Genomic DNA, 115343 nt, shown 5'->3' on the forward strand with positions numbered 1-115343 from the left:
CGAACCACCCGTACACCTCGGTGCTGCGCTGGGCGACGCCGGATTTGGGCATGGACATGTCGGTGACGGGCGACTTCCCGATGCGGAAAATCGACATTCCGGACCCGGTGAACCCGCCGAGCGGGTGCCGGTTCCACACGCGGTGCCCGGAAGCGCGTGAGGTGTGCACGCGTGAGACGCCAGAACCGATGGACGTCGGCGACGCGTCGGTCTGCGCCTGCTTCCGCGTCGAGGAGAACCACGAGTACTGGAACAGTCCACCAATCGAAGACCCCCAGGAGGGCGATATCGACGTGGATGGAAGTCAAGGGACGTCCAACGCCGATTGAGTTCGTGGATTCGAATCGACGGAGTTGATTTTTGGAAAGTTGGAACGACTACACGAGCGATGATCGGGTGGCGATCAATATAGCGACATAGAATTTATCAGTGCCGGATCGGACGGAGAGTTTCGGCGAATCGCGAGGAGGCACGTTATTCGGGCTGGGCTTCGGAACGGGCACGGTCGAAGATCGCCTGTCGAATCCACATTCGCTTGTCCCGTTCGGATGGGAACGTCAGGTCCATATCGTCGAGTGCGTCCTGGATGTGGAGATAGAACTCCATCGAGTCCTTGATCGACTCGGAACGGGAGTACGTGGGTTCTTTCGTTCCCAACTCTTCGTCGAAGCGCTCGATGAGGTCGTCGTCTTCTCCGATCCAGATTCCGACGGTATTTCCGGGCATACTGACAGCGACAGACCGGGCAGGAATAAACCTTACAGGTCGGAACGGTGATCACGGTCGTTGCTGCGCTGTCGAGGGGACGGTCAGTAGTGATGACCACGATGCGCCTCGTAGACCGCCCAATAGAGCCGTTCGATGGGGCGGTTGCAGGTCTCCATCGACCGAAGGACTGGGTGCTAACGACCGGCAAGCCGAACAGTGCTGGCTAGGATGATAGCTACTCGGTGACTGGCGACGAATCGATGACCTCGCTCGTCTGCCAGTGTAGCCAAACGCCCTGCAGAACGATCCTAAAAAGAAATATGAATGAGACATATGTCCGAAGGTTTCGAGGAAAATGACAAACGATCCATCTACAAAACATTTATAAATAGTGTCCCCGTTGGACGACCGAACCAACACGAACGACTGCCCCGAAAAAACCCGAAACGGACTGCAAGGCTGCAAGGGAATTCTGCAAGGTCGGTGCATATTGGCCTGCAAGGACGCGCGAAAATCGCAACACGTCGTCGGGGTGGTTGTTGTCCCACAGAGGGAGATTAGTTCGCTTATCACAGAATGTGGGACAGCTTGATATGCCCTGCGTGAGATGAGAAATCATGGTCGAAGAGGGAACCGAACGGACCGTCGTCAAGACACATATTCCAAAATATCAGAAAGAACAGTGGCGATCCGACGCCGACGAACTCGACATGAGCCAGAGCGAATTCGTCAAGGCGATGGTTCAAGCCGGTCGGCGGGGGTTCGAACTCGATCCCGTGGAAGGTACTTCTAGCGACTCAACCCCTAGGGGTGATGACCTCGAAGAGAGGGTGCTCGAAACCCTCGCAGAGGAGGGAAACCTGTCGGGGGGCGAACTAATCGAACAGCTCATGGGGGACTTCGAGGAGCGACTCGACGAAGTGCTCAGCGAACTCCAATCTCGGAACCGTGTTCAGTACAGCGTGCGGCACGGAGGGTACGTGCTAGTCGAGGGAACGGATGGCGGCGAGTAACCCCCCCGATCCGAATCCCGACGACCCGGTTGGGTACTTCCTCCAGGACCTCCTCTACCACGGTAAGAGCGAGCGAACGCGAGACGCCTACGAACGCGTTTTACGACGGTTCGAGGCGTTCATCACCGACCCCGACCGAAACCCGTCGGGTCGGTCGGTCGCCCCAGGGGAGGCGACACAACGTGACTGCATAGCGTGGATTCACACCCTGCGGGGGAAGAACGCGGAGAGCACGATTGCAACCTACGCGGCCTATCTCCACCGGTTTTACGCCTACATGACGCAGGTCGGCGCGTTCGAATCGAATCCGATGGCGCTCGTGGTCGAGGAGATGAACGAGTCCATCGACAAGGACCCGACTCGGCGTGAGATTTCGGTCGTACAAATGCGGGAGTTCGTGGACGGAATCTCCCACCCGTTGGAGCGGGCGGTCGTCTGCACGCTGTTGAAGACGGGAATGCGCGTCGGCGAGGTGAGCAACCTCGACGTGCGGGACGTGAATCTCACCGACGAAGTCGTCCGGTCGGCGTACGACCTCGGGAGACGGCCGCAGCTCAGTGGCCGTCCCGACTCGATCTTTATCGGAGCGGACGCGGTTCGTGGGAACGTCGTGAATGGGGAGGAACGAACCGCTTCGAACAAGCGAAAGCGGGAGACAATCGTCCCCGTGGACGACGAACTCCGAGAGGTGCTCCTTCGGTGGTTGGCGATCCGGCCGGATTCACAGTCACCCGCGGAACCGCTGTTCGTCAGTACGAGTGGCAATTGGGGCGAGCGGCTCACGCCGAAGATGATCCGCAACATCGTGGAACGACACGCCCGCGAAGCCGGATGGTATCGAACCGGCGGCGGTGCGGAAGAGAACGTCACCCCCCACTACTTCCGGCACTTTTTCACCACACACCTCCGCGACCGAACCGGCGACCGCGGTATCGTGAAATACCTCCGCGGCGACGTGGCGAGCGACATCATCGACACCTACACGCACAACTGGGGCGACAGGGTCCGGGAAGTGTACGAGGAGAACATCTACTCGCTACTGTAACCGTCCCCGCTGCCCGATCGAGGTATTTCCGTTCTGCAAACCGCTACTCGACAGTCGATTCGTAGCGATAGAACCCCTTTTACATGATAACACCCCACATGATTTTTCGCAGAGCGGGAGTCTCCTCGGACACATAAATTGTATTTCGCTATATCAAGCGGTCGGGGAGGGGTTTAGGAAAATGGTATCTGTCTATAATTTCTGACGGGCGGAAACAGTGGAACCGATGACGGGAGACGGCGAATGGCGAAAGACGTCTCGAACGCTGCAGCAGGAGTGGTATGAGAAAATATTTGGCAGAAATGATCTGTACTAACCGGTATGGGTAGCGTCATGTTCAAGTCGGCACTGCTGGGGGCCGTTATCGGATTTTGCTGCGGTTTGGTTTTGTTCGGAGTGCTCGGAGCGGGTGTCGGTTTCCTGTTCGGTGGCGTCATCGGCGTTCTGTTCGGGTCGTTACTGCTGAAGCCGATAGAGGATGTGAATCGCAAAATCGTGGAGTTAGAACGACGGGTCGAACGGTTAGAGGGCGAATAGGAGTGGAATCGACGGAGAATCGATGGGGGGTCTTATTCACGCCGGATTTCGGCGCGTTGTCCCTTCTCTATCGGCGCACCGACCGTGTTCCCCCACTCCACCCACGACCCGTAGTAGTTACGGACGGTCTCGTAGCCGAGCAGTTCGTGCAGCACGAACCACGTCAGCGCGGAGCGTTCGCCGATCCGACAGTACGTGATGATCTCGTCCATGCTCTCGATACCCGCGTCATCGTAGATTTCGCGGAGTTCGTCCGCCGATCTGAATCGCCCCTCGCCATCGACGACTTGGCTCCACGGGACGTTGACCGCCCCGGGAATGTGGCCGCCGCGCTGGACGCCCTCGTTCCAACCGGGCGGCGCGAGGATTTCGCCGCGGTATTCCTCCGGCGTTCGAACGTCGACGAGCGACGCTTCGCGTTCGATCGCGTCCATAACGTCGGGTTGGTCGGCGCGAATGGATCGGTTCGGCGCGGTTACGTGATACGACCGTTCCGGGAACTGGGGTATCTCGTCGGTGAGGGGTGCATCCTGGTCCACCCACCGGTCACGTCCACCGTTCAGCAACCGCACGTCCTCGTGCCCGTAGTAAGTGAGAAGCCAGTAGGCGTGGGCGGCGAACCAGTTCATCATGTCCCCGTACAGGACGACGGTCGATTCCTCGGAGATACCGAGACTCCCGAGTAGTTCCTCAAAGGCCGCTTTTGTCGGCACGTCGAACCTGGTCGAGTCCTGGAGTTGGGTTTTCCAATCGATCTTCAGCGCCCCTGGGATATGCCCCTCGTCGTAGTTGTTCGGGTCGATATCGACTTCCACCAACCGAAAGGAGGGATCGTCGCGCTGGAAGTCGTCGAGTCGGTCGACCACCCACCCGACGGAGACCAGCGCGTTGGTGGCATCGTTTGTCATTGTGGAACGTTACACCGGGAGCCGCATTAATCCCATGTTGCCGATAGATGAGGATTCATTCGAGCCACCTGTCGGCTTCGTCGCCACCGGCGTAGCGACGAACGAGTTGGGCTTCGGCCTGTCGAAGGCGATAGGAGAGCGTCGAGCGGGGGATTTCGAGGTCATCGGCGATTTCGTCGAGCGTCGCCGCGCGCGGTCGCTCGTAGTAGCCCGCTTCGAGCGAGGCGCGGAGTGCGACTTCCTGTTCCTCGGGGAGCGAGACGGTGAACGAATCCTGTCGCCAGCCACTCGCATCGCGGAGGTGTCCCATTCGAAACGAGAGACCGGGACCGAGTCGCGCCCCGAGGTCGTCGTAGAAGACGCCGATGTTCCGGTCCGAGCGCATCAAAATCCGCCACCAGTGGGTCGATTCGCGGCGGCGGGTCTCGAATATCAACCCCGCCGGGAGGTGTTTCCCCGCGAGGGTGTGAACGGACTCACAGCCCCGAATGTCCGTCAGATACGTGTAGAGGACGAGTTCGTTCGAGGAGCGTTCGAGCACGTCGTGATAGCGCGTCGCGTCACACCGTTGTGCGGTTATCGACTCGCCACAACACGCGTCGTCGAATCGAACCGCTTCGATCCGGTCGAGCGCGGACTGTGGCCCGGAAATGCGTTCGATTCGCCAGAACCGGTCTTCGGTCACGAATCCATCGAGCGAGTGTGCAACGACGGTCGGATGGTCGATGAAGACATCCATGATCGGGTCCGCACCCGGTTCGTATTCGATGGCAAACGTGAACTCCCGCATCTACGTCGAGGCAACTCCCGCGCGAGCAAAAAGACTGCCGTTGGCGATTTCAGAACAGCACCTGTACGACGAACAACATAGCCGTGGCGACGACGAGCAGGGCGAAGAAAACGACGAGTATCGGTTTGTACCCCGTCGAGCGGAGTTCGTCGAGCCGCGTTTCAAGCCCGAGACCGGCGAACGCGAGCAGGAACGCCCAATCGGACGCGTTCGAAAGCGACGTGATCTGCTGGCCGGAGAGGAATCCGAGATTCGCGACGAGGAGGACGGCCAGAAATCCGAAGACGAATTTCGGGAACGTTTGCCAGAGGAACCGCCAGCCTCCGGGGACGTCGCCGTCGTTCGAGTCCGAAGCGTCGCCCGTCCGGCGAGCGTAGTACACCGCGTACGCGATGGCGGCGAGTCCGATCATCGAGTTGCGAGTGAGTTTCACCAGCAGTGCCCACTGGCCCGCGGTCTGCGAGAACGAGAACCCGGCGGCGGTTACCGGTCCCGTGCTGAACATGGTCAGCCCCGCCCAGATGCCGAAGACGGTACTCGAAAGGCCGAGTGCGTGACCGACGGCCGGATAGACGAAGAGCGTCGTCGAATCGAACAGCAGGACCGTCGCGGCCGCGTAGGCGATGTGGTTCTCATCGACGCGGATGCTCTCCGCGATGGCGACGACGGCTGACACCCCGCAGATACCGGAGCCAGCGGCCAGCAACGATCCGGTCTCCTCGTGAATCGAGAAGACGAGGCGTGCGAGCAGTTCGACGAGGAGAACCGTCGTCGTGACGGTGGCGACGACGAGCAGGAGGATGGTGGGTCCGGCGGCGACGACGCGGTCGAGCGCGACGCTCGCACCCATGACGACGATACCCGCTTCGAGCCAAACCTTGTGCGTCTCGACGCCGGGACGCGCCCAGTCCGGAACGCCGTACGTGTTACCGACGAGGAGACCGATGAGAATCGTGACGATGAGATAGTTGACGCCGGGAACGACGGACGTGAAAGCCCGGGCGAGGAGTCCGATGGTGAGGAGGGCGATGATTCCGGGAACGACAGTTCGTTTCATGGGTTACCACGGAATGGTGATGCCGAACGAGACGATGACGACGACTGAAAGACCGACACAAACCGCCTGCCAGTCGTTTTCGAGTTCGGTCCACCAGCGCCGGGCGCGTTCGGAGATACTATCGCTCACTGTGGAAGATAGTCGGCACGGAATCCAGATACGAATTTGGTTGGCGCACGCCAAGGTTGGCACACGCCAACTGTCGAATCACCCTCTAAGTGATTCGACGGGGGGGTCGTTCGCCGCTTTCCACGCGGGGTATAGACCACTCAGAACGCTCGCTACGACCGCGAATCCGAAGCCGTAAACGAGGTACTGGGAACTCTCCCACCCGAACACCTGAACCGGATCACCGGCGAGTAGTTGGAACAGCAACAGTCCAACGGCGAGAGAGACACCGGCACCGACGACTCCGCCGATACCGCCGAGGAACGCCGCTTCAGCGAGGATCATTCGAAGCACTTCCCCGCGGCGAATACCGACGGCTCGAAGCACCCCGATCTCCCCTCGACGTTCGATGATGCTCATGAGCATGACGTTCAGTATCGAGATGCTTGCGACGATCAGCGAGATGGAACCGACCCCGAGCAGTGCAAGGCTCAGCGTATCCAGAAACGAACTGATTCCGTCCTGAACGTCCATGGAGGAGCTGACCCGCAACACCTGCTCGTCTTCGGTATTGAACTGTGAGTCCAGCGCGTTCGCTATTTCGGTGGACTCATCGCCGTTCTCGGCGACGATAGTGACCGAGTCGTAGTTTCGTTGATCAGAAAGGGCCGAAATCGGCAACACGAGTTCACCCTGTCCGCCGAAGAACCCCTGCTGGTCGGACGCGATGAATCCTCGGATTCGATACTGTCGCCCATCGTACTCGACGGGATCGCCGATTTCGAGACCGAGTTGGGTGGCCGTGGTCTCGCTCAGCAACGCCCCCGATCGGAGGCGCTCCGGCGACTCCCCCTCGGAGACGTTGTACAGAACGCTCGCCTGTGTCACGCCGGTCACGCTGACACGGGCCCCCTGACCGCTCCGGGAAGTGAGTCGCGTCTGGTTGGATTTCTGGGGAACCACGTCGACATCGGCGGCGATTCCCTGAATCCGGGAGAGTTGATCGTCCGTTATCCCATCGGTGGTGATATCCTGTCCAGGCGAAACCGTAACCTCGTTCGCCAAACTACCCAAATCCGACTGTGCTTGCTGTTGGAGTGCCACGCTCGCCATCCCGAGCGACGCGATCGCGACCACGCCGATTATAATGCCGAGGGCAGCTAACCCAGTTCTGACCCGATTGCGGCCGAGGCTGCGCCACGCCATCTGCATGCTGGGAACTCGCCACAGGACGTCGGCGAGGGACATCATTGAATCTCCCCGTCGACGAGACGCACCACGCGATCGGAATACTCGACCAATTGCTCGTCGTGCGTCACGGACACGATCGCGATGTTTTCGTCCTCCTTGAGGCGGGTCAGTTCGTCGAGTATCGTCCGTCCCGTGTCCTGATCCAGATTGCCGGTCGGTTCGTCCGCGAGGACGATCTCAGGTTCGTTGATGAGCGCGCGAGCGATGGCGACACGTTGGCGCTGTCCACCGGATAGCTGGTCGGGCGTGTGTTTGAGTCGCTCTTCGAGGCCCACGCGTTGGAGGAGATCGACGGCGCGGTCCCGCCGGTCGATCGACGTGTCCCACATCGAGGGGAGTTCGACGTTTTCGACCGCGGTGAGCATCGGCAGGAGATGGAAGTCCTGAAACACGAATCCGATACCCGACCTTCGTTCCTCCGTGAGTTCGTCCTCGGAGAAGTCGGTCACGTCCCGACCGTCGAGCGTAATCGTCCCCTCCGTCGCTGTGTCGAGCAACCCAATCATGTTTAGCATCGTGCTCTTTCCGGATCCGGAGGGTCCGATCACGGTGACCATCTCTCCTCGGTCAGCGTGGAAATCGACCCCTTTCAGCGCTTCGACGAACTCCTCACCGTTCCGATACCGTTTCACCACATCGAGAAGTTCGATGACACTCATGGATTTCGCCATCGGTACGTCGCATATCCGATCGCACCGATGATCGCCAGCAGGAGGACGATCCCGATTTCCGTCAACGGGAGTCCACTGAGCAGGCCCGTCGGTAGTATTCCACCGGAGTTACCCGGTCCCTCGAATCCGCCTCGTCCACCGGGTCCGCTGGCGGATGCCTGTCCGTTGCCGTCGGCGCCCGCCTGGGCGACCCCACCCGGTGCAGTCGAGTTGGTCGATTCGAGTGCAACGCGTTGCGTTTTCGTCACTCGTTTCCCGTTGACGATGTACGTGATGTCGATCGGAATCGACGACGCCTCCTGTTGGGTCCGTGCGGTGAGTTCGAACGTCGCGAATTCGCTCCCCTCGATGGCACCGACGAAGTACTCGCCGGACGAGGCGGTGGAACTCACGCCGCCCGTGGTGTTCACGCTCAGCAACACCGACTTCGTGTCCGTGCTGCCGATGTTCGCGGCGTCCCCTTGCAGCGTTACCGTCGTTCCGGTTTGCGTGATATCGACGCCGGTAAGATAGATCTCACCGGGGACTTCCGACCGGTCGTTTATCGTCGTCGAATGGTCGGAACCTGCCGCGGTGTACGTCGCCGTGTACGTGATCGTCCCGGCGACCGAGTCCGTGTCGTCGAACGTCGCCGAACTACTCGCGTCCGGTTCGACGTCGGCTACTTTCTTGCGAGCGATCACCTCACCGTCCGCGGTCGCCGTTATTTGGACGTCGGAGAGGAGTGTGTTTCCGAAGTTCGTCAGTTCTACCGTGGTGACGCTCGATCCGTCGCTCGAAGAGCTACTGGCGGCGAGATCCGCTTTGACGACCGGTTCTTCGACGTTCACATCGATCGATTTCGTGACCGTTCGCGTCATCCCCTCGTCGTTCGTGTACGTCACTTCGGCGGTGAGCGTTCGTGTCCCCACCTCGTCAAACGTGACGTCGTACTGGAACGTGTGTTCGGAGCCTGACGCGATGGAGCCCTTGATCCGCTCGGGGGATTCGACGGTTCCGCTCCCGGTGAGATTTAGCTGAACGCCGGATATCTTCCCGGTATAACCGTTTGCTACCGTGACGTTAACCGGGGTTTGGCTATCGGCCGCAGCCGTGGTCGTCGAAAGGGAGAGTAGTGCCTCGTTTGGCTTCTCGACAGTAACGGACACCGGATATTCGTACGTCTGATACTCACCGTCCTCGTCCTGAACGACGACGTAAACGGTCAGCTTCTTGTTCCCGGTGTCCGAGAAGGTGATGGACATCGGAACGGTCAGGGAGTTTCCGGGAGATATCGTGCCGACGTTCTCTACCCGCTCTTGCTCTTTCGCCGTTTCGGAGGTGCGTACGTAGATGTCCGTGATATCGATTGCCCCGTTGCTTCCTTCCAGATTCGAAATCGTAGTTTCGACGGTGACGCTTTCACCGGGCGCCGGGTCGCTCGGTGTCACGGTGACCGACGAGATCTGTACCGAGGGTTGAGCCGCACCGGCCGTCGTGACGGCCACACCGGAACAGGAGAGTAGCACGACTACCGTGACGAGTAGCGTGGGTACGCGAGAACGGGTCACGCACGAACACATCCGGTACGGTCGGTAACGTCGTTCGTCGCTCGATTCGGCTCCCAACGAATTCGATCGTGAAACGTCCGTTGTGCGGTGTCGGTCGTTTGAAATCGGTTTCTCACATCGGATCGGTGGCAATCGAGTGTTAAATCAAATTTCCGAGATTAAACAGCCATTCCGCATAAGAAAGGCACAAATTCATTCCAATTTTGGTAGTACCAATCATCATATACTTGTCTCGAATGGGTCGTCTATTGACCCGAAATTCCACTCGACAAACCGCGATTCCGAGAACGAAAATTACTGCTATCTCTTCTACATGATATTTAATGTCGGCAGTTCGAAATCGCGCCTCAGATCCGTCTTGCAACCGTTATAAAAATAACCAGACATTATCGGGCCGGTGATCCGTCGATTCTGTAGTACCACGGTCGGAAGGACGCGGTGAGTCGATGGAAAAAGGACGACGAGCGCGGTGGTCTATCGCTGGTCACTCCGGATCCCGTTCGATGTACCACGTCGTCCCGCCGCTGTATCCCCATTTGGTGATGGAAAAGTCGGACCCCGTCTCTCGGAATTGGCGAAGCATCGCGCCGATCTCCTTCGCGGACAGATCGATGTCAACCGCGATCTTCCTGCTCTTGAAATAGTGGCCGCCGTCCGCGACCTCTCGCCGAAGATATGATTCTAGCATATCGCGCTTCGCGCTGGCACCTTGTTGGGTGTCGGATCGTGCTCCCATGGAAGGGGAAAATACGCGAGCGGTCATCAGGGATTTCCGAGATTCCGTACTAGTTCTCCGGAAATCAGGCACAAATTCGCCCAAATTTATGCGCCCGCCGTTCTCGCACCGATGAGTGCTGAGTGGACCGACGATCCCATGTGGGATTATTGATCAATCTCCGTATTAAATACAACCATCGCGACGATAGCCCGGTGACGTCCCGTGGCCGACGAAACCGATTATGGGCGCTCGGCCCGCCGGAAACCATCGACCGGTTCGAGTTCCGTCCGCTTGCGTCCCGTTCGAAACCGCTCCGTGTGGAGGATATCGATTCCCTTCTCCGCACCCTCCGGGAACGGCCACCGCTGACTGGCGTTTCCGATTCCGTCGTACGACATTCCGCCGTAGAGCGGGTTGAGGCGCGTGAGTTCGTCGAACACCGCTTCCGGGGAGTCGTATTCGAATCGGACGTCGGTCAGTCGGTTTCCGATTTCGGCGATGATGTCGCGGTCGCGCCGCACGCCGTCGGGCGGCGTCCGCAGCGGATGCCGTCGTTGCACCTGACGGTCGAGATTGGTGACGGTTCCTCCTTTCTCGGCCCAGAGGGTCGCCGGAAGCACGACGTCGGCATGTTCCACCGTCTCGGTCGGGAAGACTTCCTGCACGAGCAGGAAGTCGAGCGAGGCGAGCGACCGAGCGACGGCCTGCGTGTCCCGCTTCTCGACGGCGGGATTTTCGCCGATGACGTACGCGCCGCGAATCGATTCGCCGAAGGCACGAACCGCGTCGAGTTCCGAGATTCCGGGCGTGGTCGGGAGTTCGGTCCCCCAAACCGCCTCGACGTTCGCTCGTGCATCGTCGTCGGAAATCGGTCGAAAACCGGGGAGCGTCCACGGGCGACAACCGACGTCGTTCGCACCCTGTTCGTTGGTCAGTCCCCTGAGAAGGTTCATTCCGGTTCCCGGTTTCCCGAGGTTGCCCGTCACGAGGAGCAGATCGATGAGCGCGTCCGGTATCGCGGTTCCTCGATGGTCGTCCGCCTCGGCACCAGTCCCGCGACGATGACGGCCGCGCGGTCGGCACCGGCGAACTCGTGCGCGACGCGGCGGACCGTTTCAGCCTCGACGCCGGTTCGTTCGACGGCGGCGGCGAGGTCCAACCGTTCCATCGACCGAGCGAAGGCGTCGAAGTCAGTCGTCCGCTCGGCGATGAACTCCCCGTCCTCCAATCCCATTTCGAGCACCTGGGCGACCACTGCGTTCACGAACACGGCGTCGGTTCCGAGGTCCGGAGCGACGTGAACGTCCGCGATTCGCGTGGTTTCGTTGGCCTGCGGATCGACGTGCATCAGCAGTGCGCCGTCGTTGACCGTCGGCCGAATGTAGGAATTGAAGGCGATGGGCTGTTGTGCGGCCGGGTTCGCGCCGACGACGAGGAACACGTCGGTCTCGGTCAGGTCGTTCAGCGTGTTCGTCATCCCGGGCGAACCGAGTCGCTCGACCATCGCCCTGACCACCGACCCGTGACAGATTCGAGCGCGGTTATCGACGTTGTTGGTCCCGAGGACGCGCGCGAGTTTCTGAAACAGATAGTTCTCCTCGTTCGTGCATCGAGGCGCGCCGAAGAAGGCGAGCGAATTCGGTCCGTGGCGGTCGAGGAGCGTTTCGAACCCGCCCTCGATTCGGGCGAACGCCTCGTCCCACGTCGCGGAGACCAAGTCTCCGTCCTTCCGAATCAGCGGCGTCGTGAGCCTGTTCTCTGCGTCCAACACGTCGAACGCGTGGATGCCGTTCGCACAGAGCCGTCCCTGCGAGTTGACCGGGGCACCCTCACGGCCGACCGCACCGCCGCGTCGCTCGCTGTATCTGACACGGCAACCGACCGAACAGCGCGGACAGACGCTTTCGGCGCCGGGGTGGCCGTCGACTTCCTCGCCCATGCTATCCTTTCGGGACATCTCCCGTAATGACGTTGTAAGCGGCACCCAATCCCGCCAGCGTCACGATGACGAGCAGGGTGAAGAGCGCGTTTGGAACCACCGTTTTCGTCCGAAAGAGGTGGCTCCCGCACGCCGGGCAGGTGAGTCCCGTCGTCTCGAACTGCTCGCCGCAGACGGTGCACTCGTGGACGTCGTGCTGGCGGTCGCTCTCGACGCCGACGACGCCGTTGTCGATACCGAGCGCTCGTTTGATGAGGTAGCTTCGGTTCATACGCTCCCCTTGTGTTCCTCCGAGATGTGGTCGCGGAGTTCGTCCTCGCTGTCGAACGTCTCGTGACAGAACTGACATTCGTGATCGGTCGCGGTTGGGTTGTCTGGCATATTCGTATGGAGGTGATGTGAAACGCCGTCCGGCGTCGGTTATCAGTCGGTTCTACCGCCGTCAGTGGCCGCCCGTTCGGACACGTCGACGTCCGGTTTCGTCTCGGCTGGGGTTATCCGTACGTCCGTGACTTTGAACTCGGGCACGTGAGCCTGGTCGTCGAGGTGCTCTTCGTCGGTGAGTTCGTTCGCGGCACCGCCCTGTCCGAAGTAGTGCATCGGGACGAACACGACGCCTTCGCCGGGTCGCTCGGTGACCTGGGCGAGCGCCGTGATCGATCCCTTCCGGGAGGTCACATCGACGTACTGCGCGTCGGAAACCCCGAGTTCTTCCGCGGTGGCGGGGTTGATTTCCACGAACAGTTCGTCGGTGTACGAGCGGATACCGGCATCCCGGTTCGTCATCGTCCCGGTGTGGTACTGATAGAGGACGCGACCAGTCGTCATCGCCAACGGGAAATCCTCGTCGTCCATGTCGGCTTCGACCGGCCCGGAGACGTGAGTCGGGATCATGTGGGCCTTCCCGTCGGCGGTGTTGAACTCCTCGTCGTAGAGGTAGGGCGTTCCGGGGTGGTCCTCGTCCCAACACGGCCACGGGATGCTCCCCTCCGTTTCGAGGCGTTCGTGCGTGATGCCGCCGTAAATCGGCGTCAGGTCGTTGACCTCGTCCATTATCTCGCTCGGGTTGCGGAATCCCCAATCGTAGCCGAACCGCTCGGCGAGTTCCTGGGTGATGACCCAGTCGGGTTTCGCGTTTCCGGGCGGGTCGATGGCCCGCTTGACGAGTTGGACGTGACGCGTCGAACTCGTGTACGTCCCGTTGGTCTCAAACGGCGAGTTCGCGGGGAGGACGACGTCCGCGTACTTCGCCGTGTCGGTGAGGAAGATGTCTTGAACGGCGAGGAACTCCAGGTTCTCCACGATCTCCTCGGCGTGTGCGACGTTCGGTTCGGAGTACACGACGTTCTCGCCCTCGATGAACATCCCCCGAATCTCGCCGCGGTCGGCGGCGAGGAACTGCTCGGTGATGGTGTAGCCTTCCTCGTCCGGAAGTTCCACGCCGTACGCGTCCTCGAACTTCTCGCGTGCGTCGTCGGTCGTCACCTTCTGATAGCCGGGGAAGTTACCCGGAAGCGGTCCCATGTCGCCACCGCCACCCTGGACGTTGTTCTGTCCGCGGAAGGGAGCGAGTCCGGAGTGTTCGGTGCCGACGTGCCCGGTGACGAGTGCCAGGTTCGCCATCGAGATGACGTTCTCCGTACCGTGACTGTGTTCGGTCAGCCCGAGCGTCCAGCAGAACACACACGAATCCGCGTTCGCCACCGTTTCCGCGGCGCGCTCAAGTTCCTCCGGTGGAACGCCCGTCTTCTCCTCGACGAACTCGGGTGTGAACTTCTCCAGCCCTTCCTTCAGTTCGTCGAAGCCGACGGTTCGCTCCTCGATGAACTCCTCGTCGTGGAGGTCGTTTTCGATGATGTGACGGGTCAATCCGTTGATCCAGACGGTGTCGTAGCCCGGTTGGACGCGCGAGTACTGCGTGGCGAACTGGGCGATTTGGACCTTTCGCGGGTCGAAGACGAACATGTCCGCGCCGTCCTTGACGTTCTGCTTGATTCTCGTGGCGATGACGGGGTGGGCTTCCGTCGTGTTCGACCCCGTGATGAGATAGCAGTCGGCGTTTTCGAGCGCCTCGACGCCGACCGACCCGGCACCGAAACCGACCGTCTGGGACAGTCCGGCGACGGTCGGCGAGTGACAGAGCCGGTTGCAGTTGTCGATGTTGTTCGTGCCGAACACCTGTCGAGCGAGCTTCTGCATCAGGTAGTTCGCCTCGTTCGAGGTCTTGGACGACGAGACGAAGCTCACGCCGTTTCGCCCGTACTCGTCCTGAATCTCGGAGAGTCCCTCGGCGACGCGGTCGAGCGCTTCGTCCCACGACGCCTCGCGGAACTCGCCGTCCTCCTTGATGAGTGGCTCGGTAAGCCTGTCGTCGCTGTTCGCGTACTTGTATCCAAACTTCCCCTTGACGCAGGTCGAAATCCCGTTGATCGGCGCTTTCTCCGGGTTCGGACGGATGCCGAGCACTTCGTCGTCCTTTGAGTAAACGTCGAAGCGACAGCCGACTGCACAGTAGCCACACGTCGTGTCCGTGACGTCGACGTCGCTGAGACGGTATACGCTCAGCGCGTCGGCCATGTCGAACAGTCGCCCTTCGGACATCGTGTTCGCCGCGAAACTCTCGGCGACGTGCTCGACGGGTTGGAACGCCTCGCTCCCGTCGAGTTTTCTACTCGCGGTTTGTGCCTGTTCCTTCGCCCGGGCCATGAACCCCGCAACGCCTTTCTTTTCGGTGTCGTCGTCAGTCATCGTCGGATTGCGCACCTCCCTTACGTCCCTTTCGCTCCTCTTTCATCGGCGTCATCTGCCGAGGCTGATGCTCGTAGTCCTCACCGATGGCTTTGCCGATGCTATTGTGCTGGTTGAAACCGGGTGCTGGAATCGTGGCGATGTCGGCCATGTCCTGTTCGACCAGCGACCCAGTCGGACAGACGGTGGCACAGTGGCCACACGAAACGCACGTCGATTCCATCATCGTCTCCGCGCCGTTCTGGAAACCGATCCGCGTGTCATCCCCGTGGCCTTCCATTCGCAGGACGCCCTCGACCTGCACGTCGTTGCAGGCTTCCACGCAACGATTACAGAGGATACACTTGTTGCGGTCGATCTGGATGAACGGCGAGGATTCGTCTATCGGTTCGTACTCGTCGCGGTCGTCGAAAACACCGTATCGAGGTTCCACGACGTCGTTCTCGATGGAGACGTCTTGGAGTTCACAACGGCCGTTTTTCCCGCAGGTCGTACACCGCAGGTTGTGATTCGAGAGCAGAAGGTCCAGATTCACGTCGCGGGCGTTCGCCGCTTCCTCGGCGTCCGTCCGGACGACCATGCCGTTCTCCGCCGGGAAACTACACGACGGGACGATGCCGTGTTCCTCAGTTTCGACCATACAGGTCCGACACTCGCTTCGCGGGCCGATCCGGTCGTCCTCGTCGTACGAACAGAGTGCCGGAACGTAGCCGTCGGTATCGATCTGCTCGACCGCGTCGAGCAGCGTGTCTCCTTCCTCGACCGTGATCGACTCACCGTCCACGGTAACGGTGGCACGGTCGACTCCGCCGACATCGGGATCGTTCGCCGTTCCGGTTTCGATGTAGTCGTTCAGCGGAATATCGGGACCCTCGGTATCGCGCGAATTCTCCCAGATGGGATCGGTACTCATACGCACCCCTCACTGCCCGCATTTCCGGGTCTATTATGATGAATCGTGCGACCGCGCATTGAATAACACACCGCATACGAGTATCACGAGATTTTACTTAGTACTGCTGGCTAAGCGAACACGCGATGAAAAACGGAGTGGACAACAGCCCGGATCACTCGTCCGCGGACGACGTTCACGGACGTCCCACGCCTCCACGTTCAGGCCGTACGAAACGCCGCGTAATCTACAATATCACGTCGATAACGTAGAATATTCCCGTTCGGTGGCAGGTAGGATATACTTGGAAAACTGAAAGGTCTGTGCCCTTTATCAGCGAGTCCGGCATAGACCGGAGGCGAGGTAGAGATGACCGAAAGTGAAACTAAAGAACACGTCGAATCGGAAGACCGACGCTCGTTCATGAAGAAAGGCGCGCTCGCGACAGGTGCGCTCGCATTGGGATTGGGGAGTGCAGGAAGTGCTTCGGCACAGGGCCGAAACGTGTTGGTGTACACCTACGACTACCACCCGAACGTCGAGTTCCGCGTGGTAAACTCGTTGGAGAAGTCCACGACGGTTCGGTTGCTCGAAAAACCCGGCGGCGGCAACGTCTCCGAGATCAGCCAGCCGGACAACTACAACGGCTACATCATCCGCTACCTGCTCGGTGGTGGCGGCGGTGGCCAAGGGCAGATCACCACGTTCATGTTCGCAGAAGGTGTCTCGCTGAGCCAAGGCGACACCCGTCGGTTCAGCGGCAGCGCGTCGGTGTTCAGCAGCACGCTCAACCTGCTCAGCACGAACCTCGAAGGCAGCGGTGGTGGCGGGATGACGACGACCAGCAGCGGTAATTCGTCGTCGTCGTAATCCCCCATCCCATACGTTCGCCTTTTTTGACGAGCGTTTCGGGAATCGACTTCTGACCACACACCTTTTGATAAAAATCGGCGACGCGAATCAGTCGTCGGCAGTGACTGGCTGACCGTGTTCGATATCGGTTCCGAGCACGTCGAGGAACTGTGAAATCCACTCGACGTGATCACCCCAGTCACGACCGGAAACGAGGTTTCCGTCCGTCGTCACACCGTCGTAGTACTCGCCGCCCGCTCCTTCCACGTCCGCTTCCAGCGCGGAGTACGCCGAACACGTCCGACCCTCGATGACGTCCGCCGCCGCGAGAATCTGGGCCGCGTGACAGATGGCGGCGATGGGTTTGTCCTCGTCGTCGAAGTGCTGAACCGCCTCGATGACTTCGTCGTGCGTTCGGAGGTACTCCGGTGCTCGCCCGCCCGGCAGGACGAGACCGTCGTACTCCGTCACGTCGATGTCGTCGAACGACGCGTTGAGCGTGAAATTGTGCCCACGGTTCTCCATGTACGTCTGGTCGCCGCGAAAGTCGTGAACCGCGGTTTTCACCGTCTCGCCCGCGTCCTTTTCGGGGCACACCGCATCGACCTGGTGGCCGACGGCCTGGAGCGCCTGAAACGGTACCATTATCTCGTAATCCTCGCCGAAATCGCCGACGATCATCAGCAGTTTTTTGCCGTCCATTTCGCAGGGAGGTACGGTTGCAGAAGGCATAATCGTGCGGGTACCCCGTTAGGACTCGCGGATCATGTACGCCGTCTCCAACGGATAGCGTTCGTGGCGGTAGAGCGCGTAGTGGACCGCGAGTGCAACCCCCAGCAGACCGAAGTTCCAGATGGGCGAGTCGTAGTAGATGACGTCGACGATGATCGGTTTGGCGTACACCGGCCAGAGCGGTGTCAGCGGCGGAGCGATGTCGGGGGCCGAGAGGAGATCGGCGAACAGGTGGCTCATCCCGCCGGTCAGAAAGCCGACGGTGGCGAAGGTGAACACCGCCTTCTCACCGATGTCGTCGCTTCGAACCCATCGACTGGCTTCGAAACGGGACGTGAGCAGGGACGCGGAGAGCGCACCGGCGACGACGCTGAAGACAGTAACGAACAGAATCGTGTGCGTCACGCCGTGGTGGTGGACGCCCGGAATGACGTGCCGTAACAGCAGGTCGGAATCGGGAAGCATCGCGGTCACGAGCGTGAACCCCGCGAACGCGAGGCTTGCGCGTCGGCCCCAGAGAAACCACGCCGGAGCAGCAAACAACAATGCCATCGCGAAGTGACCACTGACATCGACCATACGGACGAAACCGGTTGTCAGCCGTATATACGTTTTCGCCGATACGAAACGCGCTCCACTCTCGGGTGGGGCGAAAATACAAACTCCATCGTGAACCGTGTCTCGATGAGCGGATCAACCGCGTCGCTTCAACCGTTGGCTGACGAACAGCGGAAGAAAAAAGCCGATGACGAGGAGGACGAGCGCCGTCAGTTCCATGCTGTGGGAAAATTCGTCCGTGATGATGGCGACGACGACTGCGAGAATAACGGCGAGAACGGTGATCTTCGTTGGGATGGCCATCAGTAGCGGTTCCTACACAGTTCTACAATATATAAATTTTCAGAGAGAGGAGAGAACGGAGTGATTCTCGTTCGAAACCGGTACCCGACCGACCACGATCTGAGCGGGGTATATAAAATTAAGTACACGTTACGGGATCCTCGTAATCCTATTCGCCGTGTGATACCAGACGACAAAACCAAATAATCGACCATCCCATTTCGAAGGGAATGCAAATCGACTACGAGCGCGAACTTTCGGAGTTCGAGTGGGAAATTCCGGAGGGGTACAACCTTCCGGCGGTCATCGAGTCACACGCAACGGAATTCGGCGAGCGGCGAGCGGTGAAGTTCCGCGACGACGAGGGGAACGAGGAGGAGCGAACCTACGCCGACATCAGGGACGACATGAATCGGTTCGCCAACGCGCTCGAATCGCTGGGCGTGGGCGAGGGCGACCGGGTGATCCACCTGCTGCCGCGCCATCCCGACGTGTTCGCGATTCAGCTCGGTGCGCTGAAGCGGGGAGCGATTCTGGTACCGTGTTCGGCCATGCTGAAGCCCAAGGACATCGGATTCCGGGCCGATGACTGCGAAGCGACGGCGGCCGTCTGTCACGACGAGTTGACCGACATGGTCGAACCTGTGATGGACGAGACGCCGCTGGAGACGTTGGTCGTCCTCGACGGCGAAGGGTCGGAAGAGTGGGAGTCCTTTTCGGCGCTCATCGACGGCGAATCGACCGAGCACGACGGGCCGGATATCGGGGCGGACTCGCCGATGTCGATCAACTACACGAGCGGGACGACGGGACAGCCGAAACCCGTCCTTCACCGCCATCGTTGGATGCACTGCTTCGAGCGCGTCAACGGACGCTACTGGTGGGGCGTCGAGCAGGACATGGACTTCTCGGACGAACTGCTCTGGGCGACGACCGGGACCGGGTGGGCCAAGTGGTTCTGGAGTCCGCTCGGCGCGGCGCTGACGACCGGGGCACCGCAGTTCATCTACCGGGGGGACTTCGACCCCGCGACGTTCCTCTCGCTGCTGGAGGAGGAAGGCGTCACGCGACTTTGTGCGGTACCGACCCAGTACCGGATGTTCACGCAGGAAGAGGACATGGCCGACTACGACCTCTCGCTGAAGGAGACGCTGTCGGCGGGCGAACCGCTGAACCGCGAACCGATTCAGGCGTTCGAGGAGGCGTTCGGCGTGACGCCGCGCGACGGCTACGGTCAGACGGAAACCGTCGCGCTGGTGACGAACTACCCCGGAATCGACGTGAAACCGGGAAGCATGGGCAAACCGACGCCCGGCCTCGGGACGACGATCATCGACACGGTGGACGAGGAGGAAGTCGAACGGGGCGAAATCGGCGAGGTCGCGGTGCCCGTCGATAGCCCGGCCATCTTCGACGGTTACTTCGAGAAACCGGAACTGGACGAGAAAACCTTCGCCGGGGAGTACTACCGAACCGGCGACTTGGCGAGCGAGGACGAGGACGGCTACTTCTTCTTCGAGGGGCGCGCCGACGACATCATCATCTCCTCGGGTTACCGTATCGGCCCGTTCGAGGTGGAGGACGCGCTGGTCGGCCACCCCGCAGTCGCGGAGGCCGCCGCCGTCGGCAGCCCGCACGACGAGCGCGGGAACGTCGTCAAGGCCTACGTCATCCTCGCGGAAGGCCACGAGGGAAGCGACGAGCTCGTGGAGGAGTTACAGACGTACATGAAGGAGGAGACCGCACCGTACAAGTACCCGCGACGAATCGAGTTCGTGGACGAACTGCCGAAAACGTCGAGCGGGAAGATCCGCCGCATCGAACTCCGACAGCAGGAAGTCTCGAAGTTCGGCAACTGACCGTATCGTCTATTTTTGTTTTTCTATCGACCGCGTCTCCCGTCTCTATTGGATCGTATATCCCTTGTCCTGTAGTACGTCGATGACCGCTCGCGGTGGTCCCCCTGTAGTTCGATTGCCCCCTCGTGCACCGTCCCTCCGGTCGCCATCTTGCGTTTGAGTTCGGACGCGAGTTCCTTCACGTCCACTTCGCTCGGGTCGAACCCCTCTACGACGGTGACCGGCTTGTCGTAGCGCCGTTTCTCGGTTCGGATGACGAGGCGTTGCTCCGTTCGCCCTAAGTCTTCGTCGATGCCGAGTTCTTCCGGGAGTCCTGTTATGGAACTCAGGTCGTCTTTGTCGTTTGCCACGGCAGAAAGAAGTAGGCTATCCAGTACCTTGGCTCTGTCTCAGGTCAGTTCGTGGACAGCAGCGCACCGATTCGTGATGGTTGGCTTTTCTTCCCTGAATCTCAAACTTCTAAACCCGTCCCCTCTTCATGGCAGGTATGGATAGAGTCGCAGTCATCGGCGCGTCGATGACCCAGTTCGGGAAACGTGACGCGTGGATACGCGAACTACTGGCGGAGGCCGGGCAGGCCTGCCTCGACGACGCGGACGTTTCGCCGCTGGACCTGGAACACCTGTACGTCTCGAACATGGCGAGCGGCGAGTTCGAGGGACAGACCGGCGTGCCGAACGCACTGGCACACGACCTCGGCGCGCTCCCGGCGTACACGCAACGAATCGACCAGACGAGTTCCAGCGGGGGGGCCGGAATCTACGCCGCGTGGCAGTCGGTCGCCTCGGGCGCGAGCGACCTGACGCTGCTCGTCGGTGGCGAGAAGATGACCCACAAGACGACCGCGGAATCGACGGACGTCATCGCCTCGCTGACCCACCCGGTCGAGTACAAACACGGCCTCACGCTCCCGAGTTTCGCGGGGTTGACCGCCCGGCGCTACCTCCACGAGTACGACGCGCCGCGCGAGAGTCTGGCGAAGGTCGCAGTGAAAAACCACAAGAACGGCGTGGACAACCCGCACGCGCAGTTCCGCAAGGAAGTCGATCTGGAGACGGTAATGGAGTCGCCCATCGTGGCCGACCCGCTCCGCTTGTATGACTTCTGTCCCATCACGGACGGGAGCGCGGCGCTGTTGTTCTGTCCCGAATCGAAGGCCAAAGAGTACACCGACGAGTACACCGTCATCTCGGGAATCGGCGGCGCAACGGACACGCACGTCGTCCACGAGCGCGACGACCCGACGGTGATGGGCGCGGCCGTCGAGAGCAGCGAACTCGCTTACAACATGGCCGAGCGAGGACCCGAGGACGTAGACGTGGCCGAACTCCACGACATGTTCACCATCCTCGAATTCCTCCAGAGCGAGGCGGTCGGCTTCTTCGAACAGGGAGAGGGCTGGAAGGCAGTCGAAGAAGGCGTCACGGACCGCGACGGGGAACTCCCCATCAACACGTCCGGCGGCCTGAAGTCGAAGGGCCACCCACTCGGCGCGAGCGGGGTCGCACAGGCCTATGAACTCCACCAACAGTTGCTCGGCAACGCCGGGGAACGGCAGGTCGATGCCGAGGTCGGCCTCGCGTGTAACGTCGGCGGGTTCGGTAATTGTGTCATCACCACCATCATGGAGCAAGCATGAGCGGGAATTCCAGATTCGAAGCACACCGCTGTCCCAACGGCCATCTCTCGTACCCCGGTCACCCGCGCTGCCCGGAGTGCGCCGAACCGCAGGAGGAGACGGTCGATCTGAGCGATCTAACGGCAACCGTCATCACGTGGACGACCAGCACCGCGACCCCACCCGGCGTCCGCCAACCCAACCACATCGCCATCGTGGAGTTCGACGTGGACGGCGAGTCGGTGCGCGCTATCGGACAACTGACGAGTGACGGTGTCGAAATCGGCGACGAGGTGCGACCGGTGTACGCCGAGGAACTGCGCGACCCCGACGCCGGGATTCGGGAAAAGGAAAGTCAGGAGTGGGACGGCTATCGATTCGAACCGGTCGAGTGAACGCGCGAGTGGTGTGGTTTCGTTTTCTCGTGGTCGGAAATACGGGATTTTGGGTACATCTTCCTCGCTCGCTCCTGATGAGAGAATTCAGATTTTAGCGAGAGAACACGACCGCCCCGCATCAAGTATCGAAGAGAGATACAAAAATCGATTATGCCGCAGAATCGCCGCTTTCGTCGGCATCATCGCTATCGTCGGATTCGTCACCCGACGCATCGTCGTCTCCCATTTCTCCATCCCCGTTCTCGGGGACACCCAACTCGCTGCGAATCGATTTGAGTTCGGCGTCCACGTCTACTTGCGGTTTATCCTCCTCGTCCTCTTCCATCTCCTCCTCCGCGGCGTTCGCGATTTCGCGGCCTTCGTCGGCCTGCTCGGAGCCAACGGTAACCTCTTCGCGGATGTCGTCGCTGAGTCGGCGGGCGTCTTCGAGGATTCTACGCGCGCGCGGTTCCTCCGGGAGGCCGCCTTCCGTAAGAGCACCCTCCACGTCGTCCAGGGTATCTTGGAGGCGGTCGAGGGTGGCCCGGCTAGCGCGTCCGGCGCGGGCGCTAAGGTCGGAGCGGGCCTTCTCGGTCGGGTCGTACTCGGGATCGACGAGGCGGATGATCTGCTGGAGGGCTTTGAGGGCGCGGACGTTGGCCTCCAGCATGGTGATGAGCGTCGGGATGGCGTACTCGCCGGTAAAGGAGAGCACTTCCCGCGGCGTTGGCGGGCGCGGGAGTCCGAGCGGGCCACGCGGCGGTCGGCCGAGTTCGGTCTGGAGGCCGCGAAGCGTGGTTTCCAACTCCTCGATGCGGTTTTCGAGGTCCTCCCTGTCCTCCCGGTCGTCGTCGCTCCGTTTTTCGGAGTCGTCCCGGTCGTTCGACATGGGTGGTCCTACACACCGCAGAACAAAAGTATTGGTCGGTCGGAATATCCGTCAGAACCCTTCCCGAAGGAACACGTCCTGACGAGGGAACAGAGCGGAGAGGTCGGCACGGGCGTCGTCTTCGTGAGCGTCCAACTCCCCGAATCGCTCGGCGTCCTCGACCGAGTGATAGCCCGCGACCAACTGCGAGAGGGTGTTCACGTCGGTCGTCACGTCGGGGTCGGCGTCGGTGCGGTCACAGCGAACGACGCCGGTCGTGTCGAGTTCGAACGTCCCGTCGTTCCAGTCGGCCAGCGGGTCGGAAACCCGGAGGACGACGCTCGTTTCGGCGTCGTACGAGATGGTTTCGAGGGCGCGCGGAACGTCCACGAGGCGGAACATCGGTCCGGCGCGGATTTCGCAGTCCACGTCGCGCGGGTCGGCGACGATGTCGAGCAAGTCGGTGGTTTCCGGCGTGTAGTACAACTCCACGGTCTCGATCTGTGAGTCGTGGTACTGCACGAATCGGAGCAGGTGACGGTGAGCCTCGTGGTCCACGGACGCCATCTCCCACACTTTGAGTCGCTTGCCGTCGTCGTCCTCGTTGATGGTGTACACGAGATAACCACGTGCCTCGCCGTCCTGCATCCACGCGTACACGTACGGGTCCTTTTTCCACCCCTTGAACACCCGTTCGCGCCACCAGTCTTCGGTTCGGTCGATGCTGAGGGCGTACTCCTCGCTGTGGGCGTCGAACACCGGGACGAGCAGTTCCCACTCGTCGGCGTCGAGGTGACGGAACTCACCGGCCGGTTCGATGTTCAAATCGAGCGCCTCCGGCGTGGTCTCGTAGTGTGCACACTTGTTCACCGTCGCCCAGCCGTATTTTCGATAGAATTCGTACGAGAAGGGCCAGAGAGCGGAAAAGTACGCTTCGTTTTCCCGGTACTCGGCGAGCGATTCGACAAGCATCTTCCGGACCAACCCACCGTGGCGGCTTTCGGGTGGCGACGCGACGGCCGAGAGGCCAGCCATTTCGTGCCAGTCGCCACGGATGTTCGTCGTGAACCAGTAATGTTTGCAGACACAGAGCAAATCGTCACCGTCGAACATTCCACGTCGGTTGCCGAGTTCCGGGCTGTCGTCGTCATCGTCGGACGGAGGGCCATCCTCGGGTCGAAAGGCGTAGCGGAGGAACTGATCGTATTCATCCTCGTATTTGGCCGGCAGCGGCCGATAATCGGGCATGATTGGCGATTGTGAGGAAACGAGAAATAGATTCGTATTGAACAAATAAATCGCATATTGATATATAAAATACAGGGAGATGTTTTCTGATTAGTGGTCGATTTCTGCAGGTGGATTTGGCGAGTGATCTATGTGCCACGTCATTCCAAACTGTTGAGAAAGAGACAGGGATAATCCCGCTAGTTTCTATCCAAATAAATCTAATTCCCTTAATAGACGGACGACACGACGTGAACGGATTGATTGTCCTGAATATTCACACCAATCATCTTGATTGTGGAGAGGTCTCGGAAGGTCTGAGAGTCCTTCGCACCCGATGCTAGCTGCGTGGATACTGTGTAAGTTCCATTTGCCTTATCGGAAGTCGGGAAGAAATCGTCGAAGTCCGTCTCTTTTGACCCCTTTAGATCGAACGATTTATTTTCGATAATCGTACCATTATGTTGAATTGTAATCGTACCGCTCACCGAGTTATTTCCTTTATTTTTGACGGTGAAATTTATTTGGTGAGGTCCAGGAGTATTAATCGTAGACGTAGCACCTTGATTCGTTTGAGAGTTGGTTGTCGAAGGCCGGGAGCTGCTCGAAGTAGCGGTATTATCGGGCGATTGGGTTGTCACTCCCTTTGAACCGCCACTATTTGACTGGTTTCCCGTTCCTATGCAACCCGCAGTTAATAGTAACATGACAACACCGATTGTAGCAAGTCGTTTCATATCTACAAAAGAGGATTACGACGGAATCATTATATGCTTTCTGTGGGGTAAAATGGTGATTTGAGATTACACAAGATATTTAATAATAATCTTGAAAACCCGTTCTCAACTCCCAGTACGAATCGGCGGTATCGGACAGAAACACCCGTAGTAAGACTCGAGACGGAGGGGTTCGAGAATTCAATGACCATGGGGTTTCATATCAAATTCTCGATCAAAACAAACTGTAGGGGTCGAATCGGTTCATGCTTGCGTCGTCGTTTTGGTTCTATCTTTTCAAATTCCCAATATTTAATGGCAGATAATATATACTGAATTGCTACGAATCTCTGTCATTGGGATTTAAAAAAACGGAGCTATTAAAACTATATATCAGTCTTAAAATTATTAAGTCTTTGAAGACATAAGATATATGATGGTAGTTAAGTTTATTATCTTCGATATATATTATATACTTGCATGATAGATAAAAATCCAAAAGAACTTCCATCGCGTAGAAGTGTACTCAAACTAATTGGAGCCGCAGGAATCGCACCAGCAGTTGGTGCTGTTTCTGTATCAGCTAATTCTGGTAGCTCGGTAGCCTACAGTGACCTATCACCCACCGAAAAGAAGGCATTCAAGAAGTCGGTGGATGAGGGAACATATCAATTCGAAAGAGGAGAATTACCGTCTGTGTTCAAATCGAACGATTCGGTTACCTTCCAAGGAAAGTCCTATTCCCTTAATCTCATGTATTTGAGAGATGAGACACCTTCCAAAATAGTGCCACGTCCTGTGAGTAAGGATGTGCCTTCGGAACAGGTGACTCACCTCTCGGAACTGTCATCAAAGTCGCGCGAGGCATTTGCCGACGCCCTTGCGGGCAAGGGATCCGAAGTTCCAGCCGATTTCGTTCGTGACTCGAAAAAATACATCTCGTATTCTGGAACAACCTTCGAAAAAGGTCTGATCTACACGGACACTGGAATGAAACCAACAATCGTCCCGGAAGTCAACGGAGGTAGCAACTAATGCCAGAAACAGACCAAGTAATCGGCCCGGATATTGAGGTGTCCGTATTCCTCACTACTGAAGCAAAAGATTACCTGGGCACTCATCCCCAGGCGGTGGCAGCGGCATACCTCCGCCAAGCCCTGGATTACACCTCGTATGACTACGCGGTTTATGAACCTAGTAATACCTATACCGTTCCGAGTTCTGATTCACAGGACAGTATTGACCTAGGGGACTTCGCCAGTTGGTGTAGCAACCAGACCTATGGTGTGAAGGACAGCAACCTATTGGTCACATACAGCAGTTCTCACTCGGGTGCTGCATCCGACTCTTACAGCTATGAAGTTGCTTATGATGCCAGCGGAATCGATCTCAACAAGACGGATACCTCTACGGAATTAACGCTCCAAAATACGGTCGATGGTTCCGGAGCAATCTCCGGTTGTCTTCACGAAGTTGGGCACAACCTGATAGACAATAGTCTAACAGGTACTGAATCACACAAAACTGGGTCAAACAACATCAACAGTAGTGGTGAGTATCACGTGACCCCAATGCTGAGTGGTTACGACCGACAGTTCTACGGGTCGTATAATTACTGTGGAACAGATTATATCGAGAACCCAGCAAACAACACCAGTGGGATTTATTACGACTTCACGTGGGCGGAATGCATGAAGAACAATATCGTTCCAAAATAACAGTCAATTGTCGGATAGGATTCCGAATTGGTGTACGCCGTATAAATCAACCATTCTATTTTTACTACGCAGGTAATTTCCGATGTACAGGTGCGATTTCTCAGGACTTGCTGCCCCATCCGAACGAGAGCCATCCGCCGTCGGGATGGAGAATCTCGCCGGTCATGAAGTGTTCACCCTCCGCGAGGAACGCCGCGCAGTTGGCGACTTCCTCGGGCGTTCCGAACCGGCCGACGGGCGTGCGGTCGATGACGTCGTCCTCGTCGAATCCGATCTGGTCCTGGGCGTCGCCCACCATTTCGGTCCGGATGTAGCCGGGCGAGATGGCGTTGACGAGAATGTCGTGTTCGGCCCACTCGACGGCCAGACAACGGGTAAGGTTGTTCACGCCACCCTTGGACGTGTTGTACGGTGTGCGACCAGTCTGTCCCTGCTCGCCCATCATGCTGGAGATGTTGATGATGGCCCCGCCCGTTCCCTGTTCGATCATCTGCCGACCGGCCAACTGTGCCCCGCGGAACGGGGCGGTGAGGTTCACGTCGATGACCTTCTGCCAGTCCTCCATCGCCATCTCCTCGGCCGGGCCACGGATGTTGATACCGGCGTTGTTCACCCACACGTCCAGCGAACCGAACTCCTCGACGGTTTGCTCGACGAGGGATTCGAGCGAATCGCCGTCCGTCACGTCGGCTTCGAGCGCGAGGATGGATCCGGCCTCCGCATCGGTTTCGTCGGCGATTTCCTCGGCGGCCTCCGCCGCCCGCTCCTCTGAACGGGAGTTGACGACGACGTTCGCGCCGCGGGACGCGAACTCCCGTGCGATAGCGTTCCCGATACCACTACTCGAACCAGTCACGACGGCAGTCTTGCCGTCGAGTGTGTTCACCATGGTTGGGTGCTCGCCCCCCTCGCTTTTTATTTTTCCGGAAATCGCATTGCTATTTCCACGTTTGCCGTATAAAATGGGTGAAAAATTGTGAAGATTCCCGAAGGAGCGGAGAAAATCTCAACCCGTGAGAACGGTAACCGGCCCCTCGAAGTCGAGGATGACTCCCTGTGTCGCGTCGCCGAAGAGGGCTTTGCCGGTCGGTGACCGCTGGCGGCCCGTCAGGAAGACGTGGTCACAGTCGTATTCGTCGGCCGCATCGAGTATCTTTTCGGCTTTATTGCCGAGGAAACCCTCCACCTCGTACTCGACGTCGAGGTCCGAAAGTACCTCGTCACCGATGTCGCTGGCAAACTGTGTCGCTCCCTCTTCGGCCTCACCGACGGTATAACTCGCCGAACTACTCATCAGTGATTCCATGGCGCCACGGCGAGCGCTGTACTCCTGTTCGGTCGTGATATGCGTCAGAACCAAATCGGCCCCCACTCCTTCAGCGATGGTTCCCGCTTCGTACGCGAGTTCTTTTGCCGTGTCCGTCGGTTCGACGACCACGAGTGCACGTTCCATATCGGATACGAATAAACGGCAAACAATAAAACCAGCGTTCATTTACATAGTAAAAGAATGGTACAAATGAAATCAAACACTTTCATCTTTTGTTAACGATGTTTATTAAAGTGGCACATTTAAAGGAAAATGTTTTCAATGAACATCAATGACATGGAGTCGCAATCTATGGCAATTGAATTGGCACAGAGTCCGCTGCTCACGTTCGCAGTCGGGCTTATTTTGGTCGTCCTCTTACTCGTCGTCTGGGACCTCCCGGCGTTCGTCGGATTGGCGATCTCCGCGTTCGGTGTTGGACTCCTCAACGCAGTGTTCGTCGCCGACTTCACGTTCGCCGATGCGGCGTCGAAGACGGCGACCGAGTTCGGGAACGGAATGGCAGGAATCGGGATCCCGATTCTGATGGCATCGGTCATCGGGAAGTCGATGCTCGAAAGCGGTTCCGCCCAACGCATCGTCCGGGGATTCCAGGCAGCCGTCGGAGAAGAAAATTCGGACATCGCGCTTTGGGGTAGCAGTACCGTACTCGCCATCCCGGTGTTCTTCGACAGCGTGTTTTACCTGCTGGCACCACTCGCGCGTTCGATGCGTGCGCGAGTGGGGGATAATTACGCGCTGTACCTCATCGTCGTCGGTGCCGGTGCATCCGTAGCCCACGTGTTCGTTCCGCCGACACCGGGCCCGCTGGCCGTCTCCGACCAGCTCGGCATTCAAAATCTCGGACTAACCATCCTGATCGGCCTTATGGTAGCCATCCCATCGGCAATCATAGCCGGTCTGGTGTACGGCCGCTGGCTTAACAAGCGAATCGACATCCCCCTTCGGGACGCGATGGGAACGACGACGGAGGAACTCCAGGAGCGTGCGAATCGAAGCTCGGAAACGCTTCCGAACTTCCTCGAATCGGCGCTCCCCATCATCCTCGCCATCGGACTCGTCGCTTCGTACACCATCGTGGATACGTTCAAGAAGCCCTATCCGATTCTCGAACCGCTCCAACCAGTCGTCGCGTTCGTCGGTGACAAGAACGTCGCGCTGACCATCGCCGCTATTGCTGCGGCGTACACCTACCTCCGCTGGTCCGACCTCTCGCGCTCGCTCTGGGAGGAAGAACTCACGGACGCACTGAAAAGCGGCGGAAACATCGCCGCCATCACCGCGATGGGTGGCGCGTTCGGTGCGCTCCTGGCCGCGTCCGGAATCGGCCCGTACATCGCGGACCACCTGCAGGGACTCGGCATCGGCCTGTTGGTGACCGCATGGCTCGTGGCAGCTATCGTTCGCATCGCACAGGGTTCGGCGACCGCCGCGATGCTCACCGCCGCGGGAATCATGGCTCCACTGACCGGACAGCTTTCGGTTAGCCCGGTGTACATGGTAATGGCCATCGGCGCTGGCGGAAACATCTGTTCGTGGTACAACGACTCGGGATTCTGGCTCGTCAAAGAGATCGGCGGCCTCACGCAGCGTGAAACCCTACAGACGTGGACGATGGTGACGACCATCATCTCCATCACCGGTCTCGTAACGGTGCTCGTGCTCTCGACGATCATCCCGCTGACGTAAGCAGCGGTTTCGAACATCCTCACGCGTTTTTTCCGAGGGTAAGCGTAGCGAGACAGCTCTGAGGTCGAATCAGAAAGTGCGGGCGGTAGACATATCGTGTCGAGCGGTCGAGCGTAAACATGGTCGAACGACGGACTCGCGCCCTGTTCGAGTTCGGTATCGCCGCGCTCGGGGTGTTCATCCAGATACGCCTCTGGAAAGCAGTGTTGAACGAGAACGAACCGGGCGAGCACCCCGATGGAGCACACGTTTCTCCGCGAGGACTCGCGTTCGGTGCTCTGTATCGAATTTTCTCCCTCTGGTTGTACGACCGAGACGTCGGCGAGATACGAACGAACCGCCGTCGAGGTGTGCTGTTCAGTATGTGTACACTGGTGATTCGTCGACGATTGCTCCCGCAGACGGAGGCATTCAAGAGTAACTTCGGCGTCGGCGGAACTGGCGGAATGGTCGTCTATCGCCTCTGGTACGGCGTACTTCACCCGCTACCCGGTGAAGACGACTAAAAAATAGCGGCGACTGCAGCACTATCGAGACCTACAGCACCATCGAGAGGAACTGTCGCGCGCGGTCGGTGCGCGGGTTTTCGAAGAACTCCTCCGGCGGTGCGGTCTCGATGACGCGCCCGTCGGCCATGAGGACGATTCGGTCGCCCACCTCGCGGGCGAAGCCCATCTCGTGGGTGACGACCATCATCGTCATGCCCTCGTGGGCGAGTTCGCGCATGACGCCGAGCACCTCGCCGACGAGTTCGGGGTCGAGCGCGCTCGTCACCTCGTCGAACAGCATGACGTGCGGGTCCATCGCCAGCGCGCGGGCGATGGCCACGCGCTGTTGTTGCCCGCCCGAAAGCTGGTTCGGGTAGGAGTCCGCCTGGTCGGCGAGGCCGACGTCGGCGAGGAGTTGTTGACTCCGCTCTTCGGCGTCCATCTGGGACAGTCCCTTCACGTCCATCGGCGCGAGGGAGACGTTCTCCAGCGCTGTCTTGTGCGGGAAGAGGTTGAAGCTCTGGAACACCATGCCGATGCGCTGGCGCAGGAAGTTGATATCGACATTCGGGTCGTTGATGGACTCGCCCTCGATGCGGATGTCGCCGCCCTGAATCTCTTCCAGGCGATTCGTGCAGCGGAGCAACGTCGATTTCCCGCTTCCGCTCGGCCCGACGACGACGACCACTTCGCCGTCGTCGATATCGAGGTCCACGTCCTTCAGGACGTGCGCCTCGCCGAAATATTTGTCAACGCCGTCAAACTCGATCTTCGGGGTTCTCATTGTTCCTCACCCCATGCGGCGCGGCTTTCGAGCATGCGAACGAGTTTCCCCAGCGGAAGCGTGACGGCGAGGTACGCGACTGCAACGAGAACGATGGGCGTCCACGCGTCGAACTGGTTGCTGTTGACGTTCCGAAACACGCTGATGAGTTCGGGGATGGCAAGAACGGTCAACAATGACGTGTCCTTGACGAGGATGATCTGGTCGTTACCCACCGCGGCGAGTGCGTTACGAAGCGCCTGCGGGAGGACGACTTTCCGCATCGAGCTAATATACGACATCCCGAGTGACCGTGCTGCCTCCATCTGTCCGTCCGGAATGGCGGTGATACCGCCTTTGATGGCCTCGCCGGAGTACGCTGCGTGGTTCAACGTGAGTCCGATGACTGCAGCGTACCATCGCCATTCTGAGAACCGGCCGATACCGAACGCCGGTAGCCCGGTGAAGATAACGAGTAACTGGAAGAGGAGCGGTGTTCCTCGGAAGAACTCAACGTAGCCCGTCGCAACGGCGTGGGTGAATTTTGTTTTCGATACGCGCCCCAATCCGACAAACAACCCGCCGATGAGCGAGAGGACGCTCGAAATGATGACGATTTCGAGGACGAGGATGTACGCATCGACGAACCGGGGGAAAACAGCCACCAACAGGTCGTAATCGACGAACTCCGTCAGGATTCGGAAGAGGAAGTACGCGACGAGAAGCGTAAACCCACCTGCGAAGACGATTCCAAACCATTTGAGCCGAGTATCCGTCAACAAACCGTCACCGGAGCGGTCTTCGGCGGCCGCGTCTTCGTGATATGTCTCTGCCATGATATCTAATCTTTTAAATTTTGACGATCCGAGGATCAGCCCTCGAAGTACTGGCCGTATATGTCGTCGTACGTGCCGTCGTCCTTGATAGTCTTGATAGCATTGTTCACCTTCTTCCGCAGTTCGTCGTCATCCTTGCGGAAGGCTATCCCGTATTCCTCGACAGTGAGAGTGAGATAGTCGGGTGCCTTCTTGCCCTGTTTTGCGGCCTCCCCTTTCCCTTTGAGGAAGACGATGCCATCCATCTCGTTCACAAACTGTGCGTTGACAGTGTTGTCGTTGATGACGGCGGCCGCTTGCTGGTTCCGCAACGCGTTGAACGCACCTGTAATCTGGTCGTAGCTACTGATGGTGAGGTCGCCGCCGAGGTCCTTCTTGAGGTCCTCTGCCGCACTTTCACCCGTGGTTCCTTTCTGAACGCCGACCGTCTTACCTTTCAGGTCGTCCAGTTTCTTGATATTACCATCCTTTCGGACCGCGACCGTCTGATAGGCCGTGAAGTAGGGGTCGGAGAAATCGACCTTCTCGGCGCGTTCGTCCGTGATGGTCATCGCGCTCATGATGACGCGGAAGCTCTTGTTTTTCAGGCTCTGAATGATGGTGTCGAAACTGGTCTTCTGGAACTCATACTTCCGGTTGAGTTGCCCCTTGAAGATCGACTCGGCAATCGCCGGGTCGAACCCCTCGAGCGACCCATCCTGTTTGCGATATTCGAACGGCTTGTACGGGATGTCGGAACCGATAATGATTTTACCGTTATCGGCACCGCCGTTCCCGTCCGAACTGGTTTTTCCGCCATTGTTGTCGCCGCTGCCACCGTTGTCAGAGTCGCCGAGACAGCCAGCCAGTGCCAACGCGGAGAACGCGCCACCACTCGCTTTGAGGTAGGTCCGTCTATCCATGCTATGAAAACATATAGCATAATTATATTAGCTTTGCGTCTCAGTTCCGCTCGAATCTTTGAATTAGAAAAACAATCCCGGCATCTCCTGAGAATTGTGGTGGTGGACGAGTTTATTACCAAATTTTGCCACAAAATGAAACGCTCGTGGTAATTATTCCGTCCTGCCGAGTTGCCACCACAGCCTGAGAACGCGATAGCCCATGAAACCCCCGTCACGGAGAACATCGACCGTCGTGTCTCGGCCGGGGTTCCAGACGACGGGAAACTCGTGAATCCGGTAGCCCATCCGCTGGGCGCGTATCAGGAGTTCGGTGTCCCAGAACCAATGGCGGTCCTCGACGGTCGGGAGGAGGTCGTCGAGCGCCGTTCGGTCGAACGCCTTGAACCCGCACTGGTGGTCGTGTACCGACGAGGAGAGACACGTCCTGACGAGGCCGTTGTACACGCGACTGGCGGTGCCGCGTTTCAGCGAGCGGTTCGCTTGGCTGTCCGGAAGGAGGCGCGACCCTGTCGCAACGTCGTACGGTCCGACGCGGACGCTCTCGACCAGTTCTTCGAGGTGTTTCATGTCCGTGGCGAGGTCGGTGTCGATGTACCCGACGACGTCGCTTTCGACCGACTCGAACACGCGCGAGAGCGCCGCACCGCGCCCGGCGCGGTTCTCGCCGTGGAAGTGCCGGATTCGGTCGTGGTCGCGCGCGAGCAGCGCGGCTATCTCGGGAGTCTCGTCGGTACAACCGTCCTCAGCGATCACCACTTCGAACGAATCGGAGGGGAGGAACCCCGCCAGCGTCTTGATCGTCATCTCGGTCGCACTGGCGATGGTCGATGCCTCGTTGTAGGCGGGCAGGACGATGCTCACTTCGGGAACGTCACCGGTCATCTCGCTCATCTCACTGGTTCCACTCGTCCCGTCCGTCTCATTGGTCCCATTCGACCCGCTCATCGTACTGGTCTCACTGGTCTCACTGGTCTCAATCGACTCACTCATGTTCGCGATTCACCCCCGAAGGTCCGAGCACCGCTCGTCGCGGGTGTCGTCGTCAGTTCGATGGGAACGCGGAGTCCGACGAGCGAGAGCAGGACCCCGACGCCGACGACGCTCCAGTAGCTGATCAGGCGGTTGAGGATGGTGACCGCCGCGACGGCCGTCGAATCCACGCCGACCCAGCCGAGGACGAACGCGATACCGACTTCCGTGACGCCAAGTCCGCCGGGCGTCACCGGAACGGTCGAAAGCAGGACGGCGACGAGCGCGGTGACGAACGCGCCTGCGATGGGAAGCGACACGCCGATGGCGACCGCGACGAGGTACATGGTTACCCCCTCGATGATCCACCCGACGGCGGTGTAGCCGACGAGGGTCGGAATCCGGTCGAGTGACTCGACAGTTCCCCGTCGGAGATGGACGTAGTAGCGCCGAAATCGGGTCGGAATCAGCCGTTCGACAGTCCTGTTGGAGTGGCGCAACGCCAACACGCCTGCGAGTCCGAGTCCCGAGAGAGCCGCGCCGACGAGGAGTGCGTTCACGACGAACGTCGGGAAATCTCCCCAGAAGGCGAACAGGGTCGAGATTCCCAGAACGACGACCAGAACGGAGAAGTCGACGACTCGCTCGGTCAGCACCGTCCCGGCCGTGACGCCGAATTCGACGTCCGCCGAACGTCGGAGCAGCGAGCAGCGATACACGTCGCCGAGTCTCGCCACCGTGATGCAGTTGACGAACCATCCGAGGTAGATGATACGCGTCAGTTCGGCGACGGTCCCGAGCGCTCCGGTCGCGGTCAGTTCGTACCCTGCGTTCCGCAACAACGTCCGCCATCGAAGCGAACGGACGAGTGACAGCACGTGAAACACCGCCAGTGCGAGTAGAAACCAGAGCAGGTCGGTCTCGCCGAGGTAGCCGACGACCGAATTCCAGTCGATATCGGCCATACTCCACGCGGTGAGCGCCAGCAGTACGCCCGCGAAGAGGATAGACAGCAGGTTCTTCGGGGTCCCGAACCGGCGCACGATGGATAGCCGTTCGCCCATCAGTTGTTCACCGCACTGGTGCAGTTGTAGAGGGTGCCCGCGGACCCCGACTGGTTGCCGTCGGACGACTGGTACTCGTCGCTGGAAACGACGGTACAGCTGTTTTCGACCCACTGGGACACCCCGTTTTGCTGGCTATCGCCGAAGTTCATCGCTCCGGAGCTCGCGTTCCCGCCGTTCGGACCGTTCGACGAATACTGGCCGTTGGCTGCGGATTGGGACCCGTACGAGCCGTTCGTTTCCGATGGAGCGTTATCACCTGCACCGCCGCCCATTCGACCGCCGACGAGGACGTATTTGAGTTCGCCGCTCCGAACGAGCGAGGCGAGTTCGCTCTTGGTCATGACGGGGTCGCTCCCGCCGAACCCGCCGAGCGAGATGATGGGTTCGTCGCTGTTCAGCATCAAGGGGGCGATGCTGTTCGCTCCCGAATCCGCGGCCACCAGATACGTTGCGTTACCCTGGTGAGCTTCCAAATACGACAGTAACGCGGTGTTCGCCTCGCTGTTTACACCGCCGAATCCCGAACCGGATGCACCGCCCCCACCGGGGAATCCGGAGGCGTTCGACGGTCCCCCGAACTGACTGCCGTTTCCGGCTGTACCGTTGTCGAACGAGGCGTTCCCGCCGAATCCGGACGGGGGAGAACCGTTGCCCGTTCCACTCGGCCCGCCGCCGCCGAACGCACTGGACGACGGACCCGCCGAGGGGATAGAGACGTTCGTCCCCGACGCGATGGACATGGACCCCCAAACCGTCGGCGCGACGAGAAGGACGACGAGACCGAGTGCCGTCGCGGTTCCCATCGCTGACCGCCAACGACGGTCGGTTCGTCGGCGAACCCGTCCGACCACGAGCGCCGCCGCGACGATGACGACACCACCCACGATGACGGGGGTGAGCGTTTGGCTGTAGGAGGGGTACCGCGACAGAATGTACGCCTGAACGGCCGCGGTCCCGAGCAGCGTCGCTGGCAGTAGCCATCCGAGGAGGGTGCTCGAATCGGTGTTCCAGTACTCGTCCCATAACTCGACCAGCCCGATGCCGACCAACGCGGCGACGGGCGGGGCCAACATGACGAGGTAGTAGAGGTGGAAGAACCCGGCGACGCTGAAGAACGTCGCGGCCGTGAGGAACCACATCCCCCACAGAACGACCGACCGACTCCGACCGTCGAACGGCCACTGACCGCGCTGTCGGTAGACGAGCAGTACCAGCGCGACGACTGCCACCGGCAGCAACCAGCCGATTTGCCCGGCGAGTTCCCCGTTGAACAGCCGAAGCGGGCCGATGGCACCGTGACTGAAACCGCCGCCACCGCCGCCGAATCCACCACTGCTACTGCTGCCACCGATGCCGCCGCCACCCATTCCGGTGAGGCGTTCGATACCGTTGTAGCCGAAAATCAGGCTGAAGATGGAGTTGTTGTCGGTCGATCCGATATAGGGACGCTGACTGGCCGGGGTCAGCGCAACGACGGTGGCCCACGCGAACGAGACGACGAACAGGACGCCCGTCGAGAGCACGAGGTCGGTGATGCGTCGCCGTATGGACACCTCCGCGCCGAGCAGGTAGACGAGGTAGAACGCCGGGAGCACGAGGTAGGCCTCCATCATCTTGATGTTGAAGCCGAGACCGACCGCGGCCGCGGAGGCGAAGAGCCACCGTCGGCGACCGGTTTCGGCCGCGCGGAGCACGAAGTACGCCCCGCCGAGTACGGCGAGGACGACGAGCATGTCGGCGGTGTTGTTTCGACTCGTCGGGATGACGACGGCCGTCAGCGCCATCGTCAGCGCGGCGGCCAGTCCCGCACGTGAGCCGAACGTCCGGCCGACGATTCGATACAGCAGTGCGATCGACAGCACGCACGCGATCGCTTGCGGAAGTATCAGACTCCAGCCGTGGAACCCGAACAGCCACGCGCTTGCCGTCTGAATCCACAGGCCGAGCGGGGGTTTATCGACGGTGACGAACCCGGCATCGAACGAGACGAAGAAGAAATTGTGCCAACTCGTGAGCATGTTTTTCACGGCTGCCGCGTAGTAGAGGTTGGCGTATCCCTCGTCCGAAACGCGATACAGGTTCAAAAACGCCGACAGACAGAGGATGCCGAGCAGCGCGACTTTCTCCATCGGCGTCTCGTCGGCGAACGACGAGAGCCGGTCGGAGAGCGAGGTGTCCGTCGTTTCGCTACTCATCGATACCTCCCACGTCGGCGGATGAGCGGGCGTCGCGGTGGAAGCCCCAACCATGGTTCACTGGTCGTTCTCGAACGGATAGTCGAATCATCGTTTTCGGGAAGGCCTGCTCCCCGATGGATTATATTCGATTGCCGAAGTTGCGGATGGATTCGTCGGAAAAGAGGCACAAATTCGGCACAGATACCTCAATTATTCAGTTCGATTTAGTTCGAGAACAACCGGCGATGGCGCGCGCGCAGAGAAACAATTCGTGTGAATTTGGGCCTGAATTTCCCCTCATCAGTGACCGATCCGTCCATCAGTTCGGTGAACGTTTATGGGTGATCTACACGGTAGCCACGAACGGATGAAGCATTATACGGGGGTTCGTGAGCGGTGGAGAGTGGAAAACTGTGGCCGACACCACTTGCGACGGCGGTCGGTGCGGCGGATTTTCGGGCAACACCTCGTCGAGTAGAAAGATGGAAGTGAACGAGAGCGCGAATAGATACACGATTCCGGAACCCGCTACCGATGCAACGCACGAGTACCACAGGGGTCGACAGGCAAGCGAATCGATGAGACAGCTACTGTGGTGGCTCATCGGCGGGACGCAGGGCGGTAAAAACCGATTGCGTATCGTCCGGTCGCTGAACCGACGCCCGATGAACACGAACCAACTCTCCAACGAACTGGACCTGAACTACAAAACCGTCCAACACCACCTCGAAATGCTCGAAGAAAACGACGTGCTCACCACGACGGGTGACGAGTACGGGAAGATGTACTTCCTGACCGACCGGATGGAATCGAACCTCGACCTGCTCGATGAAATCGCCGAACAAGCATCCCTCGACGATGACTGAAGACCGCGCGCTCGTTCGGACGCTCGTCTACGTCGTCGGTTCGCTCGTAGCCGCGGCGCTCATTTCGTTCCTGCTGCCGCAGTATATCTTCCGGCATCCCGGGCCGCCACAAGGCGGGATGGAGCCGTTGGCCGAGATCATTCAGGTGAAAACGTTCTTCTCCACGTTCACGAGCGTCCTGCTGCTCGTCCTCCTCACGACCTACGCTCGGATTTACCGTAACCTACCGAACCGGTTCACGATGAGCCTGCTGTTGTTTACCATCTCACTGACGCTGTACGCCCTCACCGCGAACCCGTTGGTCACCACCCTGTTCGGCTTCAGACCGCCCGGCGGGCTCGGACCGTTCACGTTCCTGCCGGACATGTTCGCCAGCGTCTCGGTCATCATCCTGCTCTATCAGAGCTACAAGTGACGGTAACGAGGGACTGATGAATACAGTGGCGGGAAAACGGGAACAGGAAAACTGAGACGGGAAAACTGAGAGTGTCGGATTGGGAGTTTCGGGCATTGGGAACGAGAGAAGTTTCGAGTATTGAGACGGGGATATTGCGAGTATTAGGGGCGGTATTTCTCCGAAAAATCGATTCGAGAGGTGTTCGCAACCACGCCGTCGTCAGTGTCGGAGCTCATCCGAACGACGCATCGGCGAACCGAATGGAGGCTGATGACGGTTCGCCGTCCAGCGTCAGACAGTGATAACGCGTGGGTTGTGATGAACGGGTTCGACGGTGCGCGGACGGAACCATGAAGGTGAGTGATGCGTTCTGTCAGGGGTGACAGGGGTGACATCCGTCGCACGCGTCGAGGTGATTCGATACTGCTGTGTTCTACTGTGGATTCCGCCCGAAACGACGCTCATCGCGTGGGTAGCGTGTGGGCCACGTCGGCGCACGTTTTCGACCATCGTTTCGGGTGTGCCTCCGATTTCATCGATGGCCGGGTACCCTAAAGCGATTGTCCGAGATCGCACACGACTGTGCGGAAAATCGGGCATAAATGGGTACGGATCGGACCCAAATTCGGTTTCAGGTCGAATACTGCGTCATTTTGGACCGGTAGCCGGAAACGATTACGGCGGAGCGGGGGACCCGTATCCCGCTCCAGAAATCGCGGGCGAATATTCGAAGGATGACTGTTCGATGGGGGAGGTGCCGGTGACGGCCGAGTGCGGGGTGGACCGACAAAATTGTTTGTTGGTATCCTAATACACAGTATCAATGACTGATACCCCTTCGTTTCTCGACGAGGTGGACGGTACGCGGGAGGAGATCATGAGAGCGACCTTCCACGCGCTCTGTGAATACGGGTACAAGGATCTCACGATTCAACACATCACCGACGAGTTCGGAAAATCGAAATCGCTTCTCTACTACCACTACGACGGCAAAGACGACCTGCTGTTGGATTTCCTCGATTTCATGCTGGAACGGTTCGAGGACCAGATACCGTACCCCGAAGGAGGGAGCGCCGCGGACCATCTCGACGAACTCCTCGATCAGGTGCTCTTCGACCCCCGTTCGAGCGACTTCCACGGGTTCGCCCAGGCGATGGTCGAACTCCGCGCACAAGGGACACACGACGCCGAGTTCCGCAAGCACTTCACGCGCAGCGACGAGTTCATTCGGAAGCAGATCGCACGAATCATCCGCAAGGGTATCGATGAGGGCGTTTTTCGGGACGTGGACTCTCAACGGACGGCGACGATACTGCAGACGATCATCGTCGGCACGATGACCGAACAGATGACGACCGACGACGACCGCTTCGAAGCGATACGGGCCGAGACTGACCGCTATCTTCAACGATGCGTTCTGGCGGACGAATAAGCGATGTCAACTAGTTTTTCTGCGGTCCGTCGGTTGCCGAGCCATCGCCGTCGAGCCGCGTCGTACACCAGTGGCAGAAGTCGAGGTCGGCGTCGAGGGCGCGGCCACAACTCGGGCAACGAACGGTTTCCGCGTCGCTCTCGGTCGGTTGACTGATCTCTGTCGTCACGAGTCGCTCGAACGTGTTCTGGACGTGTGCGAGGAGGTAAGCATCGAGGACGCAAAGGCCGCTGACCAGGAGAACGGGTGCGGCGGCGAGGAGGTCGACCGGCCCTCCTGTGAAGAGGGCGTCGAGCACGCTGGAGGGGACAAACAGCACAGCAACGGCGTAGAGCGTTGCAAGCCATCCGAGCGCACGCTTCCAACGGCGGAGATAGAGATGTCCGAGGCCAGTTGCGAGGACGGACAACACCGCCGCGAGCCACGGTCGTTTCCGTGTCGTCATTCGCTCCATATACTGAATGAACGTTCAGTACAACATAAGCCTTTCTCAGGGGGAGGACCCGTACCACGGACGTTCACCACCAACAGCTATCGATCCACGGCAGCAACAGAGCGACATATAAACGGATATAACCGCTGTAATAGCGAGATCATTCCAGTTTCAAATCATAAAGGAGATACTTAATTACTCTTCTTCAAATCCGAAAGATATACAACGAATTGACTGAATGTTCAGTACATGGGGTCCTCCAATCGAGGTACGGCCTTCCGTACGCCACCCGAAGCATTGTCCGACGAACAAGCCCGACTGGAACCGTTCGACTGGTACGCAGAAATGCGCAGCACCCAGCCAGTGCGGTACGACGAGCAACGACGAAGATGGGACGTGTTCGGTTACGACGACGTTAGCGAAGTTCTCGGCGATCACGAGCGATTCACCGCGGATATCGCCAGTGCGGACATTCGGTTCACGGATGGAAGTCCGCTCGGCACGACGGCCGAGACACCGTCGATGATCCGGACCGATCCGCCGGAACACGAACGCCTCCGTAATTTCTCCAACCACCGATTTCTCCCCGGGACGTTGGCGGAGAGTCGGGAACGCTTCGAGCGAATCGCCGACGATATTCTGGACACCGTCGAAACCGGGACGACGGTCGACATCATCGAGGAATTTTCCCATCCGTTCCCGGTGACCGTCATCGCCGATCTACTCGGCCTTCCGGCCGTGGACCGCGAACAGTTCCGCGAATGGTCGATAGCGACAACCGAACTGGCGATGACGGACGAGGAGGAAGCGAAGAAGGCCCAACGCGAGATGAGCGACTATTTCTCGGAACTCATCCCGGACCGCATCGACGGTGACGGAGACGATCTGATTACCCTCGCCGCGTCGAACGACGAGTTGAATCACGAGGAGGTCGTCAGGTTTTGCATAACCATCCTCGTCGCCGGTAACGTCACGACGGTCAACCTCATCACGAGCACGCTCTGGTGTCTCGAAGAACACGACCTGTTCGACGCGGTCCGGGCGGGCAAAATCGACCGCTCGAAGCTGATCGAGGAAGTTCTCCGCTACCGTTCACCGGCCCAAGCAGTCCGACGCGTGACGACGGAACCGGTCGAAATCGGCGGACGCCAAATCGACGAAAACGAGTTGGTCGTCGCACGGATCGGGTCGGCAAACCGTGACCCATCCAAGTTCGACGCGCCGAACGAGTTCCGACCCGAGCGGAACCCCAACCCACATCTGACGTTCGGCGGGGGGATTCACTTCTGTCTGGGGGCGCAGTTGGCCCGATTGGAAGCGGACATCGCTTTGGAACGACTCCTGGACCGGTTCGGAGTGATCGAACCGGACCTCTCTGACCTCTCCCCGCAGTCGCTCGTTTACGGCGTCGATTCGCTCCCCTGTTACGTCAGCGAATAGCGAACCGTATCCGTATCGGGGCGAGCGTCCCATAGCTCTCGTCGTTCGGCCCGTTGAGGATGCGAGTAATGGGGCCTCCAAGTGAGCAGCCAAATTCATGTCCGATAGGGGGACAGTTTGGAAAAAGCTGATACGGATACGTACATCAATTACTAGGGATGAGTTCCTCCAACCCGCAGGGTTTGCAGGCGTTCCCCGACGAACTATCCGAGCGGAAAGCGTGGCTCGAACCGTTCGACTGGTATCGGGAGATGCGCGACCAGGCACCGGTTCGGTACGACCCGGTTCGACACGTGTGGGACGTGTTCCGGTACGACGACGTGAAGACCATACTCGCCGACGACGAGCGCTTTTCCGTGAGTCCGCGGAACGCGGACGGCTTTCAGGAACCGGAGGGCGAAGAGGCGGGCGTCATGCTCGACACGATGCTCCTGCAGGACCCGCCGCGACACGACGAACTCCGCGGCGTCGTGGACGACGAGTTCAGCCCTCGTTCGATTCGGGAGCTAGAACCGCGCATCCGCGAATTGACCACTGAACTGTTGGACGAAATCCTCGACAACGGAGACGAAATCGACCTCGTGGAGGAGTTCGCCTACCCGCTTCCGGTCATCGTCATCGCCGAACTGCTCGGCGTTCCGGCCGAGGACCGCGACCAGTTCAAAACGTGGTCCGACGCCATCGTCTCCGCCGCGAGCGAGGACGAGAACACGGAGGAGTTCTACGAACGCCAAGGCGAGATGCGCCAAGAGATGGCGTTCTACTTCGTCCAACTCATGGAGGACCGACGGGAGAACCCACAGGACGACCTCATTTCGACGCTCGTCAACGCCGAAATCGACGGCGATCCGCTCTCGCACCGCGAAATCCTCGGAACGTGTATCCTGTTGCTCGTCGCCGGGAACATCACGACGACGAACCTCATCACGAACGCGATGCGGTGTTTCGACGAGGACGACACGTTCGACGAGTTAGCAGGTGACGACAAGGCGCTCACCACCGCAATCGAGGAGGTGCTTCGCTACCGGTCGCCCGTGCAGGCCATGACCCGCGTGGCGATGGAGGACGTGACGATAGGGGGCGAAACCATCGAGGAAGGCGACCGAATCTCCGTCTGGATGGGTTCCGCCAACCGCGACGAACGGAAGTTCGACGACGCCGACGAGTTCCGCGCCGACCGCGTTCCGAACCAGCACCTCGGCTTCGGCTACAGCACCCACTACTGCCTCGGCGCGCCGCTCGCCCGACTCGAAGCCAAAGTCGCCCTCTCGGAACTGTTCTCGCGCGTGTCGAACATCACGATTCCCGAAACGACGCTCGAACCGACGCGGAGTTCGTTCATCTACGGCGTCGATTCGCTCCCGATTCGATTCGAGCGGGAGTGAGTCAGGGAGTAGATCTACACGACGCTTCTTTCCGGTTTTGCTTTCGGAGTATTGGTTGTCCAGCGCGCGTCAAGGATTACTGAGAAGTCGATACGAAGTTGCTTGATGATGGAAAAAGGGGATGTCTCCCCAAATGACTCCACCAAGTCCAGTTAACCGTTCATCGTCAATCTACGAAAATGTACCCCACACATTCCCGATACGTATGATAGTTGAATAAATGAACAACTATTCAACCATCGTCTGACTTCTACGAAGGTCCGTTTGTAACGCAGAAGGATCGGTGGGTCGAGTGAGAGTTTATCCTCGTGGGAAGCCTCTCTACTATCATGAGCCTCGATGTAGCGACGCCCACCGCACCGACCATCTACCGCGAGACGCGGGACGAACAGTATGAGTCCGACGTGGACAAGCGCGCGGACTTGCAGTCGTATCTGGACGACGAGGAGAACGCGTGGGAGGAGGGGTTCAGCGACTGGGCGGACGAGACCGCGCTTTCGGTGGACGATTATCAAATCGCGCTCGACCTCGGATACATCGAGGAGTTCGATTTCTACTGGAATCCGGAAGGGGAGGAAGTCGAGTACGAGACGCCCGAAATCCCGGACGACTGGGAAGAGAAGGAGCAATACGCCGAGGTGGATTCGTGGTCGACCGTCTCGGCCATCAACGAGGAACTGGACGAACTCGGGGAGACGGTCGCGGGACTTCTCACCGACTACTACGTCGAATGGGGGAGCGAACGCGACATCGTGGAGACGTTCGGCGACCAGTACAACGGTCGGGACGACGCGATGCCGGAGAACATCCGCGAGGACAGTCGCTACGAGGAGGATTAAGACGGAGAGTCGATTCCGAAGCGTGACGAGGACTCCTCTTCTCGGATGTGAAGCGTCGTGCGGACGGGCGGATAGTCGTCGAGCGAGAAGCGGACGACGACGAGGTCGTCCGCGACCGTTTCGAGGTCGTCGACGGTCGGCGTCTCGTCGCCCGTGATTTTCAATCCGAGCCACTTCGCTCGCTCGATACCGTAGCGGACGAGGGCGCTCCGGACGAATTCGGCGATATCGCGCGCGTCGGTGATGGCGAGTCCGGTCGCCTTTCGGCGATACCCCCGAAGCCAGATGGTCGCGGGGTGTTCCTCGCGAAAGTTCTTCCACCAGTTGCTCTGCTGACGAAGCGTGGTCGCGATGAGGGTGTCACCGCGACGGTCGTAAGCGACGGGGGTGGTGTAGCGGGACCCCGAATATCGTCCGACGTAGGAGAGGAGCATGAGCCGGTCGCTCACCAGCCAGTGAAGCTTCGAACGGAGCAACCGTCGCAGGATTGGGTTGGCGACGTACTTTTCGGCGAGAAAAAACGGGGTTGGCGGGTTCCGAAGTTCGACCGACGGCTCCGACTCGTCCGGACCAGTCGTGTCGTCAGTCGGCATGAACGTACCTCCGTCCCCGCGGGACGTAATTCCTGCGACTGAATGCCATACGAATCGATGGACGAGTGGCGGCTTAAATCGTCCGTCGGACGAACGACGTGGTTCCGGAATTCACACAGCGCGGCGATACTGTCGGGGCCATTCGACGCGGTCTTCAGCGTCGAGTTCCGTCGCGGCATGGAGCGTGAAGTACGGGTCGCGGAGGTGTTCGCGGCCGATGATCGCGAGGTCGCCCCGACCGTTTCGGATGAGCGCGTCGGCCTGTGCGGGTTCGGTGATGCCGCCGACGGCGCGACGGGGACGTCGGTCTCCTCGCGGATTCGCTCGGCGAACGGGACCTGATAGTTCGGGCCGGGGTTCGGTATCTGCTGGTCGGGGTGCAGTCCACCGGCACTCACGTCGATGAGGTCGGCACCCAGGCCGTGGAGTTCCTCGGAGAGGTGAACCGAGTCCTCGATGGTCCACGATTCCCGATCCGACAGCCAGTCGGTCGCGGAGATGCGAACGAAGACGGGTTTGTCGTCGGGCCACACCTCGCGGACCGCTTCCGTGACTTCCCGAACGATTCGGGTTCGGTTCTCCAGACTGCCGCCGTATTCGTCCTCGCGGCGGTTCGTGACGGGCGAGAGGAACTCGTGGAGGAGGTAGCCGTGCGCGGCGTGAACTTCCGCGATCTCGAATCCAGCGTCGAGCGCGCGCTCGGCCGCCGACGCGAACGAATCGACGACGGTTGCGATGTCGTCGGTCGTCATCTCGCGCAGTTCCGGCGGCGTGTCGTCGTACGGCCACGGTTCGGCACTCGGCGCGATGGTTTCCCACCCATCGTCGTCGGGTTGGAGGGGTTGGTTGCCGCCCCACGGACTGGTCTTGCTCGCCTTACGGCCCGCGTGAGCGAGTTGAATCGCCGGAAGCGCACCACGGTCGCGAATGAATTCGGCGGTCGGAGCGAGCGCGTCGGCGTGCTCGTCGCTCCAGATGCCGAGGTCGTCCGGCGAGATTCGACCGCGGGGTTCGACGGCGGTCGCTTCGGTCATCACGATGCCAGCACCGCCCGTAGCGCGGCTTCCGAGGTGCACGTGATGCCAGTCGGTAGCCAGCCCGTCACCGTCACAGGAGTACTGACACATCGGCGACACCATCACACGGTTTCGCGCCGTCGATTCTCGAAACGTGACGCTACTGAACAGGTCGTCGGTCATCGGTTTTCGATAGGGATTGGATGCTTTAAACAGCTACAAACGCCGCCGGATTTGCCGACTCTTCCTCCCGCTGCAATCCGAATACTTATCGTACTTTAGGTATTGTGTCCGGAACAATGGACGAGCGTGGCGAAAACAGTGCCGAGACAGGGGAAACTACTGTAACCTTTACTCGGGAGCTGGCGCGACTCAAGCGCAGGGGGTGCGGTCTCTTGCTCGTTGGTCCGGAACCCGCCATGCACCGGGCGTGCGACCGTCTTCTCGGAGATGCCACTGCCGAGCCACGGCGACGGGTGTTCGTTCGAACGGCCGGGAAAGCCCCCCAGACACACATGCCGAGCGACGACGCCTCGACGCCGAAGGTAGACACCAACGCGAACGCGAACGCCGCCGACGTGAAGATCATCGAACAACCGACCGCCGTTCGAAGCACCTCGACGACATCGAGCACGGGGAACCATTCCGACAGAACCGTGCTCGAAACCGACGGCCTCGCCGAACTCGGCATCGAAATTTCGAACGCGATAGACGAGTTCGAACGCGAGAGCGGGGCACTCTCGTCGGGGGAACTCCGCGTCTGTCTCGACTCGCTCACGCCGCTGGTCGAGACGCACGACCACGAGTCCCTCTTTCGGTTTCTCCACGTGTTGACCGGCCGCATCAAAACCGTCGACGGAATGGGGCACTTCCACCTCCCGGTGGAGATGGATTCGAGGGTCGTCCGCACCCTGCTTCCCGTTTTCGACGCCGCCATCGAACTTCGAATGATCGGCAGCGACGTGGAACAACGATGGCATTTGGTCCAACAGAACGTGACGACCGAGTGGCTATCGCTCTGAGGCGGCCGTTTCTCGTTCGGTTTTGATTCGGTTTTGGTTCGGTTTTGATTCAGTTTTGGTTCGGTTTTGATTCGGGTGACGAATCAACAATCGAACACCGGAATCATCGTGTAGATAACAACGGAATTATCATGTTGAACCGTGGGTTGGGTATCGATTTTGACACGCGACCGAGGTTGACAGCTGTTCAGTTTTCGCCACTATCGAGATGAATCCTATTTCGGACGCATACATCGCCCACTCGATTCGAGAGCGGGTTTCGAACGGGAAGATGGTGTTCTAAAACTAGCTCCGATTCGGCCTAAAACGAGTCGTTTGTCGTATTTCTGGGGTAGCGTTCCGTTGTCGAATCGATAAAAGCAAACTTCCGGTGTTAATCCGGTTGTGAGTAAATAATTTACCTACTGAGTCCCAAGGTGTAACCATGTCACAGAAACCGATTCATCGACGGGAGCAACTCTACATCGATGGTGAGTGGCTAGACGCCGACGGCACCCTCGACGTTACCGACCTCGCGGACGGTGGCGTCTTCGCGGAAGTCGCCGCAGCGGACGCCGAACAGGCCGACAAAGCGCTCGCCGCCACGGAACGGGCAGAGGCCGAAATGCGCGAAACGACCATTCCACAGCGCGCCGAGTGGATGGAGGAGATCGCGGACGGCCTCCTCGAACGAAAGGAGGAACTGGCCGAAGTGATCGTGCGCGAAGCCGGAAAGCCGATTTCGAGCGCTCGCGGCGAAGTCGAGAGCGCGGCAGAGCGCTTCCGCCGTGCGGCGGAAGAGGCCCACGACCTGCAGGGTGAGTTCCGCAAAGGGACGACCGGCGGCCACGAAGGCTGGGAAGCGATCCTCAAGCCGGAGCCGGTCGGAACGATTCTGGCGATTACGCCGTACAACTACCCCCTCGCAACGACCGCGCTGGAAGTCGCACCGGCGCTCGCGGCGGGTAACTGCGTCATCCTCAAACCGGCCAGCAAGACGCCGGTCAGTGCGGCGATTCTGGCGACGTGATCTCCGACCTCGACCTTCCCAAGGGCGCGTTCAACTTCACCCCCGGACGCGGGAGCGAAATCGGCGACCTGCTCGTCGGCGACAACCGTATCAACATGATCACGATGACCGGCAGCAGCGCGGCCGGAAAGCACGTCGCGCGCAAGAGCGGGATGGTCAACCTACACATGGAACTCGGCGGCAACGCACCTGCGGTCATCTTCCCGGACGCGGACCTCTCGGAAGTCGCCGATGCCTGTGCGAAAGGGTCGCTGAAGTACGCCGGACAGCGCTGTTCGGCCGTCAGCCGAGTGCTCGCGCACGAGAGCATCCACGACGACGTCGTCGACCGAATCGACGCCGCGATGGACGAGTGGACCGTCGGCGACCTCTTCGACGAGGACACCCAGATGGGACCGCTCATCAGCGAGGACCAGGCTGAATGGGTCGAGGAACTCGTCGAGGATGCGCTCGACAAGGGAGCAGACCTCGTTCGCGGTGGCGACCGAGACGGGCAGTTCTTCGAACCGACGCTGCTGGCGAACGTCCCGCACGACGCCCGAATCATCCACGAGGAACAGTTCGGTCCCGTCGCTGCGGTCACGACGTTCGAGACCGAGGAGGACGCCATCGACATCTCGAACGGCGGTGACCTCGCGCTGGACGCGGCCGTGTTCACGGACGACTACGACCGTGCGCGCCGGATGGCCGACAAACTCGACGCCGGAGCGGTCCGGATCAACGGTGCGCCCAGCCACGGACTCGGAGACATCCCGTTCGGCGGGAACAAGGGTTCGGGAATCGGTCGGCAAGGGCTCAACCTGACGATAAAGGAGATGGTCCGGCACAAGAGCATCATACTGTAAGCGGTACGAGAGCATCATCCTCTAAATTCGACGGAAGCGAATCTACCGCGAAATCTGACCTCGTTGATTTTCCAACGGTCGTCTTCCGGACGGTAGTACCGTCTCTCCGTGGCGTAGTTGTGGCTCTTTTGACACAGGAACGCCGTCGAAGAACCCCGTCGTTCCGCTGTGTCTGACGGACACGAAAATCGGGATAGTCCCTCCGTTCCGCGGAACGGGACGAAGTTCGAAACTGGTTTTTTACGCGTCGTTCCGCTATTTTCTGTGATTATAGGGGCAACGCCGCTTCGAATCGAAGAGACGGGCAACCCCGTCGTTCCGCTGTCTTTTGGTGAGCCAATTCGGTGTTTTGACCCCCACCGCCGTTCCGCTGTTTGTTCCCGTGTTCCAGAAATAAGCCATATTAGTAAAACAATGTAAAAGGAGAATTTAGTCGAGTTCGGTACCGAAGAGTCCGGTGCTAAAACTGATCGGTTCGGAACATCTGTTGGCGGAAATGTGGTACTATCGCTGGCGGAAATGTGGTACTATCGCTGGCGGAAATGTGGTACTATCGCTGGCGGAAATGTGGTATTGTCGTTGGCGACGGGTGTAGATTCGTCGCTGGATGGAACGTCTATTTGGGCGTGACCAATGGGTTTCCCGTCTCACCGAACCCCATCGTTCCGCTGTTCATTCGGCACCGATGCTCCGGTTGACCGTTTCGTCGTGGTCGATTCTCCACCAAACGGGTTCCGTATAGCTACCCGTCGTTCCATCGTCTTTTGTCACCCTCGGTTCCGAAATGACGGTTTAGAGGGTCTCGTGTCGGGATTTTGTTCCCCCACCCCGTCGTTCCGCTGTTTTTTGATACCGAATTACAGGAAATAGTTCGGATTCGTCGTCCCTATCCGTTCGGTTGGACCCCACCGTTCCGCTGTTCATCATGCGACGAGCACGGAGGGATACCGATCCGCTAGCCGTTGAAAAGTGATAATTGTGGAAAGGTGAACATGCAGTTGAAAGGGACGCTCCAATACCGGTGGAAGAAGAATGATTTCAGCATCTGTTGGAAAGTTCCAGCGTCAGTGGGAAACGGTTCCAACGTCAGTAGAAAACGATTGCAGCGTCGGTGCAGGACACCGACTCGGTGGCGACTGGATCAAGTCTGTCTTCGAGGAGGGCGGTTGCGCTCCGCGGGAAGTGGTTGCGCTCCGCGGGAAGTGGTTGCGCTCCGCGGAATCTGCCATAGCCGGGACATTGAGTGGCATGGAACATACACCGTCGTTCCGCTGTCTTTCGCAAGGGGTTACTCGCTCGTCCCGGGTGTTGCCGACTCGAACGGTGGTTCTCCCCCACCCCACCGTTCCGTTGTTCTTCATAGTCATGGGGAGCGACGAAGGAAAGGTCCACTTCCGGAGTTTCCTCTGTCTGTGGGCATTTATAAACACCCCCACCCCTCGATTCCGCTGAATCCCACGCCGAAGGTGGGCCGACGAAAATACGACTCCGACGAACGACGGGGAACCGAATATCATTCATCGACTATGTCCGGTGAAATAGTCGATTTAGTCTAGTTTACGGATATTGTTGTGATGATACCGTCTTGAATCTTCCCATACTAGAAGCCCCTTCTTCCCCCCACCCCACCGTTCGTTCCCCACTCAGCGGAATCGAGGGGTGGGGGTGGTATTTAAGCAAACGGAACAGAAGAAACACCGGAATCAGAGGAACGGATGGTTCTCCGTGTCTTTCCCTCGATTCCGTTCCCGACGTATCACACGAGAACGGGTGGTCTGGGTAGGCTATGTCCGTTTTTCCCTATTCAGACGAAACATCGGAATCAGAGGAACGGGTGGTTCGGAAGGGTTATACCACTCCTCCGATTGCGATGGAATAATGGGTTCATTCGAGTTCGTTCGCGAACATTCTCCGTACAAAAATCGTGAAGCACTGTTGGACGATTACACGCCCGACACGCTGGTGGGACGGGATTCCGAGTTGGAGGAATATCACGGTGCGCTCCAACCCGCGATTTACGGCGAGCAACCGGACAACATCTTCCTTTACGGGAAAGCCGGTGTGGGGAAAACCGCCGCGACGCGATTCTTGCTGGACAAACTGGAGAACAACGCCGACGACTACGACGACCTCGACATCTTCACCGAACTGGTCAACTGCGACGGTCTCAACTCCAGTTATCGCGTGGCGAGTCACCTCGTGAACACCCTTCGAGACCCCGCGAACCGAATCAGCGAGACCGGCTATTCGCGCTCGCAAGTGTACGAACTCATGTGGGACGAACTCGACAGCCACGGCGGAATCATCCTCCTCGTGCTGGACGAAATCGACCACCTGAAGGACGACAGCATCCTCTATCAACTCTCCCGTGCACGCGAAAACGGCAACCTCACCGAAGCCCGAATCGGCCTCATCGGTATCAGCAACGACCTCACGTTCCGCGACGGACTCTCGCCGAAAGTCCGTTCCTCGCTCTGTGAGCGGTCCATCTCTTTTTCGACCTACGACGCGAACGAACTCCGCGCCGTCCTCGACCAGCGTCGGGAAGTCGCGTTCAAGGACGACGTGCTGACCGATGACGTGATTCCACTCTGTGCGGCGTTCGGCGCACAGGAATCCGGCGACGCGCGAAAGGCACTCGACTTGCTCTTGAAGGCGGGCGACCTCGCTCGCGAGGAAAACGCCGCTCGCGTGTCGGAAGAACACGTCCGACGCGGTCGCGACCTGCTCGAACGCGAGCAGGTCCGCTCGTGGTATCGCCGATTTGAACGACCACGAGCGACTGGTCGTCTACGCGCTCGCGACGCTCGAAGCGGAGGGCGAGACGCCCGCTCGTTCCCGCGAAATTTACTCCCGATACAAGGCGCTCTCGGTGACCGCCCAGCGCGAGGCCCTGACCGCTCGCTGGCTACGCGAGCACCTGGACGACCTCGCGATGCTCGGAATCCTCTCCGTGTCGGAGATCAACGAAGGGTCCGCGGGCGGAAAGTATCGCGAATACGCGCTTCAGCAGGACCTCGCGGTCGTGCTGGATGCGCTGGAAGAAACCCTCGAAGCGATGGGGGTTCACACGAGCGTCAAGGGCTACGTATAGCGACGATACCCGAGTCTTCAAACGTACTCCTCGACCTCGGCCTCTATCGACGCTGCTTTGTCTTCTATCGATTTCCGCTCGAAATACGCCACCTCGACGACGACGACGACGATCGTAATGATGGCGACCGTCCAGAACACCGAGTTCTCCGCCGTGTAGAGGTGCCAGACCAGCGCCACGATGGTCGCCATCGCGCCGACGGTGCCGATGGCGGGAACGATTGCCGTTTTCAGGTCGCCGCTGCTCCGATTTTTCAGCGCCAGATAGCTCGCGGCGCCGAAGATGGTGATGAATGCGAGGGATGCGAACGACGAGATCCCGTTGAGACTCCCGACGACGGTGAACGCCGCCGTCAGCGTCCCGAGGATGATCAGCGCTCGAACCGGTTCGCCGCCGCCGTTGCCACCGATCTGTGCGGGGAGATAGTCCTCCGACACCATCTTGCTGAGGAGTCGCGAGGAACTGAACAGCGTCGCGTTGATGGCGCTCCCGGTCGAGAACAGCGCGGCGATGGAGATGAGAACGAATCCGGTCTGCCCGAGAAACGGCCTCGCGGCGACCGCCAGCGCCGTTTCCGCGTTCGCCTTGATGACGTGTGGGGGCACGAGGTTCGTCGTGACGACGGCGACGATGATGTAAATCGCCGTTACGCCGACGATGGAGATGTAGATCGCCTTTCGTATCGTCTCGGCCGGATTTTTGATGCTGTCACGGTCGAACAACAGCAGTTCCCAACCTTCGAACGCGACGAACGAGAGCGCCGCCGCGATAATCGGACCGACGCCGAGTTTCGCGAACCCGGTGTGGAGCTTTCCGTTTTTGTATCCGTAGTAGAGACCACCGAAGCCGAACACCAGCAGTATGAGCACTTTCAAGCCGACGAGAACGTCTTCCGTCCGGCCGGACGCGTGTGCGCCGAGCACGTTCAGACCGACGAACAGGACGATGACGAGTCCGGAGACGAACGGCCGTGCCGGAATTCCCGCGATCCTCGTGAGGCCGACGAGTTCGGTGAAGTAGCCGCCGAACGCGTAGGAGTACATCGCCATCGTGCCGATGTAGCCGACGATAAAGGTCCATCCCGTCATCCCCGCCAGTTTCGTACTTCCGGTGAACCGCTCGATGTAGGTGAGCGGCCCACCGCCGTCGTTCGAGAGTTTGCCCAAACGAACGAACGAGTAGCCCGCGGCCATCGCGATGATCCCCGCGACGATGAACGCGAGCCACGCCAGCGTGTCCGCAGCGGCCGCTACGACGCCGAGAACGGCGAAAATACCGCCACCAACCATCCCACCCACCGCCATCGAAATCGACTCGGTCAACCCGATCTTTTCGGACGCCATATATCACCACCGGCGTTCCAGCATATCAATAGTACCGAAAAACTGTCGATTAAATCACCAGAAAGTGCGGACAAATCGTCGATAACTCCCGGTCGTCCGAACTGGACGACTATTCATTTCGATCGGGTTTCGGTGGCCGTGAACCGTGGGGTAATCGCACCCTTATCCGGTCGATATTCGGTTGTCGTGATTACCGTCACGAAACGATGGCTCGCCGTTCGCGTGCCGCGGTTTCACGATACGAACGATAATCGTCGTTTATTGGCTCTCGCCAATCGTTTGTGGGCATGGCTCGCGACAGATCGATCAGCCAGACACGACGACGGTTCTTGACGATGACAGGCGGTACGCTCGTCGGTATGACGGCCGTCGGGGCCGCTCAGCAGAACGAACATCGAATGGACGAATCGTTCCAACTGGGTGGGCGCGTTCAAGGGTGGCAGGGGAGAGCCCCGAACTCCATCAAGGGACAGAAGAACCCGACGCTGAAGCTTCAGACCGGTCAGGTGTATCAGGTGACGTGGACGAACATGGACGGTCAACCGCACGATTTCGCCCTTCAGGATTCCAACGGGAACAACCTCAAAGTCATCTATCCGAACGTACGGACGAACGAGAACGGCGGTGGGGGCGACCACATGGGGAACGGCGGCGGAAACATGGGTGGCGGCAGCACGAAACCGCCGAAGAACGCCATCAGCAAGACGAAAACCGTCCAGAAGAAAGGCGCGACACAGACCCTCCAGTTCGTCGCCACGAGCGAGATCAAGAAGTACTACTGCACCGTCCACCCGACGACGATGGTCGGGAAGGTACAAACGAGCGGCAAGGGTGGTTCGGGTGGAAGCGGCGACCATAGCGGTCACAACGGGGATCACAGCGGTGGGAGCGGTCACAACGGGGACCACATGGGTGGAAGCGGTGATCACGGCGGACACGATGGCGGAAACGGCGACCACATGGGCGGAAGCAACACCGACCACGACGGCAACGGAAACTAACGACATTTCTCGATTTTTCGACCCATTGTACTGTCGACCAGAACTATCGGCCTCGAACGACGTGCATGAACGAGAAGACCGGGTACGTTACTCAAACCGGCATGGAGTACGAGGAGGCGTTCGACGTCGCAAGTGACCTCGATTTCGACTACGTGGAGTCGATGATGGACGGCACGCTCTCGCTCGAAGTGTTCACTCTCGACGACGGCTACATGGGGACGAGCAAGACGTATCTGGACGGACTGCTGTAAACTGCTCGCCGGAAACGGCTCTCGGGAATGTCGGAATATCATACTTTCTTCTAAAATATCCGATTCCTGCTAGCGGCGGAAGTAAATCCTTTCCTACTAGCCCGCCCACGAAAAACCATGTCGAACTCATCGACGCCACGGATTCTCGTTTCCGGCGAGACGCTTATCGATTTCCTCCCCGAACGATCCGGCCCGCTCTCGGAGGTACCGACGTTCGAGCGCCGTCCGGGTGGTGCGCCCGCGAACGTCGCGGTGGCGCTCTCCCGACTGAACGAGACGCCCTGGTTCTGGACGCGAATCGCCCGCGATCCGTTCGGCGACTACCTCTCGAAGGTGCTCGATGCGGACCTCCCGGACCGGTTCGTGGAGCGCGACGCGGACGCGAAGACGACGCTGGCGTTCGTTACTCACGACGAGACGAACGACCGGGCGTTCACCTTCTACCGCGATGGAACCGCAGACACGCGACTGCAACCCGGTGGGGTGTCGGACGAGGCGCTCGCCGAGGTCGATTGGGTGTACGTCGGCGGCGTGATGCTGGCGAGCGATCCGGCGCGAACCGCGACGTTCGACCTCGCCGAGCGCGCCAACGAGGCGGACTGTTCGGTGATATTCGACCGAACGCGCGTCCGGAACTCTGGTCCGAGGGCGGCGGCGCGGACGGAGCGGTCGAATTCGCGGAGGCGGTGGACGAAATGCTGTCCCTCGTGGACGTCGTGAAGGCGACGCCCGAGGACCTCGAAATGGCTGGATTCGACGGCGAGGATGCGGCCTCGCTCGCGGCGAACGTCTGCGAGGCGGGACCGCACACGTGCCTCCTCACGCTCGGCGGGGACGGTGCCCACGCGCACGCGAGCGACGATGCCGACAGGCGGGGTCCGCGACTCACGGGGGCTACGACGTGTCGGTCGTCGACACGACCGGCGCTGGGGACGCCTTTACCGCCGGGGCGCTCGCGGCGCTGGCCGACGACGAATCGGGCGGTTCGCTCGACGCGGTCCTCGAATTCGCCAACGCCGTGGCCGCCATGACGACCACCGAACCCGGCGCGATGACGGCGCTCCCTGATCGCGCCGCCGTCGCGGAATTACGAGAATCGTAATCAAAACGGCGAGATTCGTAACGTCACTTTTAAGCATCCTTCGGAAAATCGGAGAGTAGAGTACGTTCAACGAGCTATGAGTGACAGCACAGGCGAGACGACCGGGGATTCGGCGCTCGAAGAGGCGTCGTTCGTGGAGTATGGTATCGAAGAGAAACCGCCGCTGGGGGAATCGGTCCTGCTGGGATTCCAGCACTATCTGACGATGATCGGGGCGAACATCGCGGTGCCGCTGGCGCTGGCTGGCGCGATGAAGATGCCGCCAGCACAGACGGCCCAGTTCATCGGGACGTTCTTCGTCGTCTCCGGGATCGCGACGTTGGCCCAGACGACGTTCGGCAATCGCTACCCCATCGTGCAGGGAGCGACGTTCTCGATGCTCGCACCCGCGCTCGCCATCATCGGCGTCATCGGCGCGGGGTGGCGCGTAACCCTGCTCGAATTGCAGGGCGCAGTCATCGCGGCCAGTGCGGTCGAGGTGTTGGTCGGCTATCTCGGGTTGATGGGTCGACTGAAAAAGCACCTCTCGCCGGTCGTCATCGCGCCGACCATCGCGCTCATCGGTCTGTCGCTGTTCAGCGTTCCACAGATCACCGCTTCCAACCAGAACTGGCTGCTCGTCGGTCTCACGCTCGGTCTCATCGTCCTCTTCTCGCAGTATCTCGACAACCATCGCGCGTTCCGCCTGTTTCCCGTCCTCCTCGGCGTCATCACGGCGTGGGCAATCGCGTTCATGCTCTCCTACACGGGCGTCTACACGCCGTCGAATCCGGGCTACGTGGACTACATGAGCGTCGTCCACGCCAACCTCTTCCAGCCCGTTATGCCCCTCCAGTGGGGGATGCCGCGCTTCACGCTCCCGTACATCGTCGGGATGTTCGCGGGCGTCGTCGCCTCCATGATCGAGAGCTTCGGCGACTATCACGCCGTGGCCCGCCTGTCGGGCGTCGGCGCGCCGAGCAAGAAGCGCATCGACCACGGTATCGGCATGGAGGGTCTCGCCAGCGTCTTCGCCGGACTCATGGGTACCGGCAACGGTTCGACCTCCTACTCCGAGAACATCGGCGCGATCGGTCTGACCGGCGTCGCCTCGCGCTACGTCGTCCAGATCGGTGCCGTCGTCATGCTCGTCGTCGGCTTCGTCGGCTACTTCGGCCAACTCGTGGCGACGATTCCGAGCCCCATCGTCGGCGGCCTGTTCATCGCCATGTTCGGCCAGATTTCAGCCGTCGGGCTCTCGAACCTGAAGTACGTCGATCTCGATTCCTCGCGTAACCTCTTCATCGTCGGTCTCGCCACGTTCTCAGGGCTCGCCATCCCGGCGTACATCGGGAACATCGACGCCGCGGCATTCCAGCAGGGAATGCAGGGCGTGTCAGTGCTCGGCCCCGCTCTCGGGACCGACATCGTCTCGAACACGCTGTACGTCGTCCTCGGAACGGGGATGGCCGTCGGCGGTCTCGTCGCGTTCGTGCTCGACAACACGGTCGAGGGAACCCGCGAGGAACGCGGCCTCGAAGCGTGGGAGTCCATCACTGAGGACGAGGGCGACTTCAAGAGCGCGTTGGAGCGGTTCGAGTCGAAATCCGGTTCCGACTCGACGCGGGCCGACTGAACCGTCGAATCGACACGCTCGACGCGACCGATTGAACGACGGAAACGATCGATCCGGCCCACAACCTTTTATTCTGACGAATCGTGAGTAGGGGTAGCACCCATCACGGGTGAAACCCATGACGACGAACGAATCGGAGTCCACGACGGAATCGTCCCTACGCGAATCGTCCACCGCAGAATCAACCCCGAAGTCGGAAGTCGAAACGCTCCGTGAAGAACTCGAAGCGACGAAGGACCGCCTGCGTATCGTCGAACAGAACGTCAAGTGGATGGCTCAACACCAAGCCGTCGAAACCGGAAAGAGCGTCTGTCCGTCCTGTAATTCGAACGGCTCGCTGCGAGTCGAACGAACCGCGACAGGCAAGAAAACGGTCTCGTGTCGCAACTGCGGTGATCGGCTCATCTGACGACGATACGGCGCGTCCGCGGTCCGTCGCAGTCCACGAAGAGGATGGACTGCCACGTCCCGAGCAGCAACTCGCCGTCTTCGACGGGAACGGTGACGTGTTCTCCGAGCAACATCGAGCGGAGATGGGCGTCGGCGTTCCCGTCCAACTGGTCGTGGCTGTAGTCGTCACCCCGAGGGACGAGGCGTGACAAGAGGGTTTTGAAGTCAGAGCGGAGTCGGCGCTCGTCTTCGTTGACGACCACGCCAGCGGTCGTGTGCGGGACGAAGACGGTACACGTCGTTTCGGCGTTCTCGGCGTGTTCGGCCACTCGATCCGTGATGTCGACGATGTCCACGTGCTTCGACGTGGTAACCTCGAATTCCATGGCTCGGTTTCGACGTTCGATCATAAAACGCTTCGCTGAACGACGGTAAAAAAGATGGAGCGGTGCGGCCGTCGAACGGGCGCTTCGAACGCTGTCGGTGTGTTCACTGATCACAAACAAAACATATCTTGATCGAAAGGTACTTTGGCTGGTTTGTTATTCGTGGCAATATATGTTAGATGATGTGTCTAGAAGAAAATATATTCGTCTCGCGGGGGGTTCCCTTCCCGCAATCAGCGGTCTCGCTGGTTGTCTCGGTGGGGAACTGAACCAGCAACCGATCCGCGTCGGTGCACTCCTCCCGCTTTCGGCCTCGGGCGCTCTCGGTACGGTGGCGAAACACCACCGTCGCGCCATCGAGGCGGCGGTCGCGGATATCAACGATGCTGGCGGCCCGCTCGACCGGAAACTCGATCTCACGGTCGGTGACAGCGAACTCGACCAGTCGGCCGCAAAGACGGCGTTCGACTCGTTCGTGGACGACGACGTCGTCGGATTCGTCGGCCCCGTCACCACGGATATCTCGATGTCCCTCGCCGACGACCTCGCCCGGGAGCGGGTCATCGCCATCAGTCCGTCGAGCACGTATCCGGACCTCGCATCTGCGGCCGTACGGGACGGGACGAAGTACTTCGCTCGGACCGCCGCCAACGACGTTCAACAGGCGCGTGTGATGGCGAAGATACTCGACGACGACCGCTACGTGGCCGCCGACACCGTCGCCATCGCGCACGCCGACAACGATTTCGGGAAAGGGCTTGCGACGGCCATCGACGAGCGAATCTCCGGCGAGACGGTCGCGATCGTTCCGTTCACGCCCGGAACGGACGACTACTTGAAACAGGTCGAGACGGTCGTCCAGTCCGAGGCCGACGCCGTCGCGTTCGTCAGCGAACCCGGTAATACGGCGATGCTCGAACAGCTAATCAGCTATCCGTATTACGGCGAGTCCGTCCTCAGCGAGGGACTCATCCCGGAGAACGTTCCGCTGTACATGAACGGCATGTACAGCGCGTCGGTCGCAACCGAGCGGACGTCGAGTTCCATCGAACTGTCACAGAAACTCGACGACATCACGCCGCTCGCACCCTACACGCAACACGCCTACGACGCCGCGTTCCTTCTCGGCCTCGCGATAGAACAAGCGGGAGAGGCGGATGCGACCGCCATCAGCGACTCCCTTCCTTCCGTTTCCGGCGGAGTCGGGCAGACCGTCACCGTCGGCGAGTTCGAGCGGGCGAAGACGCTCGTCTCCGCGGATCGAACGGTGAACTATCGTGGCGCATCGGGACCGGTCGATCTGAACGACGACCTCGAACCGCTGGACTCGTACGTGATCGAACGCGTGACCGACTTCGAACTCGATGAACTGGAACTGCTCCGTGCGTGGGTTTTCGAGGAGGAGTCGACGGAATGACCGACTCCAACCCCTCGCGCCGAAAACGGGTTTCGACGCGCCTACGACGGGTCGTGCCGTTCAGAATCCGTCGAAGCTACGCGGCGCGGTTCGGTGCGGTGTTGTTCGCCATCCTCGTCCTCATCGCCGCCAGCGGGGCCTACATCCACTTCGATACGAAAGACCTCGTGGCGGGCCAAACGGACAAGGAGATACGAAACGCCGCGAAAATCGAAGCCGACTCGCTCGACGCGTGGGTTTCGAAGAAACGCTCGACCGACCGTTTCCTCGCCTCGGTGATCGGCAAGGAGACGTCGAACACCGACCGGCAGACGTTCATCGAAAAGCAACTGGTGGACATGCCGTCCGATGTCCGAGCGATCCATTACTTCGACCGGAACGGCACCGTACTGGCGAGCACCGACGAGCAGTTGATCGGGACGCGAGTCGGCGTCTCGGACGCGGCGTGGGCGAACCAGTCGCTCATGTTTCCGACGCGGGACACGGTCCGCATCACGTCGCCGTACGAGGCGAACGGCGAACCGGTGACCTCGTTCGTGACACCGACCACGGATTCGTCCCGTCTGGTTATCCTCACGGTGTCCCTGTCGGAACGCTCTCACCTTCTCTCGTCGCCCACGACGACCGGTGACGTGACCATCGTCAACGGGCAGGGGACGGTCCTCCTCGACAACCGAAACGTCGGGCTGATGAACTCGTCCCCGGGCGTGTTCGATTCGGCCATCGAGAACGGGTTGGCCGGTCACAGCGACATTCAACACGTGTCCACCAACGGCTCGTCGTCGGTGATGGCCTACACGCCGGTTATCGGCACGGATTGGGTGTTGCTGTATCACGTTCCCAAGAGGACCGCGTTCGCACTCCAGACCCACGTCACGAAGAATATCGGGATTCTGGTGTTGATGGCGATTCTCTCGCTGTTGGCGGTCGGTCTCACCATCGGCCGCGGAACGGCGAAATCACTCGAATCCGTCTCCGAAACGGCCGACCGCATCGCGGCGGGCGAACTCGACGCCGACCCGCCAGAGACGAACCGGGAGGACGAGATGGGGCAGTTGTACGGATCGTTCGAGTCGATGCACGACTACCTGAACACGGTCGCGGATCAAGCCGACGCGCTCGCACGACAGGAGTTCGACGCGCCGGTGTTGGACGAATCGGTTCCCGGCGCGTTCGGCGAGACGCTCGAACGGATGCGCGACGACCTGCGGGTGATGGTTACCGACCTCGAACGCTCCCGCGCCGAAGCGGAGGAGGCGAAAGCGGACGCCGAGGCGGCCCAAGCGGATGCCGAAAAAGCGCAGACCGAGGCGGAAGCCGCGCAGGCTGATGCGGAACGGCTCAACGCGGCGCTCGACCGGAAAGCCACCGAGTTCAGCGACGTGATGGAAGCGGCCGCCGACGGCGACCTCACTCGGCGAATGTCGACCGAGAGTCCCACCCAGTCGATGACCGACATCGCGGAGGGATTCAACGAGATGATCGACGAACTCGAAGGGACGATTCGCAGCGTCAACGAGTTCGCCGAGGACGTCGCGGCCGCGAGTCAGGAGGTGACCGCGAGCACCAACGAAATCGAACGGGCGAGCGAGCAGGTGACGGAATCGACGCAGATGATGTCGGACGGCGCAGTCGAGCAGTCCGACCGCCTCGAACGGACGTCCGGGGAGATGGCGGAACTGTCGGCGACAATCGAGGAGGTCGCCGCGTCCGCCGAACAGGTGGCACAGTCGGCCCGGCGGACCGAGGCGCTCGGCCAGGACGGTCGCGAGGCGGCATCCGACGCCATCGACAAGATGTCCGTTATCGAATCCGGAACGGACGAAGTGGTCGATGGGATGGAGGAACTGGCGGTCGAAATCGACCGCATCGGCGACATCGTGGACCTCATCCGTTCCATCGCCGACCAGACGAACATGCTCGCGCTGAACGCCAACATCGAAGCGGCGAACGCCGACGGCGATACGGAAGGGTTCGAAGTCGTCGCAAACGAGGTCAAGGAGTTGGCGAACGAGACGAAGGAGGCGGTGGGTGACATCGAACGGCGTATCAACACGGTGAGCGAGCGGGCGAACGTGACCGTCGAAAACGTGCAGGAAACCCGTGAGGCGGTAGTTGACGGGTCCGACACCGTTCACGAGGCACAGGAGTCGTTGCAGTCCATCGTCTCCAAGGTGGAGGAGACGACCGGCGGCATCGCCGAGATAAACCACGTCACGGACGAGCAGGCGACGACGACGGAGGAAGTCGTCGCCGCCGTGGACGACGTGACGCGGATCAGCGACGAGACGGCCGCCGAAGCCGAGGACGTGGCGGCCGCCGCCGAGGAACAAACCGCCTCCGTCAGCGAAGTGGCGAGGAGCGCCGAGGCGCTCGCCGAACAGGCCGAAGCGCTCGCCGCGACGGTCGATGACTTCACCGTGAGTTACGGCGGCGACTCGACGAACTGAGAACGTTTCCGCCACCATCACCGATTTATCCCGTCGAAAAGACCTACCGCGCATGCATCAGCGAGCGAAGGAGTTCGAAACGCGCGCCGAGGAACGCTACGGGTTCGACGTGGACGTCCACGAGTTTCCCGAAGGGACGAAAACAGCGGAGGACGCCGCCGACGCAATCGGTTGTGACGTCGCACAGATCGCCAGCAGCCTCGTCTTTCGTGCCGATGGTGATCTCGTCATCGCCGTGACCAGCGGTGCGAACCGCGTGAGCGAGGAGAAGTTGGCCGCGTTGCTCGACGTCCCCGCGTCGGCGGTCGGGATGGCCGACGCCGACGCGATACGGGAGGCGGTTGGCTGGTCCATCGGCGGCGTTCCGCCGTTCTGCCACGACGCCGACGCCCCCGTCTATCTGGACGAGACCCTGACCGACTTCGAAACCGTTTGGGCCGCCGCAGGGACGCCGAAAGCCGTCTTTCCGATCACGCCGGAGGAACTGAAAACGTATGCCGAGGCGACGGTCGCCGACGTGAGCGAGTAGCGTCGGGCGAAAGTACAAATTCCCTTGAACTCTTACTTTCTGCCATGACACTTCTCGAAACGGTGGTGGTGTTGGTCGTGGATGTCACCCTCGGGGTTTGGCTCGGGGGGACGGTCTTCTTCTCGTTCATCGGCGCGCCGACGACGTTCGACGTGCTCGGCGACGGTGCCGAAGACGTCGTTACCACCCTGTTTTCGAGATACCAAACCTTCGGTACGATACTCGGTTTTACCGCCATCAACCTAGTCGTATTCGCACAGAGCGAGGCGATGCTCGATTCGACGTCCTCGTTGTTTATCTCCCCCCTCTTGCTCGTGGCGCTGTTCGTGACCATCTACGCACAGATAGTCCTCGTTCCGAAGATGAGACGCGCCGACGACGGATTTTTCCACTACCACCGGCGGTCGATTTTCCTGAACAGTGTGAGTATGCTCTCGCTCGTTGGCGGACTCGTCTGCTCGCACTTTTGATCGACTCGGACGAAATCGCCGGTACTCACTCAGCCTCCAAAGCTAAGGGCGTTCCCGGTGAATTCGTTCGAGAATCATGACGGACAAACTCGACGTTCGCGCGTTCGCGGTCGGTGGCGGGGTGATGTGGTCACTGTACGTGATGCTGGACGCGTGGATAGCACGGTTCGGGTGGGGCGACGAAACGGTCGAGACGCTCTCATCGCTGTACATCGGTTATCGACCGACGTTCCTCGGGGGACTCGTCGGCGCAGCGTGGGGGTTCATGGACGGCGCGCTCGCGGGAGCCATCGTCGCGACGGTGTACAACGCCCTCGCCCGCGAAGAAGAACCTTGATTGAGTAGTCGTCCCAACCCTCGGCTATGAGCCTTCTCGGAACCGGACTCCTCGTCGTCGCGGACGCGGCGCTGGGGATTTGGCTCGGGAGCATCGTCTTTTTCTCGTTCATCGGTGCGCCGACGACATTCGACGTGCTCGACGACGACGCCGGGCAGGTCGTCAACGCCATCTTCCCGAAATACTACGCCTTCGGGCTTGGACTGGGGTTCGTCGCGTTCGGCGCGGCCGTCATCGGGAACGCGACGGGCGCGTTCGACGGTCTCGTCGCCGCCGCGCTCGCCATCGTCGGCGTCGTTCTGAACGGCTACGCCCGCTGGGTGCTCATCCCGAAAATGGAGGCGGCGGGCGACGACGCCTTCGCACAGTACCACAAGCAATCCATCGTCCTGAACGGCGTCACGATGCTCGCCGTGGCGGGCGGCATCGTCGCAATCGTGGCCGCGACGGTCTGACCCCGGTACGATGAAAGGAACCTACACGCTGTTGGTCGAACTCAAGGACGCAACGAAAATCGAATTCGGCGCGAAAGGCACACGGAAACTCGATTCGGGATGGTACGCCTACACGGGAAGCGCCTTCGGACAGGGTGGCTTCTCGCGTATCGCTCGTCACGGGCGGGTAGCGTCGGGCGAAAACGACGCTCGCCATTGGCACATCGATTATTTGCTCGGGCACGATGGGTCGGCATTGGTGGATGACGTTCGGACAGAGGGCGAGGACGTGGAGTGTGCAGTTGCGAGGGAATTAGGTGAGGAGGTCGAACTAGTTTCGGGAATCGGAGCTTCGGATTGTGACTGTGATACGCATCTTCATTTTTCACCCGATAGGGAGCGGTTTGAAACCGTGATTCGGCGAGCGCACGAGTGATGCGAGACTGGATCTGGGAAACCGCCACAGGTTACGGTGCAGTATCCATGTGGATCGGTAGTTGCAGTCTCCGAGAAGCAAAATTTCCTTCGTAGCACACGACCGACCGCTTTCAAACCCTTCCCATTCGTTCTTTCTCACTTCGCCGTAAGGGACACTAGTTTTAATCTCGCTCTCAACGAACCGTCAGGACGATGGGTGACACCGTACTCACAGACCTTTTCGCGCCGTCTCGTGTCGCCGTCGTGGGAGCCACCGAGAGCGAGGGCTCCATCGGTCGCGCAATCGTGACCAACCTCCGCGACGAGTTCGACGGCGAGACGGTGCCCGTGAATCCGAACTACGATTCGGTGTTCGGACTGGACTGCTACCCGGACCTCGCGTCCGCGCCGGACATCGACCTCGCGGTCGTGGTCGTCCCGCCGCACGTCGCGGTGGACGTGGTTCGCGGGGCGGGCGAAGCCGGTATCAAAAACGTCGTGGTCATCACCGCCGGGTTCGGCGAGACCGGGAGCGAGGGAGCGTCGCGGGAGCGCGAGTTACAGGAGATAGCGGACGAATACGACCTGAACCTCGTCGGCCCGAACAGCCTCGGAGTGATGAGCACGCCGGTCGGCATGAACGCGACGTTCGGGCCGGAAAACGCGCTCCCGGGGTCGATGTCCTTCATGAGCCAGTCGGGGGCGTTCATCACGGCCGTCCTCGACTGGGCCAACGACGAGGGACTCGGGTTCAAGGACGTGGTGTCGCTCGGCAACAAGGCCGTGCTGAGCGAGACGGACTTCATCCGCGCGTGGGGCGAGGACCCTGAAACGGACGTGATACTGGGTTACCTCGAAGGCGTCGAGGACGGTGGGGCGTTCATCGAAACGGCCCGCGAGGTCACCCAAACCACGCCGATTGTAATGGTTAAATCCGGGCGCACCGACGCCGGGGCGCAGGCCGTCTCCTCGCACACCGGAACGCTGGCCGGGAGCGACCGGGCGTACGAGGCCGGACTCGAACAGGCGGGCGTCCTGCGGGTCGATTCGGTCCAAGGGCTGTTCGACTTCTCCCAGATTCTGGCGGGCCAGCCCCTGCCCGAACGGGATGACGTGGCGATCATCACGAACGCGGGCGGACCGGGGGTGATGACCACCGACGCGGTGGGGGATTCGACCCTCTCGCTGGCGTCGTTCACGGACGAAACACTGGATGCGCTCGCCGAGGCGTTACCCGAGGAGGCGAACATCTACAACCCGATCGACGCCATCGGTGACGCCGGTCTCGACCGCTTCCGCGAGGCCATCGACATCGCGCTCGGCGACGAGAACGTCGGGACTGCGGTCGTGCTCGCCGCGCCGACGGCCGTCATCGACTACGGCGAACTCGCCGAGGTCACCGTCGAACTGCAGGAGAAACACGGCAAGCCGGTCGCTGCGGCGCTGATGGGCGGCGAACGGACGGAAGCCGCGGCGGACGTCCTCCACGAGGGCGGGATTCCGAACTACTTCGACCCGGCCCGCGCGGTTCGGAGTCTGGACGCGCTCACCACGTACCGCGACATCAGCGAGCGCGAGTACGAGGCACCGACGACCTTCGACGTGGATCGGGAACGCGCCGAGGAGATTCTCCTGCGGGCGAAGGAACGCGGCGATAATCGCCTCGGCGTGGAGGCGATGGACCTCCTCGATGCGTACGGCATCCCGACCCCCGAAAGCGCCATCGCGGATTCGCCGGAGGACGCGATGACGGCCGCGAGGGAGATAGAGGGGGACGTCGTGATGAAGATAGTCAGTCCCGACATCCTGCACAAATCCGACATCGGCGGGGTGAAAGTCGGCGTCGCGGACGACGAGGTGGAGGACGCCTACGAGGACCTCGTGACGCGGGCCAGAAACTACCAACCCGACGCGACGATTTTGGGCGTGCAGGTGCAGGCGATGGTGGACCTCGATTCGGGGACCGAAACCATCATCGGGATGAACCGCGACCCGCAGTTCGGTCCGTTGTTGCTGTTCGGACTGGGCGGCATCTTCGTGGAGATTATCGAGGACACCACCTTCCGCGTCGCGCCGATCAGCGAGCGCGAGGCGAGCGAGATGGTGAACGACATCGAGGCCGCACCGTTGCTGCGCGGTGCGCGGGGACGCGAACCGGCCGACATCGACGCCGTCGTCGAGTGCGTGCAACGGCTCTCGCAACTCGTCACCGACTTCCCCGCGATTCTGGAACTGGACGTGAATCCACTCGTCGCCACCCCGGACGGCGCACGAGCGATCGACATTCGACTGACCGTGGATACGGACGAACTATGAACACGATACTCGTCACCGCAACCGAAGAAAGTACAGGCAAGACCGCCGTCGCCCTCGCGCTGGCACGACTCGCACAGGAGCGTGGGCTGTCGGTGGGCTACATGAAACCGAAGGGGACCCGCCTCCAGAGCAACGTCGGCAAGACGCTGGACGAGGACCCGATGCTGGCCCGCGAACTCCTCGGCCTCGACGCCGAGGTACACGAGATGGAACCCGTCGTCTACTCGCCGACGTTCATCGAGGGAGCGATTCGCGGCCGCGAATCGCCGGACGAACTCCGCGAGGAGATTCGAACGAACTTCGACTCGATAGCCGAGGGCCACGACGTGATGATCGTCGAAGGCGGCGGCGACCTCACGACCGGTGGCATCGTCGGTCTCACCGATCCGGAAATCGCGGAACTGCTCGACGCGGAGGTACTGCTCCTTTCGGGCTACGAGACACCGGCCGACGTGGACGAGTTGCTCGCCGCCGTGGACGACATCGGCGACCGACTCGCGGGTGTGCTGTTCAACGCGGTGTCGAATACGAACTTCGACCCGCTCGATACGGACGTCGTCCCGTTCCTCGAAGGGAGGGGGATTCCGGTGCTCGGCGTCGTCCCGCGCCAGCAGGACCTCGCCGGAATCACGGTCGGCGACCTCGCCGAGGAACTCAACGCCGAGGTGCTCACGCGGGCGGACACCGACGAGTTCGTCGAACGCTTCCTCGTCGGCGCGATGAGCGGCGACAAGGCGCTTCGTTATCTCCGCCGGACGCGGGACGCCGCCCTCGTGACGGGCGGCGACCGTCCGGACTTGCAGACCGTCGCGCTCGAAGCGCCCGGCGTGAAGTGTCTCATCCTGACGGGTGGATTCCGTCCGCCGGGTGCCGTCATCGGAAAGGCGGAGGAGAAGGGCGTCCCGATCATGCTCGTACAGGCCGACACGCTGACGACCATCGACCGCGCCGAGGACGTGATTCGAAGCGGACGCACTCGAAACGAGGAGACGGTCGAGCGGATGGGCGAACTGCTCCACGACCACGCCGACGTGGGCGCGCTCCTCGACGGTAAAGGGAGTGACGAGGAGTAAATGGGATGTCCGACGCCGACGCCGAAGAGCCAGACGATTCCACCACGACCGAGGAAACGAGCGTCGTGGTCGTCGGTGCCGGACCGGGCGGATGTGTGTTGAGCTATCTGCTCGCCAGAAGCGGCGTCGAGGTGGTTCTGCTGGAGCGCCACGCGGACCTCGACCGCGAGTTTCGGGGATATCTCTTCCAACCGCTCACGGTGAAGTTGTTCGCGGAGATGGGCGTGTTGGACGACGTGCTGGCGCTCGACCACGACGAGGTGCAACGGCCGGAGATAACCGTCTTCGAGCGGTCATACGAGTTCGTGGACCTCTCGCGTCTGCCGAAGCCGTACGACTACGGCCTGCTGATGGAGCAACCGGCGTTGCTTCGCCTGCTCATCGACCGGGCCGACGAGTTCGAGAACTTCGAATTTCGCCACTCGACCGGCGTCACCGACCTCGTTCGTGAGGGCGGGCAGGTAGTCGGCGTGACGGCGACCGACCGCGAGCACGACGAAGACCTGGAATTCAGAAGCCGACTCGTCGTCGGCGCGGACGGTCGGTTCTCGACGGTTCGGAAGGCGGCGGGACTCGACCCCGGCCTGTTCGACTCGAATATCGAGTTACTGTGGTTCAAGCTTCCGGCGGAGGCCGTGGACACCGCCGCACAGGGGAGAATCGACCGAAACGGGATTCTGCTCTACTTCGGACTGGGGTCCGAGAACGCACAGGCCGGGTGGTTCATCGAGAAGGGGACGTACCCGAACATCAGAAAGCGGGGCATCGATGCCTTTCGGCGAAAGATCGCGACGGTGGACCCGACCATCGCCCGATATTTGGAGAGCTTCGACCAATGCTCGCTCCTGCACATCGAACCCGGCCTCACCGAGAGATGGGTCGATGACGGTCTCCTCCTGCTCGGCGACGCGGCGCACGTCGCGTCGCCGGTCGGCGGACAGGGGAACGGACTCGCGATTCAGGACGCCGCCGTGGCTCATTCGACGCTCGTCCACGCGCTCGAAGCGGACGACTCGCCGATACCGGCCGAGCGACTCCGTCGGTTCGAGTCGATTCGACGGCCCGCGATAGAGGAGGTGCTCTCCCTCCAACGACGCGGCGAGCGGGCCATCTCGTGGTACGTCCGGCACGCCGATTCCGTTCCGCCGTGGCTGGAAAAACCGTTCGCGCGGGTGGCGTTTGCGGTCGCACCGCAAACGCCGCTCGTCCGGAAAGCGTGGAAGACGTTCGCGCTCGGCCCGAAACCCGTCTCCGTCGATACGACGCTGTTCCGGTCGTAGGCGGGAGCACGGACGCCGGATTCTCTCCGGAGTCTCGTCTTCAAAACACATCCGTTAAATCACGTTATTCGAGAGAATTTTATATTTCCTCAACGAGTAAATTTATTGTTTTACGACTGATGTTGCTACGTACTCCGTGTGTCATGATTTCCCATGACAATCACGGTGAAGGCATCAATGAGTGAGAAAATCGAGGAACGACGGGCGGAACAGACATCGAAGATAGGCGCGTCACGGCGTGAGTTTCTGCAGGCGACCGGAGTCGCGACGTTCGCCGCTGCGACGGCGGCGAACGGCGCAATCGGGATCGCGGCGGCGGATTCGTCGCTTGGTCCGGAGACGGCATCCGGCCCCGGACGAGTCGGAAATTTGGCCGATTACATCGCGGACCCCGGGTTGTTCGAACAGGGGACCGAACCGACACACGCCACCGCGGCGGTGCCGTTCGGGTCGGTCCGTGCAGCGATGGACGCCGACGAACCGTTCACGAAACTCGAAGAGCGGTTCGCCGAATCCGAGTACGTCGAACTACTGGACGGAAAGTGGGATTTCAGGTTTTACACGCATCCGGCGAGTAGGCCGGAGAGCTACGACGGCGTGACGGACTGGGAGAAAGTCGACGTACCTGGTTGCTGGCAGACGCAGGGGTACGACCAACTCATCTACCTGAACAACTCCATCACGTGGGAGGGCTACGACCCCGCACTCGACGGCAACCTCGATCCGCGATACGACATCGAGATTCCCGATACCAACCCGACCGGAACGTATCGACGGTCGGTTTCCGTGCCGTCGAACTGGGATGGCCGCGAGGTGTTCCTGCACTTCGCGGCGGTGAAACAGGCCTACTTCGTCTGGGTGGACGACCAGTACGTCGGTTTCCATGAAGGGTCGATGACGCCGGGCGAGTTCGACATCACCGAACACGTTTCGGCGGGAAGCGACCACACCGTGACCGTCCAAGCCTACCGGTTCTCGGACGGCGAGGCGATGGAGACCAACGACATGTTCCGGTTCTCCGGCATCCATCGGAGCGTCTACCTCTTCGCCACCCCGAAAGTGCACGTCCGGGACTTCTACGTCCGCTCCGGACTCGACGACGAGTACGAGGACGGACACCTCCGAATCGACGCCGAGATTGCGAACTACGACGAGGACCCGGCGGGACGATACGCCGTCAGGGCGCACCTCTTCGACCCCGACGGGCGGCGTGTCAAATCGCTTTGGGACGGCGTTCGCGTCGATTCGGACGGCGGGACGGTAACGCTCGAAACGGACGTCGGAAAACCCGAACAGTGGTCGGCCGAACACCCGAATCTCTACACGGTCGGGCTCGAACTCGTTCGCCACGGTCGGACGACCGAGGCGATGACCGACAAGATCGGATTCAGAACGTACGAAACCACGCGCGGAAAGTCCGGCGCGCAGGTGCTCGTCAACGGTAGGCCGGTCAACATTCGAGGTGTCAACCGGCCCGAGGGCGACCCGAAAACCGGACGTGCGGTGCGACTGGAGACGCTGAAGACAGACCTGACGTTGATGAAACGGAACAACATCGACGCCATCAGGAATTCCCACTACCCGAACGACCCGACGTTCTACCGACTCGCCGACGAGTACGGTATCTACGTCGCCGACGAGGTGGACGTCGAAACGCACTGGTGGCAGGGCTTGGCGGCGAACACCGAGGCCTACCACGACGCGATGGTCGAGCGCTTCCGACGGATGGTGCTCCGGGACCGCAACCACGCGTCTATCTTCGCGTGGTCCACCGGAAACGAGGCCGGAACGGGGAACGAACACCTCAACATGGCCGCGCTCGCCATGGATTCCAAGGAGTACCTCCCCGAGGACACCAGCGACGTCGCTGGCGTCAGCGCGTCGAATCCTACGACGGCCCGGTGTACGGACTCGCGCCCGACCGTCTCATGTACCACCAACCGAACGGCGGCGGGTGGAACGTCGAGTACAGCGACATGCTCGGGCCGCGCTACCCGGACGTGGATAGCCTGCTCTCCGTCGCGGACGGCACCAGCATCGGCGACGGCAAACGTCCCGTCGTGATGGGCGAGTACAACCACGCGATGGGCAACAGTTTGGGCCTCGTCCACGCGATGTGGTCCGAACACATCCAACCGCCGGTCAGAACGGCCAGCGACGAAACCGGCAACGACAACGACGGCGTGCTGGTCGGCACGCCCACGATAGGAATCGGGGAGGACGGCGGCGCGATTACGTTGGACGACGACGACACCATCGAAGTCGAAGCGTCCCCGTCGCTCGACTTCGAGGACGGATTCACGCTCGCGCTGACACTGAGCGGGGTCGATTCCCGAACCGAACGGACGCTCGTCTCGAAGGACGACGAGTACGCGCTCGCCCTCGACCGCGGGCGGAAACTCACCTTCAGCGTTCACGGCGGCGGGCGGGACTCCGTCACTGCCCGCCTTCCACGGGACGCGAGCGATGGCTGGCACACCCTCGTCGCAACCGGTGACTCCGACGAGTTGGCCCTCTACCTCGACGGCGAGCGCTTGGCAACCACCGACCACGACGGCGGGCGACTGCCGGGAGGCGACGGGGCGCTCGTCATCGGAAACGGAAGCGACGGAAACCACCACGGTGGCCACCATCACCGTAGAGGCGGGCACCATCACGATGGCCGTCATCACCACGGCGGACACCATCGCGGCGGCCATGACGAATGGGGTCGTGACCACGACGACCACAGCCACGGCGGGAACTACGGTCATGGCCATAGTCACGGCCATGGTCACGACCACGACCACGGTCACGGCGGAACGATAACGCTCGATTCGGTTCGCGTCTTCGACCGTCCGCTGTCGGCCGACGAGGTATCGGGCGACACCGCGGACCCCGTTCTGGGATACACGTTCGCCGCACTGCTCAGGGACGAGAGCCTCCAAGGCGGGTTCGTCTGGGCGTGGGAGGATCAAGCCGTCACGCGCACGAAGACGGTCGACGGCGAGGAGGTCGAATACACGTTCTACGACGACAACCCGTTCTGTCTCGACGGCCTCGTCTGGGCCGACCGGAGCGTCCAACCCGACGTGCCGCAGTTGAAACACAGCCACCAACCCGTCAAAGTCGCGCCGACCGCCGAACTGACCGACGGGGAGGTGTACATCACCAACCACTTCGCGTTCACCGACATGCGCGCGATGCGCGGGAAGTGGCAACTCGTGGAGGACGACAGGGTTCTCGATTCGGGCCGTCTGGACCTCGATTTGGACCCCGGCGAAACCCGACGGGTTCGAATCCCGTTCGAGGAACCGCACCATCTCGATGCTGGCGCGGCGTACCGACTCAACGTCTCGTTCTCGCTCCGCGAACCGACCGCCTACGCCGACGCGGGCCACGACGTGGCCCGCGACCAACTCGAAATCCCGTTCGACGTTCCGGACACGCCGACGGTCGCCGAGGGCGACCTTCCGGCGCTCGACGTCTCGACGGCGGACGATGCCGTTACCGTCTCCGGCGACGGGTTCGAGTACACGCTGGACACGGACGCCGGAACGTTCTCGGCGATGAACTACGGCGGGACGGACGTCGTGGACCGCGGCCCGCAGTTCAACGCGTGGCGCGCCCCGATCATGAACGAGGTGCAGGGCTGGGGAAGCGAGCAGGCGTCGAGCTGGTACGCGGCGGGATTGGATCATCTCACGCAGCTCGTGGACGACGTGTCCGTCGAGCGGGTTTCCGATCCACACGTCCGAATCGATGTGGACGGCTTCGTCCAAGGCGCGCCGCCGACGACGGTCCGGAAGACGCCCGATGCGAGCGCGACCGGAAGCGACGGCACGCTCGTGGGCGACCCGGAAATCGTCTCCGGGAGGAACGGGTCGGCGGTGCAACTCGACGGCGACGACTACGTCGATGCTGGTTCACCCGAGGCGCTGAACTTCACGAGTCCGGGCTTCACCGTCAGCATCACGTTCGACGGAGTCGAGACCGGTGGTGACCACCCGCTCGTCGCCAAGGGTGACCACCAGTACGCGCTCAAGGTGAACGACGACCGGTTCTCGTTTTTCATCTACGACGAGACGTGGGTCGCCGTCAACGACACGATTCCGAGCGACCTGAGCGACGGTTGGCACACGCTCACCGGGGTTTGCGATACGGACGAACTCCGTCTGTATCTCGACGGCGAACTCTTCGCCTCCCGAACGCACGATGCCTCGTCGGTCAACGGAACCGACGAACCGCTCCAGGTTGCACACAACTCGGAGCACGGCGAGCGCGCCACGGCCACGACGGTCGATTCTGTGCGGGTGTACGACCGCGCGCTGTCGGCCGACGAGGTCGCGTCACAACCCGACTCGGCGTCGGACGACGCTGTACTGTGGTACGGCTTCGACGAGTTCTACGACTCCCAGTCCAGCCCCCGGGGTCACGGGTTCGAGACGACCTACAGCTACCACGTGTTCGGAAGCGGCGACGTGGTGATGGACGTTGCCGCCGCGCCGAACGACCAACTGAAAGCGACCGTCACGGACTACCTGCCGAAGATGGGTGTCCAACTACAAATGCCGACGTCGCTCGACACGTTCGAGTGGTACGGCCGCGGTCCCGTCGAGACGTATCCCGACCGCCGCTGGGGTGCCGACATCGGGCGGTACTCCGGGACGATCGAGGAGCAGTACGTCCCGTACGTCCCGCCGACGGACAACGGGAACAAGGCCGAAACGCGCTGGGCCGCGCTCGCGAACGACGACGGCGCGGGCCTGCTCGGCGTCGCAACCGACGGATCGATGAACGTGAGCACGAACCGGTTCTCGAACCTGGCCGAAGCGGGCCACCAGTACGAACTCGAAGAAGCCGACAGCGTGGCGTTCAATCTGGACGACGCGATGACGGGCGTCGGCGGGACGCCCGTCGAACCGTACGACGAGTATCAGGTTCGGGCGACATCGACGCAGTTCAGCGTCCTGTTGCGGCCGTTCACCGCCGACGACGGCGACCTGATGACGCTCGCGAACCGCTCGTTGCCGGTCGACGAGTGAGACTCCCGCGACTGAAGCGGAAAACGAGTCGTTTCGGACGATAATCACGGGTTGCAGACGGTAATCGGCGGTTGCGGAGGACGATTGCCGGTTGCGGACGATGACCGACGGTCGTGCTGGTGACTGCCAGCGCGGCCGCTCGTCGTCGTGGTTTCGGTCGATGAAAATCGAGAATTGCCGTTTCGGCTTTCGTCGTTCGTTGCGTCGGTCCGCGTGTTTTCGCGACTTCAGTCCGCGTGTTGTGGGGTAGAATATCCGGCGTGCGTTTCTGGCTCGGAATCGGAGAGCGGATTCGGCGACCGAAGGAACGCGATGAGACTCCACATGATTCCCGTGAGAAGCGACCCGCCAGCGGAGAGTTGCATACCGAGTGTGAGAAACGCGGTCCCGTAGATGATGCCGATAATGGCCGATGGAAGGGACGTTCCGAGCGGTACGTTCGCCATGGAATCGCGGAGGGTCGGCACGAGGACGAGAAGCGAAAAGACGCTCCCGCACAGGAAAACGATGTCTTGCCACATTATCGTTCGACCTCCTCTGTGCTCGTTTTGTTGCTCGTTTCGTTCATCAACGCACCGTAGCGGACTGACGTTGATAAGGTTTACTCATTAGCGAGTAAATATTTCGACAGAGTTTACCACGGTAAAGCGTCTCTTAGAATCGTGTTGTCGAGGACCACGTCTTAACTTCACAGACATCGCGCGTTGCGCTTCGAAAAAATCTACTCCTCCGGCCGGTTTCCGGGACGGGCTAGTCGGAAACCGAAATCATTCCTTTCACGGTTCCTAACGCCTTCGCTCGCTCGAACGCCTCGCCGACATCCGACAGTTCCATCTCGAAATCCACGATACCTTCGACGTCTACCGCGCCGTCCGCTAGCAACTGAATGGCCGCAGGGTACGTGTTCCGGTAGCGGAACGACCCGCGAACGTCGAGTTCGTTGTCGATGATGTCGCCCGTGGCGAGCGGGATTTCGTCGTCCTGTGAAAGGCCGATGAGGACGATGGTTCCACCCCGTCGCACCGCATCGATGGTGGTTCGAATCGCCGGGGTCGCCCCGGAGGCTTCGATGATCACGTCCACGCCCTCGCCGCCCGTGAGTCGGGAGACCGCTTCGCCGAGGTCCTCCTCGCTCACGTCGATGGTCGCGTCCGCGCCCCGCGACTCGGCCAGCGCGAGTTTTTCTGGGACGACGTCCGAGATGAACACCTCGGTCGCACCGGCCGCGTTCGCTGCTTCCATCGCCAACAGACCGATGGGTCCACAACCGGTGACGAGCACGGAGTCGCCGACGTCGACGTTCCCGCGTCGAGCAGCGTGAATCCCGACGCTGAGGGGTTCACAGAGCGCACCCTCACGGGTCGAAACGTCGTCCGGAAGCCGATAGGTGAAGTCGGCGGGCCACGCGACGAACTCCGCGAACGCGCCGTCGTCGGGTGGCGTCGCCATGAACGTCACGTCGGGACAGAGGTTGTACTCGCCGCGCTTGCAGTGGGCACAGCGCCGACAGGGGACGCCGGGTTCGAGCGTCACCCTGTCGCCAACTGTGAAATCGTCGCCCGCGCTCTCACCGACGGCGACGACCTCGCCCGCGCTCTCGTGTCCGAGGACGAGCGGCGATTCGACCACGTAGTCGCCGATTCGGCCGTGTTCGTAGTAGTGTACGTCGGACCCGCAGATGCCGACCTCGTCTATCTTCACGACTACTTCGTCGGGACCTGGGTTCGGTCTCTCTCGCTCTTCGACGACGAACGAACCGGGTTCGTCGAGGACTGCGACGTGCATACCCCCGCTTCGTGCCGAATCGCCGTCAACGTTGGTGCCCGTCGTCATCGGCAAGAGTTATCACCGAGTAATATGACCTAGTAATTGATGCCGAAGACACAACTCCAACGCGCTCGTGCCGGGGAGATAACCGCGGCGATGGAGCGGGTCGCGGAGCGGGAGAACAGGGACGCCGAGTTCGTCCGCCAACAGGTCGCGGACGGGCAAGCGGTCATTCCGGCCAATCACGACCACGAGGCGCTCGACCCGATGATAATCGGCCGCGAGTTCGCGACGAAGGTCAACGCGAACATCGGCAACAGCGAGACGACGAGCGGTCTCGAAGGCGAACTCCGGAAACTGCACACGGCGGTTCACTACGGGGCGGACACCGTGATGGATCTGAGTACCGGCGGAAACCTCGACGAGATACGGGAGACGAACGTCCGGTACTCCCCGATTCCCGTCGGCACGGTTCCAATCTACGGTGCCGTTACGCGCGTCGATGACGTTACGGACCTCACGCACGAACTGCTCCTCGACGTCATCCGGAAACAGGCCGAGCAGGGCGTCGATTACATGACGATTCACGCGGGCATCCTGATGGAGCACCTGCCGCTCACGGACGGGCGAAAGACGGGCATCGTCTCCCGAGGCGGTTCGCTCCTCGCACAGTGGATGGAGGAAAACGGGATGCAGAACCCGTTGTACGTAAAATTCGAGGAAATCTGCGAAATATTTGCCGAACACGACGTGACGTTCAGCCTCGGGGACAGCCTCCGTCCTGGTTGTTTGGCCGACGCCTGCGACGACGCGCAGTTCGCTGAATTGGACACGCTCGGCGAACTGACGGAGGTCGCACGGGACCACGGGGTTCAGGTAATGGTCGAGGGACCGGGCCACGTTCCGATGGACGAGATAGCGATGAACGTCGAACGCCAGCAGGAGGTCTGTGGCGGTGCGCCGTTCTACGTCCTCGGACCGCTCGTCACCGACATCGCGCCCGGCTACGACCACATCACGAGTTCCATCGGCGCGACGGAAGCGGCCCGCGCCGGTGCGGCCATGCTCTGTTACGTGACTCCGAAAGAACACCTCGGGCTTCCGGACGAGGAGGACGTTCGGGACGGACTCGCGGCCTACCGTATCGCTGCTCACGCCGGGGACGTGGCGAACGGGTTGCCCGGCGCGCGGGACTGGGACGACGCCCTCTCGGAGGCCCGCTACGAGTTCGACTGGCGACGCCAGTTCGACCTCGCGCTCGATTCCGAACGCGCGATGTCGTACCACGACCAGACGCTTCCCGGGGACAACTACAAGGAGGCCCGCTTCTGCTCGATGTGCGGCGTGGAGTTCTGTTCGATGCGAATCGACCAGGACGCCCGCGACGCCGACGGCGAGATGACGACGTTGAACACGAAAACCGATCTCGACGGTTCCTCCGCAGCATCGGTCAACCTCCCGCCGACCGGTTCACACGATACGACTGCCGTCCCGGAGTTGCCGGATTTCGCGAGCGAATCTGACGGGGGACAACCGGACGAAGCGCGTTCCGACGACTGAAACTCGTCGTTACCGCGTCGGAAGCGTATCCCGGCGCTCCACGTCCGACCCGCGATGCTCGGGCGTTCCGACCGGACTCACGGCGCGGAAGACGGTTTCCGGGTCGCCCGTCTTTCGCCAGTGCCAGCGAGTCTTGGCGAGCAACACGAGTTTTCTGGTGGTCCCGAACGACGGTTCCCGGGAGAGAACGTCGTAGCCCTGCGCTCGAATCACGCGGTGGTACTCGGCGTACAGCACGGCCGCGAGCAACACGGCGAACTGGCAATCCTCGGGGAGGTACTGGATGCCAGCGACGCCTTCCCGATACAGCGCCTCCGCGCGGCGGAGTTCGTCGTGCATGACGGCCGCGAACCCGTCGGTGAATTCGAGTCGTTCGATCTGTTCGTCCGTGACGCCGTGGCGTTCCCGCGTCGTCCGTGGCAGGTAAATCCGGTCCCGGTCTTCGACGTCCTCGCGCACGTCGCGCAGGAAGTTCGTGAGTTGGAACGCCTCGCCGAGCGCGGTGGCGTGCGGTCGCGCCCGGTCGGGGTTAGCCGGGTTCATCACCGAGGTCATCATCTGGCCGACGGCGGCGGCCGACCCGCGCATGTACGCCTCCAACTCCTCGTAGTTCTCGTAGCGCGATTTCTCGATGTCGGCGGCCATCGCGTCGATGAAGACGGCCACTTCCTCGTCCGAGATTCCGTGCGACTCGCGGAGGTCGTTGAACGCCTCCAGCACGGGGTCGTCGGGCGGTTTCGACCCGAGCGCTTGGTTTCGAAGCGACTCCAGTCGCTTCGACTGTTCTTCGGGTGGAACGTCGGCAGCGTCGTCCACCACTTCGTCACAGATCCGGAAGAAGCCATACAACACGTAGGTCGGATGGCGCACTCGCTCGGGCAGTAACCGAGTCGCGAGGTGGAACGTCTTCCCGGTTTGCTGCTGTATCGCCTTCCCGGCTTCTACGTGTGTGTCTTTCATGGCGTATGTGCCCCGAGAATAGTAGTCGGTACGTCGTTATTTTGAAAAAAGACGATCCCAAACCAGTTAGGTTACAGTCTTCATTTGCCGGTTTGGGGCGTTTGAAGCATTGAAATACGGTCCGAAATATCATCAAGAAAGTTAATTGCCGAGCAACTACTACGGACTCGGTAATGAATCGGCGTGAGTTTCTGGCGGCGAGTGCCGTTTCGGTCGCGGGATTGAGCGGTTGTCTCGGCCGAATCGGGTCGGGTTCGGACGCGGACTCGAATCCGAAATCCGAGGAGGGGTTCGATACCGTGGAACGATACGGCGCTCACGTCCCGCTCGCACCGATATCGGTCGTTCACGAGTGGTACGAAAAAGGCAGTGCCGAGTTCGCCGACGCCCGTGGAAAAACGCAGTACGACACGTCCCACATCGAGGGTGCGGTGCTCAGCCCTGCGCCGGACGGATTCGAGAAGGACGACCCGATCTCTCGGTGGGGGAAAAAAGACCGAATCGTCTGTTACTGTGGCTGTCCCCACCATCTCTCGTCGATGCGTGCGGGAAAGCTGATGAACGACGGATACGAAAACGTCTACGTCATCGACGAGGGATTCTGGGTGTGGCACGACAAGGGCTATCCCATCGAAGGGGAGGATACGTCGTACTCGCCCAAATCCTACGAAATCGATGGCGTCGCTGATTCGGCCTCCGCCGGAAAAACGGCGTGGGCGCGCCACCCAAGGTCGGGTCAACGGGAGGCGGCGGGAATCCGAGGGGACGGCTCGTATTCGCTCGACCTCAAATTCTACGACGTGACACCGCAGTCGACGATTACGGTTCAGACGCCGGAATACACCGTGAAGGGGACCATCGGGGACCTCTCCTCCGGAACCGTCACCGGAACGTAGATTTCAACCACCAATCGCTTTCAAAGGAGTTTCTCAACCTTTATTGTGGCCGTGGTGTGTTGGCGACACTCGATGATTCGGTGCAGTCAAGCGGACTGCGGTTGGGTGGCCATCGCGCCATCCGAGCGGGCCGCGTTGAACCAGTACGAAGCACACCTCCTCGAAACGCACGTCGAGACGGTCGAAGCGGAGATTCCGGACGGGTACGTGCAGGTGCGAACCGAGGACGGCGAGTGGAAGACGATGCGGGCGGAAGACGCGCGCGAGTTCCACGACTAAGCTGTGACTTCCCTGTCGGTCGGGTCCTCCAACTCCCCGAGGACCTCCTCAAACGCGTCCGTCGCCGTCACCAACCCGATGACGTCGCTTCCGTCCAACACCAACGCGAGTTCTTGATGTTGCGCCTGAAACAGGTCGATGGCGTCGGCGACGCTCGTGTCGCCAGCGACCGTCATGGGGTCGTGTGCGATGTCGGTTAGGGAAACCTCCCCGTCCCGGAGTTCGTCGTACTGACCGATGATGCTGGGTGCGTAGATGATACCCCGAAACTCGTCCAGCGACCCGTCGATGAGGGGGAATCGAACGACGGGGGTCTCCCGCATCCGCCGGATGTTCTCCTCGATCGGTTCCGTGGTCGAGAGGGCCACGATGTCCTCGCGTGGGATCATGATGTTCCGGACCGGGACACGTTCGATCCGGAGCGCGGCCAATATCTCCTCCTCCCGTTCCTCCGGGAGGTCCTCCACTGCGGCGAGAACGTCCCCCATCCGTCGATGGAGGTCTGCCCTGCTCGCGATTTCCTGCTCGCCGTCCTCGCCGTCTTCGCCCTCGGTCCACGAGCGCTCGATGTCGATACCGAACAGCGAGAGCAGTCCCTTCGCGGTTTTATCGGCGAGGATGATGACGGGGTACATCAGTTTCGTCCACCAGTACAGCACTCCGGACCCGTATCGCGCCGCGAACTTCGTTCGCTCGATGCCGAAGTAGGTCGGCGCTTGTTCGCCGATGATGATGTGCATGAGGTTGATGACGGCGAGCGCGAGAATCGCCGAGAGGGCTTCGGTGGACCCGCTGCCGATCCCGACGGCGTCGATGATCGGATGAAACGCCGCGACGACCGCTGGTTCGGCGACCACGCCCAGTCCGACGCTGGCGATAGTGATTCCGACCTGGCACCCCGAGAGGTAGATTTCGAGGCGGTCGGTCATCTCCCACGCGCGTTGGAGTCCCTTCGACTCGTCGAACTCGGCCTTGTCGAACTGCCGAACCCGCGTCATGGCGAACTCCGTGACGACGAAGAAACCGTTCATCAGCAGGAGGAATACTCCACCGAGTATCCCGAGGACGGTGAGCAGATCTATCATTAGGTGACTCTCCATCGAGCACGGTGGTAACGTTGGTGGCAAATCGTCCGACCGTTGGTGGCAAATCGTCCGACGACTGTGATGCCCGCCGCTTTATCTCGCCAATAACTCGCGTTTCGAGAAAGTGGTCTGTGTCTTCATGTCATGGTCCGGATGAAAACCTCCACCTTTTTGACAACGCTGTCAGTAGTATTCTAACAACAGCTATGATTCAACACCGTCATGGCCCGGGAGGGCGCTCGTGAGCCTCCTCGACCGGGTTTTCGGAAACGTAACCGAGCACAGCCGCGCGGTCATCGCTGTGCTCCTCGTCATCACTGTGCTCCTCGGTATAGGGGCACCGATGATCGAGCAGTCGTCGTCGCTCGACCAGTTCCAGAGCGACAGTTCGGCCGCGAAGAAGCTGGATTTCATCAACTCGAACTTCTCGACCGGAAACGAGAACACCACGACAGTACAGGTCATCGTCAAAGGCGATAACGTCCTGAACAAGAAGGAACTCGTGAACTCGTTGCAGTTCCAACAGCGCCTGCACGAGAACGAGACCATCAACGCGACGTTGGCGAACGGGACGTCGACCAGCGGCGTCGCGAACGTCATCGCAATCGCCGCGATTCAACAGGACAAGGTCGCGGAACTCCGTGCCGACGGTGCGGAACTCAAACAGCGGGGCCAACAGCTCAATCGAACGGCGCAGGGGCTGAGTGACTCGCTCAACAAGACGCGCGGGTTGCAGGCACAATACGATCAGTTGAATGCATCCCACGAATCCGGACAGGTCGATGACGCGGCGTACCGAAACCAGTCCGCGAAGATCGAAGCCCAACTCTCCGGTGTGCGTTCGGAGGCGACCGCAAACCTCTCCGCCGAACAGGGAGCGACGTTCAACAAGTCGGCGACGCAGGCACGCGGCCTGCAGGCCAAGCTCGACGGCTTGAACGCCTCCTACCAGCAGGGTCAGATCAACCAATCGACCTACAAGCAGCAGGCAGGGGAGATTCAGTCGCAGTTCGGCAAGGTGTACAAACTCGGCACGCAAGGCGTGCTGGCCGACGAGTACGAGAAACTCGGCGAGCAGAGCGAGAAACTGCAACAGAGGCAGGAGGCGCTCCAAAACGGCTCGATGCCGACGCTCGCCCAGGAAATCGACAAGCTGCAGTCGATGAACCAGTCACAGATCGACTCCGTGACGAAGACCGTTCTCTCCGGCGACAGCAGCGGTTCGAGCGGGATGGCGAGCCAGGCGTTGGCGTTCATGCCGACCTCCTACGACCCCGGATCGACCACGGCCAACGCGACGATGATGGTCGTCTTCCAGAAACAGAAGAGCCAGTCGTCGATGGAGGGTGACACGTCCGACATCCTCGTCACGACCCAACAGGGGATGAAAACCATCGCGAACGGCGAGTTCGACGACGACGCGCTCGTCTTCGGGAGCGGCATCATCAGCGAGGAGATCAACCAGTCGATGACCGACAGCCTCGCTATCGTCGGTCCGCTGGCGCTCCTGTTCGTCATCCTGACGCTCATCATCGCGTACCGCGACCTGATCGACATCCTCCTGGGTGTAGTTGGTATCGTCTTCGTCCTCGTCTGGACGTTCGGCGCGATGGGATGGGCCGGTATCACCTTCAACCAGATGTTCATCGCGGTGCCGGTCCTGCTCATCGGGTTGGCGATCGACTACGCGATTCACGTCTTCATGCGCCACCCGCGAGGAACGTGAGGAACACCCCGATGCGAACGTTCGCGGGTCGATGCGCGTCGCGCTCATCAGCGTCGGCGCGGCGCTGACGTGGGTGACCGCGACGACGGTCATTGGCTTCCTCTCGAACATGGTCAGCCCGCTCCCACCGATTCAGGACTTCGGTGTCGTGAGTTCGGTCGGCATCATCGCGGCGCTCGTCATCTTCGGCGGACTGATTCCGGCGCTCAAAGTCGAATCCGACGAGTTCCTCGAATCGCGCGGCTTCGACCGCCGGAAACGGGCGTTCGGGACCGGCGGCGGTGTCCTCGGACGCGTCCTGACGGTCGGTGCGACGGCGGCACGTAAAGCGCCGCTCGTGGTCATCGTCCTCACCCTGCTCGTCAGCGCGGCGGGCGGCTACGGGGCGACCAAGGTTGACACGAGTTTCTCGCAGACGGACTTCCTCGCGGACAGCCCGCCACACTGGACGGAGCAGCTTCCGGACCCGTTCAAGCCCGGGGAGTACTCGGCCAAGCAGAACCTCGACTACGTCAACGACAACTTCGTCAGGCAGGATTCACAGGCACAGATACTGGTACAAGGGAATATTACGAAGGATAATACCCTCGAACAGGTCGATCAGGCGAAGGAAAAAGCGGCCAACAAGGACGTGACGATCAAGCTCTCGAACGACGAACCGCAGGTCGAGGGCCCGCTGTCGGTGATGGAGCAAGTCGCCGCTGAGAACGCGACGTTCAACCAAACGTTCACCGCGGCGGATACGGACGGCGACGGCGTGCCCGACAAGAACCTGAAGAAGGTCTACGATGGACTGTTCGCCGCCGCGCCGGACCAAGCGGCCGGCGTGATTCACCGCGATGACGGTAATTACGACGCGCTTCGCGTCGCCATCTCGCTGAAGGGCGGCGCGTCGAGTTCGGCCGTCACGACGCAGATGCGTGACGTGGCGGACTCCTTCGACGGCCTCGAAGCGACGGCGACGGGACAGTCCATCGTCTTCGAGATCGTGCAGGATCAACTGCTCGATACGGTCATCGAGAGCCTCATCATCACGATGGTCGCCGTGTTCGCCTTCCTGATGCTCATCTACCGCCTCATGGAAGGCAGCGCGACCCTCGGAGCGGTCACCCTGCTCCCGGTCGTGTTCAGCGTGGCGTGGATTCTCGGCACGATGTACCTCCTCGGCATGCCGTTCAACATCCTGACCGGGATGATTACGAGCCTCACGGTCGGGCTGGGCGTCGCGTACAGCATCCACCTCTCTGAACGCTACAACGTGGAACTCGAACGACAGGGGTCGGTCTGGGAAGCGTTGGAGGTCAGTCTAACCGGGACCGGCGGCGCACTGCTCGGCAGTGCGGCGACGACCGTGGGTGGCTTCGGTGTCCTCGCCTTCGCCATCCTCCCCGCGCTCCAGCAGTTCGGTATCATCACCGGACTGACCATCATCTACGCGTTCATCGCGAGCGTGCTGGTGCTCCCGAGCCTACTCGTCGTCTGGACGCGCTACTTCGGACCGGGTGCGCGCGGCACCATAGAAACCAAGTCCGACGCGGCCACATCCACGAGTGAGGACTGAAATGGACGAAACTGACGCCATCGACGCGCTGACCGACCTCGGTCTCTCGAACTACGAGGCCAAGGTGTTCATCGCGCTTCAGAAGTTGGGGATCGGAACCGCTCGGGACATCCATGGCGTCACCGACGTACCACGATCACAGGTGTACGGTGCGGCGGACGACCTCCAGGAGCGCGGCCTCGTGGAGGTAAAACAGTCGAAGCCGATCCAGTATCGCCCCGTGAGTTTGGCGGCGGCGAAATCGCACCTCCGCGACCGCTTCGAGCGCGCACAGCAACGCGCGTTCGACTACCTCGAATCGGCACAGAACGAGTTCGTCGATACCGAGAGCGAGCGGGAGGACGTCTGGTCCATCGACGGCGAGAACGCCGTCACCAGTCGAATCGAACAGTTGATGGAGGAGGCCGAATCGAGAATCGTCTTCGGTCTCCACGACGAGTCGCTGTACACGGATCGACTCGTCGAGATACTCCACGAGCGGTCGGATGCGGGCGTCGACGTCCTCATCATCTCCCAGGACCCATCGATGCAGGAACACTTCAGTGATCTCCGAGTCGTCATCCGCCACGACAAACCCCACGCCGAACCCGCGGGACGCATGCTCATCGTGGACGACGATACCGTCCTCATCAGCATCCTCGGTGACCACGAAAGCGCGATTTGGAGCTCCCAAACGGGATTCTCGGCGATCCTGTGTCAAACGGTCAGCTCACAGATCGAAGACGCGATCGGCGAATAACCCAATACGCCTTTCTTTCAGTCGAATTAATAGCAGGTATGAACCCGCAGCGCCGACTTTCCAGAAACCTGCTCTCGGAAGCACGGGCATATGGCTACACGCTTTCCATTTGGGGCGGTGGCGGGCTCCTGCTGAGCCAGTTCGGCACCCCGTCGGCGGCCGAGGTGTTCGCGTACGTCGGCGGTGCCATCGTGGCGTTCGGACTGCTTGCGCTCCTCACGTTCGGCGACGTAACTGCCGAACCGGACATGGAGAAGAAGATGAAGGCCACGTCGTTCGTCCACGTCTTCGCCACCATCGGTAACCTGCTGGTCAGCTACCTCCTCACGTTCGTGCTGCACGGACTTCTCGCCTTTCTCGTCGTCGGGGTGCAGACGACGTTCACCTACAACGTACTGTTGCTGCCCGAGGAGTACATCGCCCACCTGTGGCATCGCTCCGTCTGAGGGCGTTTTCGGACACGGACTGTCCGATAGTTTATCAGTTATGACGGACAACAGCCGTGTATGTCTTGGTACGCCGTCGACGCGCTAGAGGACGCCATCGAGGGGACACGCGAGTTGCTCTTCCCTTTCGATGCGGGAACGTGGCTTCGACTTGCCGTCATCGTGTTCTTTCTCGGAGGAACGAGTACGGCGTCGCCGGTGCAAACCAATATGCAGTTCTCCCCACAGTCGGGCGGTTCGTTCCCCGTCACCCCTGGTAACCTCTCGATTCCTTGGGGAAGCGTCGCGACAGTACTCGTCATCCTCGCCGTCGTCGCCGTGTTCTTGGGCCTGCTCTTCACCGCAATCGGGGCGATAATGGAGTTCGCGTTCGTGGAGTCGCTTCGAACGCAACGGGTTCACGTCCGCCGATACGCGAAATCGTATCTCGGCCAAGGGCTGTCGCTGTTCGGCTTCCAACTCGTCCTCTTTCTCATCGTTCTCCTGCCGGTGGCTGGTATCGTTCTCGTCACCGTTCCGCCACTGTTGAACGGACAGGCGAACGTCGCGCTCGGACCGTTGCTGTTCCTCGTGCCGGTGCTGTTCGTGCTTGGAGTTCTCGTCGCGTTGGTCGACACGCTGACGAAAGCGTTCGTCGTTCCCGTGATGATGGTTCGAGGAGACGGTGTGCTCGCCGGGTGGAAGGCGTTCTGGCCGACGCTCAAACGCGAGTGGAAACAGTACGGCATGTATCTCGTCCTCCGGTTTTTCATCGCCATCGCGGCGAGCTTCGTCGTTTCGCTCGTGGGCGGCTTTCTCTCCGTCGTCGTCCTCATTCCGTTCGCCATCGTCGCAATCCTACTGATCGTTGCATCCGGCGGGTTCGGCGCGCTCGGTGCCGTCCTGTCGAATCCGGCGATTGTGGCCGTGCTCGTCGTGCTCCTCGCCACCTACGTTCTGTGTGCCATCGTCGTGTTCTCCCTCGTTCGGGTGCCGATTCAGGCATACACCGGGTACTTCTCGCTGCTCGTGCTAGGCGATACGAACGGGGAGTTCGACCTCATCCCGGAGCTCCGGGAGCGGATTCGTTAGCTCAGAGTTTCGATTCGAGTTGACGGCCGACGGCGTCGTCACCGACCGGACCACAGTCCCGTGCGAGATGGACGAGCGGCGCGTTTTCCATCGTGAGCCACGCCCCGTCCCGGTCGCTGGTGACGGTGACGAGCGCTCGGTTTGCGGAAGCCCGTTGGCTCGAACGTCGTTCGTTCGCTCGCGGACGCCGACCATTTGGAGGGAATCGGTTGGGAGTTCGGTGACGACGAATCGATATTCGGGAACGTCGGGATCGTGTTCCCGGAGCGCGTCCCGGTACTCGCGCGCGAGGTGGGCGGCACGTGCGGCGTCGTCGTGCGTTTCGAATCGGGTGCCCGTGATCGGCGTCGGGCACTCGCCGCTCTCGGCACAGGTAACCGAAAACGGACCGGACTCGACGGCTAACTCCTCTATCTCGCGTCGGGTTCGTCGGAGGATGTCGTCCATGTTTAGGCTAACCTAATTTAGGTTTAGGGTTACCTAAAAGGCTTCCGACTCAGTCCGTGAGATCTGAGAGGAGGCGTTCGGCGAGTCCTTTGTCGAGCGGATCGTTCGCGTTGCCACACTGTGGCGACTGTACGCAGGAGGGACACCCCGATTCGCAGTCGCAGGCGCGAAGCATCTCCCACGTGCTTTCCATAAGCGATTCGATGGTTTCGTAGCCTTCACGGGTCAGTCCGACGCCGCCGGGGTAGCCGTCGTAGATGAAGATCGTGCTCGTTTCGGTGTGCGGGTGAAGCGGCGTGGAGATACCGCCGATGTCGCTACGGTCACAGAGCAAGTCCAGCGGGAAGAGCGAAATCATCCCGTGTTCGGCGGCGTGAATCGCACCGTTGAAATCGCCGTCCATCGTCCGTAACTCGCGCTCGATGTCGTCCGGAATCGTGAAGTAGAGCGCTTTGGTCCGGAGCGTGAGTTCCGGCAGATCGAGCGATTCGCGGCCGAGCGTCTCGTTTCGCTTCGCGTCCCGTCGCTCGAACCCGGTTATCTGCTCGCGCATCGTCACCTCGGCGAAGCGGACGGTACAGTCCTCGCGGGTCGAAAGCGTCTTCTCCGACAGGTCCGCCTCGACGGTTATCTCCTTGTCAGTGAGCGTCTTGGTGTGGTAGTCCGCCCACGTCGGCGAGAGTTCGGCCACGTCCCGCGACAGATCGAGGTCCACGACCTCGTAGGACTGACCCTGCTGGTGATAGATCGCGCCGCGATGGGCGTCGTTCAGCGCGTCGCTGAACGGGAGCGAGGCGATGACGTTTCCGTTCGAACGGTCCAACAGGTCGATCTCCCGGTCGTCGATGGTTCGCAGGCTCATTTCGTGTTGCGGGCTTCCGTCGCCGTCGTACGTCCAGCGGATGCCACCGTTCGTTTGGCGACGTTCGAGTTCCCCCCGCGATTCGAGGTCGGCGACGAGGTCGGGAAAGTTCTCGCCGAAGTACGCCCGGTCCTCGGGCGAGAGCCACGTTTCGCGGGCGGCGGAGACCACGTGTTCCGGGAGCAACTCCTCGTTCTCCGGGTTGACGACCGCCCGCTCCGGGTCGCCCGCGAAGAATTCGTCCGGGTTCGCCATTAGGTACTGGTCCAACTGATCCTCGCCCGCGACGAGCGTAACGAGGCTGGCCTCGGTTCCGCGCCCGGCGCGTCCGGCCTGCTGGAATGCCGCCATGCGCGTACCGGGATAGCCGTCGAGAAGGACGGCGTCCAGGCCGCCGATGTCCACGCCGAGTTCCAGCGCGTTCGTGCTCCACGCGCCGCGAACCTCGCCGGAGTGAAGCCCACCTTCGAGTTCCCGGCGGCGCTCGTTCCGCAGGGCCGCCTGATACGCGGCGATGTCGTTGGCGAGCGAGCGCTCCCCCCTGTTCCTGAGTTCGTCCGCGCTCTCCATCGCGTAGCGTTCGGCACCCTGCCGGGAACGGGTGAACGCGAGCGTCTGGCAGTCGCGGGTGACGAGGTCGGCGAAGATGCGTTTGGTTTCGCCGTGATTCGACTTTCGGCGTTTCGCGCCGCCGTAGCGGTCGTCCTCGTACTCCGGCGGGTTCCAGAGGAGCCAGTGGGTCGGTCCGGTGCGACTCGTGTTCTCGTCCACGAGGGCGAACGAGGACTCGGACTTGCCGGTCACGGCGCTCGCGTGTTCGACCGGATTGCCGATGGTCGCCGAACAGCAGACGAACTGCGGACTCGAATCGAATCGGTCACAGACCCGTGCGAGTCGCCGCAGGACGAGGGAGACGTGGCTCCCGAAGACGCCGCGATACTCGTGCACTTCGTCGATGACGACCGTTTCGAGGCCCTTGAAAAACCAATCCCAGAGTCGATGGGCGTAGGGAAGCAGGGCGTAATGGAGCATGTCGGGCGTCGTGAGGACGACGGTCGGCCGTCGGTTTCGCACGTCCCGTTTTTCGTTCTTGTCGAGTCGGCCGGTGTACTGGGCCACCGAGACGCGACTGCCGAACCCCAACTCGCGCGCGAGGCCGTCCAGTGTCTCCTCCTGGTCGTTGATGAGGGCGTTCTGTGGCGCGATGTAGAGGGTTCGTCCGCCGTGATCCATCGCGCGTTCGAACGCCGGGATGGTGTACCCCAGACTCTTCCCGCTCGCGGTTTGCGTGGCGATAACGACGTTTTCCCCGCCGCGAATCGCCTCGACTGCCTCGGCTTGGTGGCGATAGAGTCGGTCGATGCCACGGGTTTCGAGGGCGGATTCCAACCGCGATTCGAGGGGGATATCACGAAACTCGCCGTCGTTCCCCGGAAGCGTCTCGTGGCGGGCTATCTGCCCCTCGTAGTAGGGTCGCCCGCGCAACCAGTCGATGGTGTTCTGCACTGTGGGGTGTTTGGTAGTGGACGCTCTAACCGGTTTCGTCACTGGTGAACGACACGATACGAACGAGTAGCACCGCGATTTGTGGGACGGTTTGGGTGGGAACCGTCGGCCGTCACTCTTCGTCCAAGGGCAACACGGACGGAATCGGGTCGACCATATCCTCCCCGTACGTCCAGGAGAGAATACCGTAGTCGGCGAGTCGCGGCAGGTGTTCCTGCTCCAGGCGAATCCGTACCCATTCCTGCTCGGATTGTGTTACGTCCGTTACGGGTATTCCCTGAGAACGACTCGCGACGTTCGTCGCGAGCAGTGAAATCGGGGTCGCGGTTTCCTGCTCGGAAAGGAACAGTACGAGGTGGCGCCGTTGTTCGTTTTTGAGCAACTCGTACACCGCGTCCGGTGTGGAGAGGAGCACGTCCGGACCTACCGTATCCAAAAATTCCAGTAACTCCATGAGGACCCCCTGCCCGTCATTCGACGTGTTACCCATACCCGTTTTACTACGCTCGGAAGTATGAATCACCCGATACACGAGGATTTATTTGCTAAACGAATAATGTTGATTTTTAAAATATAATACGAATATGCTGGGACGGGGCGACGGTAAACGCCGACCCAAAACGGTAGTGATCGGGACTGGTTTTCGTATCGGATAGTGAACTCATACGGTATCGAATCTCGATCTGAAACACCAAAAGCGCTTTTGACTGTCGGCGTAGTACAACTACAGAGCTATGGGTTCAATGGAGGAGAGTGCTACATCGCCGTTCATGTGTGGTGTAGAGGAGCCGATGAGGTTCCACTACGATTGGGGAAGTGACGAAGCGCTCGGTTCGTTTATCGTTCAGCGAATGGTGGAGTGTTCGGGGGTGAGTTCCACCGAAATTCCGGAGCCGCTGTACGGGTGTATCGACCCCGACGCGCTGGAGGAGTTGTTCCAACCGCTCGCCGACGGAACGGCCCGCGCGAGCGGAAAGTTGACGTTCATGTTCGCAGGTCACTACATCACCGCCAGCAGCGACGGGACGGTCGAAATCGAATCCGAACTCGGTCGGTTGAAACGGACCGGTGGTAATCTACTGCTCACCGGCGACGTTCCGGCGGATCTATTCGAGGAGTTGAGCGTGCAGTTCTTGGGCGCGCCATCCAACGACAGGACCCACCTGTTCGCGCTGTACGGGCGGGACGTGGACGTGGCTCGGAAGCGTCTTTCACGTGCCAACGCAAATCCCGCTCAAGCGCACATCCTGACCCACGAAGTGGCGGTGCGCTCGGCGACGCAAGCACAATCGAACGCGTTTTCGGACCGACTGTCCGCCTCGTCCGTGGAAGGGTCGCTCGACGACTTCCAAACCGCGATTCAAGACGAATTATTGGAACTTCAGTACGAGAATCGGGGATTCGAGCCCGGGGAGTTACGGTTCTGTTTGGATTCGCTACAGTTGCTTTCGAACGAGGAAGGGTCGGATGCTGTGGAACGTCCTTGCGGAAGATCACGGAAACCGTCGAGGAACTGTCCGGAATCGGTCAGTACATCTTCCCAGGTGCGTTCGATTCGGATTCCGTTCAAGCCGTAGAGCCGTTGTTCGACGTAACGATCGAACTGAAGCTCGACCCGGACGGACCGAAGCAGCGATGGCATCTGCACGAGACGAGCCACACGACGACGTGGTTCCCGCTCTGACGTTTTTCGGCCGGGGTGCCGACGGAGTTTCGCACCCCACCGTCGACGGTATCGTCGTAGCGCTACAGCCCGAAACCGAGCCCTCAATGTGAAATGAAACCGATATTTCGACAGAGTGTCGAGCAAACGGGGTTGACCATCGTCGACCCCATTCACCGACGCCAGTTCCCGATTCGGACGCCGACCTCCGTCAGTCCGCTTCCGGCGGACGACGACCAGTTCTACTTCCCGGTCGACAACGCGGCGGAAATCAGGACGGACAAACTCGTCCTCCCGTACATCGTCATCACGCACGTCCGTTCGTTGGACGGCACGGTTCTGGCGGAAGCCGGTGAGTTTTCGTACGAACAGTTCCCCGAAGGCGAGTATCTCGTCGAACTGAACGCGCCGATTCGAATCTATCTGCGGGTTGCCGGTGAGTTGACCATCGCGTCATCGACCGACAGGATGGAGTTCGATTTCGGGACGGAAACGGTGGTCCGAATCGGGGCACGGTCGTATCACGAACACCCCGAGGGGACCGTGACGACGACGGCGGAACCGGCGGACGTGATGGCCGCCGTCTCCGCGTTCGGATCGTCACTGAAGACGCTGAGTTGTGAGCGGTCGTTGCCGTCGCTCAGGGGTCATCCCCCGAAGATCGAACTCGGGGACGAACTACACGTTCCAGACGGACTGACTCCGCCGGAGACGGGTGTTCGGATAGAACTCCCGCCGGAACTGCCGATGATCTATTCGGCGAGTTCGCTCGCCTACTATCTGGGAGCAACCGTCGTTCCGGGCGAGGAACCGAGGCTCGTGACGGACCGGGGATTCGTTCACCCGCTCGACCACCCGGAACGCGGGTACGAGGGTGAGATCGAACGCGTGCTCGTCCAATCGTTGTTCTTCGACTGTGTGACGCGAACCGAAGGGTTGTACCAGATACCGCTTCACGAGCGGCAGGTGGTCGAACCGCTCCTCGACGTGTCGTTCGAGGAGTTGTACGAACGCGACCTCGCGGAACAAGTCGAGACTTATCTCGACATTCCGTTCGACGTTATCCGAGAACACGTGCCGACGTGGCTGTTATCGACGACCGTCACGAACGATATCGCCAACGTCGAGACGATTCCGTATCTGGTGAACAACCTGTCGCTCATCTCGACGCCGGAGGAGAACCATCGCAGGTCGATACCGAAGACGCCGGATCCGATCGACAGCTTCCTGCGAGGGACGGAAACACAGAGAGGGCAACAACAGACGACGTCCGACCCGTACGTCGCACCGACGTCGACGGACGCACTGGAACACGCGTGGCTCGGTCACGGGATGCCTATCGGCGCGAACAAACTGATCAAATCCGCCTTCGAGAACAAACTGGAGCGGTCGTCATCGACGGAGGGTATCGACATCACGGTGGTCTGTAACGAACAGGAGATGAGTCCGGAGTTCGACGCCGGGGACGACCTCTACGGCAAACGGGACGAACTCGCGTTCGATATCGACGTGCATCGGAACCTCTCGACGGACGAACTGGAGTCGGTGCTCACCACCCCCACAGACTTCCTCCACTACATCGGTCACATCGAGGAGGGCCGTTTCATCTGTGCCGACGGGGAACTCGATATCGAATCGGTCGACGATGTCGCGGTCGATACGTTCCTGTTGAACGGTTGTCGGTCGTACGAACCGGGAATCCAACTCATCAACTCCGGGAGCATCGGCGGCATCGTCACCTACAGCGAAATCGCGAACAAAAGCGCGATACCCATCGGCCGAACCATCGCGCGCCTTCTCAACCGGGGCTTCTCGCTTCGATCCGCTCTCGTGATCGTTCGGGAACAGCAACTGGTCGGCAATCAGTACATCGTCGTCGGCGACGGCAGCATCGAGATCGCACAGAGCGAGAGCGGGACGCCGTACCTCTGTCATCTCGACGCCGACTGTGAGGACGGATACGAGTTACGACTCACGTCGTATCCGACCGTCGATTCGGGGATGGGTTCCCTGCTGACCCCCTTCATCAACGATGTCGAGACGTATTTCTTGAACGGCGGAGAAGTGAATACGTTTCACGTGGAGAAGGAAGCGCTGATTCAGTTCCTCCGTCTCGAACAGACGCCGATCATTATCGACGGCGAACTCACGTGGTCGACCGAATTAAATCTCGAATCGCTGTAAAAACGCGTCTCACTTGAATCGCTGTGACAGAACTCGTTATCGGATGGTTCCACAGCCAGCGGCAGCCACGTTACCCGTCTGGGTAAGCAGCAAGCAGATGGCGAACAGCACGCCGATCATTCGTGGGTTCTCGGTCAGGTACGTCGTTAACGTGTCATTGCTCTCGGACATCACATCTGATCCCTGGCACCCCGGGAGAATAGCTTTTTCTAAATGATAACTAGAGGAAATAAATTAGAATATGTCTACCCATCCCAAGAGAAACTAGACCGTGCCGGGAAGTAGTCCCTCACGGACGTTTCGAATGGGGTGATTTCCCTTTCGACGCGGCGTTCTCATTGCTGTGTATCCCCTAATGTTGACTATCCACTTGAGTAACCACCGATTACGTGCCGTAATCGGGCTGTCGCGCCTCTTCCGAGAGAGAAGGACCGCTCGACGGGAGAATCGTGTCGTTCCACGTCCCACTACTGGTCGGTAACGTCTCGAATCACGACGACCCGCCAAAACGTATATTGCCCAAAAAAGTAGGAGTACTTCAAAATATCGACCAGTTTTCCGAAGAAAATTTTAAGGAAATCGGAACCGATTGTGGTTTTCGGGGTTAGAAACCATGTCAGATAGTAAAAAGCACGGCTCCGGAAGCGTTTCGCCGGGGGACACGAGCGATCGAGTGGGAATGCAGGTGATCCGTGAGCGGGGTGGCAATCCGGAGGAGATCCGTGAGACGCTCATCGACGCAATCGGGGCGGAATTCTCCACGTACTACTACTACACCAACCTCCGAACCCATCTCGCGGGCTACGAGGACTACAAGGAGATCACCGAGGACGCGCGACTCGAAGACCGGTCGCACTTCGAACTCGTGATGCCACGCGTGTACGAACTCGGCGGACACATCCCCGTCGACATCGGCGACTTCATGAATCGCGCGAGTTGCCCGCACGCCGAACTGCCGGACGACCCGACGGCGGAGAACATCCTCGAAGTCCTCCTCGAAGCGGAGCGCTGTGCGATCCGAACGTGGTCCGAAGTCTGTGATATGACGCAGGACTGTGATCCGCGCACCTACGACATGGCGAGCAGGATCCTGCAGGAGGAGATCGACCACGAGGCGTGGTTCATCGAACTGCTCTCGATGGAGCGCGACGGCGAGGTCAACCCCGCCGGTCACTTCGTCCGCGATCAGCCCGGAGACGCGCCGTACTCCAAGAACCGCTCGTTCAACGACTCCGCGTGAGCGTCCGGTTCCCGACCGATTTCCGGCCGACAACCACATTTTCTTCCGTCCGTAACTGTGCCCGTGAGTTCCTACACCGTCGAAATCGAAGTCCCCGCCGATTGCGACATCGAACAGGCGGGCGAGACGGTCGAAATCGACGTTCCGGAGGACGAGTACATCCTCGCCGTCGCCCGAAATCAGGGCCTCTGGCTCCCCGCCGACTGCCAACAGGGGTGGTGTACCACCTGCGCGGCCGAACTGCTCTCCGGTGACGTGGACCAGTCCGACTCCCAGCGCTACTTCGACGTGGACCGCGAGGAGGACATGATCCTCCCGTGCACCGCGAAACCCTGCTCGGACCTCTCGCTGGAAGCCTGCCAGTACGAGGAGATGCTGGACCATCGGGCCGACCACGACAAGCCGCCCGGAACCTCGAAACGATGACGACGTGGGACGGCCTCTCGAAAGGATTCTGTCTCGTTCTAGTTGGGGAGTAGGTACTTGCCCGTCCCCGGCGTATGTCATTCGATGGCACGAATCAGCAGAACGCTCGCGCTCGGGACCGCCGTGGCGCTCGGTGCCGCGTGGGTCGGGTGGGGGGCGTACATTCGACGGAAGACTGACCAGGTGCCGTACACGACCGCGCTGCACGTCGACGGGGTGGAGATCCGGCGGTATCCGGACACCGTGGTGGCGCGGACGACGGCCGACACCCAGAACGAAGCGTTCCAACGGTTGTTCCGTTACATTCAGGGGGACAACCGGTTGGGAGAGGAGATCGAGATGACCGCGCCGGTGTCCACCGACTCCGAGACGATCGAGATGACGGCACCCGTCGCGTCCGAACCCTCTGAAACGGGCATGGAGATGTCGTTTTTCCTGCCGGGCGAGTACACGGCGGAAGGCGCGCCCAAACCGACCGACGAAGCCGTCTCGGTCGAAGCCATCGGCGCGCGAACCCTCGCGGTGCGCTCGTTTTCGTGGTACGCGACGGCGGATCGGGTCGAGGAAAACCGACAGCGGTTGTTCGACACCCTTTCGGCACACGACTTGACGCCGAACGGCGAGTCGTTCCTGTTGCGATACGACGACCCGTGGACGCCGCCGTTCATGCGCCGGAACGAGATTGCCGTGGAGTTGGAGTGAGATCGGCGTCCAACTTCCGCTGATACGGGTTGTGTTGTTGTGGACGATGCGTGTCGTCCTCAGTGGGGCGTACTCTGCGCGCGACGATTTTCACAGCAAATATAGTCGGAATATCGGGGGACTGGAGCGTGATCGGGGCGGTGTCGGCAGTATGAATACTACCGCATCGTCCGGAGTGCCTTAGCTACCTTAAACACATACCATCACGACGATGTCGTGCGATTTCCGCAATCCGAGCGGCGAGTCCACAAATTAAAAATCATTGATAGCATCTGTCTTAGCGTTACTTATAAATAGGAGGATGGCTCTCACATCGAGTACAATGTCACACAACGACATGACCCCCAAAAGGGGGGGTCGAGTTCTTCGAGGGCACACTAGCCCACACCGACGAGATTGAATCAGTTAGAATTTTCGACACGACGCTCCGCGACGGGGAGCAGACGCCACGCACCTCGTTCTCGCCCGACGAGAAGCGTGAGATCGCGGCGACGCTGGACGAGATGGGAACCCACGTCATCGAGGCTGGCTTCCCGGCCAACGGCGACGCCGAGTTCGCGGCCGTCCGCGACATCGCGGAGTCCACTGACGCCACGACGTGTGCCTTGGCACGAATCGTCGACGGCGACGTGGAAACCGCGCTGGACACCGGCGCGGAGATGGTGCACGTCTTCGCTTCGACCAGCGACGTGCAGATAGAGGATTCGATGCACACCACGCGCGAGGACGTGCTGGAACGCGCCATCAGTTCGGTCGAGCGCGTCGCCGAGGCGGGCGCGATTCCGATGTTCTCGCCGATGGACGCCACGCGAACGGATCCCGAATACATGGCCGAGATCGTCGAAGCCGTCAGCGAAGCGGGTGCCGAGTGGATAAACATCCCCGACACCTGCGGCGTCGGCACGCCGAGTCGCTTCGCGGAGTTGGTGGCCCACGTCAGTGAGCACACCAACGCGCGTATCGACGTGCACACGCACGACGACTTCGGCATGGCGACGGCGAACGCTATCTCCGGCGTCGAGGCCGGTGCCGACCAAGTTCAGGTCAGCGTCAACGGCATCGGCGAACGCGCCGGAAACGCGGCCTTCGAGGAGGTCGTCATGGCCGTCGAGAGCGTCTACGGTGTCGATACAGGTATCGACACGCAACGAATCACCGAGCTGTCAGAGATGATCGCGGAGTACAGCGAGGTCGAGACGCCGGTCAACAAACCCGTCGTCGGGGCGAACGCGTTCGCCCACGAGAGCGGGATTCACGCGGCGGGCGTCATCGAGAACAGCGACACGTTCGAGACTGGCGTGATGAAGCCGGAGATGGTCGGGGCCGAACGCGAGTTCGTCCTCGGCAAACACACCGGAACGCACGCCGTTCGAAAACACCTCCAGCAGTCCGGGTTCGTCCCGACGGAGGCCGAAGTCCGGAAGATCACCCGCAAGGTCAAGGACCGCGGCGCGGCGAAGAACCGCGTGACGGTGAGCGACGTACAACGTTTCGCCCGCGAGCTGGGCGTCGATTCTCACGAGGAGGTCAAGGCATAACCATGTCCCCTCGCGTTTTTTACACGGACGGAGAGCGGCCGCTGACACGCGGGTGCAAGAATTGCCCGTCACGCAAAGATTATTTGGGTATCACCACGAACGGTGATAACACAGATGCCACGAGAACGCTTGACCCACGGTTCGCCGGTGTCGAGCGTTGCGGCCGCGGAGCGCGTGCTCATTATTGTAGGGGTCTAACTACCCCTCATCTATTCTTCACCCCGAACCAGAACGAATCGAAATCCAATAGCACGACGCATAGGTCCAAACCGATGACAGGCACACGACAGCAAACCGGCACGTATCGACCGACGAACGACTATCGACCGGCGGCCCACCAGCCGTCGGCCGACACGCGAACAGAGGTGACGAAGGCGTGAGCGAGCACACGGCACAATCCGTCTCCCGCGAGACGGACGAGAAGCCGGAAACGGGAGTCACGGATTCGGCGGCACCGAATGACGACGATTCGACCACCGGCGACGACACGACAGAGCCCGCGCGGGCGACTGGCGCCCACGCGGTCGTCTCGACGCTCGAATCGGCCGGTGTCGAGACGATGTTCGGCGTGCAGGGCGGGGCCATCATGCCCGTCTACGACGCGCTGTTCGACTCCGACATCCATCACGTGACGATGGCTCACGAGCAGGGTGCGGCCCACGCCGCAGATGCTTACGGCGTCGTCACCGGCGAACCGGGCGTCTGTCTGGCGACCTCAGGGCCGGGTGCGACGAACCTCGTCACCGGCATCGCGGACGCCAACATGGACTCGGACGCGATGGTCGCGCTGACGGGACAGGTCCCGTCCGGATTGGTCGGCTCCGACGCGTTCCAGGAGACCGACACCACGGGCGTGACGGCCCCCATCACGAAGCACAACTACTTCGCGGACGAGTCGGACGCCATCGGCGACATGGTCGGCGAGGCGTTCGCGCTGGCCGAAACCGGCAGACCCGGCCCGACGCTCGTGGACCTGCCGAAGGACGCGACGATGGGCGAGACCGAGAACGAACCGGGGAAGACCGAAACCCCTTCGACCTGCTCGCCGCAGACGGAGGCCGACGCGGCAAACGTCGAAGCCGCCGCGAAAGCCATCGAAAGCGCCGAAAAACCGCTGTTGCTGTTCGGCGGCGGCGTCGTCAAAGGGAACGCCTGCGAGGAGGCGCGAAACTTCGCCACCGACCACGGGATTCCCGTGGTGACGACGATGCCCGCAATCGGCTCCATGCCCGAAGATCACGACCTCTGTCTCTCGTGGGCGGGCATGCACGGAACCGGCTACGCCAACATGGGCGTCACGCACTGTGACGTGCTGATAGCCGTCGGCTGTCGGTTCGACGACCGACTGACCGGCGGTATCGACACGTTCGCCCCGGAGGCTGAGGTCGTTCACATCGACATCGACCCGGCCGAGATTTCGAAGAACGTCCACGCGGATTACCCGCTCATCGGCGACGCGGGGACGTCATCGAACAGGTCGATGCGGCGTTCTCGACGGACGGGGACGAAGACCGAGACGACTGGGCGGCATGGCGCGAGCGGTGTCGAACGTGGCGGGACGAGTTCCCGCTGACATACGACACGCCCGAGGACGAACCGCTGAAGCCGCAGTTCGTCGTGGAGGCGCTGGACGAGGCCACCGACGACGACGCCGTCGTCACGACCGGCGTCGGCCAGCACCAGATGTGGGCCGCCCAGTTCTGGACGTATCGAAGCCCGCGTACGTGGGTGTCCAGTCACGGACTGGGGACGATGGGCTACGGACTGCCCGCGGCAGTCGGAGCACGTTTCGGAGCGGACGACGACCAACAAGTCGTCTGCATCGACGGCGACGGTTCCTTCCAGATGACGATGCAGGAACTCTCCGTGGCCGTGCGCGAGAACCTCGACATCACCGTGGCCATCCTGAACAACGAGTACATCGGGATGGTCCGCCAGTGGCAGGACGCCTTCTTCGAGGGTCGACGGATGGCCGCCGACTACGACTGGTGTCCCGAGTTCGACAAACTGGCCGAGGCGTTCGGCGCGAAGGGATTCGCCGTGGATTGTTACGACGAAGTGGCCGACACCATCGAGGAGGCGCTTGCCTACGACGGCCCGTCGGTCATCGACTTCCACGTTGATCCCGCTGAAAACGTCTATCCGATGGTGCCGAGCGGCGGTGCCAACGGTAAATTCGCCCTCTCGGAGGACCAACTATGAGCGGCGAAGAATCGACGGACGACGGACCGTCTCAAACCCCATCCGCGGGCATGCCCGGCACGGCTCCCGACGAGCGACCGCATCCCGAAGGTCGCCGGAACGAGCAGGGTATCCGCATCGACCCGGAGGCGGAAGCCGAACCACGGCGACGGACCGCCGTGGTCTCCGCGCTGGTCGAACACGAACCGGGCGTCCTCTCGCGCGTCTCCGGGCTATTCTCCCGGCGACGGTTCAACATCGAGAGCTTGACTGTCGGGAAGACGACCGTGGACGGCCACGCCCGCATCACGCTCGTGGTCGAGGAGACCGAATCCGGAATCGACCAAGTGGAAAAACAGTTGGCGAAACTCAAGCCGGTCATTCAGGTGGGCGAGGTCGATGACCCCGCCGTGCGCGCCGAACTGGTGCTGTTGAAAGTTCGGGGCAACAAGCCGGACGAGGTTCACGCTATCACGCAGATGTACGAGGGCCAGACGCTGGACGCCGGGCCGCGAACCATCACGGTTCAGATCACCGGTGACCAGCAGAAGATCGACGACGCGGTGGACGCCTTCCGCCAGTTCGGCATCATCGAGATCGCACGGACCGGCCAGACCGCCCTGGCGCGCGGCGACACGCCGACGACGCCGGGCGAGGAACCGGGTCATTCGACCCAGCCACCAGAGGACCCGCACAGCGCGACGAACGACGAAGCAGACAACTGAGGAATACAACAATGACGAACCAATACGACGCAACGATCTACTACGACGACGACGCGGACGACAGTTATCTGAACGACAAGACGGTGGCCGTACTCGGGTACGGCAGCCAGGGCCACGCCCACGCACAGAACCTCGCTGACAGCGGGGTGGACGTGGTGGTCGGCCTGCGAGAGGGTTCGTCCTCGCGCAAGGCCGCGGAAGCCGACGGCCTGCGCGTTGCGACGCCGAAAGAGGCGGCCAGTGAAGCACAGGTCGTCTCGGTGCTCGTGCCCGACACCGTCCAACCGGCCGTGTACGCCGACATCGAATCCGAACTGGAACCCGGCGACACGCTCCAATTCGCCCACGGGTTCAACATCCACTACGGGCAGATCGAACCGTCGGAGGATGTGGACGTGACGATGATCGCCCCGAAATCGCCGGGGCACCTCGTTCGCCGGAACTACGAGGCCGACGAGGGAACGCCGGGCCTGCTCGCCATCTATCAGGACGCGAGCGGCGAGGCGAAGGAGGAGGCGCTCGCCTACGGGAAAGCCATCGGTTGCACCCGCGCAGGCGTTGTCGAGACCTCGTTCCAGGAGGAGACGGAAACCGACCTGTTCGGCGAGCAGGCCGTCCTCTGTGGCGGCGTGACGGAACTCATCAAAGCCGGGTACGAGACGCTCGTCGATGCGGGCTACTCGCCCGAGATGGCGTACTTCGAGTGCCTAAACGAGATGAAACTCATCGTGGACCTGATGTACGAGGGCGGCCTCGGCGAGATGTGGGATTCGGTCTCCGACACCGCCGAATACGGTGGTCTGACGCGCGGCGAGGTCGTCGTCGACGACCACGCCCGCGAGAACATGGAGACGGTCCTCCAGCAGGTGCAAGACGGCGAGTTCGCGCGCCAGTGGATCGTCGAGAACCAGGCCGGGCGGCCGTCGTACCGTCAGAAGCGGAAGGCCGAGAAGAACCACGAAATCGAGGAGGTCGGGGACCGTCTCCGCCAACTGTTCTCGTGGTCGGAAACGGAAGACGAGGAATCGGAATCCGAGGAAGGAGAACAAGAGCGAGTGACTGCAGATGACTGAGGAAAATCGGAACGGACGGACGGAAACGATGGCGGACGTGAACCACGTCCATCCCCACGCCGACCGCGGCGCGATGACACAGCTGTTCGGCCGTGGGCAGGTCGCCACCGACGGTGGGGACGACGAATCGGAGACGGAAGCGATGGCCGACGTGCAACACACCGCTCCGCGAGGTGCGGGTGACTCGACGAGCGTGTTCGAGCGCGGCCACGAATATCGGGTACAGTACCGATGAGTGAGGGAACGCTCTACGACGAGGTGTGGGACCGCCACACGGTAACGGAACTGCCGACCGGACAGACCCAACTGTTCGTCGGCCTGCATCTCGTCCACGAGGTGACGAGTCCGCAGGCGTTCGGCATGTTGGAGGAGCGCGACATGGAGGTCGCGTATCCCGAAAACACCCACGCGACGGTGGACCACATCGTCCCGACTGCCGACCAGTCGCGTCCGTACGCCGACGAGGCAGCGGAAGAGATGATGTCGGAGTTGGAGGAGAACGTGCAGGGAGCGGGTATCAACTTCTCGCACCCGGAATCGGGCGACCAAGGAATCGTTCACGTTATCGGTCCGGAGCAGGGACTGACTCAGCCCGGCATGACCATCGTCTGTGGCGACAGCCACACCGCGACGCACGGCGCGTTCGGCGCGCTGGCGTTCGGTATCGGTACGAGCCAGATTCGTGACGTGCTGGCGACCGGAACGATCGCGATGGAGAAACAGAAGGTCCGAAAGATCGAGGTCACGGGAGAACTCGGGCCCGGCGTCTCGGCGAAGGACATCGTCCTCGAAATCATCCGCCAACTCGGCACCGACGGCGGCGTCGGCTACGTGTACGAGTACGCGGGCGAGGCAATCGAGAATCTGGACATGGAAGGCCGGATGAGCATCTGCAACATGTCCATCGAGGGCGGCGCTCGCGCGGGCTACGTCAACCCCGACGAGACCACCTACGAGTACCTGCGGGAGACGGACGCCTTCGCGGATAATCCTGAAAAGTTCGAGGAACTCAAATCCTACTGGGAGTCCGTGCGCTCCGACGAGGATGCCGAGTACGACGACGTGGTCGTCATCGACGGCGACGAACTCGAACCGATGGTGACGTGGGGGACGACGCCCGGACAGGGCGTCGGCATCACGGAACCGATTCCCGCACCAGAAGACCTGCCCGAGGAGAAGCAGGAGACGGCGCGACAGTCACAGGAACACATGCGCGTCGAACCCGGCGAGACGATGGCGGGCTACGACATCGACGTGGCGTTCGTCGGCTCCTGTACCAACGCCCGACTGCCCGACCTGCGCCGCGCGGCGCAGGTCGTCGAGGGACGCGAAGTCCACGACGACGTACGGGCGATGGTCGTCCCCGGTAGCCAGCGCGTGAAGGCCGCCGCAGAGGCGGAAGGGCTGGACGAAATCTTCCGCGAGGCTGGTTTCGACTGGCGTCAGGCCGGTTGTTCGATGTGTCTGGGTATGAACGACGACCAACTCGACGGCGACGAGGCCAGTGCATCGTCCTCGAACCGCAACTTCGTTGGACGACAGGGCAGTCCGGACGGCCGGACGGTGCTGATGAGTCCCGAGATGGTCGCGGCCGCGCGATTCGCGGCGAAGTGACCGACGTGCGCGAACTGTCGGAGGTGGTGAGCGCATGACCGAAGAAGTCACCCACGAATCCGGAACCGGCATCGCGGTGCGCGGCAACGACATCGACACCGACCAGATCATCCCGGCGCGGTTCATGAAGGTCGTCACCTTCGACGGCCTGGGGCAGTTCGCGTTCTTCGACCAGCGGTTCGATTCGAACGACGACCCGCAACCGCACCCGTTCAACGAGGACGATCACGAGGGTGCGTCGATTCTGGTCGTCAACGGTAACTTCGGCTGTGGTTCCTCGCGCGAGCATGCGCCGCAGGCGCTCGCTCGCTGGGGAATCGACGCCATCGTCGGCGAGAGTTTCGCCGAGATTTTCGCCGGAAATTGCCTCGCGCTGGGCATCCCGACGGTCACGGCTGACGCCGAGACCGTCGAGGCGTTGCAGGACTTCGTCGAGGAGAACCCCGACGCCGAAATCGAGGTCGACGTGGCGGAGGAAACCGTGCGCTACGACGGCCGAACCGTCGAGGCGAACGTTGACGACGCCCAGCGACAGGCGCTCGTGGAGGGCGTCTGGGACACGACGGCGCTGATGAAGTCGAACGAAGCGGAAATCGAGAAAACGGCCGAGAGCCTCCCTTACGTCGAACAATGAGCGAACAAATCGCTGTCATCCCCGGCGACGGAATCGGACAGGAAGTAGTACCAGCGGCACGGCGAGTCCTCGAAGCCGTCGGACCGGAGTTCGAGTTCGTGGAAGGTGACGCGGGCGACGCCGTGAAGGAAGAGACCGGCGAAGCGTTGCCGGAGGAAACCCGAACTCTCGTGTCGGAATCCGACGCGACGCTGTTCGGCGCGGCGGGCGAGACGGCGGCGGAGGTCATTCTGCCGCTTCGCGGCGTCGTGGATTCGTTCGTCAACGTGCGCCCCGCACGGGCGTATCCGGGCACGGAAGCGCTCCGACCCGAGACCGACCTCGTCTTCCTCCGCGAGAACACGGAGGGCGTCTACGCCGGTCACGAGTCGAACCTGAGCGACGACGTGACGACGCTGACCCGCGTCGTCACCGAATCCGCGTCCGAACGACTCGCCGAATTCGCCTGCGAGTACGTCGAGGGGCGCGACGACGAGGAGTTCACTATCGCTCACAAGGCGAACGTGATGCGCGAGACCGACGGCCTGTTCCGCGACACGGTGGACCGCGTGGCGGACGCGCAGGGCGTTTCACACGACGAGATGCTGATGGACGCGCTGGCGACCCACCTCTGTCTGCACCCCGACGAGTTCGGCGTCATCGTCTGCCCGAACCTCGCGGGCGACGTGCTGTCGGACCTCGCCGCCGGATTGGTCGGCGGATTGGGACTGCTCCCCTCGGCCAACATCGGACCGGACAACGCGCTGTTCGAACCCGTCCACGGCACCGCGCCGGATATTGCGGGCGAGGGCGTGGCGAACCCGTCGGCAACCATCCTCTCGGCCGCGATGCTGCTGGAGCATCTGGGCTACGACGAGGAGGGCGCGGCGGTTCGTGAGGCGGTCGAATCCGTGCTGTCGGACGGGCCGCGAACGCCCGACCTCGGCGGCGACGGAACCACCGCTGACGTCACCGAGGCAGTGCTGTCTCGGCTATAGCTTCTCTACTGTTCGTTCGGTTTCTGTTTTCGCGGTTCAGAAGGAAAACACCGACATGACGATCATTCCCGCGCCGGTCGTACCGAGTATCCCGAAACAGAATCGCGTGAGTGCCACCCGCCAGCCCGCAGGTTCGACCGTGTCGATCGGGTTCGCACTGCCGATGGAGTCGGATTGCTCGTCGGGCGTCGACAGTTGGTACCCGTATTTAACGCCGAGGGCACCGAGGGCGAGCACACCGAGTCCGGTGAGCATCATGCTGAAGGAGACCATATTCGAGAGATGTTATTGTTCCAATAAATACTTTCTGCTCGAAATGAAGTAAAGTTAGATTCATCGCTCTCGGGACTGTACCTCGACCGTGTACATTCGCCGTCTCACGCTCGAAACTACGGCACCCGACGAACTGACCGACTTCTACGGCGGTCGCCTTGGGCTCTCACTCTCACGCGAAGAGTGCGGACTCTCGGTTTCTGTCGGGACCACGGAACTCGAATTCAGGACCGTAGACTCCGGATCGCCGTTCTATCACTTCGCTATCAACGTTCCAGAAAACCGATTTCAGGAGGCGCGTGATTGGTTGGCCGATAGAGTCGGCCTCATACCGGACGCCGACTCCGGCGAGACCGAGTTCCACTTCGAATTCATGAACGCCAACGCGACGTACTTCGAAGACCCGGCAGGGAACATCGGCGAACTCATCGCTCGGCACGACATCGGTAACGCGACGGTGGAAGGAGAGAAATTCGGTCCGGACTGCCTGCTCGAAGTGAGCGAAATCGGGCTACCGGTTCCCGACGTGCCGACTGCCGTCGAGACTATCGAAACCCACACGGAGACGAGAGCGTGGGAGAGCGACAGCAAAACCTTCCGGGTCGTCGGCGACGACCACGGCATGTTCATCCTCGTACGGGAGGGACGAGACTGGTTTCCCACTGGACGGCCCGCCGAGGTATTTCCAACTGAAATCGTCATCGAGGGGTCCGACCCCGGCTACGAGTGGTCGAATCTCCCGTACCGAATCAGTACCCGGTAACGGAACACGTTTCCCGCGCGTGACGAAAGGTGAACACTAATATCGGTGGCCCGATGCTTCCCGGTAACGAGTGAGACGACATGAGTGAGACGAAAGACGAACTCGCGGGTGTGGTGGATCTGTTCGGTGAACTGACACGTGCGGAACTGGCCGAGGCGCTCGCCGAGTTGGCGTTCAAGCAGGGAAAGGAGGTGGACGAATCGGCGTTCGAGGCGGTCATCGAAGACGGCGTGCGGGACTTCTATCTCGTGGAAGCACGCGCCGATGCCGACACCGGCGAGGACGGCGAAACCGTGCTCGTGCCCGGTCCGGTGGCGTTCCCGGCGTTGCCCGACAACGCGGAGGACCTGCCGCATATCATGGACGTTCCGGAGCGGACCACGGACCGCGAGGGGTTGGGCGAACGCGTGAAGGAGCGACTCGCCGAGGAGGCCGAAACGGCCGACGAGGAGCGGGGGCAGTACCTCGTGGACGTGAGCTACGACCTCGAAGCGTGGGCACCCGTGAAGGCGGACGACGTGCGCGAACGGTTGGACGAGTCATGAGGCCGAACGATTGCGCTCCGAGAACGAGTCGCACGCCGACCGGGCAAATTAAGGCCGGACGGACCGACGAAACCACATGAACCTCGGTCGGGTGGCCGACCACGAACCACGGTTGGTCACGGACGAGCAACGCGAGGCGGCCGTCCTCGTGCCGATTATCGACCGCGACGATGGTCCCGCCCTCCTCTTCACCAAGCGCGCGGACCACCTCGGCGAACATCCGGGACAGATGAGTTTCGTCGGCGGGGGGCACGAACCGGGCGACGACGACCTCTGGGAGACCGCACTCCGGGAAGCACACGAGGAAATCGGGCTTCGACCCGAGGAAGTCGAGCACGTCGGGCGACTGGACGACATCCGGACGATAACGGGCTACTCCATCAGTCCGTTCGTCGTCAGAATCCCGGACCGCGAGTACGACCCCGACGAGCGCGAAGTGGCTGAAATCGCCGTCCTCCCCGTCTCGGAACTGACGGACTTCGACAACTACGAGAACGAACACCGCGACCATCCACACTACGGCGAGGTGGTCATCCACTACTTCCACGTCGATGGCTTCACCGTCTGGGGCGCGACGGGACGGATGCTGGTGCAACTGCTGGAACTGGCGACGGATTGGTGCGCGCCGGAGAAAATCGACCGGTTCGTCGACACCGACCCGGATTTGGGATAGGGACAAATTCGACGGACGGTTCACGGCGAAGACCCCAGAACTCGGATGAACTGATAGGCAACTCTCGTCCGTGTTCTGTCTCATGGTCGGGGGAGGTTGCAAAAGCCGTGATTGAGTACGGAGTGTCTCCGTCTATGAGACTCGTCGCCAGTGACGGTACGTACAAGTGATGAAAATATCCATTCAAAGCATCCATATTTTTATGGCAATTACTCGACCATCTTGGGTATGGATTGGCTGCCCGCCCGCGATGTGGATGGGACACAACGTGGTGATCCACGTCTCATCGGCCTTGATGACGAGAATATCGACGAAGCACTCGACGCGATCTCTTCGGCCACTGCTCGCACACTACTCACGGAGATTTACAGCGATCCGGTAACTCCTAGTGACCTGCGCGACCGTACTGACAACTCGCTGCAAACGATTTCGTATCACTTGGGGAAGCTTGAGAACGCAGGTCTCGTTCGCGTCGCAGATACTCGGTACTCGGAACAGGGGCGAGAGATGGCGGTGTACGCGCCACCCGACGATCCGGTCGTGCTTTTCGTCGGCACCGAAGACCGGAGGAACGGCCTGCGCGATCTGTTCGCACGCGTATTTGGTGCGGGGATACTACTCCTTGGCGCGACTATCTACGTCCTCTACCGGACGTTCGAGTACAGTAGCGGGCCACCCGGGAGCAATCCGACATCTCACGGCCTCCTCGATATCTCGTTCATCGCGTTCTTCACAGGCGGATTCTTCGTTCTCGTGCTCGTGCTCTGCTGGGGAATCTGGGTACGACTCCGCTAGTTCGTTTCGGGCTTAAAATTCGTTTTACGTCTCCCAGAAGTATTTCCTTCCAACTCGCCGAAAGAACATATGAGTACTTGGCCGTCCGACCGCACTGCGCATCTACTCGAAGCACTCCTCGCACTCGCCACCCTCGTTAGCACTGACCTGTCTCTGGACTACAACCCGTGGTATCCGGAATGGATACATATCGGTCTACTCTCACTGCCGCCAAGCGCCATTGCACCGATGATACTCTCGATAGCCATTCTTGTACTCAGGGGACGCTCCACCAATCCGCGTGGAATCGGTCGCCGCGCGCTCACGGCGTTCGCGGCCAGTACGCTCATACTCTGTCTGTATGCGATCTGGAACCTGAACACTGACCCTGGTGGGGTTTACTGGGCAGGATTTTTCCCACTTGTTACCGGCGTCCTGCTCGCCGTCTCAACGCTGTTGAGATTGGTCATCGAACGTATTCGTCAATAATAGATCGGGTATCAATCGGTGGTGGCATTCTCTCCCGTGACTATCAGGGCATACTTTTCGCACCGACCTACCGTCCGGATTGTCGGTATCCATACGTCAAAGTGGGGGGCATGCGACCATCTCCCATGTACGACGCAATCGTCGTCGGGGGCGGAATCGTCGGTGCCTCCGTCGCCTACCACCTCGCACGTGAGGACGTGGACACGCTTCTCATCGACCGCCACGACACCGGACGGGCGACGGACGCCGGTGCGGGCATCATCTCTCCAGCGACCAGCAGTCGAACCGCCTCGACCCAGTGGTTCGAGTTCGCGCTCGATGCCGCGGCGTACTATCCCGACGTCGTCGAACGCCTCGAAGCCGAACAGGACGGGGAGACGGGTTACTCCGACTGTCCCCTGCTCTCGGTCGCGGTGGACGAGGACGAAGTACCGGAGTACGACGCGGCATCCGAACGGATTCGGGAGCGACAGGAGAAATACGGTCAGCCAGCTCCCGGAACGACGGAGGAAATCTCGTCGGCGGAGGCGAAATCGCGGTTCCCGGCCCTCGCCGAAACTCGGCGCTGTCGCGCCTACGACGGTGCCGCGCGGGTGGACGCCCGGACGTTCACCGGCGCGCTGCTCCGGGCGGCGAAGAAACACGGACTCACCGTTTTCGGAAAGGACGTGACCGAGATTCACCACGAGGACGGGACCGTCACGGGCGTCGAAACCGCCGACGCAACGACGTACGAGGCCCCGGCGGTCGTGATCGCCGGGGGTGCGTGGTCCGATCGATTTTCCGACTCGCTCGGCGTGTCGATCCCAGTAGAACCCCAACGCGGGCAGATCATCCACCTCGATTTGGGCGACACGGACACCTCCACGTGGCCCATCCTCAGCCCGTATCACAGCCACTACATGGTCCCGTGGTCGGACAACCGCGTCGCCGTCGGCGCGACCCGTGAAGTCGGGTCGGGCTTCGAACCCCACACGACGGCCGAAGGTGTTCACGAGGTGCTCGGCGAAGCGCTTCGCGTCGCGCCCGGACTCGGCGACGCGGCGATCGAGGAGATCCGTGTCGGCCTCCGTCCGCGCTCGGCCGACCAACTGCCCGTTTTGGGGCAAATTCCGACCGTCGAAGGCGTCCACCTGGCGACCGGTCACGGCGCGACCGGACTCCAACTCGGCCCCTACAGCGGAAAACTGGTCGCCGATCAGATCATGGGCGAACCGGTCGATATCGAGGAGTTCAGCGTGGAGCGGTTCGAGTAGCGGGACGAACGACCCCAGTGGCCGGGTCGCACGGTGGCGAGAATTAAGGGGGTTGCCGGCGTCCCGAATGTCCTGGGGGGAAATAGACGATGACAAACGGAGGGATTTCCGACGAGTCGGAAATCGACACCGAGGAAACGAGTGGAAACGTCGTCGCGGAACTGTCCACGTCGTTGGACGGGTTCATCGCCGGGCCGAACTCGGGGGTCGACAACCCGCTGGGGGACGGCGGCGAGCGACTCCACGAGTGGGTGTACGAACTGGCGAGTTGGCGCGAGTTACACGGTCTCGACGGCGGGAAAACGGGCACCGACGACGACGTCTTCGCGGAATCGTTCGGGAGTGTCGGCGCGGTCGTGATGGGAAAGCGGATGTTCGACACCGGCGAGGAACCGTGGGGTGATGACCCACCGTTTCACGTTCCGGTGTTCGTCCTCACGCACGACCATCGAGGAACGGAGGAACGACGGGGTGGCACGACGTTCACCTTCGTCACCGACGGCGTCGAGAACGCGCTCGAACGGGCAAGAGCGGCCGCGGGTACCGACGATGTGTCGGTCGCGGGCGGGGCGAACGTCGTTCAGGGGTTTCTCGGTGCGGACCTTCTGGATGAAATCCGACTTCACATCGTTCCCATCCTGCTCGGGGACGGGGTTCGCTTGTTCGACCATCTCGACTTCGAACCGCTCGAACTCGAAAAGACGCGGGTGGTGGACTCGCCCGACGTGACTCACCTGTGGTACCGCGTCGAACGGTGATCGGATCGACGTCAGAACCGGTCGAGCGAGAACAACTCGATATCGTGGCGACTCTCGCCGTCGATGGCGAGGTCGGCCAGAATCTCGCCGACGACGCTCGACAGTTTGAACCCGTGGCCTGAAAAGCCCGCGCCGACGACGACCTGCGGGTGGTCCGGTAGCGCGTCGATGATGAAGTGTTCGTCCGGCGAGTTGGTGAACAGACACGTCTCCAAGCGCATCGTCGGTCCGGCCGCGTCGGGGAAGTAGCGTTCCGTGAAATCGCGGAGGACGCGCTCGTCGGCGGGCGTCGGGCCGCCCACGTCGTCCGGGGAGACGTTCTCGTGGAAGTGGTTGTACTTGCCGACCTTGTACCCGGGCACGCCGTACTCCGGGAAGCCGTAGAAGTAGCCCTCCTCGCAACCCATCGTGAAGACCGGGAACGAATCGGGTTGGAACGCTTCGGGTTCGTCGGGTTGGAACCACCCCAACACTTGTCGCTCCGGTCTCGCCTCGGCCCGCAGCATCGGGAGCAAGTTTGCGGCCCACGCGCCTGCCGTGACGACCATCGTGTCGGCGGTGTAGCTCCCCTCCCTCGTTTCGACGCGGACACCGCCGTCGGCGGTTGGCTCCCAGTCGAGGACGCCCTCCCGGGCGCGAATCTCCGCGCCGTGTCGGTGTGCTTCGTTCACGTGCGCGACGACGCACTGTTCGACGTGAAGGAAGCCGCCGTCCGGTTCGAAAATCGCGACGAAGTCCTCGGGCAGTTCGTAGCCCGGATATCGTTCGTCCACCTCCTCGGCGGAAAGCCGTTCGTACGCCAATCCGTGTGTCTCACAGGATTCGCGCGCACCGGCGACCTTCTCGCTGCCCTCCGGCCCAGCGACGATACAACCGGTCGTGTGGAGGAGTTTTGTGGGGTGGGTGGCATCCAACTCGTCCCACAGTTCGTAGGCACGCTCCAGCAGCGGGACGTAGTCAGGGTGCTCGTAGTACGCCTTCCGGATGATTCGCGTCACGCCGTGTGACGACCCCATCGAATGCGGAATATCGTAGCGTTCCAGGCCCAAGACGTTCTCGCCGCGCTTTGCGAGGTGGGCCGCCGTCGCGCTTCCCATGCCGCCGACGCCGACGACGATGGTATCGTATTCGGTCATACTCGTGTCGTGATCGGCGGTGACAATGAACGTGGGTAGTTCGGCGGGGGGATTTCGTCACCCATATTTTCAGAAAACTCATTTAATTATCCGCACGATCCACGTCCCAAATCAGCTCACTTCTCCCGGTCGATGAACGTCCGAACCTCGGCCACGACGCGGCCGGGCGCTTCCGTCGGTCCGCCGTGACCGAGTCCCTCGAACTCGACCAGACGGCTGTTTGGAACCGCATCACGAACCGCACGGACGCTCTCCCGGAGATGGGGCGGTCCCTCGGTTCCAGTCAGCAACAGCGTGGGTGCGGCGACATCGAGATGGTCGGGAAGACCGTACCGTTCGATGGCGCGATTCATTCGAACCGTGTTCTCCACCAGATCGACGATGCCGGGCCACGGTGGCCACGCTTCGAGCCACGTATCGAAATTCTCGATCTCGCCACCGTGAACGACCTCACGGACGTACTGTTTCATCGCGTCACGACGCTCCCCGGCGTCGAGGAGTTCTTGCATCCGGTCCGCGAGATTCGCTCGGTCCCTGTATTCGCCGACCAGAACCGCCGGTTCGTAGGCAATGAGGCGATCGATCGATGCTTCACGGGCGGCCTCGATCACCAGAAGGCCACCGAAGGAGTGCCCGAAAACGATCGGTTCGGTGTCGAACGTGTCGATTATCGTACGAACGTCTGTTACTTCACGTTCGAGGCTGTACCCGCCGCCGTCTCCGCTGTTCCCGTGACCTCGTCGATGTGGAACGACGAGCGTGAAATCGTCAGCGAAGCGCGGGACGAGTGGCTCCCAGTACCGATGGGTAGAGCCGCCGTGTAGGAGGACGAGCGGCGGTCCCTCCCCGTACCGTTCGTATGCGATGGCCGTTCCATCCGCGGACGTAACCGATTGCATAGTTTTACCGAAGTCCGCGACGCGGCTAAATCTATCCCGGAATGGTGCGGCTATTTATATACCATCCGCCTCGGAGACGATTCACTCGGGTAACGGCGGCCACGTCGAGGCGACGGTGGTTTCGACGAGGTGTGTCTGGGCACGCCGGAGTCGCTCGGAGAGCGACGACGCGGAGACCCCCAGTTCGGAAGCGACGGCATCGAGCGAGGCCGTGCGCGGGATTTCGAAATACCCCATCTCGTAGGCGGTTCGGAGTGCCTCCTGTTGTCGGTCTGTCAGGCCGTCCCCCGGCGGTTCCGGTTCGCCGTCCGTCGTAAGTCGTCGGAGCGTGAACTCGCCGTTCTCCTGCCAGAACGTTCGAAACTCGTCGAACGCCGCCCGATGAGCGAACCGTCCGGTCTGAACCCATCCCGTGGGAGTGACGCGAATCCGTTCGATACTGGCTTCTGTGGTGGCAAGTGAGCGAAGTCCCGAGAGGTCGAGGTCATCTCCAAGTTGTGCTCGTTCACCGATGGCAGGCAACACCTGATAGCGACGAGTTTCGCCCGCACGTCCGACCAGCGTGTACTCCGCTACGAAGGCCGCGGCTTCGAACGTCCGTTTGATCACCTCGTCCTCACCACCGGTCACGTGGACGAGAAACGGTGGCAGGTCGCCGTGGTTGTACTGAAGCTCGACCTCCAGCGTTGCCTCGGTCAGAGAGGCTGCGACGTCCACGAACGGGAGGGCTGCACAGGTAATCTCGTATTCAGCGACGAGCGCCATGCCTGTCTCGTCTCGGTCGCCGATGATGGAAGTGTTGATCCCACTGCATTTCACCGGTGATTTTGAATCCTCCTCGGGATAACGGGGTGGCGCCGGAAGTCGAGCATTCCACCGCAGTCCCCTATTCGACGGTACGCGATATTTTTGTCCTAACGCTCTGAAACGTCCGAATATTGGTGTTTCGGAGAATCGACACAGGTATATTCCCGAGGATGATATCGGCTGAAAACGACCGATACCCGGTCGTGGTACCGTGACGGAACAGACAGACTACCTCGACGACAGAATCGCGGACGCAATTCTCAACGGCTCGCCCTACGAGCGACTGCGCGTCCGACGGAACAGCTTCTTCGACCAATCCATCCCGACGAAACTCGCCTGGCAGGGCGTCCTACTGCTCGCGCTGGCACTCATCGCGCCGATAACGCTCGGCTACTCCGACTCGGTTGCGGCGCTGTTTCCGGGCGGAAATCCACTGACTGCATCGCCGATCATCCTGATGCCGGGTGCGCTCGTCCTCCTCCTCGAACTCGGAGCGGCGGCCGGACACGTCGCCGTCGCCGCGACGGTACTCTCCGGCGAGGAGGACCTGAGCACGCGCCGGATGCAACAGCTTTTGAGCGTCGAGGAGATCGCGTCGTTTTACGGCTTGGTCGGTGGCGCGCTCCTGCTCGTCATCACGTTGGCGGTGTTCCTCCTGGGCTACAGCGGCGTGGAGACGATCCACCAGTACACGACGGCGGCCGGACGAGGCCCATTCGACGCGTCGGGCACCGGTCTGAGCGTGTTTGCCGTCTCGGCCGTCTCGGTCACGATGAGCGCCATCCTCTTCGTCACCAGTCGGTTGCTCGCCCGACGACTGTAACGCGAGTCGGGGCCGAAGATTTAGGCATTCCCGAATTGTATGGGTATCGGGGAGTCTATATGGGAAACGACTCCGAGGACATACTGTACGAAATTTTGTTAGACACGTCGCTGGACGACGACGTGTATCGGGCCCTGTCGAGTACGCCTCGACGATATACGCTGTACACCCTCTTGGAGTGGGACCGAATCTCGCTGGACGAACTGGCCGACGTGCTCACGGGGTGGCTGTACGCGAGCGAATATCGGATGGCGACGGCCGAGGACCGCGAGCAGTTGCTGGCCGAACTCCAGCGACAACACATCCGTATGCTACGCAAGTCGGGACTCGTCGACTACGATCCGCGTGAAGAACTGCTCGTCAAGCCCGAATTCTCCCCGTCCGTCACTCGACTACTACACTGGGCGCTGAAAAACGAGTATGGGAATTGAGCGAAGGAAAAGGAGCGGAACTACCGATGAACTTCCGGGAAGCCATCGATGCGGTCGAGCGGGAACGAAAGACGCTCGTAGTGTACAGTAGTGACTCGAATACGGACCTCGTAGAGCAGTTCGAGACGAAAAACGTCACGGTGCAGTACAAACGGCTTCGGAGCGTCGGACCGAACGAATTCCTCGTCATCCGGGACGAGGACGGGTTTCAGGGAGCGATCGGGGTGACCGCGCTTCGTGAATTTCTCACCCCGCCGGTTCTCGTCCCGTGGCACGATGATTTCGATCCGTCCTCGTTCCGCGACCTGCGAACGCTTCTCGATGAAACCCTGTTCACGTCGTTCGACCGACGGCAGATGTTGGCGACCAGCCGCGAAATCGAGGACCGCGCGTGGCGTATCGCCGTCGGTTCCTTACACGTCGGATTTCAGGCGTTCTCGGCGTTTCAGGATCAGATGGACCTCTATCGCCGACTCGCGTCGGAGACGAACCTGGATATTCACATCTACGGACGTGCGGACTGGAAACCACCTCGGATACCCAACACGACGTTTTGTGCCAGAACGGAGGGTGAGATCGGACGGGTGTGGTTCCTCGTCTACGACGGTGGCGGCGACGACGATCAGAAATGCGCGCTGGTCGCCGAGGAACGTGATGACGGCGAATTCTTCGGATTCTGGACGTACAACCCGACGACGGTGAACGAGTTGCTCGACCATCTCGTGGAAACCTACGGTTGACGAGGCTCACTCGTCGGTTGCGATCACCGCTACACGTATCGCGCCGAGAACTCCCAACGGGGCGAAGATAGACACTCCGAGAACCGTCCCGAGCGCGACGTGGAGTTCGGGTCCACCGTACGAGGCGAGCGAGTCGAGCATCGGAACGCTCCCAACCCAGTACTGGAGCGTCCCGATGATTCCCGCAAAGACGACGACCGACAGGGTGTTCCCGGCGACCGAGTCGTAGCTTCGCCGAATCGCCGTACCCATCGAGCTACCACGAACCAGCAACACCGGGACGGCGAACAGTCGGGCCGAGATGAACGCGACGAGCAGTACGCCGACGAGCAGAGCGACGAAGCCGAGCATCGCTGCTATCGCGCCGACCGCCCAGACGAGACCGGACAGACAACATTGAAAGACGACGAGCGACGCGACGCTTCGAACGGAGATGGAATCGCCATCCGAACGGGTCACGAGGGCGACAACCGCGGTTGCGATCGCTATCTGGGTGACGAGCCAGACGGCGGCGACTTCCGCCATGATCGGGAGCCGAAGCCCCAAAATCGCGCCAATCGGTCGGGTAACGAGGGAGGAGTCACCGGGATACAACAGCACGACGAAATGGGCGAGTCCCATCCGAGCGACGGTGGCGACCTGCGTCGCCACCGGGTCGCGGAGTCGGACGACGTTACAGGCGGCGAGCACGACGCTCGTCACCAGAAACGGCACGGCGAGCGAGGGACGCGAGCGAATGTCCCGCAGGGCACCCACGAGCAATCCCAAGGCCGTGATGGAGTCGTCGGGCGGCGAATCGGAACCGACGTGATCGATCCCGGTGCCGTGGACCTGCTCGTCTCGGCTCATCGGGACGCCTCCAATGCGTACAGTTCGAACCCGTCCGTGAAGACGACCATCTCGGCACCGACTGCCGGTGGTGACGGAGCTTTTTCGGTCTCGAATTTCCACCGTTCGTCTCCAGTCTTCGCGTCGAGTGCGAGGAGGGCCCGCGAATCGGGGACGTAGACCGTGTCGCCCGCGACGACGGGCGTTCGCTTGTACTCGCCGACCGGCTTCTCCCATCGAGTCGTTCCCGAGCGTGGGTCAAGCGCGAGGAGGAGGTCCCCGTCGTCCCGTGTGGTCTGGACGTACACCGTCTCGTCGGTGACGGTCGGTGTTCCCTGTATCTTCGCGTACTTTCCGTCGCCGGTGAGGTGACGGAGCCACCGACGTTTCCCGGTCTTCCTGTCGAAGGCGATGGCGTAGTCGTCACGCGTTCCGTACACGCCGTGATCGGCGGCGGTCACGTACCCCCACGTGAGCACTTCTTTGAACGGTTGACGTCGCCAGCGAACGTCCCCTGTTTCGGCGTCGAGCGCGGCGAATTCGTTGACCCACGTCGCGATGTAGACGACGCCGTCGTAGACGGAGACTCGTGAGGACAGGCCGTCAGACCGATAGCGCCACCGTTCCCGTCCGTCGCTCGGGTCGAGCGCGCGCACGCTACTCTCGACACCTGTATCGTGTGGAACGAAGACGTGTCCATCGGCGACGACCGGCGAGACGGCGTCGCCGCTCGGCAACAACGACTGGATGAACGACGACTTCGGTTCGGGCGTTCGCCAGCGAAATCGGAGGTCACCGCGCGGGCCGGTGCCCGGATTGACGCCGTAAACCCGACGCCCGTCGGTCGAAACGACCGTCTCGTTGCGGTATGCAGTCTTCGTTGCGATGGCTGGCGTCGCTCCGAACGGCTTCCGCCGATGGGTTTGCGTCGTTCCGTCCGTCGCATGGACGGTGAGGAAACTCCCGGCCGTGCTGTAGACGGTCCCGTCGTAGATGAGCGGCGTCGGCGAACGTCCTGTCACGTTCGGAAGCGTCCGTTTCCACCGAACCGCGGGTTTCGCTCGGAGCGAGAGGCCGTCCGGTTTGTATGCCGTGCCCGCCGAATCGTAGCCGA

General features: G+C 61.0%; 106 protein-coding genes and 9 pseudogenes (1 of these 115 running past the window's edge). 68 read left to right on the plus strand and 47 right to left on the minus strand.

The window, feature by feature from the left end; genetic code table 11:
* Positions 1-329: oligopeptide/dipeptide ABC transporter ATP-binding protein (locus A4G99_RS00745; protein ID WP_342764431.1), on the plus strand; the 329-nt coding region annotated here is incomplete at its 5' end.
* Between the two features lie 145 nt (positions 330-474).
* Here A4G99_RS00745 and A4G99_RS00750 read toward each other — a convergent pair.
* A complete protein-coding gene (locus A4G99_RS00750; RefSeq protein WP_066138166.1) occupies positions 475-726 on the minus strand; it encodes a hypothetical protein in 252 nt (83 codons plus the stop codon).
* 599 nt (positions 727-1325) lie between these two features.
* On the opposite strand from A4G99_RS00750, the gene A4G99_RS00755 reads away from it, so the two are divergent.
* From A4G99_RS00755 to A4G99_RS00765, 3 genes are all read left to right on the plus strand, one after another.
* The gene (locus tag A4G99_RS00755) at positions 1326-1721 is read left to right on the plus strand and encodes a DUF5805 domain-containing protein (RefSeq protein WP_066138169.1); all 396 of its coding nucleotides are present in this window, start codon (positions 1326-1328) and stop codon (positions 1719-1721) included.
* Positions 1708-2766 (plus strand): tyrosine-type recombinase/integrase, encoded by a 1059-nt coding sequence (locus tag A4G99_RS00760; RefSeq protein WP_066138172.1) that lies wholly within the window; start codon positions 1708-1710, stop codon positions 2764-2766. Before A4G99_RS00755 ends, A4G99_RS00760 begins: the two co-directional genes overlap by 14 nt.
* Before the next feature lie 321 nt (positions 2767-3087).
* Positions 3088-3303, plus strand: a complete 216-nt coding sequence (locus A4G99_RS00765) for a hypothetical protein (RefSeq protein WP_066138175.1) — start codon at positions 3088-3090, stop codon at positions 3301-3303.
* Positions 3304-3335: 32 nt separating this feature from the next.
* On the opposite strand, the gene A4G99_RS00770 is transcribed toward A4G99_RS00765, so the two are convergent.
* The 13 genes from A4G99_RS00770 to A4G99_RS00820 all read right to left on the minus strand — a co-directional run bounded on the left by A4G99_RS00770 (position 3336) and on the right by A4G99_RS00820 (position 15956).
* A complete protein-coding gene (locus A4G99_RS00770) occupies positions 3336-4211 on the minus strand; it encodes a sulfurtransferase (RefSeq protein WP_066138178.1) in 876 nt (291 codons plus the stop codon).
* 55 nt (positions 4212-4266) lie between these two features.
* Positions 4267-5001: a helix-turn-helix domain-containing protein gene (locus tag A4G99_RS00775; protein WP_066138181.1), complete on the minus strand. Its 735-nt coding sequence runs from the start codon at positions 4999-5001 to the stop codon at positions 4267-4269.
* A gap of 49 nt (positions 5002-5050) precedes the next feature.
* Entirely contained in the window at positions 5051-6058 is a 1008-nt protein-coding gene (locus tag A4G99_RS00780; RefSeq protein ID WP_066138184.1) for a YeiH family protein, read from the minus strand.
* A 3-nt stretch (positions 6059-6061) separates the two neighbouring features.
* On the minus strand, positions 6062-6187 hold the full coding sequence (locus tag A4G99_RS28345; RefSeq protein ID WP_255358950.1) for a hypothetical protein: 126 nt from the start codon (positions 6185-6187) through the stop codon (positions 6062-6064).
* A gap of 78 nt (positions 6188-6265) precedes the next feature.
* Positions 6266-7414: an ABC transporter permease gene (locus A4G99_RS00785; RefSeq protein ID WP_066138448.1), complete on the minus strand. Its 1149-nt coding sequence runs from the start codon at positions 7412-7414 to the stop codon at positions 6266-6268.
* Positions 7414-8076, minus strand: coding sequence for an ABC transporter ATP-binding protein (locus A4G99_RS00790; RefSeq protein WP_066138538.1), 663 nt, complete (start codon positions 8074-8076; stop codon positions 7414-7416). Before A4G99_RS00790 ends, A4G99_RS00785 begins: the two co-directional genes overlap by 1 nt.
* Entirely contained in the window at positions 8073-9638 is a 1566-nt protein-coding gene (locus A4G99_RS00795) for a hypothetical protein (protein WP_150122997.1), read from the minus strand. Before A4G99_RS00795 ends, A4G99_RS00790 begins: the two co-directional genes overlap by 4 nt.
* A gap of 484 nt (positions 9639-10122) precedes the next feature.
* Positions 10123-10374, minus strand: coding sequence for a hypothetical protein (locus A4G99_RS00800; RefSeq protein WP_066138540.1), 252 nt, complete (start codon positions 10372-10374; stop codon positions 10123-10125).
* Positions 10375-10595: 221 nt separating this feature from the next.
* Complete coding sequence (locus A4G99_RS28350) at positions 10596-11342, minus strand: molybdopterin oxidoreductase family protein (protein WP_255358951.1); 747 nt, start codon at positions 11340-11342, stop codon at positions 10596-10598.
* A complete protein-coding gene (locus tag A4G99_RS28355) occupies positions 11339-12295 on the minus strand; it encodes a molybdopterin oxidoreductase family protein (protein WP_255358952.1) in 957 nt (318 codons plus the stop codon). The genes A4G99_RS28350 and A4G99_RS28355 overlap by 4 nt, the downstream gene beginning before the upstream one ends.
* 1 nt (position 12296) lies before the next feature.
* Positions 12297-12566 carry a hypothetical protein gene (locus tag A4G99_RS00810; protein ID WP_066138192.1) on the minus strand — a complete coding sequence of 90 codons (270 nt, stop codon included), beginning with the start codon at positions 12564-12566 and terminating at the stop codon, positions 12297-12299.
* A gap of 152 nt (positions 12567-12718) precedes the next feature.
* Complete coding sequence (gene fdhF, locus A4G99_RS00815; protein WP_066138195.1) at positions 12719-15043, minus strand: formate dehydrogenase subunit alpha; 2325 nt, start codon at positions 15041-15043, stop codon at positions 12719-12721.
* Positions 15036-15956, minus strand: a complete 921-nt coding sequence (locus tag A4G99_RS00820; RefSeq protein ID WP_066138198.1) for a 2Fe-2S iron-sulfur cluster-binding protein — start codon at positions 15954-15956, stop codon at positions 15036-15038. Before A4G99_RS00820 ends, fdhF begins: the two co-directional genes overlap by 8 nt.
* A 348-nt stretch (positions 15957-16304) precedes the next feature.
* Between A4G99_RS00820 and A4G99_RS00825 the strand changes: the two genes are divergently transcribed.
* On the plus strand, positions 16305-16805 hold the full coding sequence (locus A4G99_RS00825) for a twin-arginine translocation signal domain-containing protein (RefSeq protein ID WP_066138201.1): 501 nt from the start codon (positions 16305-16307) through the stop codon (positions 16803-16805).
* Positions 16806-16895: 90 nt separating this feature from the next.
* Here the strand turns inward: A4G99_RS00825 and A4G99_RS00830 are convergent, their stop codons facing one another.
* The 3 genes from A4G99_RS00830 to A4G99_RS25585 all read right to left on the minus strand — a co-directional run bounded on the left by A4G99_RS00830 (position 16896) and on the right by A4G99_RS25585 (position 18380).
* Positions 16896-17489 (minus strand): DJ-1/PfpI family protein, encoded by a 594-nt coding sequence (locus A4G99_RS00830; protein ID WP_066138204.1) that lies wholly within the window; start codon positions 17487-17489, stop codon positions 16896-16898.
* Between the two features lie 48 nt (positions 17490-17537).
* Positions 17538-18098 carry a metal-dependent hydrolase gene (locus tag A4G99_RS00835; protein WP_066138207.1) on the minus strand — a complete coding sequence of 187 codons (561 nt, stop codon included), beginning with the start codon at positions 18096-18098 and terminating at the stop codon, positions 17538-17540.
* Positions 18099-18212: 114 nt separating this feature from the next.
* Positions 18213-18380, minus strand: a complete 168-nt coding sequence (locus tag A4G99_RS25585; RefSeq protein ID WP_190303655.1) for a hypothetical protein — start codon at positions 18378-18380, stop codon at positions 18213-18215.
* Positions 18381-18589: 209 nt separating this feature from the next.
* Between A4G99_RS25585 and A4G99_RS00840 the strand changes: the two genes are divergently transcribed.
* Positions 18590-20218: an acyl-CoA synthetase gene (locus A4G99_RS00840; protein WP_066138210.1), complete on the plus strand. Its 1629-nt coding sequence runs from the start codon at positions 18590-18592 to the stop codon at positions 20216-20218.
* 45 nt (positions 20219-20263) lie between these two features.
* Here the strand turns inward: A4G99_RS00840 and yciH are convergent.
* Positions 20264-20568 (minus strand): annotated as a pseudogene (gene yciH / locus A4G99_RS00845) (stress response translation initiation inhibitor YciH).
* A 137-nt stretch (positions 20569-20705) separates the two neighbouring features.
* On the opposite strand from yciH, the gene A4G99_RS00850 reads away from it, so the two are divergent.
* Both A4G99_RS00850 and A4G99_RS00855 read left to right on the plus strand, forming a co-directional pair.
* Positions 20706-21857, plus strand: coding sequence for a 3-ketoacyl-CoA thiolase (locus A4G99_RS00850; RefSeq protein WP_066138213.1), 1152 nt, complete (start codon positions 20706-20708; stop codon positions 21855-21857).
* Positions 21854-22231 (plus strand): Zn-ribbon domain-containing OB-fold protein, encoded by a 378-nt coding sequence (locus tag A4G99_RS00855; RefSeq protein WP_066138216.1) that lies wholly within the window; start codon positions 21854-21856, stop codon positions 22229-22231. The genes A4G99_RS00850 and A4G99_RS00855 overlap by 4 nt, the downstream gene beginning before the upstream one ends.
* A gap of 151 nt (positions 22232-22382) precedes the next feature.
* Here the strand turns inward: A4G99_RS00855 and A4G99_RS00860 are convergent, their stop codons facing one another.
* Positions 22383-23102: a hypothetical protein gene (locus A4G99_RS00860; RefSeq protein ID WP_066138219.1), complete on the minus strand. Its 720-nt coding sequence runs from the start codon at positions 23100-23102 to the stop codon at positions 22383-22385.
* A 51-nt stretch (positions 23103-23153) separates the two neighbouring features.
* Positions 23154-24329 carry an enhanced intracellular survival protein Eis gene (gene eis / locus A4G99_RS00865; protein ID WP_066138222.1) on the minus strand — a complete coding sequence of 392 codons (1176 nt, stop codon included), beginning with the start codon at positions 24327-24329 and terminating at the stop codon, positions 23154-23156.
* 1175 nt (positions 24330-25504) lie between these two features.
* Here eis and A4G99_RS24980 point away from each other — a divergent pair.
* Both A4G99_RS24980 and A4G99_RS00880 read left to right on the plus strand, forming a co-directional pair.
* On the plus strand, positions 25505-26059 hold the full coding sequence (locus A4G99_RS24980) for a hypothetical protein (protein ID WP_150122998.1): 555 nt from the start codon (positions 25505-25507) through the stop codon (positions 26057-26059).
* Positions 26059-26742, plus strand: a complete 684-nt coding sequence (locus tag A4G99_RS00880; protein WP_066138231.1) for a hypothetical protein — start codon at positions 26059-26061, stop codon at positions 26740-26742. The genes A4G99_RS24980 and A4G99_RS00880 overlap by 1 nt, the downstream gene beginning before the upstream one ends.
* Before the next feature lie 100 nt (positions 26743-26842).
* On the opposite strand, the gene A4G99_RS00885 is transcribed toward A4G99_RS00880, so the two are convergent.
* Together A4G99_RS00885 and A4G99_RS00890 are read right to left on the minus strand one after the other, a co-directional pair.
* Positions 26843-27631: an SDR family NAD(P)-dependent oxidoreductase gene (locus A4G99_RS00885; RefSeq protein WP_066138234.1), complete on the minus strand. Its 789-nt coding sequence runs from the start codon at positions 27629-27631 to the stop codon at positions 26843-26845.
* Positions 27632-27748: 117 nt separating this feature from the next.
* On the minus strand, positions 27749-28195 hold the full coding sequence (locus A4G99_RS00890) for a universal stress protein (protein WP_066138237.1): 447 nt from the start codon (positions 28193-28195) through the stop codon (positions 27749-27751).
* Between the two features lie 168 nt (positions 28196-28363).
* Here A4G99_RS00890 and A4G99_RS00895 point away from each other — a divergent pair, with 168 nt between their 5' ends.
* Both A4G99_RS00895 and A4G99_RS00900 read left to right on the plus strand, forming a co-directional pair.
* Positions 28364-29761, plus strand: coding sequence for a GntP family permease (locus A4G99_RS00895; RefSeq protein ID WP_066138545.1), 1398 nt, complete (start codon positions 28364-28366; stop codon positions 29759-29761).
* 119 nt (positions 29762-29880) lie between these two features.
* On the plus strand, positions 29881-30267 hold the full coding sequence (locus A4G99_RS00900) for a hypothetical protein (protein WP_066138240.1): 387 nt from the start codon (positions 29881-29883) through the stop codon (positions 30265-30267).
* A 31-nt stretch (positions 30268-30298) separates the two neighbouring features.
* Here the strand turns inward: A4G99_RS00900 and A4G99_RS00905 are convergent, their stop codons facing one another.
* The 6 genes and pseudogenes from A4G99_RS00905 to A4G99_RS00930 all read right to left on the minus strand — a co-directional run bounded on the left by A4G99_RS00905 (position 30299) and on the right by A4G99_RS00930 (position 36984).
* On the minus strand, positions 30299-31033 hold the full coding sequence (locus A4G99_RS00905) for an amino acid ABC transporter ATP-binding protein (RefSeq protein ID WP_066138242.1): 735 nt from the start codon (positions 31031-31033) through the stop codon (positions 30299-30301).
* Entirely contained in the window at positions 31030-31848 is an 819-nt protein-coding gene (locus tag A4G99_RS00910) for an amino acid ABC transporter permease (RefSeq protein ID WP_066138245.1), read from the minus strand. The genes A4G99_RS00905 and A4G99_RS00910 overlap by 4 nt, the downstream gene beginning before the upstream one ends.
* Positions 31849-31883: 35 nt before the next feature.
* Entirely contained in the window at positions 31884-32750 is an 867-nt protein-coding gene (locus A4G99_RS00915) for a basic amino acid ABC transporter substrate-binding protein (protein WP_066138248.1), read from the minus strand.
* 168 nt (positions 32751-32918) lie between these two features.
* Positions 32919-33644 (minus strand): annotated as a pseudogene (locus A4G99_RS00920) (dolichyl-phosphate beta-glucosyltransferase); the annotation flags it as partial.
* Positions 33645-33739: 95 nt separating this feature from the next.
* Entirely contained in the window at positions 33740-34786 is a 1047-nt protein-coding gene (locus A4G99_RS00925) for a lysylphosphatidylglycerol synthase transmembrane domain-containing protein (RefSeq protein ID WP_066138252.1), read from the minus strand.
* On the minus strand, positions 34786-36984 hold the full coding sequence (locus tag A4G99_RS00930; protein WP_066138255.1) for a glycosyltransferase family 39 protein: 2199 nt from the start codon (positions 36982-36984) through the stop codon (positions 34786-34788). Before A4G99_RS00930 ends, A4G99_RS00925 begins: the two co-directional genes overlap by 1 nt.
* A 560-nt stretch (positions 36985-37544) precedes the next feature.
* Between A4G99_RS00930 and A4G99_RS29655 the strand changes: the two genes are divergently transcribed.
* The 3 genes from A4G99_RS29655 to A4G99_RS00950 all read left to right on the plus strand — a co-directional run bounded on the left by A4G99_RS29655 (position 37545) and on the right by A4G99_RS00950 (position 39661).
* Positions 37545-37832 carry a winged helix-turn-helix domain-containing protein gene (locus tag A4G99_RS29655; RefSeq protein ID WP_066138550.1) on the plus strand — a complete coding sequence of 96 codons (288 nt, stop codon included), beginning with the start codon at positions 37545-37547 and terminating at the stop codon, positions 37830-37832.
* Positions 37825-38247 carry a hypothetical protein gene (locus A4G99_RS24155; RefSeq protein ID WP_082837656.1) on the plus strand — a complete coding sequence of 141 codons (423 nt, stop codon included), beginning with the start codon at positions 37825-37827 and terminating at the stop codon, positions 38245-38247. The genes A4G99_RS29655 and A4G99_RS24155 overlap by 8 nt, the downstream gene beginning before the upstream one ends.
* Positions 38248-39052: 805 nt before the next feature.
* Complete coding sequence (locus A4G99_RS00950; RefSeq protein WP_066138261.1) at positions 39053-39661, plus strand: TetR/AcrR family transcriptional regulator; 609 nt, start codon at positions 39053-39055, stop codon at positions 39659-39661.
* Positions 39662-39671: 10 nt separating this feature from the next.
* Here the strand turns inward: A4G99_RS00950 and A4G99_RS00955 are convergent, their stop codons facing one another.
* The gene (locus A4G99_RS00955; RefSeq protein ID WP_066138264.1) at positions 39672-40115 is read right to left on the minus strand and encodes a zinc ribbon domain-containing protein; all 444 of its coding nucleotides are present in this window, start codon (positions 40113-40115) and stop codon (positions 39672-39674) included.
* A 228-nt stretch (positions 40116-40343) separates the two neighbouring features.
* On the opposite strand from A4G99_RS00955, the gene A4G99_RS00960 reads away from it, so the two are divergent.
* The 3 genes from A4G99_RS00960 to A4G99_RS00970 all read left to right on the plus strand — a co-directional run bounded on the left by A4G99_RS00960 (position 40344) and on the right by A4G99_RS00970 (position 43758).
* Positions 40344-41534, plus strand: a complete 1191-nt coding sequence (locus A4G99_RS00960) for a cytochrome P450 (RefSeq protein ID WP_066138267.1) — start codon at positions 40344-40346, stop codon at positions 41532-41534.
* Between the two features lie 158 nt (positions 41535-41692).
* Positions 41693-42919: a cytochrome P450 gene (locus tag A4G99_RS00965; RefSeq protein WP_066138271.1), complete on the plus strand. Its 1227-nt coding sequence runs from the start codon at positions 41693-41695 to the stop codon at positions 42917-42919.
* A gap of 329 nt (positions 42920-43248) precedes the next feature.
* Positions 43249-43758 carry a hypothetical protein gene (locus A4G99_RS00970; protein WP_066138274.1) on the plus strand — a complete coding sequence of 170 codons (510 nt, stop codon included), beginning with the start codon at positions 43249-43251 and terminating at the stop codon, positions 43756-43758.
* Here the strand turns inward: A4G99_RS00970 and A4G99_RS00975 are convergent.
* The gene (locus A4G99_RS00975) at positions 43755-44351 is read right to left on the minus strand and encodes a hypothetical protein (RefSeq protein WP_066138277.1); all 597 of its coding nucleotides are present in this window, start codon (positions 44349-44351) and stop codon (positions 43755-43757) included. The two genes, A4G99_RS00970 and A4G99_RS00975, sit on opposite strands and share 4 nt — an antisense overlap.
* Before the next feature lie 111 nt (positions 44352-44462).
* Positions 44463-45550, minus strand: a pseudogene (locus tag A4G99_RS00980) (NADH:flavin oxidoreductase/NADH oxidase).
* A gap of 116 nt (positions 45551-45666) precedes the next feature.
* Between A4G99_RS00980 and A4G99_RS00985 the strand changes: the two are divergent.
* The 3 genes and pseudogenes from A4G99_RS00985 (at position 45667) to A4G99_RS00995 (ending at position 51337) form a co-directional block, all read left to right on the plus strand.
* Positions 45667-46389 carry a hypothetical protein gene (locus tag A4G99_RS00985; RefSeq protein ID WP_066138280.1) on the plus strand — a complete coding sequence of 241 codons (723 nt, stop codon included), beginning with the start codon at positions 45667-45669 and terminating at the stop codon, positions 46387-46389.
* 424 nt (positions 46390-46813) lie between these two features.
* Positions 46814-48243, plus strand: a pseudogene (locus A4G99_RS29315) (aldehyde dehydrogenase family protein).
* 1878 nt (positions 48244-50121) lie between these two features.
* A pseudogene (locus tag A4G99_RS00995) lies at positions 50122-51337 on the plus strand (Cdc6/Cdc18 family protein).
* A gap of 17 nt (positions 51338-51354) precedes the next feature.
* Here A4G99_RS00995 and A4G99_RS01000 read toward each other — a convergent pair.
* Complete coding sequence (locus A4G99_RS01000; protein ID WP_066138282.1) at positions 51355-52680, minus strand: APC family permease; 1326 nt, start codon at positions 52678-52680, stop codon at positions 51355-51357.
* 335 nt (positions 52681-53015) lie between these two features.
* Here A4G99_RS01000 and A4G99_RS01005 point away from each other — a divergent pair, with 335 nt between their 5' ends.
* The 5 genes and pseudogenes from A4G99_RS01005 (at position 53016) to A4G99_RS01025 (ending at position 57058) form a co-directional block, all read left to right on the plus strand.
* The gene (locus A4G99_RS01005; protein WP_223301531.1) at positions 53016-53681 is read left to right on the plus strand and encodes a hypothetical protein; all 666 of its coding nucleotides are present in this window, start codon (positions 53016-53018) and stop codon (positions 53679-53681) included.
* A gap of 65 nt (positions 53682-53746) precedes the next feature.
* Entirely contained in the window at positions 53747-53932 is a 186-nt protein-coding gene (locus A4G99_RS26430) for a hypothetical protein (RefSeq protein WP_066138287.1), read from the plus strand.
* Positions 53933-54049: 117 nt separating this feature from the next.
* Positions 54050-55034: pseudogene (locus A4G99_RS29660) on the plus strand (carbohydrate kinase).
* A gap of 76 nt (positions 55035-55110) precedes the next feature.
* A complete protein-coding gene (locus tag A4G99_RS01020; RefSeq protein WP_066138290.1) occupies positions 55111-56649 on the plus strand; it encodes a uracil-xanthine permease family protein in 1539 nt (512 codons plus the stop codon).
* Between the two features lie 118 nt (positions 56650-56767).
* Positions 56768-57058, plus strand: coding sequence for a hypothetical protein (locus tag A4G99_RS01025; protein ID WP_066138558.1), 291 nt, complete (start codon positions 56768-56770; stop codon positions 57056-57058).
* On the opposite strand, the gene A4G99_RS01030 is transcribed toward A4G99_RS01025, so the two are convergent.
* A complete protein-coding gene (locus A4G99_RS01030) occupies positions 57051-57425 on the minus strand; it encodes a secondary thiamine-phosphate synthase enzyme YjbQ (protein WP_066138555.1) in 375 nt (124 codons plus the stop codon). The genes A4G99_RS01025 and A4G99_RS01030 overlap by 8 nt on opposite strands.
* Before the next feature lie 184 nt (positions 57426-57609).
* Between A4G99_RS01030 and A4G99_RS01035 the strand changes: the two genes are divergently transcribed.
* The 12 genes from A4G99_RS01035 (at position 57610) to A4G99_RS26445 (ending at position 73172) form a co-directional block, all read left to right on the plus strand.
* Positions 57610-58842, plus strand: coding sequence for an ABC transporter substrate-binding protein (locus A4G99_RS01035; RefSeq protein ID WP_223301532.1), 1233 nt, complete (start codon positions 57610-57612; stop codon positions 58840-58842).
* Positions 58839-61292, plus strand: a complete 2454-nt coding sequence (locus tag A4G99_RS01040) for a methyl-accepting chemotaxis protein (protein ID WP_066138296.1) — start codon at positions 58839-58841, stop codon at positions 61290-61292. Before A4G99_RS01035 ends, A4G99_RS01040 begins: the two co-directional genes overlap by 4 nt.
* 52 nt (positions 61293-61344) lie before the next feature.
* Entirely contained in the window at positions 61345-61821 is a 477-nt protein-coding gene (locus tag A4G99_RS01045; protein WP_066138299.1) for a YbaK/EbsC family protein, read from the plus strand.
* A gap of 44 nt (positions 61822-61865) precedes the next feature.
* The gene (locus tag A4G99_RS01050; RefSeq protein WP_066138304.1) at positions 61866-62291 is read left to right on the plus strand and encodes a DUF4149 domain-containing protein; all 426 of its coding nucleotides are present in this window, start codon (positions 61866-61868) and stop codon (positions 62289-62291) included.
* A 76-nt stretch (positions 62292-62367) separates the two neighbouring features.
* Positions 62368-62628, plus strand: coding sequence for a bacteriophage holin (locus tag A4G99_RS01055; RefSeq protein ID WP_066138310.1), 261 nt, complete (start codon positions 62368-62370; stop codon positions 62626-62628).
* 26 nt (positions 62629-62654) lie between these two features.
* Positions 62655-63083: a DUF4149 domain-containing protein gene (locus A4G99_RS01060; RefSeq protein WP_066138313.1), complete on the plus strand. Its 429-nt coding sequence runs from the start codon at positions 62655-62657 to the stop codon at positions 63081-63083.
* 10 nt (positions 63084-63093) lie between these two features.
* A complete protein-coding gene (locus A4G99_RS01065; protein WP_066138319.1) occupies positions 63094-63498 on the plus strand; it encodes a DUF123 domain-containing protein in 405 nt (134 codons plus the stop codon).
* A gap of 194 nt (positions 63499-63692) precedes the next feature.
* On the plus strand, positions 63693-65795 hold the full coding sequence (locus A4G99_RS01070; RefSeq protein ID WP_066138322.1) for an acetate--CoA ligase family protein: 2103 nt from the start codon (positions 63693-63695) through the stop codon (positions 65793-65795).
* Entirely contained in the window at positions 65792-66868 is a 1077-nt protein-coding gene (locus A4G99_RS01075; RefSeq protein ID WP_066138325.1) for a phosphotransacetylase family protein, read from the plus strand. The genes A4G99_RS01070 and A4G99_RS01075 overlap by 4 nt, the downstream gene beginning before the upstream one ends.
* A gap of 5 nt (positions 66869-66873) precedes the next feature.
* The gene (locus A4G99_RS01080) at positions 66874-68148 is read left to right on the plus strand and encodes an FAD-dependent monooxygenase (RefSeq protein WP_066138328.1); all 1275 of its coding nucleotides are present in this window, start codon (positions 66874-66876) and stop codon (positions 68146-68148) included.
* A 177-nt stretch (positions 68149-68325) separates the two neighbouring features.
* Positions 68326-70212, plus strand: a complete 1887-nt coding sequence (locus A4G99_RS24160; RefSeq protein ID WP_223301533.1) for a glycoside hydrolase family 2 protein — start codon at positions 68326-68328, stop codon at positions 70210-70212.
* A 50-nt stretch (positions 70213-70262) separates the two neighbouring features.
* Positions 70263-73172 carry a LamG-like jellyroll fold domain-containing protein gene (locus A4G99_RS26445; RefSeq protein ID WP_303645611.1) on the plus strand — a complete coding sequence of 970 codons (2910 nt, stop codon included), beginning with the start codon at positions 70263-70265 and terminating at the stop codon, positions 73170-73172.
* 227 nt (positions 73173-73399) lie between these two features.
* Here A4G99_RS26445 and A4G99_RS01090 read toward each other — a convergent pair whose 3' ends face one another.
* Together A4G99_RS01090 and A4G99_RS01095 are read right to left on the minus strand one after the other, a co-directional pair.
* Positions 73400-73693 carry a hypothetical protein gene (locus A4G99_RS01090; protein ID WP_066138334.1) on the minus strand — a complete coding sequence of 98 codons (294 nt, stop codon included), beginning with the start codon at positions 73691-73693 and terminating at the stop codon, positions 73400-73402.
* Between the two features lie 229 nt (positions 73694-73922).
* Positions 73923-74957 carry an NAD(P)-dependent alcohol dehydrogenase gene (locus A4G99_RS01095; RefSeq protein ID WP_066138559.1) on the minus strand — a complete coding sequence of 345 codons (1035 nt, stop codon included), beginning with the start codon at positions 74955-74957 and terminating at the stop codon, positions 73923-73925.
* A gap of 138 nt (positions 74958-75095) precedes the next feature.
* Here A4G99_RS01095 and thiC point away from each other — a divergent pair, with 138 nt between their 5' ends.
* Positions 75096-76499, plus strand: coding sequence for a phosphomethylpyrimidine synthase ThiC (thiC, locus tag A4G99_RS01100; protein WP_394337434.1), 1404 nt, complete (start codon positions 75096-75098; stop codon positions 76497-76499).
* Between the two features lie 9 nt (positions 76500-76508).
* On the opposite strand, the gene A4G99_RS01105 is transcribed toward thiC, so the two are convergent.
* Complete coding sequence (locus A4G99_RS01105; protein ID WP_066138341.1) at positions 76509-77459, minus strand: phytoene/squalene synthase family protein; 951 nt, start codon at positions 77457-77459, stop codon at positions 76509-76511.
* Between the two features lie 173 nt (positions 77460-77632).
* Here A4G99_RS01105 and A4G99_RS01110 point away from each other — a divergent pair, with 173 nt between their 5' ends.
* Both A4G99_RS01110 and A4G99_RS01115 read left to right on the plus strand, forming a co-directional pair.
* Positions 77633-78355: a rhodanese-like domain-containing protein gene (locus A4G99_RS01110; protein ID WP_066138344.1), complete on the plus strand. Its 723-nt coding sequence runs from the start codon at positions 77633-77635 to the stop codon at positions 78353-78355.
* A 72-nt stretch (positions 78356-78427) separates the two neighbouring features.
* Positions 78428-78634 carry a hypothetical protein gene (locus tag A4G99_RS01115; RefSeq protein WP_066138347.1) on the plus strand — a complete coding sequence of 69 codons (207 nt, stop codon included), beginning with the start codon at positions 78428-78430 and terminating at the stop codon, positions 78632-78634.
* On the opposite strand, the gene A4G99_RS01120 is transcribed toward A4G99_RS01115, so the two are convergent.
* Entirely contained in the window at positions 78631-79719 is a 1089-nt protein-coding gene (locus A4G99_RS01120) for a CNNM domain-containing protein (RefSeq protein ID WP_066138350.1), read from the minus strand. The genes A4G99_RS01115 and A4G99_RS01120 overlap by 4 nt on opposite strands.
* Before the next feature lie 241 nt (positions 79720-79960).
* Between A4G99_RS01120 and A4G99_RS29665 the strand changes: the two are divergent.
* From A4G99_RS29665 to A4G99_RS01140, 4 genes and pseudogenes are all read left to right on the plus strand, one after another.
* Positions 79961-83006, plus strand: a pseudogene (locus tag A4G99_RS29665) (MMPL family transporter).
* 1 nt (position 83007) lies between these two features.
* Entirely contained in the window at positions 83008-83745 is a 738-nt protein-coding gene (locus tag A4G99_RS01130) for a TrmB family transcriptional regulator (RefSeq protein WP_066138353.1), read from the plus strand.
* A 38-nt stretch (positions 83746-83783) separates the two neighbouring features.
* The gene (locus A4G99_RS01135) at positions 83784-84191 is read left to right on the plus strand and encodes a hypothetical protein (protein WP_066138356.1); all 408 of its coding nucleotides are present in this window, start codon (positions 83784-83786) and stop codon (positions 84189-84191) included.
* Positions 84192-84251: 60 nt separating this feature from the next.
* Positions 84252-85262, plus strand: coding sequence for a hypothetical protein (locus A4G99_RS01140; RefSeq protein WP_066138359.1), 1011 nt, complete (start codon positions 84252-84254; stop codon positions 85260-85262).
* On the opposite strand, the gene A4G99_RS01145 is transcribed toward A4G99_RS01140, so the two are convergent.
* The 3 genes from A4G99_RS01145 to A4G99_RS01155 form a co-directional block, all read right to left on the minus strand.
* Positions 85203-85709 carry a hypothetical protein gene (locus A4G99_RS01145; protein WP_223301534.1) on the minus strand — a complete coding sequence of 169 codons (507 nt, stop codon included), beginning with the start codon at positions 85707-85709 and terminating at the stop codon, positions 85203-85205. The two genes, A4G99_RS01140 and A4G99_RS01145, sit on opposite strands and share 60 nt — an antisense overlap.
* A gap of 49 nt (positions 85710-85758) precedes the next feature.
* Entirely contained in the window at positions 85759-88077 is a 2319-nt protein-coding gene (locus A4G99_RS01150; protein WP_066138362.1) for a DEAD/DEAH box helicase, read from the minus strand.
* Between the two features lie 112 nt (positions 88078-88189).
* The gene (locus A4G99_RS01155) at positions 88190-88567 is read right to left on the minus strand and encodes a hypothetical protein (protein ID WP_223301535.1); all 378 of its coding nucleotides are present in this window, start codon (positions 88565-88567) and stop codon (positions 88190-88192) included.
* 301 nt (positions 88568-88868) lie between these two features.
* Here A4G99_RS01155 and A4G99_RS01160 point away from each other — a divergent pair, with 301 nt between their 5' ends.
* Both A4G99_RS01160 and A4G99_RS01165 read left to right on the plus strand, forming a co-directional pair.
* A complete protein-coding gene (locus A4G99_RS01160) occupies positions 88869-89654 on the plus strand; it encodes a HalOD1 output domain-containing protein (protein ID WP_223301536.1) in 786 nt (261 codons plus the stop codon).
* A 239-nt stretch (positions 89655-89893) separates the two neighbouring features.
* A complete protein-coding gene (locus A4G99_RS01165) occupies positions 89894-91924 on the plus strand; it encodes a hypothetical protein (protein ID WP_223301537.1) in 2031 nt (676 codons plus the stop codon).
* A gap of 36 nt (positions 91925-91960) precedes the next feature.
* On the opposite strand, the gene A4G99_RS28380 is transcribed toward A4G99_RS01165, so the two are convergent.
* Complete coding sequence (locus A4G99_RS28380) at positions 91961-92095, minus strand: hypothetical protein (protein ID WP_255358957.1); 135 nt, start codon at positions 92093-92095, stop codon at positions 91961-91963.
* A 442-nt stretch (positions 92096-92537) separates the two neighbouring features.
* Here A4G99_RS28380 and dps point away from each other — a divergent pair, with 442 nt between their 5' ends.
* From dps to A4G99_RS01220, 11 genes and pseudogenes are all read left to right on the plus strand, one after another.
* A complete protein-coding gene (gene dps, locus A4G99_RS01170) occupies positions 92538-93164 on the plus strand; it encodes a DNA protection during starvation protein (protein ID WP_066138371.1) in 627 nt (208 codons plus the stop codon).
* A 63-nt stretch (positions 93165-93227) separates the two neighbouring features.
* Positions 93228-93590 (plus strand): 2Fe-2S iron-sulfur cluster binding domain-containing protein, encoded by a 363-nt coding sequence (locus tag A4G99_RS01175; protein WP_066138374.1) that lies wholly within the window; start codon positions 93228-93230, stop codon positions 93588-93590.
* Positions 93591-93674: 84 nt separating this feature from the next.
* Entirely contained in the window at positions 93675-94292 is a 618-nt protein-coding gene (locus A4G99_RS01180; protein ID WP_066138377.1) for a heme-binding protein, read from the plus strand.
* Positions 94293-94687: 395 nt separating this feature from the next.
* A complete protein-coding gene (locus tag A4G99_RS01185) occupies positions 94688-95830 on the plus strand; it encodes a LeuA family protein (RefSeq protein ID WP_190303656.1) in 1143 nt (380 codons plus the stop codon).
* A 376-nt stretch (positions 95831-96206) separates the two neighbouring features.
* A pseudogene (gene ilvB, locus A4G99_RS01190) lies at positions 96207-98032 on the plus strand (biosynthetic-type acetolactate synthase large subunit).
* Entirely contained in the window at positions 98029-98736 is a 708-nt protein-coding gene (gene ilvN, locus A4G99_RS01195) for an acetolactate synthase small subunit (RefSeq protein WP_066138384.1), read from the plus strand. Before ilvB ends, ilvN begins: the two are co-directional and overlap by 4 nt.
* 11 nt (positions 98737-98747) lie before the next feature.
* On the plus strand, positions 98748-99809 hold the full coding sequence (ilvC, locus tag A4G99_RS01200; protein ID WP_066138387.1) for a ketol-acid reductoisomerase: 1062 nt from the start codon (positions 98748-98750) through the stop codon (positions 99807-99809).
* Complete coding sequence (locus A4G99_RS01205; RefSeq protein ID WP_066138390.1) at positions 99802-100044, plus strand: hypothetical protein; 243 nt, start codon at positions 99802-99804, stop codon at positions 100042-100044. The genes ilvC and A4G99_RS01205 overlap by 8 nt, the downstream gene beginning before the upstream one ends.
* Positions 100041-101461 (plus strand): annotated as a pseudogene (leuC, locus tag A4G99_RS01210) (3-isopropylmalate dehydratase large subunit). The gene A4G99_RS01205 and the pseudogene leuC overlap by 4 nt, the downstream one beginning before the upstream one ends.
* On the plus strand, positions 101458-102057 hold the full coding sequence (leuD, locus tag A4G99_RS01215) for a 3-isopropylmalate dehydratase small subunit (protein ID WP_066138393.1): 600 nt from the start codon (positions 101458-101460) through the stop codon (positions 102055-102057). The pseudogene leuC and the gene leuD overlap by 4 nt, the downstream one beginning before the upstream one ends.
* Positions 102054-103034 carry an isocitrate/isopropylmalate dehydrogenase family protein gene (locus tag A4G99_RS01220; protein ID WP_066138396.1) on the plus strand — a complete coding sequence of 327 codons (981 nt, stop codon included), beginning with the start codon at positions 102054-102056 and terminating at the stop codon, positions 103032-103034. Before leuD ends, A4G99_RS01220 begins: the two co-directional genes overlap by 4 nt.
* A gap of 36 nt (positions 103035-103070) precedes the next feature.
* On the opposite strand, the gene A4G99_RS01225 is transcribed toward A4G99_RS01220, so the two are convergent.
* Positions 103071-103307, minus strand: a complete 237-nt coding sequence (locus tag A4G99_RS01225) for a hypothetical protein (protein WP_066138399.1) — start codon at positions 103305-103307, stop codon at positions 103071-103073.
* 88 nt (positions 103308-103395) lie between these two features.
* Here A4G99_RS01225 and A4G99_RS01230 point away from each other — a divergent pair, with 88 nt between their 5' ends.
* The 7 genes from A4G99_RS01230 (at position 103396) to A4G99_RS01260 (ending at position 108565) form a co-directional block, all read left to right on the plus strand.
* On the plus strand, positions 103396-104070 hold the full coding sequence (locus A4G99_RS01230; protein ID WP_066138402.1) for a VOC family protein: 675 nt from the start codon (positions 103396-103398) through the stop codon (positions 104068-104070).
* Positions 104071-104150: 80 nt separating this feature from the next.
* On the plus strand, positions 104151-104615 hold the full coding sequence (locus A4G99_RS01235; RefSeq protein ID WP_066138405.1) for a hypothetical protein: 465 nt from the start codon (positions 104151-104153) through the stop codon (positions 104613-104615).
* 76 nt (positions 104616-104691) lie between these two features.
* Positions 104692-105288 carry a CoA pyrophosphatase gene (locus tag A4G99_RS01240; RefSeq protein ID WP_066138408.1) on the plus strand — a complete coding sequence of 199 codons (597 nt, stop codon included), beginning with the start codon at positions 104692-104694 and terminating at the stop codon, positions 105286-105288.
* A gap of 228 nt (positions 105289-105516) precedes the next feature.
* On the plus strand, positions 105517-106083 hold the full coding sequence (locus A4G99_RS01245) for a helix-turn-helix domain-containing protein (protein ID WP_066138411.1): 567 nt from the start codon (positions 105517-105519) through the stop codon (positions 106081-106083).
* 69 nt (positions 106084-106152) lie between these two features.
* Positions 106153-106551 carry a hypothetical protein gene (locus A4G99_RS01250; protein ID WP_066138414.1) on the plus strand — a complete coding sequence of 133 codons (399 nt, stop codon included), beginning with the start codon at positions 106153-106155 and terminating at the stop codon, positions 106549-106551.
* 125 nt (positions 106552-106676) lie between these two features.
* Positions 106677-107807 (plus strand): FAD-binding oxidoreductase, encoded by a 1131-nt coding sequence (locus A4G99_RS01255; RefSeq protein ID WP_066138416.1) that lies wholly within the window; start codon positions 106677-106679, stop codon positions 107805-107807.
* 89 nt (positions 107808-107896) lie between these two features.
* Positions 107897-108565: a dihydrofolate reductase family protein gene (locus A4G99_RS01260; protein WP_082837658.1), complete on the plus strand. Its 669-nt coding sequence runs from the start codon at positions 107897-107899 to the stop codon at positions 108563-108565.
* A gap of 11 nt (positions 108566-108576) precedes the next feature.
* On the opposite strand, the gene solA is transcribed toward A4G99_RS01260, so the two are convergent.
* The 3 genes from solA to A4G99_RS01275 form a co-directional block, all read right to left on the minus strand.
* Positions 108577-109701 (minus strand): N-methyl-L-tryptophan oxidase, encoded by a 1125-nt coding sequence (gene solA, locus A4G99_RS01265; RefSeq protein WP_066138419.1) that lies wholly within the window; start codon positions 109699-109701, stop codon positions 108577-108579.
* A 116-nt stretch (positions 109702-109817) separates the two neighbouring features.
* Positions 109818-110600, minus strand: coding sequence for an alpha/beta fold hydrolase (locus A4G99_RS01270; RefSeq protein ID WP_066138422.1), 783 nt, complete (start codon positions 110598-110600; stop codon positions 109818-109820).
* 81 nt (positions 110601-110681) lie between these two features.
* Positions 110682-111365 carry a helix-turn-helix domain-containing protein gene (locus tag A4G99_RS01275; protein WP_066138424.1) on the minus strand — a complete coding sequence of 228 codons (684 nt, stop codon included), beginning with the start codon at positions 111363-111365 and terminating at the stop codon, positions 110682-110684.
* Positions 111366-111618: 253 nt separating this feature from the next.
* Here A4G99_RS01275 and A4G99_RS01280 point away from each other — a divergent pair, with 253 nt between their 5' ends.
* The 3 genes from A4G99_RS01280 to A4G99_RS01290 are packed head-to-tail and all read left to right on the plus strand — an operon-like array spanning position 111619 to position 113401.
* The gene (locus A4G99_RS01280; RefSeq protein ID WP_066138427.1) at positions 111619-112230 is read left to right on the plus strand and encodes a hypothetical protein; all 612 of its coding nucleotides are present in this window, start codon (positions 111619-111621) and stop codon (positions 112228-112230) included.
* 59 nt (positions 112231-112289) lie between these two features.
* On the plus strand, positions 112290-112661 hold the full coding sequence (locus A4G99_RS01285; RefSeq protein ID WP_066138430.1) for a hypothetical protein: 372 nt from the start codon (positions 112290-112292) through the stop codon (positions 112659-112661).
* The gene (locus A4G99_RS01290; RefSeq protein WP_223301538.1) at positions 112658-113401 is read left to right on the plus strand and encodes a DICT sensory domain-containing protein; all 744 of its coding nucleotides are present in this window, start codon (positions 112658-112660) and stop codon (positions 113399-113401) included. The genes A4G99_RS01285 and A4G99_RS01290 overlap by 4 nt, the downstream gene beginning before the upstream one ends.
* 6 nt (positions 113402-113407) lie before the next feature.
* Here A4G99_RS01290 and A4G99_RS01295 read toward each other — a convergent pair whose 3' ends face one another.
* Together A4G99_RS01295 and A4G99_RS01300 are read right to left on the minus strand one after the other, a co-directional pair.
* Positions 113408-114250 carry a hypothetical protein gene (locus tag A4G99_RS01295; protein WP_066138433.1) on the minus strand — a complete coding sequence of 281 codons (843 nt, stop codon included), beginning with the start codon at positions 114248-114250 and terminating at the stop codon, positions 113408-113410.
* Positions 114247-115343 carry the 3' portion of a PQQ-binding-like beta-propeller repeat protein gene (locus A4G99_RS01300; RefSeq protein WP_066138436.1) on the minus strand. Its footprint extends 172 nt past the window's final position, so 1097 of the gene's 1269 nt are visible here — the last part of the coding sequence; the start codon falls outside the window, past its right edge — the gene reads right to left on this strand; the stop codon is at positions 114247-114249. The genes A4G99_RS01295 and A4G99_RS01300 overlap by 4 nt, the downstream gene beginning before the upstream one ends.

The organism is Haladaptatus sp. R4 (assembly GCF_001625445.1).
In the GTDB taxonomy this organism is placed as follows: Archaea; Halobacteriota; Halobacteria; order Halobacteriales; family Haladaptataceae; genus Haladaptatus.

Bases quoted from the DNA above. Each gene is read 5' to 3' on its own strand.
- A4G99_RS00850 (WP_066138213.1), top strand. From the start codon at position 20,706: ATGGATAGAGTCGCAGTCATCGGCGCGTCGATGACCCAGTTCGGGAAA.
- A4G99_RS01105 (WP_066138341.1), bottom strand. From the start codon at position 77,459: ATGAAAGACACACACGTAGAAGCCGGGAAGGCGATACAGCAGCAAACC.
- A4G99_RS25585 (WP_190303655.1), bottom strand. From the start codon at position 18,380: ATGGCCATCCCAACGAAGATCACCGTTCTCGCCGTTATTCTCGCAGTC.
- A4G99_RS00915 (WP_066138248.1), bottom strand. From the start codon at position 32,750: ATGGATAGACGGACCTACCTCAAAGCGAGTGGTGGCGCGTTCTCCGCG.
- A4G99_RS01050 (WP_066138304.1), top strand. From the start codon at position 61,866: ATGACACTTCTCGAAACGGTGGTGGTGTTGGTCGTGGATGTCACCCTC.
- ilvN (WP_066138384.1), top strand. From the start codon at position 98,029: ATGAGCGGCGAAGAATCGACGGACGACGGACCGTCTCAAACCCCATCC.
- leuD (WP_066138393.1), top strand. From the start codon at position 101,458: ATGACCGAAGAAGTCACCCACGAATCCGGAACCGGCATCGCGGTGCGC.
- A4G99_RS01160 (WP_223301536.1), top strand. From the start codon at position 88,869: ATGAGGTTCCACTACGATTGGGGAAGTGACGAAGCGCTCGGTTCGTTT.
- thiC (WP_394337434.1), top strand. From the start codon at position 75,096: ATGGAGCGGGTCGCGGAGCGGGAGAACAGGGACGCCGAGTTCGTCCGC.
- A4G99_RS01250 (WP_066138414.1), top strand. From the start codon at position 106,153: ATGAGTACTTGGCCGTCCGACCGCACTGCGCATCTACTCGAAGCACTC.
- A4G99_RS00785 (WP_066138448.1), bottom strand. From the start codon at position 7,414: ATGTCCCTCGCCGACGTCCTGTGGCGAGTTCCCAGCATGCAGATGGCG.
- A4G99_RS00855 (WP_066138216.1), top strand. From the start codon at position 21,854: ATGAGCGGGAATTCCAGATTCGAAGCACACCGCTGTCCCAACGGCCAT.
- A4G99_RS00885 (WP_066138234.1), bottom strand. From the start codon at position 27,631: ATGGTGAACACACTCGACGGCAAGACTGCCGTCGTGACTGGTTCGAGT.
- A4G99_RS00770 (WP_066138178.1), bottom strand. From the start codon at position 4,211: ATGACAAACGATGCCACCAACGCGCTGGTCTCCGTCGGGTGGGTGGTC.
- A4G99_RS00835 (WP_066138207.1), bottom strand. From the start codon at position 18,098: ATGGTCGATGTCAGTGGTCACTTCGCGATGGCATTGTTGTTTGCTGCT.
- A4G99_RS00860 (WP_066138219.1), bottom strand. From the start codon at position 23,102: ATGTCGAACGACCGGGACGACTCCGAAAAACGGAGCGACGACGACCGG.
- A4G99_RS01000 (WP_066138282.1), bottom strand. From the start codon at position 52,680: ATGGCGTCCGAAAAGATCGGGTTGACCGAGTCGATTTCGATGGCGGTG.
- eis (WP_066138222.1), bottom strand. From the start codon at position 24,329: ATGCCCGATTATCGGCCGCTGCCGGCCAAATACGAGGATGAATACGAT.
- A4G99_RS01235 (WP_066138405.1), top strand. From the start codon at position 104,151: ATGAGTGAGACGAAAGACGAACTCGCGGGTGTGGTGGATCTGTTCGGT.
- A4G99_RS28355 (WP_255358952.1), bottom strand. From the start codon at position 12,295: ATGGGCGAGGAAGTCGACGGCCACCCCGGCGCCGAAAGCGTCTGTCCG.
- A4G99_RS01180 (WP_066138377.1), top strand. From the start codon at position 93,675: ATGGCACGAATCAGCAGAACGCTCGCGCTCGGGACCGCCGTGGCGCTC.
- A4G99_RS01260 (WP_082837658.1), top strand. From the start codon at position 107,897: ATGACAAACGGAGGGATTTCCGACGAGTCGGAAATCGACACCGAGGAA.
- A4G99_RS24155 (WP_082837656.1), top strand. From the start codon at position 37,825: ATGACTGAAGACCGCGCGCTCGTTCGGACGCTCGTCTACGTCGTCGGT.
- A4G99_RS01115 (WP_066138347.1), top strand. From the start codon at position 78,428: ATGATTCGGTGCAGTCAAGCGGACTGCGGTTGGGTGGCCATCGCGCCA.
- A4G99_RS01240 (WP_066138408.1), top strand. From the start codon at position 104,692: ATGAACCTCGGTCGGGTGGCCGACCACGAACCACGGTTGGTCACGGAC.
- A4G99_RS00955 (WP_066138264.1), bottom strand. From the start codon at position 40,115: ATGGAGCGAATGACGACACGGAAACGACCGTGGCTCGCGGCGGTGTTG.
- A4G99_RS01090 (WP_066138334.1), bottom strand. From the start codon at position 73,693: ATGTGGCAAGACATCGTTTTCCTGTGCGGGAGCGTCTTTTCGCTTCTC.
- A4G99_RS01225 (WP_066138399.1), bottom strand. From the start codon at position 103,307: ATGGTCTCCTTCAGCATGATGCTCACCGGACTCGGTGTGCTCGCCCTC.
- A4G99_RS01040 (WP_066138296.1), top strand. From the start codon at position 58,839: ATGACCGACTCCAACCCCTCGCGCCGAAAACGGGTTTCGACGCGCCTA.
- A4G99_RS00755 (WP_066138169.1), top strand. From the start codon at position 1,326: ATGGTCGAAGAGGGAACCGAACGGACCGTCGTCAAGACACATATTCCA.
- A4G99_RS29655 (WP_066138550.1), top strand. From the start codon at position 37,545: ATGAGACAGCTACTGTGGTGGCTCATCGGCGGGACGCAGGGCGGTAAA.
- A4G99_RS00930 (WP_066138255.1), bottom strand. From the start codon at position 36,984: ATGAGTAGCGAAACGACGGACACCTCGCTCTCCGACCGGCTCTCGTCG.
- A4G99_RS01145 (WP_223301534.1), bottom strand. From the start codon at position 85,709: ATGGACGACATCCTCCGACGAACCCGACGCGAGATAGAGGAGTTAGCC.
- A4G99_RS00925 (WP_066138252.1), bottom strand. From the start codon at position 34,786: ATGGGCGAACGGCTATCCATCGTGCGCCGGTTCGGGACCCCGAAGAAC.
- A4G99_RS01045 (WP_066138299.1), top strand. From the start codon at position 61,345: ATGCATCAGCGAGCGAAGGAGTTCGAAACGCGCGCCGAGGAACGCTAC.
- A4G99_RS01110 (WP_066138344.1), top strand. From the start codon at position 77,633: ATGAATCGGCGTGAGTTTCTGGCGGCGAGTGCCGTTTCGGTCGCGGGA.
- A4G99_RS24160 (WP_223301533.1), top strand. From the start codon at position 68,326: ATGAGTGAGAAAATCGAGGAACGACGGGCGGAACAGACATCGAAGATA.
- A4G99_RS00825 (WP_066138201.1), top strand. From the start codon at position 16,305: ATGACCGAAAGTGAAACTAAAGAACACGTCGAATCGGAAGACCGACGC.
- A4G99_RS00775 (WP_066138181.1), bottom strand. From the start codon at position 5,001: ATGCGGGAGTTCACGTTTGCCATCGAATACGAACCGGGTGCGGACCCG.
- A4G99_RS01130 (WP_066138353.1), top strand. From the start codon at position 83,008: ATGGACGAAACTGACGCCATCGACGCGCTGACCGACCTCGGTCTCTCG.
- A4G99_RS01070 (WP_066138322.1), top strand. From the start codon at position 63,693: ATGGGTGACACCGTACTCACAGACCTTTTCGCGCCGTCTCGTGTCGCC.
- A4G99_RS00975 (WP_066138277.1), bottom strand. From the start codon at position 44,351: ATGCCGACTGACGACACGACTGGTCCGGACGAGTCGGAGCCGTCGGTC.
- dps (WP_066138371.1), top strand. From the start codon at position 92,538: ATGTCAGATAGTAAAAAGCACGGCTCCGGAAGCGTTTCGCCGGGGGAC.
- A4G99_RS00905 (WP_066138242.1), bottom strand. From the start codon at position 31,033: ATGAGAACCCCGAAGATCGAGTTTGACGGCGTTGACAAATATTTCGGC.
- A4G99_RS00760 (WP_066138172.1), top strand. From the start codon at position 1,708: ATGGCGGCGAGTAACCCCCCCGATCCGAATCCCGACGACCCGGTTGGG.
- A4G99_RS01120 (WP_066138350.1), bottom strand. From the start codon at position 79,719: ATGATAGATCTGCTCACCGTCCTCGGGATACTCGGTGGAGTATTCCTC.
- A4G99_RS00765 (WP_066138175.1), top strand. From the start codon at position 3,088: ATGGGTAGCGTCATGTTCAAGTCGGCACTGCTGGGGGCCGTTATCGGA.
- A4G99_RS01025 (WP_066138558.1), top strand. From the start codon at position 56,768: ATGACGACGAACGAATCGGAGTCCACGACGGAATCGTCCCTACGCGAA.
- A4G99_RS01205 (WP_066138390.1), top strand. From the start codon at position 99,802: ATGACTGAGGAAAATCGGAACGGACGGACGGAAACGATGGCGGACGTG.
- A4G99_RS00840 (WP_066138210.1), top strand. From the start codon at position 18,590: ATGCAAATCGACTACGAGCGCGAACTTTCGGAGTTCGAGTGGGAAATT.
- A4G99_RS01135 (WP_066138356.1), top strand. From the start codon at position 83,784: ATGAACCCGCAGCGCCGACTTTCCAGAAACCTGCTCTCGGAAGCACGG.
- A4G99_RS00780 (WP_066138184.1), bottom strand. From the start codon at position 6,058: ATGAAACGAACTGTCGTTCCCGGAATCATCGCCCTCCTCACCATCGGA.
- A4G99_RS00985 (WP_066138280.1), top strand. From the start codon at position 45,667: ATGGACGAGCGTGGCGAAAACAGTGCCGAGACAGGGGAAACTACTGTA.
- A4G99_RS00800 (WP_066138540.1), bottom strand. From the start codon at position 10,374: ATGGGAGCACGATCCGACACCCAACAAGGTGCCAGCGCGAAGCGCGAT.
- A4G99_RS01255 (WP_066138416.1), top strand. From the start codon at position 106,677: ATGTACGACGCAATCGTCGTCGGGGGCGGAATCGTCGGTGCCTCCGTC.
- A4G99_RS00895 (WP_066138545.1), top strand. From the start codon at position 28,364: ATGGCAATTGAATTGGCACAGAGTCCGCTGCTCACGTTCGCAGTCGGG.
- A4G99_RS00830 (WP_066138204.1), bottom strand. From the start codon at position 17,489: ATGGACGGCAAAAAACTGCTGATGATCGTCGGCGATTTCGGCGAGGAT.
- A4G99_RS00960 (WP_066138267.1), top strand. From the start codon at position 40,344: ATGGGGTCCTCCAATCGAGGTACGGCCTTCCGTACGCCACCCGAAGCA.
- A4G99_RS01020 (WP_066138290.1), top strand. From the start codon at position 55,111: ATGAGTGACAGCACAGGCGAGACGACCGGGGATTCGGCGCTCGAAGAG.
- A4G99_RS01155 (WP_223301535.1), bottom strand. From the start codon at position 88,567: ATGGGTAACACGTCGAATGACGGGCAGGGGGTCCTCATGGAGTTACTG.
- fdhF (WP_066138195.1), bottom strand. From the start codon at position 15,043: ATGACTGACGACGACACCGAAAAGAAAGGCGTTGCGGGGTTCATGGCC.
- A4G99_RS00900 (WP_066138240.1), top strand. From the start codon at position 29,881: ATGGTCGAACGACGGACTCGCGCCCTGTTCGAGTTCGGTATCGCCGCG.
- A4G99_RS00890 (WP_066138237.1), bottom strand. From the start codon at position 28,195: ATGGAACGTGCACTCGTGGTCGTCGAACCGACGGACACGGCAAAAGAA.
- A4G99_RS01060 (WP_066138313.1), top strand. From the start codon at position 62,655: ATGAGCCTTCTCGGAACCGGACTCCTCGTCGTCGCGGACGCGGCGCTG.
- A4G99_RS01295 (WP_066138433.1), bottom strand. From the start codon at position 114,250: ATGAGCCGAGACGAGCAGGTCCACGGCACCGGGATCGATCACGTCGGT.
- A4G99_RS01140 (WP_066138359.1), top strand. From the start codon at position 84,252: ATGTCTTGGTACGCCGTCGACGCGCTAGAGGACGCCATCGAGGGGACA.
- A4G99_RS26445 (WP_303645611.1), top strand. From the start codon at position 70,263: ATGTGGTCCGAACACATCCAACCGCCGGTCAGAACGGCCAGCGACGAA.
- A4G99_RS26430 (WP_066138287.1), top strand. From the start codon at position 53,747: ATGAACGAGAAGACCGGGTACGTTACTCAAACCGGCATGGAGTACGAG.
- A4G99_RS00750 (WP_066138166.1), bottom strand. From the start codon at position 726: ATGCCCGGAAATACCGTCGGAATCTGGATCGGAGAAGACGACGACCTC.
- A4G99_RS00880 (WP_066138231.1), top strand. From the start codon at position 26,059: ATGCCAGAAACAGACCAAGTAATCGGCCCGGATATTGAGGTGTCCGTA.
- A4G99_RS01220 (WP_066138396.1), top strand. From the start codon at position 102,054: ATGAGCGAACAAATCGCTGTCATCCCCGGCGACGGAATCGGACAGGAA.
- A4G99_RS01030 (WP_066138555.1), bottom strand. From the start codon at position 57,425: ATGGAATTCGAGGTTACCACGTCGAAGCACGTGGACATCGTCGACATC.
- A4G99_RS01005 (WP_223301531.1), top strand. From the start codon at position 53,016: ATGACAGGCGGTACGCTCGTCGGTATGACGGCCGTCGGGGCCGCTCAG.
- A4G99_RS00810 (WP_066138192.1), bottom strand. From the start codon at position 12,566: ATGAACCGAAGCTACCTCATCAAACGAGCGCTCGGTATCGACAACGGC.
- A4G99_RS01065 (WP_066138319.1), top strand. From the start codon at position 63,094: ATGAAAGGAACCTACACGCTGTTGGTCGAACTCAAGGACGCAACGAAA.
- A4G99_RS00970 (WP_066138274.1), top strand. From the start codon at position 43,249: ATGAGCCTCGATGTAGCGACGCCCACCGCACCGACCATCTACCGCGAG.
- A4G99_RS00965 (WP_066138271.1), top strand. From the start codon at position 41,693: ATGAGTTCCTCCAACCCGCAGGGTTTGCAGGCGTTCCCCGACGAACTA.
- A4G99_RS01245 (WP_066138411.1), top strand. From the start codon at position 105,517: ATGGATTGGCTGCCCGCCCGCGATGTGGATGGGACACAACGTGGTGAT.
- A4G99_RS00950 (WP_066138261.1), top strand. From the start codon at position 39,053: ATGACTGATACCCCTTCGTTTCTCGACGAGGTGGACGGTACGCGGGAG.
- A4G99_RS28380 (WP_255358957.1), bottom strand. From the start codon at position 92,095: ATGTCCGAGAGCAATGACACGTTAACGACGTACCTGACCGAGAACCCA.
- ilvC (WP_066138387.1), top strand. From the start codon at position 98,748: ATGACGAACCAATACGACGCAACGATCTACTACGACGACGACGCGGAC.
- A4G99_RS24980 (WP_150122998.1), top strand. From the start codon at position 25,505: ATGATAGATAAAAATCCAAAAGAACTTCCATCGCGTAGAAGTGTACTC.
- A4G99_RS01270 (WP_066138422.1), bottom strand. From the start codon at position 110,600: ATGCAATCGGTTACGTCCGCGGATGGAACGGCCATCGCATACGAACGG.
- A4G99_RS00820 (WP_066138198.1), bottom strand. From the start codon at position 15,956: ATGAGTACCGATCCCATCTGGGAGAATTCGCGCGATACCGAGGGTCCC.
- A4G99_RS01080 (WP_066138328.1), top strand. From the start codon at position 66,874: ATGTCCGACGCCGACGCCGAAGAGCCAGACGATTCCACCACGACCGAG.
- solA (WP_066138419.1), bottom strand. From the start codon at position 109,701: ATGACCGAATACGATACCATCGTCGTCGGCGTCGGCGGCATGGGAAGC.
- A4G99_RS01285 (WP_066138430.1), top strand. From the start codon at position 112,290: ATGGGAAACGACTCCGAGGACATACTGTACGAAATTTTGTTAGACACG.
- A4G99_RS01075 (WP_066138325.1), top strand. From the start codon at position 65,792: ATGAACACGATACTCGTCACCGCAACCGAAGAAAGTACAGGCAAGACC.
- A4G99_RS01055 (WP_066138310.1), top strand. From the start codon at position 62,368: ATGACGGACAAACTCGACGTTCGCGCGTTCGCGGTCGGTGGCGGGGTG.
- A4G99_RS00790 (WP_066138538.1), bottom strand. From the start codon at position 8,076: ATGAGTGTCATCGAACTTCTCGATGTGGTGAAACGGTATCGGAACGGT.
- A4G99_RS00910 (WP_066138245.1), bottom strand. From the start codon at position 31,848: ATGGCAGAGACATATCACGAAGACGCGGCCGCCGAAGACCGCTCCGGT.
- A4G99_RS01095 (WP_066138559.1), bottom strand. From the start codon at position 74,957: ATGCACGTCGCAGTCCTCGACGAACCCGGTTCGTTCGTCGTCGAAGAG.
- A4G99_RS01275 (WP_066138424.1), bottom strand. From the start codon at position 111,365: ATGGCGCTCGTCGCTGAATACGAGATTACCTGTGCAGCCCTCCCGTTC.